The sequence below is a fragment of the Hahella sp. NBU794 genome (assembly GCF_050749805.1).
Lineage (GTDB): Bacteria > Pseudomonadota > Gammaproteobacteria > Pseudomonadales > Oleiphilaceae > Hahella.
On the sequence record NZ_CP192738.1, the window covers coordinates 6,727,126 to 6,842,468 of the forward strand.

General features: G+C 55.2%; 100 protein-coding genes and 2 riboswitches (2 of these 102 only partly in view). Of the genes, 44 read left to right on the forward strand and 56 right to left on the reverse strand.

Annotated elements, in window-relative coordinates:
• On the reverse strand, positions 1-274 hold the 5' portion of the coding sequence (locus ACQYWX_RS29680; protein ID WP_431687313.1) for a hypothetical protein. 14 nt of this gene lie to the left of the window's left edge; only the first 274 of its 288 coding nucleotides appear in the window; it begins with the start codon at positions 272-274; its stop codon lies beyond the left edge, outside the window.
• 187 nt (positions 275-461) lie between these two features.
• Here ACQYWX_RS29680 and ACQYWX_RS29685 point away from each other — a divergent pair, with 187 nt between their 5' ends.
• From ACQYWX_RS29685 to ACQYWX_RS29695, 3 genes are all read left to right on the forward strand, one after another.
• Positions 462-1,445, forward strand: coding sequence for a carbohydrate kinase family protein (locus ACQYWX_RS29685; protein ID WP_431687314.1), 984 nt, complete (start codon positions 462-464; stop codon positions 1,443-1,445).
• 62 nt (positions 1,446-1,507) lie between these two features.
• A complete protein-coding gene (locus tag ACQYWX_RS29690; RefSeq protein WP_431687315.1) occupies positions 1,508-2,524 on the forward strand; it encodes a hypothetical protein in 1,017 nt (338 codons plus the stop codon).
• Positions 2,525-2,630: 106 nt separating this feature from the next.
• Positions 2,631-3,587, forward strand: a complete 957-nt coding sequence (locus ACQYWX_RS29695) for an ABC transporter substrate-binding protein (protein WP_431687316.1) — start codon at positions 2,631-2,633, stop codon at positions 3,585-3,587.
• A 1-nt stretch (position 3,588) separates the two neighbouring features.
• Here the strand turns inward: ACQYWX_RS29695 and ACQYWX_RS29700 are convergent, their stop codons facing one another.
• From ACQYWX_RS29700 to ACQYWX_RS29710, 3 genes are all read right to left on the reverse strand, one after another.
• Positions 3,589-3,795 carry a hypothetical protein gene (locus ACQYWX_RS29700; protein ID WP_127974172.1) on the reverse strand — a complete coding sequence of 69 codons (207 nt, stop codon included), beginning with the start codon at positions 3,793-3,795 and terminating at the stop codon, positions 3,589-3,591.
• 39 nt (positions 3,796-3,834) lie between these two features.
• The gene (locus tag ACQYWX_RS29705; protein ID WP_431687317.1) at positions 3,835-4,953 is read right to left on the reverse strand and encodes a hypothetical protein; all 1,119 of its coding nucleotides are present in this window, start codon (positions 4,951-4,953) and stop codon (positions 3,835-3,837) included.
• 100 nt (positions 4,954-5,053) lie between these two features.
• Entirely contained in the window at positions 5,054-7,279 is a 2,226-nt protein-coding gene (locus ACQYWX_RS29710; protein ID WP_431687318.1) for a beta strand repeat-containing protein, read from the reverse strand.
• 532 nt (positions 7,280-7,811) lie between these two features.
• Here ACQYWX_RS29710 and ACQYWX_RS29715 point away from each other — a divergent pair.
• Positions 7,812-9,182, forward strand: a complete 1,371-nt coding sequence (locus tag ACQYWX_RS29715) for an MATE family efflux transporter (RefSeq protein ID WP_431687319.1) — start codon at positions 7,812-7,814, stop codon at positions 9,180-9,182.
• Positions 9,183-9,291: 109 nt separating this feature from the next.
• On the opposite strand, the gene ACQYWX_RS29720 is transcribed toward ACQYWX_RS29715, so the two are convergent.
• The 6 genes from ACQYWX_RS29720 to ACQYWX_RS29745 form a co-directional block, all read right to left on the reverse strand.
• Positions 9,292-12,462, reverse strand: coding sequence for a glycoside hydrolase family 3 N-terminal domain-containing protein (locus ACQYWX_RS29720; RefSeq protein WP_431687320.1), 3,171 nt, complete (start codon positions 12,460-12,462; stop codon positions 9,292-9,294).
• Between the two features lie 286 nt (positions 12,463-12,748).
• On the reverse strand, positions 12,749-13,765 hold the full coding sequence (locus tag ACQYWX_RS29725; protein WP_279500970.1) for a LacI family DNA-binding transcriptional regulator: 1,017 nt from the start codon (positions 13,763-13,765) through the stop codon (positions 12,749-12,751).
• A 175-nt stretch (positions 13,766-13,940) separates the two neighbouring features.
• Positions 13,941-14,762: an energy transducer TonB gene (locus ACQYWX_RS29730; protein WP_431687321.1), complete on the reverse strand. Its 822-nt coding sequence runs from the start codon at positions 14,760-14,762 to the stop codon at positions 13,941-13,943.
• A complete protein-coding gene (locus tag ACQYWX_RS29735; protein ID WP_279500965.1) occupies positions 14,759-15,541 on the reverse strand; it encodes an ABC transporter ATP-binding protein in 783 nt (260 codons plus the stop codon). The genes ACQYWX_RS29730 and ACQYWX_RS29735 overlap by 4 nt, the downstream gene beginning before the upstream one ends.
• The gene (locus ACQYWX_RS29740) at positions 15,538-16,509 is read right to left on the reverse strand and encodes a FecCD family ABC transporter permease (protein WP_431687322.1); all 972 of its coding nucleotides are present in this window, start codon (positions 16,507-16,509) and stop codon (positions 15,538-15,540) included. Before ACQYWX_RS29740 ends, ACQYWX_RS29735 begins: the two co-directional genes overlap by 4 nt.
• Positions 16,499-17,380: an ABC transporter substrate-binding protein gene (locus ACQYWX_RS29745; protein WP_431687323.1), complete on the reverse strand. Its 882-nt coding sequence runs from the start codon at positions 17,378-17,380 to the stop codon at positions 16,499-16,501. Before ACQYWX_RS29745 ends, ACQYWX_RS29740 begins: the two co-directional genes overlap by 11 nt.
• Positions 17,381-17,458: 78 nt before the next feature.
• Positions 17,459-17,734, reverse strand: a riboswitch (cobalamin riboswitch).
• Positions 17,735-17,840: 106 nt separating this feature from the next.
• Between ACQYWX_RS29745 and ACQYWX_RS29750 the strand changes: the two genes are divergently transcribed.
• A complete protein-coding gene (locus ACQYWX_RS29750; protein ID WP_431687324.1) occupies positions 17,841-18,446 on the forward strand; it encodes a hypothetical protein in 606 nt (201 codons plus the stop codon).
• Between the two features lie 6 nt (positions 18,447-18,452).
• Here ACQYWX_RS29750 and ACQYWX_RS29755 read toward each other — a convergent pair whose 3' ends face one another.
• Positions 18,453-19,886, reverse strand: coding sequence for a PLP-dependent aminotransferase family protein (locus tag ACQYWX_RS29755; protein WP_431687325.1), 1,434 nt, complete (start codon positions 19,884-19,886; stop codon positions 18,453-18,455).
• Positions 19,887-20,066: 180 nt separating this feature from the next.
• On the opposite strand from ACQYWX_RS29755, the gene ilvE reads away from it, so the two are divergent.
• On the forward strand, positions 20,067-20,948 hold the full coding sequence (gene ilvE, locus ACQYWX_RS29760) for a branched-chain-amino-acid transaminase (RefSeq protein WP_431687326.1): 882 nt from the start codon (positions 20,067-20,069) through the stop codon (positions 20,946-20,948).
• Position 20,949: 1 nt separating this feature from the next.
• Here ilvE and ACQYWX_RS29765 read toward each other — a convergent pair whose 3' ends face one another.
• Positions 20,950-21,954 carry a putative solute-binding protein gene (locus tag ACQYWX_RS29765; RefSeq protein WP_431687327.1) on the reverse strand — a complete coding sequence of 335 codons (1,005 nt, stop codon included), beginning with the start codon at positions 21,952-21,954 and terminating at the stop codon, positions 20,950-20,952.
• A 426-nt stretch (positions 21,955-22,380) separates the two neighbouring features.
• On the opposite strand from ACQYWX_RS29765, the gene ACQYWX_RS29770 reads away from it, so the two are divergent.
• Complete coding sequence (locus tag ACQYWX_RS29770; RefSeq protein ID WP_431687328.1) at positions 22,381-24,354, forward strand: ribonuclease R family protein; 1,974 nt, start codon at positions 22,381-22,383, stop codon at positions 24,352-24,354.
• A gap of 66 nt (positions 24,355-24,420) precedes the next feature.
• Here ACQYWX_RS29770 and ACQYWX_RS29775 read toward each other — a convergent pair whose 3' ends face one another.
• Together ACQYWX_RS29775 and ACQYWX_RS29780 are read right to left on the reverse strand one after the other, a co-directional pair.
• Entirely contained in the window at positions 24,421-24,723 is a 303-nt protein-coding gene (locus ACQYWX_RS29775) for a hypothetical protein (protein WP_431687329.1), read from the reverse strand.
• Positions 24,724-24,728: 5 nt separating this feature from the next.
• Positions 24,729-27,416: a site-2 protease family protein gene (locus ACQYWX_RS29780; RefSeq protein WP_431687330.1), complete on the reverse strand. Its 2,688-nt coding sequence runs from the start codon at positions 27,414-27,416 to the stop codon at positions 24,729-24,731.
• Positions 27,417-27,735: 319 nt separating this feature from the next.
• Between ACQYWX_RS29780 and ACQYWX_RS29785 the strand changes: the two genes are divergently transcribed.
• On the forward strand, positions 27,736-28,227 hold the full coding sequence (locus ACQYWX_RS29785) for a DUF2505 domain-containing protein (protein ID WP_216735928.1): 492 nt from the start codon (positions 27,736-27,738) through the stop codon (positions 28,225-28,227).
• 91 nt (positions 28,228-28,318) lie between these two features.
• On the opposite strand, the gene bfr is transcribed toward ACQYWX_RS29785, so the two are convergent.
• From bfr to ACQYWX_RS29810, 5 genes are all read right to left on the reverse strand, one after another.
• Entirely contained in the window at positions 28,319-28,798 is a 480-nt protein-coding gene (gene bfr, locus ACQYWX_RS29790) for a bacterioferritin (protein WP_011400513.1), read from the reverse strand.
• A 112-nt stretch (positions 28,799-28,910) separates the two neighbouring features.
• Positions 28,911-29,141: a (2Fe-2S)-binding protein gene (locus ACQYWX_RS29795; protein WP_241566926.1), complete on the reverse strand. Its 231-nt coding sequence runs from the start codon at positions 29,139-29,141 to the stop codon at positions 28,911-28,913.
• Between the two features lie 142 nt (positions 29,142-29,283).
• A complete protein-coding gene (locus ACQYWX_RS29800; RefSeq protein ID WP_431687331.1) occupies positions 29,284-29,874 on the reverse strand; it encodes a hypothetical protein in 591 nt (196 codons plus the stop codon).
• Positions 29,871-31,118 (reverse strand): peptidyl-prolyl cis-trans isomerase, encoded by a 1,248-nt coding sequence (locus ACQYWX_RS29805; RefSeq protein ID WP_431687332.1) that lies wholly within the window; start codon positions 31,116-31,118, stop codon positions 29,871-29,873. The genes ACQYWX_RS29800 and ACQYWX_RS29805 overlap by 4 nt, the downstream gene beginning before the upstream one ends.
• 2 nt (positions 31,119-31,120) lie before the next feature.
• Positions 31,121-32,143 (reverse strand): phospholipase, encoded by a 1,023-nt coding sequence (locus ACQYWX_RS29810; protein ID WP_431687333.1) that lies wholly within the window; start codon positions 32,141-32,143, stop codon positions 31,121-31,123.
• Between the two features lie 622 nt (positions 32,144-32,765).
• Between ACQYWX_RS29810 and ilvG the strand changes: the two genes are divergently transcribed.
• Complete coding sequence (gene ilvG, locus ACQYWX_RS29815) at positions 32,766-34,475, forward strand: acetolactate synthase 2 catalytic subunit (RefSeq protein ID WP_431687334.1); 1,710 nt, start codon at positions 32,766-32,768, stop codon at positions 34,473-34,475.
• Positions 34,472-34,753 (forward strand): ACT domain-containing protein, encoded by a 282-nt coding sequence (locus ACQYWX_RS29820; protein WP_431687335.1) that lies wholly within the window; start codon positions 34,472-34,474, stop codon positions 34,751-34,753. Before ilvG ends, ACQYWX_RS29820 begins: the two co-directional genes overlap by 4 nt.
• 77 nt (positions 34,754-34,830) lie before the next feature.
• Here ACQYWX_RS29820 and ACQYWX_RS29825 read toward each other — a convergent pair whose 3' ends face one another.
• Positions 34,831-35,943: an esterase/lipase family protein gene (locus ACQYWX_RS29825; RefSeq protein WP_431687336.1), complete on the reverse strand. Its 1,113-nt coding sequence runs from the start codon at positions 35,941-35,943 to the stop codon at positions 34,831-34,833.
• Between the two features lie 365 nt (positions 35,944-36,308).
• On the opposite strand from ACQYWX_RS29825, the gene ACQYWX_RS29830 reads away from it, so the two are divergent.
• Positions 36,309-37,286 carry a hypothetical protein gene (locus ACQYWX_RS29830; protein ID WP_431687337.1) on the forward strand — a complete coding sequence of 326 codons (978 nt, stop codon included), beginning with the start codon at positions 36,309-36,311 and terminating at the stop codon, positions 37,284-37,286.
• Positions 37,287-37,289: 3 nt separating this feature from the next.
• Here the strand turns inward: ACQYWX_RS29830 and ACQYWX_RS29835 are convergent, their stop codons facing one another.
• Positions 37,290-39,104: a protein kinase domain-containing protein gene (locus ACQYWX_RS29835; RefSeq protein WP_216736579.1), complete on the reverse strand. Its 1,815-nt coding sequence runs from the start codon at positions 39,102-39,104 to the stop codon at positions 37,290-37,292.
• Positions 39,105-39,160: 56 nt separating this feature from the next.
• A complete protein-coding gene (locus ACQYWX_RS29840; protein ID WP_431687338.1) occupies positions 39,161-40,018 on the reverse strand; it encodes a PP2C family protein-serine/threonine phosphatase in 858 nt (285 codons plus the stop codon).
• Positions 40,019-40,197: 179 nt separating this feature from the next.
• Here ACQYWX_RS29840 and ACQYWX_RS29845 point away from each other — a divergent pair, with 179 nt between their 5' ends.
• The 9 genes from ACQYWX_RS29845 to ACQYWX_RS29885 all read left to right on the forward strand — a co-directional run bounded on the left by ACQYWX_RS29845 (position 40,198) and on the right by ACQYWX_RS29885 (position 52,768).
• Positions 40,198-41,091: an FHA domain-containing protein gene (locus ACQYWX_RS29845; RefSeq protein ID WP_431687339.1), complete on the forward strand. Its 894-nt coding sequence runs from the start codon at positions 40,198-40,200 to the stop codon at positions 41,089-41,091.
• 105 nt (positions 41,092-41,196) lie between these two features.
• The gene (locus ACQYWX_RS29850; protein WP_431687340.1) at positions 41,197-42,672 is read left to right on the forward strand and encodes a Wadjet anti-phage system protein JetA family protein; all 1,476 of its coding nucleotides are present in this window, start codon (positions 41,197-41,199) and stop codon (positions 42,670-42,672) included.
• The gene (locus ACQYWX_RS29855) at positions 42,669-43,340 is read left to right on the forward strand and encodes a DUF4194 domain-containing protein (protein WP_431687341.1); all 672 of its coding nucleotides are present in this window, start codon (positions 42,669-42,671) and stop codon (positions 43,338-43,340) included. Before ACQYWX_RS29850 ends, ACQYWX_RS29855 begins: the two co-directional genes overlap by 4 nt.
• Before the next feature lie 67 nt (positions 43,341-43,407).
• Positions 43,408-47,037, forward strand: a complete 3,630-nt coding sequence (locus tag ACQYWX_RS29860) for an ATP-binding protein (protein ID WP_431687342.1) — start codon at positions 43,408-43,410, stop codon at positions 47,035-47,037.
• A gap of 167 nt (positions 47,038-47,204) precedes the next feature.
• Positions 47,205-48,230, forward strand: coding sequence for a substrate-binding domain-containing protein (locus ACQYWX_RS29865; protein WP_431687343.1), 1,026 nt, complete (start codon positions 47,205-47,207; stop codon positions 48,228-48,230).
• Between the two features lie 285 nt (positions 48,231-48,515).
• Positions 48,516-49,076: a DUF4190 domain-containing protein gene (locus ACQYWX_RS29870; protein WP_431687344.1), complete on the forward strand. Its 561-nt coding sequence runs from the start codon at positions 48,516-48,518 to the stop codon at positions 49,074-49,076.
• 186 nt (positions 49,077-49,262) lie between these two features.
• Positions 49,263-49,493 (forward strand): DUF2061 domain-containing protein, encoded by a 231-nt coding sequence (locus ACQYWX_RS29875; RefSeq protein ID WP_127974208.1) that lies wholly within the window; start codon positions 49,263-49,265, stop codon positions 49,491-49,493.
• Between the two features lie 35 nt (positions 49,494-49,528).
• A complete protein-coding gene (acnA, locus tag ACQYWX_RS29880; RefSeq protein WP_431687345.1) occupies positions 49,529-52,201 on the forward strand; it encodes an aconitate hydratase AcnA in 2,673 nt (890 codons plus the stop codon).
• Positions 52,202-52,501: 300 nt separating this feature from the next.
• Positions 52,502-52,768, forward strand: a complete 267-nt coding sequence (locus tag ACQYWX_RS29885) for a hypothetical protein (RefSeq protein ID WP_216736588.1) — start codon at positions 52,502-52,504, stop codon at positions 52,766-52,768.
• A gap of 138 nt (positions 52,769-52,906) precedes the next feature.
• Here ACQYWX_RS29885 and ACQYWX_RS29890 read toward each other — a convergent pair whose 3' ends face one another.
• The 5 genes from ACQYWX_RS29890 to ACQYWX_RS29910 form a co-directional block, all read right to left on the reverse strand.
• On the reverse strand, positions 52,907-53,533 hold the full coding sequence (locus ACQYWX_RS29890; protein ID WP_216736589.1) for a PEP-CTERM sorting domain-containing protein: 627 nt from the start codon (positions 53,531-53,533) through the stop codon (positions 52,907-52,909).
• Between the two features lie 593 nt (positions 53,534-54,126).
• Positions 54,127-55,467 carry a hypothetical protein gene (locus tag ACQYWX_RS29895; protein ID WP_431687346.1) on the reverse strand — a complete coding sequence of 447 codons (1,341 nt, stop codon included), beginning with the start codon at positions 55,465-55,467 and terminating at the stop codon, positions 54,127-54,129.
• Positions 55,468-55,598: 131 nt separating this feature from the next.
• The gene (locus ACQYWX_RS29900) at positions 55,599-56,360 is read right to left on the reverse strand and encodes a M48 family metallopeptidase (protein WP_216736591.1); all 762 of its coding nucleotides are present in this window, start codon (positions 56,358-56,360) and stop codon (positions 55,599-55,601) included.
• A gap of 169 nt (positions 56,361-56,529) precedes the next feature.
• Positions 56,530-57,129: a YigZ family protein gene (locus ACQYWX_RS29905; RefSeq protein WP_431687347.1), complete on the reverse strand. Its 600-nt coding sequence runs from the start codon at positions 57,127-57,129 to the stop codon at positions 56,530-56,532.
• A gap of 37 nt (positions 57,130-57,166) precedes the next feature.
• Positions 57,167-57,919: an SDR family NAD(P)-dependent oxidoreductase gene (locus tag ACQYWX_RS29910; RefSeq protein WP_216736593.1), complete on the reverse strand. Its 753-nt coding sequence runs from the start codon at positions 57,917-57,919 to the stop codon at positions 57,167-57,169.
• Positions 57,920-57,931: 12 nt separating this feature from the next.
• On the opposite strand from ACQYWX_RS29910, the gene ACQYWX_RS29915 reads away from it, so the two are divergent.
• The gene (locus tag ACQYWX_RS29915; protein WP_216736594.1) at positions 57,932-58,252 is read left to right on the forward strand and encodes a hypothetical protein; all 321 of its coding nucleotides are present in this window, start codon (positions 57,932-57,934) and stop codon (positions 58,250-58,252) included.
• Here the strand turns inward: ACQYWX_RS29915 and ACQYWX_RS29920 are convergent.
• On the reverse strand, positions 58,228-58,848 hold the full coding sequence (locus ACQYWX_RS29920) for a class I SAM-dependent methyltransferase (protein ID WP_431687348.1): 621 nt from the start codon (positions 58,846-58,848) through the stop codon (positions 58,228-58,230). The two genes, ACQYWX_RS29915 and ACQYWX_RS29920, sit on opposite strands and share 25 nt — an antisense overlap.
• Before the next feature lie 133 nt (positions 58,849-58,981).
• Between ACQYWX_RS29920 and ACQYWX_RS29925 the strand changes: the two genes are divergently transcribed.
• Positions 58,982-59,665 (forward strand): SIR2 family NAD-dependent protein deacylase, encoded by a 684-nt coding sequence (locus tag ACQYWX_RS29925; RefSeq protein ID WP_216736596.1) that lies wholly within the window; start codon positions 58,982-58,984, stop codon positions 59,663-59,665.
• Between the two features lie 165 nt (positions 59,666-59,830).
• Positions 59,831-60,598 carry an MBL fold metallo-hydrolase gene (locus ACQYWX_RS29930; RefSeq protein WP_279500900.1) on the forward strand — a complete coding sequence of 256 codons (768 nt, stop codon included), beginning with the start codon at positions 59,831-59,833 and terminating at the stop codon, positions 60,596-60,598.
• A gap of 19 nt (positions 60,599-60,617) precedes the next feature.
• On the opposite strand, the gene ACQYWX_RS29935 is transcribed toward ACQYWX_RS29930, so the two are convergent.
• From ACQYWX_RS29935 to ACQYWX_RS29960, 6 genes are all read right to left on the reverse strand, one after another.
• Complete coding sequence (locus ACQYWX_RS29935) at positions 60,618-61,310, reverse strand: DUF4336 domain-containing protein (protein WP_279500898.1); 693 nt, start codon at positions 61,308-61,310, stop codon at positions 60,618-60,620.
• A 147-nt stretch (positions 61,311-61,457) separates the two neighbouring features.
• Positions 61,458-63,080 (reverse strand): PEP-CTERM sorting domain-containing protein, encoded by a 1,623-nt coding sequence (locus ACQYWX_RS29940; RefSeq protein ID WP_431687349.1) that lies wholly within the window; start codon positions 63,078-63,080, stop codon positions 61,458-61,460.
• A 402-nt stretch (positions 63,081-63,482) separates the two neighbouring features.
• Entirely contained in the window at positions 63,483-65,051 is a 1,569-nt protein-coding gene (locus ACQYWX_RS29945) for a PEP-CTERM sorting domain-containing protein (protein WP_431687350.1), read from the reverse strand.
• Between the two features lie 320 nt (positions 65,052-65,371).
• Positions 65,372-66,976 carry a PEP-CTERM sorting domain-containing protein gene (locus ACQYWX_RS29950; RefSeq protein WP_431687351.1) on the reverse strand — a complete coding sequence of 535 codons (1,605 nt, stop codon included), beginning with the start codon at positions 66,974-66,976 and terminating at the stop codon, positions 65,372-65,374.
• A 273-nt stretch (positions 66,977-67,249) separates the two neighbouring features.
• A complete protein-coding gene (locus tag ACQYWX_RS29955) occupies positions 67,250-68,743 on the reverse strand; it encodes a PEP-CTERM sorting domain-containing protein (RefSeq protein ID WP_431687352.1) in 1,494 nt (497 codons plus the stop codon).
• A gap of 403 nt (positions 68,744-69,146) precedes the next feature.
• Positions 69,147-70,712, reverse strand: a complete 1,566-nt coding sequence (locus ACQYWX_RS29960; RefSeq protein WP_216736600.1) for a PEP-CTERM sorting domain-containing protein — start codon at positions 70,710-70,712, stop codon at positions 69,147-69,149.
• A 231-nt stretch (positions 70,713-70,943) separates the two neighbouring features.
• On the opposite strand from ACQYWX_RS29960, the gene ACQYWX_RS29965 reads away from it, so the two are divergent.
• On the forward strand, positions 70,944-71,186 hold the full coding sequence (locus ACQYWX_RS29965; RefSeq protein ID WP_216736601.1) for a DUF1653 domain-containing protein: 243 nt from the start codon (positions 70,944-70,946) through the stop codon (positions 71,184-71,186).
• Here the strand turns inward: ACQYWX_RS29965 and ACQYWX_RS29970 are convergent.
• Entirely contained in the window at positions 71,166-71,909 is a 744-nt protein-coding gene (locus ACQYWX_RS29970; RefSeq protein WP_216736602.1) for a sulfite exporter TauE/SafE family protein, read from the reverse strand. The genes ACQYWX_RS29965 and ACQYWX_RS29970 overlap by 21 nt on opposite strands.
• Positions 71,910-72,031: 122 nt before the next feature.
• Between ACQYWX_RS29970 and ACQYWX_RS29975 the strand changes: the two genes are divergently transcribed.
• The gene (locus tag ACQYWX_RS29975) at positions 72,032-72,637 is read left to right on the forward strand and encodes a DUF1287 domain-containing protein (RefSeq protein ID WP_253938286.1); all 606 of its coding nucleotides are present in this window, start codon (positions 72,032-72,034) and stop codon (positions 72,635-72,637) included.
• Here the strand turns inward: ACQYWX_RS29975 and ACQYWX_RS29980 are convergent.
• The 12 genes from ACQYWX_RS29980 to ACQYWX_RS30035 form a co-directional block, all read right to left on the reverse strand.
• Positions 72,622-74,316 (reverse strand): glycoside hydrolase family 9 protein, encoded by a 1,695-nt coding sequence (locus tag ACQYWX_RS29980; protein ID WP_431687353.1) that lies wholly within the window; start codon positions 74,314-74,316, stop codon positions 72,622-72,624. The two genes, ACQYWX_RS29975 and ACQYWX_RS29980, sit on opposite strands and share 16 nt — an antisense overlap.
• 21 nt (positions 74,317-74,337) lie before the next feature.
• On the reverse strand, positions 74,338-75,303 hold the full coding sequence (locus tag ACQYWX_RS29985; protein ID WP_431687354.1) for an ABC transporter ATP-binding protein: 966 nt from the start codon (positions 75,301-75,303) through the stop codon (positions 74,338-74,340).
• Positions 75,300-76,298: an ABC transporter ATP-binding protein gene (locus ACQYWX_RS29990; RefSeq protein ID WP_431687355.1), complete on the reverse strand. Its 999-nt coding sequence runs from the start codon at positions 76,296-76,298 to the stop codon at positions 75,300-75,302. The genes ACQYWX_RS29985 and ACQYWX_RS29990 overlap by 4 nt, the downstream gene beginning before the upstream one ends.
• Positions 76,291-77,256, reverse strand: coding sequence for an ABC transporter permease (locus ACQYWX_RS29995; RefSeq protein WP_431687356.1), 966 nt, complete (start codon positions 77,254-77,256; stop codon positions 76,291-76,293). The genes ACQYWX_RS29990 and ACQYWX_RS29995 overlap by 8 nt, the downstream gene beginning before the upstream one ends.
• Positions 77,253-78,239 carry an ABC transporter permease gene (locus ACQYWX_RS30000; RefSeq protein ID WP_431687357.1) on the reverse strand — a complete coding sequence of 329 codons (987 nt, stop codon included), beginning with the start codon at positions 78,237-78,239 and terminating at the stop codon, positions 77,253-77,255. Before ACQYWX_RS30000 ends, ACQYWX_RS29995 begins: the two co-directional genes overlap by 4 nt.
• Positions 78,240-78,261: 22 nt before the next feature.
• Positions 78,262-79,983, reverse strand: a complete 1,722-nt coding sequence (locus tag ACQYWX_RS30005) for an ABC transporter substrate-binding protein (protein WP_431687358.1) — start codon at positions 79,981-79,983, stop codon at positions 78,262-78,264.
• Positions 79,984-80,023: 40 nt separating this feature from the next.
• Entirely contained in the window at positions 80,024-81,028 is a 1,005-nt protein-coding gene (locus ACQYWX_RS30010; protein ID WP_431687359.1) for a LacI family DNA-binding transcriptional regulator, read from the reverse strand.
• Between the two features lie 363 nt (positions 81,029-81,391).
• Positions 81,392-82,486 carry an ABC transporter ATP-binding protein gene (locus tag ACQYWX_RS30015; RefSeq protein ID WP_431687360.1) on the reverse strand — a complete coding sequence of 365 codons (1,095 nt, stop codon included), beginning with the start codon at positions 82,484-82,486 and terminating at the stop codon, positions 81,392-81,394.
• Positions 82,487-82,539: 53 nt separating this feature from the next.
• Complete coding sequence (locus ACQYWX_RS30020) at positions 82,540-83,856, reverse strand: GH1 family beta-glucosidase (protein ID WP_431687361.1); 1,317 nt, start codon at positions 83,854-83,856, stop codon at positions 82,540-82,542.
• 38 nt (positions 83,857-83,894) lie between these two features.
• A complete protein-coding gene (locus ACQYWX_RS30025) occupies positions 83,895-84,734 on the reverse strand; it encodes a carbohydrate ABC transporter permease (protein ID WP_216736612.1) in 840 nt (279 codons plus the stop codon).
• 13 nt (positions 84,735-84,747) lie between these two features.
• Complete coding sequence (locus tag ACQYWX_RS30030) at positions 84,748-85,749, reverse strand: carbohydrate ABC transporter permease (protein ID WP_279500875.1); 1,002 nt, start codon at positions 85,747-85,749, stop codon at positions 84,748-84,750.
• Between the two features lie 58 nt (positions 85,750-85,807).
• A complete protein-coding gene (locus ACQYWX_RS30035; protein WP_431687362.1) occupies positions 85,808-87,046 on the reverse strand; it encodes an ABC transporter substrate-binding protein in 1,239 nt (412 codons plus the stop codon).
• A 320-nt stretch (positions 87,047-87,366) separates the two neighbouring features.
• On the opposite strand from ACQYWX_RS30035, the gene ACQYWX_RS30040 reads away from it, so the two are divergent.
• Positions 87,367-88,419 carry a LacI family DNA-binding transcriptional regulator gene (locus ACQYWX_RS30040; protein ID WP_127974236.1) on the forward strand — a complete coding sequence of 351 codons (1,053 nt, stop codon included), beginning with the start codon at positions 87,367-87,369 and terminating at the stop codon, positions 88,417-88,419.
• 23 nt (positions 88,420-88,442) lie between these two features.
• Here ACQYWX_RS30040 and ACQYWX_RS30045 read toward each other — a convergent pair whose 3' ends face one another.
• Positions 88,443-89,447 carry a serine/threonine dehydratase gene (locus tag ACQYWX_RS30045; protein ID WP_431687363.1) on the reverse strand — a complete coding sequence of 335 codons (1,005 nt, stop codon included), beginning with the start codon at positions 89,445-89,447 and terminating at the stop codon, positions 88,443-88,445.
• 210 nt (positions 89,448-89,657) lie between these two features.
• Between ACQYWX_RS30045 and ACQYWX_RS30050 the strand changes: the two genes are divergently transcribed.
• The 8 genes from ACQYWX_RS30050 to ACQYWX_RS30085 all read left to right on the forward strand — a co-directional run bounded on the left by ACQYWX_RS30050 (position 89,658) and on the right by ACQYWX_RS30085 (position 101,104).
• Positions 89,658-91,250, forward strand: coding sequence for a trypsin-like serine protease (locus tag ACQYWX_RS30050; protein ID WP_431687364.1), 1,593 nt, complete (start codon positions 89,658-89,660; stop codon positions 91,248-91,250).
• Between the two features lie 23 nt (positions 91,251-91,273).
• Entirely contained in the window at positions 91,274-91,669 is a 396-nt protein-coding gene (locus ACQYWX_RS30055) for a hypothetical protein (RefSeq protein WP_431687365.1), read from the forward strand.
• Between the two features lie 79 nt (positions 91,670-91,748).
• On the forward strand, positions 91,749-92,483 hold the full coding sequence (locus ACQYWX_RS30060) for a response regulator (protein ID WP_431687366.1): 735 nt from the start codon (positions 91,749-91,751) through the stop codon (positions 92,481-92,483).
• 2 nt (positions 92,484-92,485) lie between these two features.
• Entirely contained in the window at positions 92,486-93,883 is a 1,398-nt protein-coding gene (locus ACQYWX_RS30065; protein ID WP_431687367.1) for a sensor histidine kinase, read from the forward strand.
• Positions 93,880-95,577 (forward strand): amidohydrolase, encoded by a 1,698-nt coding sequence (locus ACQYWX_RS30070; RefSeq protein ID WP_431687368.1) that lies wholly within the window; start codon positions 93,880-93,882, stop codon positions 95,575-95,577. Before ACQYWX_RS30065 ends, ACQYWX_RS30070 begins: the two co-directional genes overlap by 4 nt.
• A 110-nt stretch (positions 95,578-95,687) precedes the next feature.
• On the forward strand, positions 95,688-97,727 hold the full coding sequence (locus ACQYWX_RS30075) for a DUF3857 domain-containing transglutaminase family protein (RefSeq protein WP_431687369.1): 2,040 nt from the start codon (positions 95,688-95,690) through the stop codon (positions 97,725-97,727).
• Positions 97,724-98,920, forward strand: coding sequence for a tetratricopeptide repeat protein (locus tag ACQYWX_RS30080; RefSeq protein ID WP_431687370.1), 1,197 nt, complete (start codon positions 97,724-97,726; stop codon positions 98,918-98,920). The genes ACQYWX_RS30075 and ACQYWX_RS30080 overlap by 4 nt, the downstream gene beginning before the upstream one ends.
• 396 nt (positions 98,921-99,316) lie before the next feature.
• Positions 99,317-101,104, forward strand: coding sequence for a PKD domain-containing protein (locus ACQYWX_RS30085; protein ID WP_431687371.1), 1,788 nt, complete (start codon positions 99,317-99,319; stop codon positions 101,102-101,104).
• A gap of 112 nt (positions 101,105-101,216) precedes the next feature.
• Here the strand turns inward: ACQYWX_RS30085 and ACQYWX_RS30090 are convergent, their stop codons facing one another.
• Together ACQYWX_RS30090 and ACQYWX_RS30095 are read right to left on the reverse strand one after the other, a co-directional pair.
• Positions 101,217-102,131 carry an AraC family transcriptional regulator N-terminal domain-containing protein gene (locus ACQYWX_RS30090; RefSeq protein ID WP_431687372.1) on the reverse strand — a complete coding sequence of 305 codons (915 nt, stop codon included), beginning with the start codon at positions 102,129-102,131 and terminating at the stop codon, positions 101,217-101,219.
• A 39-nt stretch (positions 102,132-102,170) separates the two neighbouring features.
• Positions 102,171-103,016 (reverse strand): SDR family NAD(P)-dependent oxidoreductase, encoded by an 846-nt coding sequence (locus tag ACQYWX_RS30095; RefSeq protein ID WP_431687373.1) that lies wholly within the window; start codon positions 103,014-103,016, stop codon positions 102,171-102,173.
• Positions 103,017-103,481: 465 nt separating this feature from the next.
• On the opposite strand from ACQYWX_RS30095, the gene ACQYWX_RS30100 reads away from it, so the two are divergent.
• The 4 genes from ACQYWX_RS30100 (at position 103,482) to ACQYWX_RS30115 (ending at position 104,571) form a co-directional block, all read left to right on the forward strand.
• Positions 103,482-103,619 carry a hypothetical protein gene (locus tag ACQYWX_RS30100; protein ID WP_431687374.1) on the forward strand — a complete coding sequence of 46 codons (138 nt, stop codon included), beginning with the start codon at positions 103,482-103,484 and terminating at the stop codon, positions 103,617-103,619.
• Between the two features lie 187 nt (positions 103,620-103,806).
• Entirely contained in the window at positions 103,807-103,974 is a 168-nt protein-coding gene (locus ACQYWX_RS30105) for a hypothetical protein (RefSeq protein ID WP_158305004.1), read from the forward strand.
• Complete coding sequence (locus ACQYWX_RS30110) at positions 103,934-104,338, forward strand: type II toxin-antitoxin system YafO family toxin (protein ID WP_431687375.1); 405 nt, start codon at positions 103,934-103,936, stop codon at positions 104,336-104,338. The genes ACQYWX_RS30105 and ACQYWX_RS30110 overlap by 41 nt, the downstream gene beginning before the upstream one ends.
• On the forward strand, positions 104,338-104,571 hold the full coding sequence (locus ACQYWX_RS30115; protein ID WP_148212702.1) for a hypothetical protein: 234 nt from the start codon (positions 104,338-104,340) through the stop codon (positions 104,569-104,571). Before ACQYWX_RS30110 ends, ACQYWX_RS30115 begins: the two co-directional genes overlap by 1 nt.
• A 271-nt stretch (positions 104,572-104,842) precedes the next feature.
• Here the strand turns inward: ACQYWX_RS30115 and ACQYWX_RS30120 are convergent, their stop codons facing one another.
• From ACQYWX_RS30120 to ACQYWX_RS30130, 3 genes are all read right to left on the reverse strand, one after another.
• Positions 104,843-106,063 (reverse strand): ribonucleotide-diphosphate reductase subunit beta, encoded by a 1,221-nt coding sequence (locus tag ACQYWX_RS30120; RefSeq protein ID WP_431687376.1) that lies wholly within the window; start codon positions 106,061-106,063, stop codon positions 104,843-104,845.
• Positions 106,064-106,091: 28 nt separating this feature from the next.
• Complete coding sequence (locus ACQYWX_RS30125) at positions 106,092-108,953, reverse strand: ribonucleoside-diphosphate reductase subunit alpha (RefSeq protein ID WP_431687377.1); 2,862 nt, start codon at positions 108,951-108,953, stop codon at positions 106,092-106,094.
• A 125-nt stretch (positions 108,954-109,078) separates the two neighbouring features.
• Positions 109,079-109,300: riboswitch (cobalamin riboswitch) on the reverse strand.
• Positions 109,301-109,378: 78 nt separating this feature from the next.
• Positions 109,379-109,678, reverse strand: a complete 300-nt coding sequence (locus ACQYWX_RS30130; protein WP_216736628.1) for a hypothetical protein — start codon at positions 109,676-109,678, stop codon at positions 109,379-109,381.
• Between the two features lie 245 nt (positions 109,679-109,923).
• Here ACQYWX_RS30130 and ACQYWX_RS30135 point away from each other — a divergent pair, with 245 nt between their 5' ends.
• From ACQYWX_RS30135 to ACQYWX_RS30145, 3 genes are read left to right on the forward strand one after another with little or no spacing between them, the layout of a single operon-like run.
• Positions 109,924-110,895 (forward strand): pilin, encoded by a 972-nt coding sequence (locus tag ACQYWX_RS30135; protein WP_431687378.1) that lies wholly within the window; start codon positions 109,924-109,926, stop codon positions 110,893-110,895.
• 3 nt (positions 110,896-110,898) lie between these two features.
• Complete coding sequence (locus ACQYWX_RS30140; protein WP_431687379.1) at positions 110,899-111,879, forward strand: hypothetical protein; 981 nt, start codon at positions 110,899-110,901, stop codon at positions 111,877-111,879.
• 24 nt (positions 111,880-111,903) lie between these two features.
• On the forward strand, positions 111,904-112,389 hold the full coding sequence (locus ACQYWX_RS30145; RefSeq protein ID WP_431687380.1) for a pilin: 486 nt from the start codon (positions 111,904-111,906) through the stop codon (positions 112,387-112,389).
• A 13-nt stretch (positions 112,390-112,402) separates the two neighbouring features.
• On the opposite strand, the gene ACQYWX_RS30150 is transcribed toward ACQYWX_RS30145, so the two are convergent.
• Together ACQYWX_RS30150 and ACQYWX_RS30155 are read right to left on the reverse strand one after the other, a co-directional pair.
• Positions 112,403-112,786, reverse strand: a complete 384-nt coding sequence (locus ACQYWX_RS30150; RefSeq protein WP_431687381.1) for an MmcQ/YjbR family DNA-binding protein — start codon at positions 112,784-112,786, stop codon at positions 112,403-112,405.
• A gap of 20 nt (positions 112,787-112,806) precedes the next feature.
• Positions 112,807-113,421 (reverse strand): FMN-binding negative transcriptional regulator, encoded by a 615-nt coding sequence (locus tag ACQYWX_RS30155; RefSeq protein ID WP_431687382.1) that lies wholly within the window; start codon positions 113,419-113,421, stop codon positions 112,807-112,809.
• A gap of 187 nt (positions 113,422-113,608) precedes the next feature.
• On the opposite strand from ACQYWX_RS30155, the gene ACQYWX_RS30160 reads away from it, so the two are divergent.
• The 3 genes from ACQYWX_RS30160 (at position 113,609) to ACQYWX_RS30170 (ending at position 115,049) form a co-directional block, all read left to right on the forward strand.
• Positions 113,609-114,124, forward strand: coding sequence for an N-acetyltransferase family protein (locus ACQYWX_RS30160; protein WP_431687383.1), 516 nt, complete (start codon positions 113,609-113,611; stop codon positions 114,122-114,124).
• A gap of 111 nt (positions 114,125-114,235) precedes the next feature.
• On the forward strand, positions 114,236-114,511 hold the full coding sequence (locus tag ACQYWX_RS30165) for a PepSY domain-containing protein (protein WP_431687384.1): 276 nt from the start codon (positions 114,236-114,238) through the stop codon (positions 114,509-114,511).
• Positions 114,512-114,521: 10 nt separating this feature from the next.
• Positions 114,522-115,049, forward strand: a complete 528-nt coding sequence (locus tag ACQYWX_RS30170; RefSeq protein WP_216736636.1) for a cytochrome b/b6 domain-containing protein — start codon at positions 114,522-114,524, stop codon at positions 115,047-115,049.
• 24 nt (positions 115,050-115,073) lie between these two features.
• Here ACQYWX_RS30170 and ACQYWX_RS30175 read toward each other — a convergent pair whose 3' ends face one another.
• Positions 115,074-115,343: the 3' end of a substrate-binding periplasmic protein gene (locus ACQYWX_RS30175; protein WP_431687385.1), read on the reverse strand. 483 nt of this gene lie beyond the right edge of the window; only the last 270 of its 753 coding nucleotides appear in the window; the start codon falls outside the window, past its right edge — the gene reads right to left on this strand; its stop codon occupies positions 115,074-115,076.

The following is a 115,343-nucleotide window of genomic DNA, read 5'->3' on the forward strand; positions in this document are numbered from 1 at the left end:
GCGCCGCCTCGAATAGGGGCTCAGAGGGCGTGGCGAACACCAGCCGCGGACCGACATTATGGGTCACCGCCGCCTTGATGATGACCGGGGTTACCGCGTCCTGGTAGCGCAGATCAAACTCGATGTCCTCTTCTTCCCCATCGCCCAGTTGCGCCAGGGCCGCTAACGCCAGCGCGATTTTATCCTGCGCCAGCGGTTCATCCAGTTGCCCACCCAAAGCGTCGAGAAAATCGTTCAGTCCATCGACCCCGCACGCCAGTTCAAATTCATGCATCGCTCCGCTCCTCCGAAGGTTATTCCACATGCGGAAATACTATACTCTTTGGTATCACAGGGAGTTTGATCCAAGGCAGAAAAACGATGTCGTCCATGCACTTGACTTGGGTCAGCAAGATAGCGTTAGCTAGAGCTATCCTAGTAATATTCCGAAACTCCGCTAACAATAATTAAGGATATTGCCTATGACATTTGATGTTGTCACCATCGGCAGCGCCACCGTAGATCACTTCGCCGACACGGATTCCGAGCTGATCCGCATCGACACGCGCACCACACATTCCGAACTCATCGCTTTCCCGTTAGGTAGTAAACTTTTAATCAAAGAGCTCAGAACCACCACTGGCGGCGGCGGCACCAATACCGCGGTAGCGTTCTCCAGGCTGGGGCTGAATACTGGCTTTCTGGGCAAAGTCGGCGATGACGCCAATGGCGATTTCGTGCTGAATAAATTGCACGAGGAACATATCAGTTTCATAGGCGCCCGAGGCGGACAGACCGGCTTTTCCGTTATCCTCAACAGCATCAAGGACGACCGCTCCATTCTCGCCTACAAAGGAGCTAACGATCACCTTGAGACGGCGGATATTCAGCCCTTCCAGACCCGCTGGGTATATCTGTCGAGCATGCTGGAGCAGAGTTTCCAGACCGTCTGCGACCTGGTCGCCGGCAACGGCTTCAAGCTGGCCTTCAATCCCAGTAACTATCAGGCGGAGTTGGGCTACGCCAAGTTGTCGAAGTTGATCGACCGGGTGGAAATTCTGGTCATGAATAAAGAAGAAGCCTGTAAATTCCTCGGACTCAATTTCTTCAAGTCGCCATCGGTTCCCGACCTGATTCCAGAGCTGGCGAAGCTGCCGCCGGCCATTTTCGCCATCACGGACGGCGCGGAAGGGGCATATGTCTATGATCGCAAGCATTTATATTATGCGCGCCCACTGCCCGACCTGCAGGTAGTGGAGACCACCGGCGCCGGCGACGCCTTCGCCGCAACCTTTACCGCCGCTATTATTCTCGGCGAGAATACCGCCACAGCTCTCCACTACGCCATGACCAATTCGGAATCTGTCCTGCAACATAAAGGCGCCAAGGAAAAGCTGTTACCATTAGCGGAGCTACGGGATATTGCAGCCAGAACCCGTAGAGATATTGAAACACTGAATTTATAACTCGCCGGCGGCGTCCGAATGACGCGCCCGACAGCGCACAGCACGACAGTGGAGCCTCTTTAATGCAAAGCACAGAAACGATTCAATTGGAAGTCAAAAACGCGGTTCCCAGCGGCGGCGAACAAGAGACGGCGTTGTGCATCGACTTATGGCGTCAGATTGACGGTTTCTTCAAGGATCGTCCTTTCAAGGTGGAAGACCCCTATCGCGGCAAGCTCGGCGAATACGATATTTCTCTGGACGCGTCAGACATGGTTCGCGCCCTGCAACAAGCCAAGGACAGCTCTGGCAGTTTCAATCACTATCGCCGCAAGCACGCCGAAGACAGCAGCGTCAGCCTGAGCGCCACGCTGAGCCTGAAAGTGGTGGCCCGTAACGACCTGACCGCGCCCTATTCCATTTATCACACTGCCAGCGTATTCATCCAACAGCTGATGCTGGGCATGAATATCGCGCTGCCGGGCTCCTGTCAGCTCCTGGCGACCCAATTCCTCGGCGAGCAGGCGCACCGTTTCGAGGCGCAGGACTTTGACTCCAAGGCGTTCTATGACGCCAATCAAAGCGCCGTGGACCACGGCTGGCCGCGCATCGGCCAGTTAAGCTTTGAGAAAGTCTGGGACTGGTTCGAGATGCTGGGAACCAGCCATCGCAATACCGCGATTTCCACCGCCAACAAAGTCCTGGTGGATATGCTGAAAATCGCCCAGCAACGCTATCGTTACGGCGCCCGCACCGCCATGCTGGTCGCTAACCAGCTGGAAATGCTGATGGGCGCCCGCAGCGACGAAGACATGTTGCACCTACGCGAGCGGGTCACTCTGGTTCTTGGGCGCCCGCCTGAATCGGCGGACTGCTTCAAAGAATTGTATCGCCTGCGTCACGCTCTGTTTCTTGGCGAGCATCCGGTGCGTCGACCCGCTCTGGGTTATCACGACGCCGACGAAGAGATCAAGCAACAGCTTTCCCAGCACAATTCCGGCGTGGAAAAAGCCATCGCGGTGGTTCTGGCCCTGGTGCAGGATCTGATTGAAACCCAGTCCCGGGAATACGCCTTTACCGAGCAAATGAGCCGCAAATAATGCCATTTGCCGAACGTTAAGGGCGGCGCTGCCGCCCTTTTTCATTGGCTATTGCGAAAGCCCGTCTAAACTTAAAGTTAATAAATCCAACAAACCGACCAGATTTATGCCTTCCGTACTCCGTTCGCCCGGAGCTGTCCGATATTTCAGAGTTTGCGCCGCGCTGCTGGCGTTAGTGTGGCTCATCGCCAGTCCGTTATCCCAGGCTGACGTCCACCAGCCCAGACTTCTGCTTGTGCTAAAAGGCGAGAGCAACGCCTACTGGCGACAGGTTTATCAGGGCGCGCAAAAGGCCGCCAACGAGGCCGGCGTCACCTTGTTGCATCGCAGCACCAAGGATGACGGCGACATTGCGGGACAGATACAGATCCTGTCTTACCACCTCAGTCAAACGCCGCCGGACGTCCTGATTCTTGCGCCGAACTCCGCCGAAGATCTGGGCCCCAGTGTGGCTCAATACCGCGCCAGGAATATTCCCGTGCTGGTGGTGGATTCCGATCTCGCCGGCGACGCCCACCAGGGGCTGGTGGCCACCGACAATTACGCCGCTGGCCAACTGGCCGCCCGCGCCCTGCTCACCACCCTCGATCTGAGCGAGAAGCGCAATGTGGTTCTGCTGCGCCTGCGGGCGGGCAACTCCTCGACGGATCAGCGGGAACAGGGGTTTCTGGACGTGCTCATGGAGTACGATATGATCCACATCGCCGCCGCTCCGTATGTCGGCGACGATCGCGGCGCCGCGCGCAGCGAAATGCTGCGCTTGCTGAAGGAACTGCCGACCATCGACGGCCTGTTCACACCCAATGAATCCACAACTGTCGGCGCCCTGGTGGCGATTCGGCAAGCGGGTACATCAAAGCGGTTTGGCTTCATCGGCTTCGATCAGACGGAGGAATTGGAAGCGGCGATGTATGCGGGAGAAATCAGTAATCTGGTGGTGCAGAATCCGGAGTATATGGGCTATCTGGCGGTGCAGAGGGCATTGGATCTGATTAAAGGAAAGCCCATACCGGCGTTCACCGACACCGGCGTCAAACTACTGCAGCCGCTGCCCAAGCCCTGAATTAATCGCGGTCGCCCTGAAACCAGCGAAACAGATCCATGGCGAACACCATTGATATCGAACAACCGAAAATATACAGCGCAATCAACCATCCAGGCGGGGACTGAGTCGCCTCCTCAGGCAACGCAAGATTGAGTAGATACAATAAAAACAGCAACACACCGCACAGCCTGAGCCGGTAGGCGCGGCTGACCAGTCTGGAAAGCATGAACCACTCCTGATCAAAACCCGAGGGTCTCATTAAATCCTATCTGGCGCCACCGAAACGATAACTCCACCACAGACTCAGCCCTAAGGTCTTGGCCTGCTTCCATTGCAGACGATCCATGGTCACGCCAAGATACAGGTCATAAACCTGCAGGTTGAGATTGAGGGCGTCCGCGTTGAAATAATAGCGACCTCCCAGCGTCAGCCTCTCATTGAAACGGTAGGCGGCCCCTATGAGACCCAGGTCGGACTTATCGTGACGCCGCCAACCAGCGCCCAGACTGACCGCATCGTTCAGGTGATATTCGCTCCATAAAAACCCTCGCAACGGCAACTCCTGCACATGATCGCGATAGCCTTCATTACCACTCAACGCCGGCGACACGTCCAAAGCGCCGTCTTCATCATAATCAATGGTGTCGGAGGTAGCGCGGGCGACCGTCGCCGTCGCGCGATCCCAGTATATGCGATTGAACGCATCTTCCAGCGCCAGTCGCGTCTCCCACTGCGGGTGAGGCCGCCACTGCAGATACAGATCCACCGCAAACCCATCGCCGCTGACGTTTTCTGGAGGTCGGTCCAGCAGGTGGTCTTCCGTATAGGCGTAATCCAGCTCCAACTCGCCTGTGGGTGAAGCGTCCGGCGTATCCAGATAGCCGCGCAGATAGCCCTCCGTCAGCTCATCCGCACGAAAGTAGGAAAGCGCCAACTTGACGTTGAAAGCCTCCGTCAATGCAAACCGGTAACCCAGCTTAACGCCTTTCGCACGCAGTTGGTTCGCCGCCAGGTAAAGGTCATAGTGGGCGTCGCTTTCATGCGGCAGGTCATTGTTGTAGAGGTATATCAGTTCCGCAGCGTCGGGACTGAATTCAAGGTAGTAGTCGTAACGCTCGACGAAGGACAGGCTCAAGTTGCGATATTCGGCGCCGATCTCGATATGATCATGTGTGTACGCCACATCGCCCCGGGCCACGGGATCGCCTTTCAGGTCATGGGCGATTTGGTAAATCGGCGCCGCATTGCTGTAGGAAAAGCTTTCCACCTCCGTATACAGCCGCCAGTCGTCATCGCTCGCCGCAACCATCTCCCCATAGACCAGCGTGCAACCCAGCGCGCCAATCAGCGTAATACGCCTTAGCTGTTTTCCATAATCAGACAAAAGCCAGATTCCGTTTTTAATGATTCGTTTCGCAAGCGCCAAGCGTTAAAAAGGGAGGACAAGCCTCCCTTTAGGTTTCACATACTGTATTCAGCTTAGTTTAAAACGATTCAAAGTCACCATCGCTGAAGCGCACCAACACCACGCCACTCACTTCAGATATGGTGGCGTATTGGGTTCCGTTGTTAGTGATGGTTCCAGTCACTTTATCATCGGAGCCTTCCGCCACGGACAGTGTGACGCCATCCTGGTTGGTGACGGTGAGCGTCTGCGCGACGGAATCGACGGCCGCATTCAGAGTGACGCCGCCATACTTCAGTTCCAGGGTCGCCTGTCCGGATTCCAGGCCGGTGCGATCCACGATCAACTTCACGCTGATGGCGTCAGCGACGCCATTGACCGTCACTTTGAATATGAGGGTGGCGTCAGCGTCTACATAGGTCGATCCGTTCTCATCCGTACAGGTTTCCGAGGATGTTCCGCCTGACATAGAGCCCTCGCAGCTCAGGGTTACGCCCGTGGCGTTCGCATTCAGCGCCAGCGATGCGAAAAATGAGTCTGTGGCGTTACTGAACTGACCGCTCAACGTCATCGCAAACGTTCCTGCGGTGTAACTTTCCATCCAACTCTCTTCATAGGTGCTGCTGGTCTGGGTATCCGTCTCGTCTATATCTGCGGAAAACGCCGATAAAGTCGCACTCATCGCTCCGGTGAAAGAAACCGGATTTCCTACTCCCTTCTCAGCCAGCGTCACATTCAATCCCAAAGAGAGGTTACTGAGATCCAAGTCTTCATCCTGTACGGTCGTAGATGTCCCGCCACTAGCGGTATCATCTTCGTCACTGGTGTAGGACAAAGTGACCATGACGCTACTGCCGCTGTTCACGCTTAGAGATACCAAGCTGGACTCCACGGCGCCCAGAATAGAGAAATTCACTTGCGCGCTGATTGCCTGAGTGGTGTTTGTGCCGCCGGAAATCGGCGTTTCCACTTCATCGCCCACATTGATGGTGGAAAGGTCCGTGGCGGTCAACGATACGGCGACGCCTTCAATCGTGGTGTTTACCGTAAATGAAGCCCCGCCGCTCACGATATTAACGGTCACTATCGGAGAGCCATCCGTCGAGCCGTCTTCCGCAAAGGCCATGTAAGACGCCGCGATTTGCTCCAGCGCGATCGCCATGACGTCCAGCACTTCAGAGAGATTGTCATCCGTAGCAAAGGTAGCGGCGGCGATCTGGTCTGCAAACGCCTCTATTGACACCCGATCTGCAGTGCTCAACAGCATGCCGGTTCCCAGATTACGAATCTCCTGCACCATGGCCTTGGCCTGAGCTAATTCCGTCGCGTTGGCGGTATCGCTGGCCTCGCCTTCAGATTCATCAGTGGAGCCGTTGTTCTGCACATCGCTCTCTTCCGCGGTGATGATGGTGATCAGGCCGCCCAGGTCCAAATCGCCTGATTCATCCGCCGCCACTGCGGCGTTCAGAATATCCAAGGTGCTCGCCAGGATTTCCTGCAGCGTCGTCTTCGTCCCATCAGTGTCCGCTTTGTCCGCGATGCCGCCATCAGCGAAATCTTCTGCAAAGGCCGCTACCGCCTGCTCAATACTGAGCCCAGGAGAATCTCCCTGCACCGCCTGCACAATGGCTGCGCTTAGGGTGTTGTATTTGACCCCGCCCTGGCCTGCGGCGGCCACCGCCGTCGGATTGGTGATGTCCACTATCGCAATTTTGGTCAGGTCGCCCGCCACGCCAAAACGATTCGCCACCTTCGAATTCGCCGCCGTCACCGCCGCCTGGATATCAGACGCGCTGGTGGCGCCGCCCATAGTGATATCTTTCAGCGCCACCTGGGTGGCGACATCCGTCAACACCGTTATGTTGACCGATATATTCGATGAGCCCGTGGGAACCACTGCATTCAGCGCAAAGCCGCTGTCCGTCAGAGCGTAGTCCTGCCCAAAGGCGACACCGCTTCCGCATCCTCCGCTTAGATCGCAACGCATCAGCGTGCCGGTCGTTGGCGTTATGCGTACGACCACAGGCCCGCTGTAACCGGAACTCAACGTCAAATTGTAAGTTCCGTCCGATCCAGTCGTGGTTTGGCCCAAAACGTTGGAGGTGTCCACCGCGCCATTGATCACCGGATAGGCGCGCACAAGGCCGCCGATGATAATGCCTTTGGAAGCCGCGCCGCTCAGTGTGACGCTGGTCGAGCCGCCGCTGTCGTCATCACCGCCGCCACCGCCTCCGCCGCATGCAGTCAGAGCGATCGCCAGCATGAGAGGCGTCAGATTGTTCTTGAACCTATCGAATTTGGACATGTTTCCTCCTCGCGATAGCCGTAGCCTGTGAATTTTTCGTTTAACTTCCGCCTGCGCCAGCGCCGGAATCCCCCTTCCAATATGACCAGATCAAATCTGCCTCCGAGCCAAATTCGCATAGGGCGCAGTAATTAAGTAAAGCACAGCAGACCTGACGGAACGCCTGGCTGGCGGGATAATTCGTGACTATTTGTTACCAGTTTTTAAGGCCCTGCGTAAGTGTTTAGCGCTATTGGCATTTTTTGATCTCGGGTGTATATTGACCAGCTCTCTTCAACTCCAACCCCAATGGAGGCCTGGTATCCATGCAAACTAAAAACATTCCTCTCGTCGCCTGACGAAGAACGCTCCAGGCCGGCTGATATTGATCGCGCTCAGGCGCATTACGCGTAACGCACATCATCAGCGACGCCCTTACTAATATTTTTCTGACAGAAACAAATAGGTCTTCGAATCTCCCCGTTTAACACCGGGATTGCGCTCTTTCTGCGCCGCAGGCCAGTTGTAGGCTTATAGCCAGGGTATACAATCAATGAACCACGAATTAAGGTCCCACAACCTGTGGGTGCTTTCATGGCCAATCTTTATTGAAGAAATAACCGGCGGTTTGGTGTTTCTCGCCGACGCCTATTTCCTCAGTCGTATCTCGGATGAAGTCGCCGCCACAGTTGGCGTGCTACTGCCAGTGTTATTGCTGGGGTTCTTCATCATCCCGATGTTCACCACCGCAGGCACCAGCGTCGCGTCGCAATACATGGGTGCGAAGCAAACGCAGCATATCTTGCCGACCTACATGGCGAACATCGGCATCAGCAGCCTGCTTGGGCTGCTGATGTTTATCGTCAGCTTCATTTACGCCGACCGCGTCGGCTTGTGGCTGGGCATGACGCCGGAGTTGAACGCGCATTCGGAGACTTATCTTCTGGCGGTGTCGTTCAGCTTCTTCTGCATCGCTGTGCGTTTCTCCTACGCCTCTATTCTGGCGTCCCGGGGCATGACCCACTGGAACATGGCCACCGCGCTGGCCACCAACGCGCTCAATGTGATTTTGAACGCAGCGTTCTTCCTGGGATGGTTCGGGCTGCCCAAGATGGGCTTGTTGGGCATCGCCATGGCGACGTCGATTTCCTTCGCGGTGGGCGCGCTGCTGGTAATGTGGGTGGTGCATGGTCCGATGAAGATCCGTTTCCGCTTCAAAGGCATGTCCGGCCCGATTCGCCGCGTAATGCGTCCGATTCTGAAAATCGGCATTCCGTCGGCGATGGAGCCGTTCAGCTACACCGTGCAGCAGATAGTTGTATCCATGGCGGTGATCAGTCTGGGGCTGGAGGCGATGGGCGCCAACACCTATGTGTTGCGGGTGCTGGTGGTGGAAATCACCTTCGCCTTCGCCCTGGGCGCCGGAAGCCAGATTCTGATGGCGCACTTCATGGGCGCCGAAAACTTCAAAGAGGTGAACCGCATCTTCTGGAAGTCAGTGGCCTACGCATCCGGCTTCGCTTTCATCAACATGCTGATGTTTGTATGGATCTACGACAGCCTGCTGACCCTGTTCACGGATAATCAGCAGATTATCGAGCTGAGCAAGTGGATGCTGGCGGCCTGCATCATCATGGAGCCAGCGCGAGCGGTGAACATAATCGCCGGCATGGGCCTGAAAGGGGTGGGCGACGCCCGCTTTTCCGCCGTCAACAGCATGATCTTCATGTGGGCGGTGATTCCTTTCGTGTTCTGGGTCGGGCTCGATCTGGGCTACGGCATGCTGGGCGTGTGGATGTGCTTTGTCGTGGATGAATCCCTGCGGGCGATCATCAACCTGTGGCGCTGGCGCACTGGCAAGTGGCGCAGCAAAGGCATCCGCCACGACAATGACGAAGGCGGCTTGGCGGAAGTTCCCGCCTGATGCGCCTGTCTTGATAAAGAAAAGCCCGGGAGACCGGGCTTTTTTTGGTGCGTGCATCCCTGTCGCGCCTTGCTCAGATAGTCATATCAGGTAAATAACTGCACAGGACTTACTTCACCAGCCGTACGTTATCCACCTGGAAATGCACATTGCGCATTTCTGAATCCCACACTGGCAGAATCTCCAGAACCGAAGTCACTTCCGCAGTGTTAAGGCCATCATAGTCCGCAAAGTTAATCTCCACCGGATGCCAGACATTCAGCGCGGCGGAGCTGTCCAGAATAGCGATATCACCCGTGCCGCAATCCGCGCCGCAATTCACTTTCGCCATCAATCCGGTAGATGCGGCGAAATCGATGACTTTTACATCGAAAGTAAGCTTGCTCAGGGCGGAAACGTTTAGCGGCTTGGCGGACTTGAACAGCACAACGCCTTTCGCTGCATGCTCCACCGCCGGAGCGCCGTATTGCGCGTCCACAACAGTTCCCGCACTGTCAGCAAGCGCCGCGTCGAGGGTCACGAAGCTGGCGTCTTCCTGATAGGGGTCCCAGGAAGAGACCGCCCACACGCCGGGCTGAGCGAACAATTCGGTGTCCGTCACGCCATCCGTATACACGTCCGTGGTTTCCGTCAGCGCGACATTTTCCTGCGCGAAGCTGCTGCAATCCGGCGTGTCCGCAGCGGTATTCGGCTCCCAGCGGATATTTTCCAAAGACAGATCCATGGCGCCGCCAGAGTAAAGCAGGAATGGCGTATTGACGTTGCTGAAGTCGAGGCCGTCGTCCACAAAGCACTGGAAAGGAATGCTCACTTCCGTCCATTCACCCACCGGCAGGCCGCGCATAAAGTCGCCAACCGCTACTTCTCCCAGACAGGGGTAGACGCAATGCAGCGAAAGATTAACGTCGCCAGCAGGCGCTTCATTCACTTTAACCCGGAATTTCACCGACGTTTTTGAATTGTAGTAAGGCGTCAGATCCTTGCCTTTGTTGTCTTCCGTGGCCTGCATGTAGATCTGGCCCACATCCGTCCATTTCACCCGCTTGGCGCTGAACTGAATGGAGCCGTCTTCGGTAGAGACGCTCACTTCATTTCCTTCCAGCGCCGTGGTCACCGCCGGGTCCATGCTGACTGGCGTTCCGCCCCAGTTGGAAGGACCGCCGATGCGCATGACCCAGTCACCCTGATTCTGTCCGCTGGTGAACAGATCAAGATTCACGTTGGTGGTTCCGCCATCGCCAGGATCGCTCTGATCGCAACCAAAGGCCTGGCTTGCCTCACTCAGATCGTCGCCCAGACTGTCGGCGTCCTGATAGCTCAGTCCATAACCGTAGGCGAACAGCGCATCACTGGCGTCGCCTTTATTCAATGGCGTGTGGCAGGGCGAGTTTGGCCAGGAGTAAGACAGCTTACCAACGAAGTCGTTGTTGACGCCGCCGTCCGCTTTGGCGAACAGCACATCCGCTACACCCTCGCCTTCGCTGCCCGGCAACCAGGCGGCGACAAAGGCGTTGGAGCGGTTCAGCTCTTTATTCACATACAACGGACGCCCGGACAGGAAGACCGTCACCACCGGCACGCCGGCGTTGCGGATGGCTTCCAGCACCGCCAGGTCCTGCGCATAATTGCGAGCGTGCTCCAGCGTCTTGGCGCCTTCAAGATCGCCAACGCCTTCCGCATAGGGCGTTTCCCCGATAACAACAATCGCTGCGTCGTGCAGGTTAGGATCAGCGTCGCCGCCGTCCGCATCGTAAGTCACATTGGAAGCGACATCCTGAATGCCTTTCAGGATGGAGGTCGCGCCGGGAAAGTCCTCGGCTTCATTAAGACCGGTTCCCTGCCAGGAAATGGTCCAGCCGCCGCTTTGATTGGACAGACTGTCCGCGGATTTGCCCGCCACCAGAATCCGGGCGTCCCGGCTCAGAGGCAGGATGCCGTTTTTATTCTTCAACAGCACCAGCGACTTACGCACCGCTTCCCGCGCCAGTTCCCTGTGTTCGCTGGAGCCCAGCACTTCCACTTTCCCCGCCAGAGCGCGCTGGGAGGGCTTGGGCTTATCAAACAGACCTGCGCGCAGTTTGACCCGTAGAATGCGCGCCACGGCGTCATCAATGCGCGACACCTCAATGGCGCCGGCGTTTACGGAGTCGATGGTGTTTTGATAGAACGCCTTCCAGTCGGTTTTGTAAGGCACCATAAACAAATCTATGCCCGCATTGACCGCCTGCGGACAGTTGCTTTCCGTGCAGCCATCCACCTGACCAATGCCGTTCCAGTCGGACACGATCAGACCATCAAAGCCCATCTTGCCTTTCAGCACATCGGTCAGCAGGTCCTTTCTGCCGTGCAGCTTCTCACCCTGCCAGCTGTTGAAAGACGCCATCACCGTCTGAGCGCCAGCGCGCAGGGCGGAGTAATAACCCTGGCCGTGCAGGTTGATCAGCGTATTCTGGTCCACCAGGTTGTCGCCCTGATCATTCCCCTTGTCCGTGCCGCCGTCGCCAATAAAGTGCTTGGCGGTGGCCACCACGTGCGACTGATCGAAATTACCCTGCAGGCCCTCCACCATAGCGGCGCCGTAATTAAAGATAATCTCGCCATCCTCGGAGTAACCCTCATAGGTGCGCCCCCAGCGATCATCGCGCACTACGGCGAGCGTCGGCGCAAAGGTCCAGTCAATGCCGGTCACCGCCACTTCTTCCGCCGTCGCCGCGCCGATTCTGCGAATCAGATCCTTATCTCGCGCCGCGCCCAGGCCGATGTTATGGGGAAACAGGGTCGCGCCCACCAGGTTGCTGTGACCGTGCACCGCGTCCGTCCCCCAAATAATGGGGATGGCGGCGTTACCGTCGCTCTCATCCATGGAGGCTTCCCACAACGCATCGGCGATATCCAGCCATTCCTGCACCGTCGCATGCTTTTTCGTGCCCGGCCAGGAACCGCCGCCGTTCAGCACGGAGCCGATGTGGTACTGTTTTACTTCTTCCGGGGTCAGATGCTGCAGCTCCGGCTGGATCATCTGTCCGATTTTTTCTTCCAGAGACATGGTCGCCATGATTTCGGCGATCCTGGCTTCAATTTGCGGGTCTTTGGCGATGGCGCTTTGAATGGCCGGCCAATCGCTGAAGGTATTGATGTAATCAACGCCGGCTACCGGGTCAGGCGTTCCCGGCCCATCTTTACCGTCGTTATCGTTGGAATCACTGCTGCACGCCGTCAGCGCCGCGACAATCATCATGGTCGACAGCGCCTTCAGCTTGAGGCGTCTGGATACGTACATGTGGTCACCTTTTTATATTTAGCGGTAGTGGACCGAAATTTTATGAAAGCGCTTTCATTTCAAAACCAATAAATCCGGCTCAATTTCCTGATACCTGATAGTTTGCTGAGTATCCCGACCTGAACAACGGACGATTACTAACGAAAACCAAGGCGTTGGCCGGCTTTTCCGACGCTATGCGGCAAAAACACCACAAAACAGCTCGCGCCATAATGAAAGCGATTTCATAAATTGCCCTAATTCAAGCGTTATTGTCAATAGAACGCAATAACGCCGAAGCGGGGTTTTAAGATGCTGAGGAGTTTTTGGGAGGGGCGACGGAGTCGCGCAACACCAGTTCCGGCTCAAACATGGGGGCCGGCTGCGTCCGGCGTTCGCCCTGAATGGATTGAATCGCCAGCGCCGCTGCGCGTTTACCCATGGCGTTCACCGGCTGACGCACGGTGGTCAGGGCCGGATACAGCAACGAGGCGTATTCCACGTCATCGAAGCCAACCAGGGAAATCTCTTCAGGAACGCTCAACTTGGCTTCGCGCAACGCCTTCATAGCGCCAGCGGCCATCTGATCATTGCAGGCGAATATGGCGGTGAAGTCGCGGCTGCGCTTCAACAGCCGTTGAGTAGCGACATAGCCGCCCTCCACGGTGAAGTCGCCTTCCACCACCAGGTCCTTGTCATAGCGCATACCCAGATTTTCCAGCGAGCGACGATAGCCGGACAGACGCGCGCGCCCTTCCTCATTGCCTAACGGTCCACTGATACAGGCGATGCGGCGATGCCCTATGGACGCCAGATACTCCACCACCAGATGACTGCCCTGCTCGTTGTCGACGATGACGCATTCGCCAGCCAATTCAGGCACATAGCGGTTCAACAACACCAGCGGCGGAGATTTTTCCTTCAGGCTGATCAACTCTTCATCCGTCAGGCAGTACGGAAACAGAATGATGGCGTCGCAACGGCGGCCAGCCAGCATGTCGATGGTTTCCTTGATCTCGTCGGATGAATAATTCTCTACGGAAATGATGAGGTTATAGCCGGATTCGCGCAAAGCGCGCTCCAGACTTGAAATAAGGGGGCCGAAGAATACGCCAAGCAGATCCGTCACCACCAGACCGATATTATTGGAACGGTTGGTGACCAGTCCCTGAGCGAATGAATTGGGTCGATACCCCAGATCCTTCATGGCTTTAAATACCCGCTTACGGGTGCTTTCCTTAACGGGAGCCGTGTTGTTAATCACACGGGAGACTGTGGATATCGAGACCTTCGCACGGTCGGAGACTTCTTTTATTGTAATCATTCGGAGGACGGGCACCTTGCTTAAGGGGAAACGCTTTCAGAGCCGGCCATCATGGGAGAAGCGGGCAATGCATGTCAACTAGGCGATAGCCTAACAAGCTCCCTTGCAGCCCGCGCCTGCAGGCATAGCCACAACGGGAGTCTGCAGGAAGTTATGCGACAGTATGGGAAATTTGTCAATTCAGACGAAACACCACCGGCACCACGATGGTTTCCCGATCGAGTCCATCCGCCGCCGCCAGACGCCAACCGGAGAGGGTTTTCAGCGCCTGATTGTCGAGCACGGTGTAGCCGCTCGAGCGCTTGATGGAGACTTTCACGGGATTGCCCAAGGCGTCCACCAACAGCTCCACCATGACGGTGCCCTGCCAGCCGCGCCGGGTGGCGAGGCCAGGATACTCAGGCTTCGGCGTATTGGCTTCGCCTAGCTGATATCTGGGCTCCGACGGCGCACTGACCGCCACAGGCGCAGAGACGGGCGCGGCGGCCACGGCTGGCGTCGGAACCGCCTGAGCGGGCTTGCTCACAGCGGGTGTGACCTGAGACTTCGCCGTTGCAGTTTGTGAAACAGGTTGCGCAACAGGTTTGTGCGCCGCCTGCGTTGGTTTAGGGGTTTTCTCTTTTACGACAGGTTTGTTTGCTGGAACCGGTTTGGGCTTGGGAGCGGGCGTCTCCACCGGCTTAAGCGCCACTTTGGGCTTCTGTGACACGGGTTCTGGCATGTCAGCGGGTTGAGGTTGCGGCGCTGACTTTAGAACTGGCTGCGGAGTCGGCTTCGGTTCCACAGGTTGAGATTGAGGTTGAGCCGGCGCTGCGGAAACTGGCGTTGGCGACGCCGGGGCCTGAATAGCCACGGTCATCGTGGTTGATTTCAACCGATCTCTAGTTGGCTGAGGGGAATTGAAATACAGCACCAACGCCAAATGCGCCGCCAGGGAGGCGACCAAGGCCATCCATAGTAATGGCGGGTATTTAGCGTTGCTGACGTCCGTGCTCACTTCAGACTCCAGGGCAACAGATAAGGCTGTTCCTCATGGCGCCCCCGCACCACCGAGACGCCGAACGCCTGCTGGATGCGCTCATCGCTCAAGACCTCGTTAGTGTCGCCCGCCACCAGGGTTCCATCCGGCATCGCCAGCATCGCTTGTCCGCAAAACCGCAGCGCCAGAGTCAGATCGTGCAGCACTACTACGCCGATTCGCCCACTTCCAGCCCAATCCTGCAAATGGCTCATCACCTGAATCTGGTGTTGAGGGTCCAGACCCGCCACCGGTTCATCCGCCATCAATACGGGAGCGTCAACCGCCAGCGCACGCGCCAGCATCACCCTGGCGCGCTCGCCGCCGGATAAGCGGGTGACGGTGCGCTGCGCCAAATGCGTGACATCCGCTTGCCGCATGGCGTTCTGAATCAGGGCCTGATCTTGCGCGCTTAATTTGCTGCGATGGGTTTGCGCTGGAAAGCGACCCAGACTGACCAGGGTTTCTACGCTCAAAGGCCAATGACAGTCGGTATCCTGATCCAGATAAGAGATATGCTGCGCGCGCTGTTTCGGCGCCATGTCACACAGATCCTGACCTTGCAACCGCATGGCGCCGGATAATTTGGGGATCAGGCCGACAATGGTTTTCAACAGAGTGGACTTGCCGGCGCCGTTGCTGCCCAGTATCGCCGTCAGTTGACCGGATGGAAGACGAAAACTGACATCGGATAGAACCGGAGCGCCGGGATAACCCACCTGCAATCCGCTTAGCTCCAGGCTCAGCGCGTCGCTCATACCAACGCCTCCGCTTTACGCAGGTGGCGCAGCAGCCACAGGAAAAACGGCCCGCCCAACAGCGCCGTAATGACGCCGACTCGCAACTCCGGTCCCGGCGGCAGACAGCGCACGGCGATATCGGTCAGCAACATCAGGCTCCCGCCCGCCAAGGCGCTGGGAAGCAGTAATCGACCGGGCCGCCACTCGGTAAACGGCCGCAGCATGTGAGGCACCACCAGCCCCACGAAACCAATGACGCCGCTCACCGCTACACTGGCGCCGACCGCCAACGCCACGCCCAGGCCCGCCACCCATTGCACTTTCTGCAGACGCACGCCCATGGAGCGGGCGGTGTTTTCCCCCAGTGACAGGACATCCAGGGAACGCGACACGCTGAATAGCAACGCCATCCCCAGCAGCGCAGGCGGCGCCGCCAAATAAAAGTGCTGCAGGGTGCGATGTTCGAATGACCCCATCAGCCAGAACAGAATGTCCTGCACCGCGAAAGGATTCGGAGCCATATTTAACGCCAGCGCCGTCAACGCTGAACTGAACGAATTAATCGCGGCTCCGGCGAGGATGATCATCACGATGCCTGCTTCCGATCCTACGATCATTACCAGCGCCAGCAGCCCCAGCATGGCGCCGATAATGCCCGCCACGGGCGTAAACAGGCCGCTGGCGGAAAAGCCGAAGTAGATGGCGCACACCGAACTCAGCGCCGCCGTGGAGGACACCCCCAGTACGCCAGCGTCCGCCAGCGGATTGCGCAACAGTCCCTGCAACACGGCGCCGGATAGCGCCAGTACGGTTCCGCATAACAGCGCCAATAGTGTCCGCGGCAGACGGATTTCCCATAGAATCAATTGGGTTTCCAGATCCCACCCCGGCCAGCTCACCCCGGTCACCCGGCCGGTGCACAGAGACAAACCGATCAAAAAGGCGAGCGACAGGCTCAGAATCAGGAGCAAACGGTTATAAGTCATCCGCAGTCTCCGACCCTGACGCTTTACGCTCTTGCGCCAATATGTGATCCGCTACCTTTTGGGCCGCCAGCGTCATGGCAGGCGTTCCGCAGGAGAGCCAGTCGGCCGGGATATACAGGGGCTCGAAACGGGAAGGACGGCGCTTCAATAAAGGGTGTTCCACCCAATTCGTCGCCAACGCTTCGCTGTCATAGCTGTTGCTGACCATCAGCAACAAATCCGGCCGCCAGCGCACCAGCGTCTCCAGATCCACTTGCCCCCAGCCCTGCACGCCCTGTTCGCTCGCCACGTTAATCACGCCGATGGCGTTCAGAAAGGCGTCCTGGAAATTGCCCTCGCCAGCGATCCAGCCATTGGCGTTCAGAATCAGCGCTCTGACTTGTTTATCCGCGATCTTCCCGTGAACCTGAGCGAAATAGGCTCTCAGCCCACTAACGATACTGGCCGCCTGCTCAGGTTTGCGCACCGCTTCACCCATCAGGCTCCAGCTTGACGCCAAATCATCGAGAGATTGCGGCAACGGAATCTCCACCCAACGCATATTGAACTTCCGCACCAGCGGCTTAAGCGAGGAAGCGCCATACTGGCCCGCCATCACGATATCCGGCCGAAGCTCCAGCACTTGCTCGATAAAACCAAAGTTGGCGGGAATGTCGCGCAAGGTCGGTGCAATTTCCAGCTCAGAGGGCTGATGGCTGAGCCAGGTGACTGACACCAGATTTTCCGGGGCGAGATACCCCATCATTTGGTCAACGCACTGATTGACCGACATGACCGTGGGCTCAGCGGCGCGCGCATCGCCCCCGTTGACGGAAAGTGTGAAAGTAAGCGCTGATAGCACTCCCAGGGCCCGAAAAGCCTTAACCAACATGCAGATGCCGCCTTGAATCGATGCGAGGTGCGAATCCGGCGTAAATTCCCCGTTTACGGTCGGATAAAACAGGCTCCGAATGGGAGTCGAACAATGGCAGGTCTCCTGGCTTGCGTTTCGTAGTCCTGTCCCGCCTTCCCGAACATGGAGACAATCTCCACCCAGTGGCCTTTGATAACGTCGCGATAAGGAGGGGCGGCGTTATCCGGGACGAACTCTTCGCTCACAGTTGCGGGGACAGCTCCGGCTGATCGGACGCGCATAAAGTCGCGCCCACCGGATTCCCATTTAATCCTGCTCTCATCGAAAATGATCGAACTTTGAGCAACTGGAACCATTGCGGCCCACATTATCGTGAATTGATCATTTTAAGTCCAGAAAGCCGCTGAGGGGCGCTGGACCTGCCTGCAAGATTGTGTCAGTTTTACGCTCCCGTAATTACTGACAAGAATAAGACTGTATGACCGACGCGCCCTTGTCCCGCCATGGACTCATTCTGAAACGTCTGCTGTTCCTCGTGTTCATGTATGCCGGACTGGCCTATGGCTTGAGCCTGTTGGAATATACCGTCTTCAATCTGACCGGCTGGTCGCCGGTGAGCATCGAACGCAGTGTCGAACTGCACAGCCGGGAAGAGGTGAAAAAAGAATTCGACCTTTGCGGCGGCCCGCTATTCGCCGCCAACGCCGTGGTCAGCGCCCAGGAAGGCGATCGTCTGCTCGCCCGCTGTGGACGCTTCTGGCCTTTCTATCGTTACACCATTGAAGCCACCGCCCACCCATTGCTGCCGGGCTCTTTTATCCTGTATCCGGACGAAGCGCCGGCGGCCGCTACGGCGCGAGAGAATTTCATCATCAATATGCAGGTGATCAACGGCGGCTTCGCCCTGGTAGCGCTGTTTGTGATTGGTTTGAGCTGTTTCGCAGGTTATCGCTTTCTTTTCAAGAAGGACGAAGAAGCCGGCTACAAGACCGCTTTTCACGGCTTTATCAGCAGCTTTCTGATGCTCGCCTGTTATAGCGGCGTCATGTTCTTCATTGATCCCACGTTCAGCTTCGGCTGGTAATCCCGCTTAGCCTGCGCGCAACCAGACGCCCAACTGGCGGATCGCGTCTTCCGCCTCCGCCGTCCAGGGCGCCGCGCAATTGAGCCGCAGGCAATGTCTGTACTTGTCGCCATCGCCGCTGAACAGAGTTCCCGGCGCAATGCTCACGCCAGCGGCCAGCGCCTTGCGATACAACGCGACCGTATCGCAGTCCTCCTCCAGCTCCACCCATAACACAAACCCTCCCGCTGGCTGCGATACTCGCACTCCAGTAGGAAAATGCCGCAGCACCGCCGTCGTCATACGCTCCACATGCACAGCGAACTCATGGCGCATACGTCGCAGATGGCGGTCGAAATCCGCCTGCGCCAGATAATGCGCCACCGCCATCTGCGGCAAGCTTGGGCAGGCCAGGGTGCTGGCGAATTTCAGGTAACCGACCCGCGTCCGCCAGCGCCCCGGCGCCATCCATCCCACCCGCAAACCGGGGGCGATTGATTTGGAAAACGACGAGCAATACAGCACGCCGCCGGCGCGATCATAACTCTTCGCCGCTCGCGGCCGCAGGCCGGAAAAGCCCAACTCGCCGTATATGTCATTTTCGATCAAGGGCACGCCCCGGATTTCCAGTAAGCGCACCAGTTGCTCCTTGCGCTCATCCGGCATCAGGCACCCCAGAGGGTTGCTAAAGTTGGGCATCGCCACGCAGGCTTTGACCGGCCATTGCTCCAACGCCAGTTGCAGCGCCTCCAGGCTGAGTCCGCTTTTCGGGTCGGCGGGAATTTCCAGCGCCTTTAATCCCAAGGCATCAATGACTTGCAGCAATCCAAAGTACGTTGGCGACTCCACCGCCACCACATCTCCCGGCTGTGTCACCGCCCTCAACGCCAGAGTCAGCGCTTCATGACAGCCATTGGTAATAAGAATGTCGTCCGGCTCCAGATCGCACCAAGCGTCCTTCATGCGTTGCGTAATGGCCTCGCGCAAACGCAACGCGCCAGGAGGAAAACTGTACGCTTCAATCTCTTCACTGGGCCCGCGCAACGCCGCTCGGAACGCTTTTTCCATCGCCGCCGCCGGCAAAAACTGCGTCGCCGGCGCCGCCATGGCGAAATTCATACCCTTAGGGGATTGGGTCGCCTGCACCAGACTCATGATAGTCTGCTGGGTGTCCACCAGGGTTGGCGCGCCTTCAAATCCGGTCACCTTGGGCAACGCCGCCTCCAGTTCGGCCAAACCATTCTGATTGCGACGGCGCACGTAATAACCGGATCGCGGCCGCGCCTCCACCCAACCCTGTCGCTCCAGCAGGCGTTGCGCCGCCATGATGGTGGACACGCTGACGCTGAAGTGCTCCACCAGATCACGGGTCCCTGGTATACGCTCTCCCACCGCGTACATGCCCTGACGGATGCGTCCCGCCACAGCGTCAGCTACTTCTTCATATCGCTTTTTGCTCATGCCGGTCGCCGCCTCATGCATACATAAATAAGTACAGTTCTTCATCGATATATCAGTACAGTGAGCGAAAATGAAAAACTGTATCGATATATATAAATTTTTCTTGGCCTATATCGCAATCCTTCGTCTGTTTATTGTTGATGTATTTCCCCATCAACCTGACCAAGCAGGAGAAAGACTATGCAAACCGCCGCCCCCACACCGTATTGCTGGCTGAACGGAGCCATCGTTCCCGCAGCGGAAGCCGCGATTTCCGTCTACGATCACGGCTTGCTCTATGGGGATGGCGTCTTTGAGGGACTGCGTTTCTATCAACGTAGGCCCTTTCGCATTGAGCGACATCTGCACCGTCTGCAGGACTCCGCCGCCGCGTTGGGAATCACCCTGCCTTATGACGCCGACGCTTTACGCGAAGGAATCAGCGCGTTGATAAGCCGTTATGACGGCGAGAGCGGTTATCTGCGTTTGGTGGTAACCCGCGGCCCGGGCAACCTGGGGTTGAATCCGCGTAACTGTGCGACGCCGAATGTGTTCATTCTGGCGGATCAGCTCAGCATGGCCTCCAGCGAGGCGCAGGAGAAGGGGCTCAAACTGATTATCGCCAGCGTACGCCGCACCGTCGGGGCGGGATTGGACCCCAGAGTGAAAAGCCTCAACTACCTGACCTCGATCCTGGCGCGCATGGAAGCCAATGTCGCCGGCGCCGATGAAGCCTTGTTGCTGAACGAACGCGGTCAGGTGGCGGAAGCCTCAGCGGAAAACCTGTTCATCGTCCGCCAGGGTCGCCTGCTGACGCCCCCCACCAGCGACGGCGCGCTGGCGGGAGTGACCCGCTCGGTAATCATTGAGCTGGCTCAGGCCAACAACATATCTGTCAGTGAGCGCACGCTCACTCCTTACGACCTGTATACGGCGGATGAATGCTTCCTGACCGGCAGCGGTGCAGGGCTCTTACCTGTCGCGGAGGTGGACGGACGTCCCCTCCGCACATCGCCCGGCGAGGTTCTGCAACGCCTGCGTCAGGCTTTTGCCGCCTTGATTACGCAGGAGTGCGGCGCTTAAATCACTCGCGCCCGTCAACGCATTCCGCGTTGGCGGGGTCGCTGTGGCAACGCACCTTCAGCATTAATTGCAGGGCTTTGGGGTCATAAGCGCCATCCTGCTTCAACGCAATACGCACTTCTTTGAGCATATCGTTAAACCCGGCGGCTTCCTCCTGATTGGGATGTATCCACACCTTCGCAGGTATTTCCGCTTCCGCCTTTCGCACCATCTCCATCAACTCATCAAAGCGGCCCTGGAAATGCTCCCGCGCTTTCTGGGAGAAATCCGCATTGAAGCGGTCTTTACGCACCAGCATCTGGTAGGTCATCTGCGCAAAACTATATGAATATACGCCACCATCCGGCTCTACGCCTTTATATAGCTCCAAAGGCTGATAGGCGATCGCGGGAGCGTAGGCGACATCAACGCTGCCGTTATTGAACTTACCGGCGAAGCTGGAGGGCGTCGCGCCCACGACGGAGCCGCCTACATGGCGCACCATGGTGACCGCAGCGGGATCATAATCGAAGGTGGCGATTTTCTTGCCCTGTATGGTCTGTACGCTGTTGACGCGGCGGTCCCGCACCAGCACATACACCGCGCCGGCGGGCAGCAGCCCGGCGACTTCAAAATCGCCACTGGTCATCAGCTTGGCGGCCTTCGGCTGCGCCAGCGTCTGCAGAATCGTCTTCAGCTCGCCGTATCCCGGAATCGCGCCCAGCGCCACCAGGGTTCCGGTGAAACGGTTGAAGTCCCGCGCCCTCACGTCAGTCAGCAATACGGCGTCGCATTGGCCAGCGCGAAAGTCGTCAGCCGCGATTTTTTCGTCGGTGTAGGCGTTCAATTCCAGATCATAGCCCCAGTTCAGGGCCTGAATACGGGTGGCTTTCATCAGGTTATACACAGGGCCGGCAGCCCCAAGAGGATCAAAAACACAATAGCTGCGTTGCTCAGCCGCTTGCGCGGTGAGTGCGGCGACGCCCAGGAATAGCCCCAGCAACGCACGACGAAGGCATGCTGTCATGGTGTGAATCTCCATTATTGTTATTGGTATTGAGGTTTTCCTTGTACAACAGTCGTCCCTGTCTGAGTCAGCCGAAATGGCCCATCCGCCGCGGCGTCATTGGGTTTCGAGTTCAGCCTGACTATCGCGAAATATATGACAAACTAACGCGTCTTAATGCCGCAGAGAGCACGTTTCCGCGATATTCAAGGAGAAGGAAAGATTCGCCCCAGTTTGGGGCAATATCCCGTGAGCCGTGTCAAAATTTACTTGTAAAACTGGCCCCAAGCCTTACTCCGCCCGGCTGAATGCATGATTTATGCGCTATCGCGGCTAGAACCACGCGGGCATTCGGGGTAATATGACCCTCCTTCGATGTAAGCCCGGACAACCAGCGGTAACGATCAGCTTTCCCTTTCAGCAATCATCACGAGTGACCACTTTTCCATGTTAAATTCCGATGCTTTAACCCAATTGAAACAGTTCAAACAAGACCTGCGTATCGCCAATAACCGTTTTGAAGGAACGGTGAAAGGCAGTCCGGGGCGTTTTGGGTTTGCTGTGTTGGATGACGGCAGAGAGTGCTTCCTGAACCCGGACGAAATGCAGAAAGTATTTCCGGGCGACCGAATTCTGGTGGAAGTCAGCCAGGACGACAAAGGCCGCGATGTCGCCAAAGTCGTGCAACACATGAGAAGTGAACTGAAGTATTTCGTTGGCCGTTATTTCACCCGTGGCCAAGGGCATTTCGTTGAACCCGACCTGATGGGCATGAACCGTTGGATTTTCATTCCGCCGAAGAAGCGCCAGCAAGCGCACGTCAACGACCTGGTTCTGTGCCGTGTTTTGCAGCATCCCTTCCCTGAAGGCAAACCACAGGCCGAGGTGGTGAAGATCATCGGCAAGCCAGGCGCATCCGGCCTGGAAGTTAATTACATGCTGGCCAAGTACAATCTGCAGGCGCACAACCGCGCCTCCATCAACGAAGCCGAGCTGCAGAAGCAAGTCGCCGCGGAGCTGGAAAAGCGTAAAGACCTGCGGGAAACGCCGTTCGTCACCATCGACGCCGCCAGCACCCAAGATATGGACGACGCCCTGTTCGCCACCGCCAAGCCTGAAGGAGGCTGGGAGCTGCTGGCAGCCATCGCCGACCCGTCCTCACTGATTCCGGAAGGCGGCGACATCGACAAATACGCGCAACGTCTGGGCAGCTCTTTCTACTTCGCCGACCGCACATTGCCTATGTTGCCAGCCAAACTGGCCAACCACTTCTGTTCACTGAAGTCCGGCGAAGATCGTCTGGCTCTGGTTTGCACAATGCAGATCGACGCTGATGGCGCCATTTCCTCTTACACCATCGAGGAAGCCTCTATTCGTTGCGCGGCCAATCTGGCTTATGAAGAAGTCGCCACCGCGTTAGCCTCCGGCGACGCCAGCGCTCATGCCCACGGCGCGACCTTGCAAGCCTTGAATGAGGTCAGAACGGCTCTGGCCAGCCATCGCCGCGAGCACGCGCTGGTGAATGAAGACCGCCCGGACTATCAGTTGGAGCTGGATGAGAACGGCAAGGTCAAGAACATCCATCGCAAGATCAACAGCGTCGCTCACTCCATCGTGGAGGAAGCGATGGTCGCATCCAATCGTTGTGCGGCGGACTTCCTGAAGCAAAATACCGAGCGTTCTCTGTACACTGCTCATAGCGGTTTCCGTCCTGAGCGTCTGGATCAAATCAAACAAATCGTCTCCGAGCAGATCTCCGACTACGATTGCAGCGACCTGCATACGTGGGAAGGCTTCAAAAAATTCATGGACTTCCTGGATGCGAATCCACCGGAAGTTCCCGTGAAGGCCATCGCCAACCGTTTGCTGGCGCGTGGCGCGCTGTCTGACCAGCCCTGCCCTCATTTCGGCATGGGTCTGCCTCACTACACCACCTTCACGTCCCCGATTCGCAAATACGTGGACCTGAGCATTCATCGCCAGATCAAAGGCGTACTGAAAAACCAGAAGCCACATACACTGAACGACAAAGCTATCCAGCAACTGCAGGAGTCTCTGCGCGCTGGTCGTAGCGCCGTGAACGAGTCTGAGACCTGGTTGAAGTGCGAATACGCGCAGACGCTGGTCGGCAAGACTTTCGATGGCGTGGTGCAGCACACGACTGGCTCTGGATTCCAGGCGCGTCTGGATGAGAATGGCATTGAAGGCATGGTGAACCTGGGCGCCTTGCAGGAGAAGTTCCGCTTCGACGGCACTTACTTCCAGCACACTGGCGAGCATCGCCAATTCCGCCTGGAGCAACCTGTGAAAGTCACCATCAGCGCGGTCGACATGGAGAAAAAACTGATTCAGATGGAGCTGGCGGAGCCTGCCCCGGTAGCGCAGCCCGTTAAGGCGGAAGAGCCGCAAGCGGAGCAATAATCGTACATCGCCGCAGCGCTAGCCGGCGCTGCGGCGATTCCCGCCTCACCTCATCAAAACAATGGCTTACCGGTACAGAGGATAAAACTTAAAGTCCTTTGGCCACTCTTCTCTCGGCTTAAACGCCAGCGCCACTTCCTGACCTTCCAGAGCGGACTCCGTAATCACCACATGGTCTGCAAAAGTTTTGGCTTTTTCGAACTGCTTTTCGTTGACCTTGCAGAGGGTTTTGTAGAAAGGGCCTGACAACCAATCTCTTACTTCAGCTGTATCCTGAAACTTCAAATAGGCGGCGAGAGACGCATGGGCCGCAGCCACCATGGCATACCCGGAAGGGATCGTGTCTTTAATCAGGATATACATTTTCATGGTAATCAGGATTCCGAGGCATTTTTCACGCCAAAACTGGTGAGGCCCGCCTCCGCCAGTTTGCGACGATAACGACTGCTTTTGGGAATATAGTGAAGTTGTTCGCGCAATGAATCGATGTAGGCGTCCGGGGCCAGATCCAGCGTGTTTTCCGCAATTTGTTCTATCCAGATGCGGGTTCCGGCAGCTTGCCAGGGATCATGGGCGCTTTGCACGATATGCAGCAGCTCCAGCGCGGGCAGCAACGAAACATCGCCCAGACCGGCGTCTGTCATGTCCACCAGCAACGACCGCAGCGTAATCTCCGCGTCGATATAGCGTTCTTTGCTGTAGTAGGCCCAGGCCAGACGCAAATTAAGGTTGTAGCTGATCCCATCGGTATATCCGGTGAAGGCCTTGGGACCGTATAGAAGAGATTCCAGACGCTTGATGGCGGCGTCGTTCAGGTCTTCATTCAGGTAGAACTCCAATAACCTCAATTCCACCGTGCGCTTGAAATCCACGGACTTGGAAGCCTTGATGCCCTGAATATAGGCGCGCTCCGCCTCCACCACCCGATGCAGTTCCGAAAGCGCATTGCCCTTCAACATATACAGTTGCGCCACACGCTGCTCATTACGACGGATATCGCTGTTGGCGAAGGCGCCGTCAATATTCTTCAGGGCTGATGTATAGTCGGACTGGAATAAATAACACTCCACCAGCAGCTCATAAATATCAGGGATCAACTCGCCGTTCTGGATGCGCTCTTTTTGATATAGCCGCAAAGCTTCCTGCAAATACGCGATTGATACGGACTCTTTATCATTGGTGTTCATGAACAAGGCCTGCGCCAACTGATAAAGGATCTTTATTTTTTCTTCCGGGCTGATGCCGTTTCTTTCCGTCTCTTTTAGCGCCAAGTCGTAATATTTCTCGGCCATGACCTCATCGCCGGAATAGAAATAGTAGTCCCCTGCGGCAATCAGCAGACTCAGACGTTCTCTGGGGTTCTTTGCATTGGCGATCTGTCCGTCCCAGTTCATGCCTTTCTTGGCCAGCCATGGGGCGACAATATCCTTCAGGGCGTCGCCATACCGGGTCTGCATCAGCGCCGCGGGCGCGCCAATGACCAAGGCCAGATAAAGCGTCATGCCAAACAGAAATTCCCAGGCGAATGGCGGCCTGTCCCGGAAACGCACCATCAGCGCCTTCACCTGCTGATAAGCCACTGCTTTACGCCAGGGCAGCTTTAGCGCTTTCACGCCCTCGTAGGCGGCGGCCAGCTGCTCGGGATACTCGCTTTCCTGTACGCGAGGGTGCGTGCGACGAATATGGGCGAACAGTCTTGCCTGACGCCACTGATTTGGCAAAAGAAACGCCCAAAACGCAGCAATCACCCCAAACACCGGCTCTTTGGACCACCAGGAAAACAGGGCGAACGCTAAGATACTGAGGCAGAAAAAGAAGATTTGCGCCGAAGGCCAGCGCCGAAACAAAAGCAGGTTCCAAAGCTGCCCGCCGTCCAAAGGTTGAATCGGCGCCAGATTTAAGTAGTTCAACACGATCAACATAAACGCCGCCGACGTCATCCAGCCTGGCGCGTCCGGCGGCATGTAAAAGCAAAGCGCAATCCCCAGGATGAGCCCTGGCGCTGGCCCCATTAAATCCACAATGACTTTTTGCCAGCTGGGAATACGTTCTTTTTCGCCCCGTGCGGCGGCGCCGAGAAAGGGAATGAAGAGTATCTGCAAGTCGCGATACCCACAGGCTTTCATCGCCAGCAAATGTCCCAACTCATGCAGAAACAATACGCCGATCAGGATCAGCAGGGAGAAGGCATCCAGTTTGAAGCCAAAGCTCAGGGCGAATACGCCCAATGAAACCAGTAGCAGTAGCGCTTTACCCAGCCATCCCGTGGCTTCCCCACTGGCCAGTATTGCGTCGTTACGCAGATGAGAAAGTACTTGGTAATCCAATGAAGATGCTGATGCTGATGCTGATGCTGGCGCGATTTTCGCCAACCGCGCAGAGCCTGCCTGAAGCGATTTCTGCATGCGCAATGCGCCTTTGAAAGTGAATTGCGCGCGCTGTGCATCCTTCGCAACCCGTTTCAAAACACCCTGCGCCAGCATATGGTTTATACAATCGTCAAAGTACGCGGCGCAGGATGCCGCGATGGCTTCCGGCGCCTTTTCCAATCGCTCGACGGAGATTTGCTCTAACCGGCGTAAGTGCGCGTTCCAGTGATCTGCAAGGTCGGCTACATAAGGGTCTTCTACATGGTAGTTGGCGACGTCCGACAGGATGAGATGTTTGTGTCCGTTTACCGTTTCGAAGGTTTCGCCATTACTAAAGAAAGTCAAAAAAGAGTACTGCGCCTCCCGCCCTGCGGATAAGTCCACATGGGGGCTCAGACAGGCATAGGTCCGCTGCTCAGGGTGGAACATGAAGCAGAGGAAGGTTTCCCTGTCATCGTTACGGGACGCTTCACGACCACGCAGCCAGCAAAAATCCACAAATCCAAGCTCCGATAACTCCTTGATCCCTTGAGCCAAAATACGCCGATAGGCCTCTTCCACCTCGCCTTCATTAGCGACAACGAGTGAGGTTTCCAGCCCCATTCTGAGCTTCAATATTTGAAAAATAGCGGACCCGCGCACCAGGATTTGGATAAAGATGACAAATAACAGGAAACCAAACAGATAGGACATTTACCGCAACCGCTACAAAAACTTCCAGTACGCTCTCAAGTCGGAAGGAGCCGCCAGCAACGCAGTCACCGCAACGTCTGGCCGATTAAAAATCGCGCAATTATACCCAAATTGACCGCTATTACACTTAAATTCCGTCAATCCGCGGACAAATGTCCAATTTGAGACCCAGGCTACATTCAGCGCCACGGATTATTGCCAGCTTTTCAGCCATGCTGCTATGGTTTCCAGGCCTTGCCGCGCTTGGCTGTGCGGCTGACGCGATTAACAATAAAGACAAGACCGACTCTCATAATCATAATCACAACAGGAGCTAGGGATGATCGTAAAAGGGCAGCAGCATTTCCCTTACACAGCAGCCACCGTTTTCAGCGCTTTTGGCGCTCCCCACCACATTGAAGAAAAGCAACGCTTTCTCGGTTCCCGCAACATAGATATCCGTCAGTGCGAACAGACTGACTCCGCACTGGACTTGAAGATAATTCGCGAGGTGCCCGCAGAGGCCCCGGCGATGCTGAGAAAATTCATTTCCGAATGGAACCGGGTGACTCAGGAAGAACACTGGCGTGAGAATGCCGGCGAATACCGCGCGCAGGTGAAGGTGGATATACAGGGCGTGCCTGTTTCCATCAACGGCGAAATGCGTTTGTACTCAGAAGGGGAAGGCAGTGTCCATGAGGTCACGCTGAACTTCGAGTGTCGCGTGCCACTGGTAGGCAAAAAGCTGGCGGAGTTCGTCGCCGCTAAGTCTCAGGAGACAATGCAGAACGAGTTCGCTTTTGTAGCGGATTATCTGCGCGCCAACCTCTAACGGATTGAAAAAAGAGGAGAAACAGGGAGGTTTCAGGCAGCCGGCCAACCCAAGGGCGGCCGGCGCCGGAGCGATGCAAAAAGAAGGTCTGTCAGGAATCGGCGTCGGACATCTGCTTCTGCAGATAGTTTTCCATGCCCACACGCTCCATCAGATCCAGCTGAGTCTCCAGCCAATCGACGTGCTCTTCTTCCGACTCCAAAATGTTTTCCAGAACCTCACGGCTGATGTAATCGCGCACTTGCTCGCAATAGGCGATTGCTTCACGCAAGTCTGGAATAGCTTTCAGTTCCAGCTTGAGGTCGCATTCCAGCATTTCTTTCGGGGTTTCGCCGATCATCAGCTTGCCCAGTTTTTGCAGGTTGGGAATGCCGTCCAGAAACAGAATCCGCTCGATCAATTGATCGGCGTGCTTCATTTCATCAATGGATTCTTCATATTCTTTCTTGCCCAGAGCCGTCAGGCCCCAGTTTTTATACATGCGCGCATGCAGAAAATACTGATTAATCGCAATCAGTTCATTAGCCAAAATCTGGTTAAGGTGTTCGATAACCTTCTTATCGCCCTTCATCACAGCGCTCCCGTCAGAATGATTCTCAATTGCAATAACCCCATAAAAACAAGGGGTTACCAACTCAACCCTTAAGGTTAGTTGTAACGGGAAGGAAAGTACAATCGAATTTTCAGGCGGCGGTCAGGGTAGGAATATCTGCTGCGTAAGCCAGTTGCTCCGCCATAGAGAGATCGTATTGAGATTTAGCCTCGTCAAATACTTCACGAGCGGCTTCCACACAGCGGGCGCAGTCTTTCGCCAATCCCAACGAACGCACTACATCACGCAGATGTTGAGCGCCTTTCGCGACTTCTTCGCGAATGGAGTGATCGGTAATTCCGTTGCAAAGACATACGTACATGAAAATCTCTCTCATTTATTAGCAGTCTGTGAAGAAAGTTAATGCTAATGAGAATGATTGTCAATAATGTTTTTAATAGTTTCTTTGCCGGACTGTAACCAAAATTTCCTGAGCTGTAGCGCAGTAAAATCGTTATAAAAAATTATTCCTGATTAATCATATGGATAGCATCCAACAGCGCGTCGCGCTTGGCTTCCGCCTCCTGTAACAGTTCGGGGGAGACGCCGCGGGCGCGGCCTTCGGCGATCAGGCGCTCCAATTCATCCGCCTTGTCCCGGGCGGCGGAGCGGAAGTTATTGAGCACCCGTTGATGCTGTTGCGCTTCCATGCGGGCATAGGCTTCATGATCCGCCAGGGTTTCCGCATCCGGCGTTTTTTCTGGCGTACGCCTAGTGATGGGAGGAGCGCGCCGATCTCCCTTTTCAATGGAAGCGGACAACGACGCCAGCGCCTCAATATCCGTAGGCAGCTCCGGGTATGCCTCTTCTTCATCTAATTGAAGGAGGGCGTCTTCCTGAGTGACGGTTTGCTTTGACGAGCCTGCTGGCTCCGCAGTCGTAGCCACATGTATAGGCGGAAACTCAGCCGTCGGAACCGCGACAAGACTGGATGAAAGCGGGACTGAGTCCTTGGGCGCGTCAGGGCTGATGAAAAAGAAAAGTCCCATCGCCATACAGACGGCGCAGGAGAACGCCGACAGGATCCAGCCACGTCGCCACGACTTCCGGTTCATACCTTACTTTGCAGACTGGCCTGACGACGCAGCTGATTGATCAGCTCACTATAGGCCGCCACCGCCTGCTGAATCGCCAGCACATCAGTGGCAAGATAGCGCACCGTCTCGCTGTCGGCGGGATAATAGTCGTACTCGCGTCCGCTCACTTGCAGAATCACCCAATCTCCCGCCGGAGAACGAATGACTTCACTGACGTCTCCCGGCGGGGTGGCGAAGGCCAATGACGCCAGCCAGTCCGTAGGTTTAACCGCATCCTTATGCAGCCAGCCTTCAGCGTCTAACGGCAAGTCGGCGGGATGGGATGGCGCTTTTAGATCCGCCCAGGACAGGCCGTTCATTAGCTGTTGGCGAGCGCGTCGCGCTGCGGCCTCATCGCCATATATCGCGCCGCGCGCCTTGATCTTCGCCAAAAAACGAAAGTCTTCCTGATGTCGCTGATAGTAACTGTTGATCTGCGCCGCGCTAACTTGCTCTCTGAACTTGATCAGCCCGGGATTATCGCCATGATTGCGTTTAATCACGCCCAATGCGTTGAGGATCTTGGGGTAAAAATAATGCGCCTCAATTGTCCGTCTCAGATCGTCAATGGCATCCTTCTCAACGCCGCCTTCGTGACTTAGCCACCATAAGCGCAGTTGATGTTGCTTCCAGGAAAGCATTTCCATACCCAAGAGTTTGACGTCGCCTTCCATCAGCGCCTTTTTACCCTGTATGGACTGTCCCTCGTATACTTCCAGCAATGTCAGCGTCACGTCTTGCTGGTCTGGAAACGCCATACGGGCAAGTACCAGAGAGGCGGCTTTGTCCCGTTGCGCCGGCGTCAGTTGGTAGCCCAGAATCGACTGGGCGGCGATCGTCGCCAGCGCCTCCCGCGCCTCTACGCCGGGTTTGGAGTACTGTCGCATCAATTCCGAAGCTGGCCACTTGGGATATAGCTTGGCCAACGTCCGATCCAACTGGCGGCGGATATGCCATCCATAGGCGTAGCCAATTTCAGTCCCCCGCCATTGCTCTTCAGGGAGTTCTCCTTGCGCCCAACGGTACATCAACAAGGCGTCGACCAACTCGTCAGCAAAGGTTTTGCGATCCATTTTGCGAAGCTGGCTCGCCTGCTGATGCAACGCATCAAATGCTTCGCGCGACAGGCTGGTGTCATCCACCGACAAGTAGACGGAAGCGGAGGCCCCGCCTGCGCACAGCAGGCAAAGGGCCAACGCCAGGACCTGGAATGTCCCGCGCATGATCAGAACCGGTTCATGGCGTGATTGAGAATGCGCACGGTCATAGCGATAGCGTGGGGCACCACGATTTTCGCCACGGCCAGCCGATCCGAGTGATCGGTGGAAGACAACACCACGCCGCCCATGGAGTAGGAAATTTCACCGCCCTTGGTCAACAAGGGACGGATTTCCGCAGAGTTGGCGCTTAATGTGGGGAAGTCCGCCAAGGCCTGCTCCACCAGGGCGTCATCGTTCAGGTTCTCCGAGTCGTAGTAATCACGCACCCAGGCCTCCCAGCCGGAATGGTTCAATGCGGAGGTGGTCCAGGTATGGTGCGGCTGCAATAAGTCCGTGGTGTGCAAGGTGAAGCCCAGCGTCTGAATCGTAGGCTGCGCCCAGAATGCGCTGTACCAGTATTGCCCCAGGTTATCGATGGGCTGAAAGGGAATGTTCTCAAAATCCTTGTACATGCTGTAGGTGGAGTAACTGCCTTGCCGATAGTTGGCCTCAGTGACCTGATAGCTCTTGTATTCAGAGTCCTCCGCCCCGAACCATCCAGTCTGACCGCCCGCGCCGTCATCCAGGTGGTCGCCTTTCAGCCAGGACGCCGCCATGTTATCGACATCCCCCTTCACGCTCAGCTTGGAATAGTCATAGCCCCCGATGTCGTTGCCATGCGCGTCCACGCCGCGAGTATGGTTCTGGAAGTGCCAGTAAGAGGTGTAGTTGACGATGCTGGAGCCCAGACCCCATACCGGCGCCAGCACACAATCGCCGGTCACCGCGCCGCACAAAAAGGTGTCTTCGAAGTCATCCACGTCGTAGGCGCCCTGACCAATCATATCCGCCATCTGGGTCACGCTGATTCCCGCTGCAGCGGCCACCGCTTCCAGTTTGGCGTAGCTGGTGATGTCAGGATGCGTCCGCATGAACTCGACAGCGTCGATAACGAAGCGCTTGTGGGTTTCCTGTTTGAAAGCCAGAGCAGGTTGAGCCCCGAGGGAAGCAAGGATAACGCCGGCCAAAATCAGATTTTTATTTCCCATGAACAGTCATCTCCTTATTTTTTATCGTGTTTGTGTAAGGAAACTCTAACTACTGCGTGTTACAGAAAGGTTGTAACGAAAAAGATGAGAGCGCCTTTTCGTAATCGCCCGTCATTCCTGGATTAATGGACCGACCCGCTTAACCAGGACGTTTTCTGCGGCATTCTCTGAACGCCGTTAGGAGAATAAAATATGATCAGGGTTACAATCACCCAAACAGGTGAACGCGATAGAAAATACGTATCGAAAAACCTAAGCCGCGCCAGCAACTGACTGGGTTCGTTAAGGGTTGAAATGAGGATGAAAAAAATAACTTGCAAAAAGGGGGTTGCCTTCTGAAAAGGCAGCGTCTATATTTTTCAGACCTGATTTCCAGGTCAAAAAGCATTCAAGATTTCTGACAACAGTCGAATTTAAAGTACGAATTTAGCAAACACATGAAGCAAGCCCTGATTCTAGTCGTCAACCTTATTATCGTCGCGGTGGTCGTCGTACCTTCGCGGGGGTTGGCGTTTACGAGTCGGAACTAGCAAAGTAAGACTTCGAAAAACCCCCGCTTCGCAAGAACCGGGGGTTTTTTTATGGCCCCAGCAGCAAGCGGCCACTGACGGGAACAGAGGATATGAACGGCGCACAATGTATTATCGAGAAGTTGACGAAGCACTCCGTTGACACCATTTTCGGGTATCCAGGGGGCTGCATCATGCCCCTGTATGACGCGCTCCTCGACGCCGATGTCAAACATGTCCTCTGCCGTCACGAACAAGCCGCCGCCCTCGCCGCCGACGGCTACGCCCGCGCCTCGGGCCGACTCGGCGTTTGTCTGGCCACCTCCGGTCCCGGCGCCACCAACCTGATCACTGGCGTGGCTAACGCTTACATGGACTCCATTCCCATGCTGGTTATCACCGGGCAAGTACCGCGCGCCCTAATCGGCACAGACGCCTTCCAGGAAAGCGATATCCTGGGCATGACCTTAGGCGTAGTAAAACACTCATACCTGGTGGAAGACGCCAACGACCTGCCGCGCATCATGGACGAGGCCGTTGCGCTGGCCATGTCCGGCCGCCCCGGCCCGGTATGGCTGGATATCCCCAAAGACGTATTGCTGGAAGAGCTGGACTCAACGCCAGCACCGGCCTCCCTGGCCACAGAAAGCAGCGGAAGCGACCTGACGGATTGGGACAATCCGTTGGGACAAGCCCGTAAAATGATCAAGGCCGCAAAACGTCCGCTGATTTATAGCGGCGGCGGCGTCATGCTCGCAAAAGCAGTGACCAGCTACCGCCATTTCGCGGACGCCACTGGTATTCCGCAAGTGGTGACTTTGAAAGGCGTCGGCAACCCCGGCAAGCGCCATCCTCTCAATCTGGGCATGCTGGGCATGCACGGCTCCCGCGCCGCCAACGAGGCGGTAGAGCAATGCGATTTGCTCATCGTTATCGGCGCCCGCTTTGACGACCGCGCGACAGGTAAACCCAGCGCCTTCGCCCCCAACGCGCGCATCATTCACATTGACTGCGACCACAGCGAAATAGGAAAAATCAAACGCGCCGACTGCGTACTCTTGGGCGACATGCGGGAAATTCTGCGCGGGCTGCGCCAGCCTCTGGAAATCGCGGAGTGGCGCGAGCAATGTATGGCGAGCAAGAGCCGTAACGGGTTCGCTTCCACTTCAAACGAGGATGATCCGGCGCCAATTCAGGGTCCTGACTTCATCGCCACCATGGACAAAGTAACGCCGCCTGAAGCCATCATAAGCTGCGACGTAGGACAGCATCAGATGTGGGTGGCGCAGTATTTCGACTTCAATCACCCGCGCCAGCATCTGTCCAGCGGCGGACTCGGGACCATGGGATACGGCCTTCCCGCCGCCATGGGAGCGCAATTCGCAAAACCTGGCGCGCCGGTTATCAACGTGTCCGGCGACGGCTCTTTCATGATGAATATGCAGGAGCTCGCCACCATCCAGCGTTATGGCCTGCCGATTAAGCTCATCATTCTGGACAACCAGCGCCTGGGCATGGTGCGCCAGCAACAGGAGCTGTTCTACGCCGGCCGCTACAGCGAGGTGGACCTCTCTGATAACCCGGACTTCAGCGCCATCGCCAAAGCCTTTGGCATTCCCGCCATGACCATCAGCAAGCGCTGCCAGATGCGTCGCAGTATCGAAACGCTGCTCGCCTACCCTGGACCAATGTTGCTGCACGTACACATTGAAGAAGAAACCAACGTATGGCCGATCGTTAAACCCGGCGAAGCGAACGCCAATATGCTGGAGAACACTCCGGCGCCCACTATCGCCAATCAGCAAAAAGGAAGAGCCGCATGACCTCCCCACGACATCCGCAAACTATTTTTGAATGCCAAATATCCAGTCAGCCTGGCGCTCTCGAACGCGTTATGCGAGTGGTGCGCGTACGCGGATTTCAAGTGGAGGACCTGCGACTGCAGCGACTGGCGGATGTCTATGAGGCGCAACTGATCGTTTCCGGTTCGCGTCCACCGGAAACGCTGCTGCGACAACTGCAAAAGCTATTGGATGTGAAAACGCTAAAGGCGCTCAATCACCCCACTCAGGCTTCAACGCCTGAATTGGCTTGCGCCTGAGGCGTCCCGCCAGGCGATGGGTGGAGTTTCCCGCTCCCCCATCGCCGCGGCGTCCCGCCGCTCCTTCCCTTATGGGCTTAATGCCCGCGATCAGCGATGTAGTCCGTGATCGCCGCGTAGAACTCCATTTCATCGAAGGTGTCAGGACCAACGCCAATAACGTCGATATGATCCTGATTCAACACGTAAGCGAGAGACGTGGATTGCAATTCGCTGGGTCGGTTCAGGTCGCTGACATAGCCAAACGCCGGCTGCGCGTAGATGGAATCAAGCGATCCCCAACGCTCGTAATATTGCAACCGCTCCCCTTGTTGCTGGGAGTTGATGCCGACCAGGCCATCGTCGTCCCGTTGATTGGCGTCGCCATCACCCTGCCCGGCGGCGCCGTCGTGATTACAATCGTCCAGGCAGTAACCGTTACCATCTATATTGAACAGGCCCTCTGACACCAGCCATAACGCCGGGTTCACGTTGAGTCCGCTTTGCGCCGTCATCACCGACGCCGCATGTTCGATATAGGCGCCGCTGGCGGGATAGTTCTGGTTGAACGCCTTCATGCCAGTGGTGACGCCGTCCGCTTCATAATCGTCATACACCAGCTGCTTGGCGCCCGCCACCGCGTCGTTGCCGGTGGCGTAAACGACATTACCGTAGAAATTGGCCAGCACTTCTACGATGGAGTCGCGGAAATTGTCGAGTATAAATTTGGCGACGGGAGACCCCCTGTGTGGAGAGGAAACGCTGACGTGCGTCTTCACTACCCGATAGCCTTTACGTTCGTATAGCACGCGCGCCGCCTTACGGCTGTCTACCCCACCTTGGGAATGAGACACCAGATTGACGTAACGATTACCAGTGGTGGCCATGTAGCTTTCGATGTTATCCGCGAGTTGCTTGCCGCGAACTTCGGAGCTATGGAAAGGCTGTACGGCGGAAACGTAGCTTTGTTGATTATCGTTGATGTCGCCGTTGCACGCGATTTCAAGGAATTTATCGCAGGGATCGAGCACATAAGTGCCGAAATCGTCGCCCCAGTAATCCAGTCCCAGGATATTGTTGAACCCGGCCATGCCGTGAGCGAAGACGATGGGGTACTTGGTTTTGTCTGCGTCCCGGGCCTGAGCGACCGGCGCGCAGACCAACGAAGCACAGACAAGCGCCGCCGGAACGGCCTTGAGCATTGGTTTCATGTTTTCAGTCCTCATTTTGTTTTTGTTGTAACGAGGTAATACGACTCTTTTGATCGTAATTCGGTTTTTTATTTTTGTTCTACGCCGGCGCCGATACAGGTTACGTGGAGGAACTCCGCTCAGCGTCATAAGAGTAAACCATAATATGAAGGGCAGTTCAGTTGTACTATCCCCCGAATGTGTGATGGCGCCGACAATTTTTCCCATTAAAACTTAACCCGCAATTGTTGCGGCGCCTTCAGGCTTGCATTCGCTCTGACTAAACAATAACAATCCCAGGCATGACAAAAATAACAAACGCTACTTCACGTCGAAGCGCAGTCCTGATAAGCGGCTGCCTCGCTTTAACTCTGATATCCGCCGTCGTGTTTTGGCATGATCGGCATTCCAGCGACGCCGCGACACAGCAAACATCGCCTGCGCCAACCTCTGCTTTGACGACAGCGTCGCAATCCACGTCCACCGTTCAGACTGCAACGCCGTCCCAGGACGCCCTCGCCCAACGCAATCTGGAAGAAGAGGAACTGATTGGATATTTACAACGCACCTTCGGGGCGCATATCCAACATCCGAAAGTTCAGGTCCAGGTGCTGGAAAAGCTCATGCGTTTCGTACAAAGCCGCTATCCGGAAAACTGGCGAGAACAACTGGCCATTCTGATCGGCGCCGCCTTTCCTGACCTGCAGGATGCGTTGATGCAGACCTTCGTCGCTCTGGAAACCTATACCGAGTGGATGAACACGGAACGCTATGCTCTGATGTCCCTGAGCGACGCGGAAAAGCGCACTCGCCTCTGGCAAAAACGTGAGGCGCTGTTTGGCGAACAAGCCTACGAGATCTGGAAAGATCAGTGGCAGGCCGAACAGTTTCAAGATCGCCTGGCCGACCTGGAACAGTCCTCCGCTCCTGTGGAAGAGAAAATTGCGCAATATAAACAACAAATCCTGGCCAGCTTCCCCGAAAAAGCCGAACACCTCATCAACAATAAGAAGCAGGAGTTGACCGATCGCTTTCTGAGTCTCTCCTCTGTGCAGGAACAATTGCGGACCATGCCCCCGGAACAGCGCTATTCGCAGCTACGCCATTTACGTGAAGAACTGGGAATGGATGAGGCGGCGCTGAGCCGTTGGGGGGATCTGGATAAAACCCGGGACGAACGGAGAGCGAACGGCGACGCCTATATGGCGCAACGGCAGGCGCTGACAGAGGGTGACGCGCAGAACGCCGCGCGTATTCAGGCGCTGCAGCAGAAATATTTTGGCGACGAAGCGGATATCATCGCCGCCGAAGAAGCCAGCGGTTACTTTCGTTTCGAGAGCTCACAACAATACGGAATCAATTGAGGGTCACCAATCAATCTGATTGGTTTTGCGGCCGACTTCCTTGGCTTTCTCCGACCATTCGATCCAGGCGTCGGATTCCTGCATCTGCTGTAGATAGGGGTCAATGTAAGGTTTGAGATAACGATACCCGTGCCCCCAGAAGTATTCTTCCGCCGCGACGCCAATCACCAGCATGAAGAAAATCAGCCGTCCCCAGCGAATCGGCGGGCGATAGCGACGTTCTTTCTTGGCGACCTGAGACACATGCTTTTTGATCGCTTCCGTCTGCTTGGCCGCCGTTTGCGCACGCAGGTTTTTCAAGACCCCGCGAATATCCGCCATGGCCACTTCCAGCGAGGGATAGCGTTTATCCGGGCGTGTCTCCAACAGCCGAGTAATCAGCTCTTGCAGCCGGTTATGAAGCTCGGTAAATCTTTTACTGCGCACCAGACGTTGTCCGCGAATCACCGGTGGTTGTCCGGTCAGCGCGTGATAGCAGATAGCGCCCAGCGCGAACATGTCGCCGAGAATGCCCTTGGCGTCGGCATTTTCATACCAGTTCGGCTCGTCTGAATCAGTATAGTGCGCGCGCAAGCCGAAATCCGTGAGTTTGATGGAGCCCTCTTCATCCAGCAACAGGTTACTGGGACGCAAATTGCCATGCACAATCCGGTTGCGATGGGCGAACGCCAGCCCCTCCGCAATTTGCTCCGCCCACTCCACCACTTTCACCGCAGGCAGCGGGGCCAGCATTTGTTCGGCCATAGAGCCGCCAGGGAGATACTCCGTCACGATAACGTAACCCTTATCCCCCTTCGACACTGCAAGGATCTTGCAGATATTGGGATGACTGAGCCGCGCCAGCAGCTTGTGCTCCTTGATCCCCGGCGTGTCGGCGGGCAACTTCTTCATGATCAGCAGCTTCTGTTTACCCTGATCTTCATATAAATAGACGGAGCTATGACGATCTTCCTTCAGCACGTCCAACAGGGAAAACTTGGACTCTATCGCCTCGCTGTTGGATAGCGCCCGCTCCTTCTGGGCCTTGCTGAGATGGCCGCCTTGCAGAATATGCAGCAACCCGTTTTTCACCTCGTCTGCGGAGGCCGGCCGCTCCGCCGGGTCTTTTTCCAGACAGCGCATGATCAGCGAGTTCAAGGCCGGCGCCATCTCCGGCTCAAATTTGCGCGGCGGAGGGATTTCTCCTTGCGGACAGACTCCCGTGAACAACTCATACATGAGGATGCCCAGCGCATAGATATCGCTCTGCACTGAGGCGGCGTCCGCCGACTTGTGCTGTTCCGGCGCCATATAGGCGGACGTGCCCATAATGTTGCTGGTTTCAGTATGCAGGGTCTTTTGTTTGCTGGACGAGTCGTAGAAATGCGCGATGCCAAAATCCAGCACCCGCGCCTGCCAATCATTGTCGATGAGGATATTGGAAGGCTTGATGTCGCGGTGGATCACGCCGTTCTTATGTGCATACGCCAACGCCTTGCACAACTGCACCAGCACATCCATTTTGCGGGAAAAGTCGAGCTTGCCGCGGTTGATGGCGTCCTCAAGGGTCATGCCTTCCACATACTCCATGACGAAATAAGGGCGCCCTTTGCCGGTAACGCCCTTATCGATGACATGAATGATGTGGGGGTGATTCAGTTGCGCGATGATGAGAGATTCTTTTTCGAAACGCTCCAGAATCTCAGGGTGATCTTTCAGGTTGGCGGACAGTATTTTAATGGCGACAGGACGTTGCAGCGACTCCTGCAGGGCTTTGTATACAGTCGCCATGCCGCCCTCGCCCAGCTTGCTGAGAACTTTGTATCCCTGCCACGCCATGTAGTTATCTTTTCCGAATTAGATGCATTAGTCCGTCGCCGAATCTCTCCAAAGCGTTAAAGAGCGAACGCCAGCGCCAAAAACAGTATTGCGGCCAGTATGCCGCCTAAAGCCATGTAACGCCAAGGCCGTCCCGATGCGGATTGTGATGCGTTCGACTCGGCGAAAGGCGGCATGGGTCGGGTTTTTTCACCGGACAAATCGCGCTTGGGAGCAGCGTTGCTATGGGGCGCGCCGTCTTTATCGGTCACCACCAGCACGGTAACGTTGTCATCAGCGCCATTAGTGAGAGCAATTTCCACCAGCTCATCGGCTTTACTCTGCGAGTTACCGCGACGCGCCAACACTTCCTGTATCTGCTCTTCGGGCACCACGCCATGCAGTCCATCACTGCACATCAACCAGACATCCCCCGCCTGACGGGGCACGCGATAGGCGTCCACATGCAGCCCACCCTCACCCGCAGCACCCACCGCCTGGGTGAGCACATGGCGAATGCGCGCCGCTTCTTCTTCAGATAGTCCGGTGCTGCGTTGTGCGACAGAATGATCTTCCGTCATCTGCATGACGAGGTCGTCCCGCAACAGATACACGCGGCTGTCGCCCACCCAAGCGACTTCCATTTCATCGGAATGCGCATGCAACGCCGCAACGGTGGACGCCGCGTAGCCGCGCTCGCCACTGATGTCGTCGCCTAACAAGGATTGATGAGCGAGCAGAATAGCCTGCTCCAATGGATGTCCGGCGTGCACCGCTCTTTGCATGGACTGGCACACGCTCGCGCTGGCGACTTCCCCACTGTCGCCCCCTCCAACGCCGTCGGCGACGGCATAGAGACTTGTCGATTCGTCTACTAATCCATTATCCTGATTTTGCTGCCGCCGGCCGGTATGAGTTGCGAAACCTACTTGCATTAAAAGATTTCCAAGTCCCTGATTCATGGGGATTAAAAAAGTATATTTCTTTAGTATAGATGGGTTTTCAGTTTAGTTTCCTTGACTATACTCTAAAGTGTTAAAGCGCCTTCTGACCGGCAGAACCTTAATTCAGTAGTCATTTCCACAAGTGTGAGCTTAACGAGGCCCCTAGCAGCATGCTGAAACTGCAATTCACCGATGGAAGCCGGGAGAGCATCTGGCTGGTAGAACCGCGCCTGAAAATAGGTAAGCATTCTTCCAACAACCTGATTCTCAACCAGCCGGACATCCAGGACTTTCATGCCGAGATACGTTTGCAGGAGGAACAGCTGTATCTGCTGAACCTCAGCCCCGACTATGTCGTGGGCGTTAACGGCAAAAAGGTGCAAAAAGCCGTAAAAATCAACGAAAACGATACCATCCAACTGGGAAAAGCCCACTTTAAAGTGGTGCATCCCGGAGCCGAGCATAAACCGAAACACGAAGCGCCGCAAAGCATCGCCCATAATGAATGGGGCCTGCAAACCAACGCCAGCTGGGCCAAGCAATCGTTTTACCCGATCGAAGACACCGTCATCATCGGCCGTGACGAACAGTGCGACATCACTGTGCCGGTGTCCCATTTGTCGCGTCAGCACGCCCAGTTGACTGTGGCGGGAAATTATATGTTGGTCAAGGATTTAGGTTCCACCAACGGTACTTACCTGAACGGCGAGCGCATTACCCAGGGACGCGCCAAACGAGGCGATCGTCTGCGTTTTGACGTCGTCACCTTTACCGTGACCGGGCCCGAAGATGACGGCGACCGCACCATCGTGCGTCCAGACGCGGTCGCGCAAGCGCCCTCTCCCGCGCCAACCGGTGAAGAAACCGTCGCCAATAATCCGCCGCCACGCCCAATGCGACCCGCTGCGCCGCCCAAAGCAGCCAGAAAACCGGCGCAAGAGAAACCTGCTCCCGCTCAGGAATTCGCAGCCAAAGCGGAATCCAAAAGCGGCTATCTGCTTTACACCGTCATCGGCTTCGCCGTGGTGTTCGGCGCCCTGTCAGCCTTTTTCCTGCTCCGGTAAGGATACCGGTCGGGGCATCCCCTGTTACATTTTGCTCATGGGATTTCCTCCACCTTGCCCCTATAATAGGCGGTCGCCCCAGAACAACCTGCACAGCCGTTACTGATGTCGAATCCAGACCGTTTTCAGCAGTTTTTTTCTACAGACTGCCCGCAATTCTTTCGTCCGCTGACCAGCAAATACCGCGAAATGATCGTGGAGTGCCTGCGTTTGCTGTATCAACGTTTCTACAGCAGCATGGCGGACTACGGCCACGCTCTGAAGCGAGAACAGATGGTGGAGATCTTCCAAACCGCCCTGACTCGCGCGCCGGAGCTGGAAACCGATGAAGACAGCGAAACCGAAGGGCGTTTCCGTACGGATCGCGACAAGGCCCTGTGGATTCTCAATACGCTGATTGACTACGGCTGGCTGGAAGTACAGGTTGACGAGGTTACGCTACAGTCCAGCTATCACTTTAGCCGTAAAGGGCGTTTGTTTACCCAGCCCTTTGTGGAGCTCAGCGGCGCGTCGGTGCGCACCCGTCACCGCAACACCCGCAATACCCGTAATGCGCTGCGGGCGTTTATTGAAGCCGGCGAAGTCCACGACCTGCTTGACGCCTACGAATACTCCGAGCGTATCATCAGCGACTTCACTGACATTATTACTGAGCTGGAAGACCGCAAGCGCCAGCTGGTGAAAGAAATTGAGATCACCGCGCTGATCAAACGAGCCAGCGATGAATTCTTCGACTTCATGGACAAACGCTTCCAGCCGGATTTGTCAGTGCGCCTGTCGGCGGACTCCGTGGAGAAACACCGGGACGAGATCATGTCCCAGGTGCGCCAGATTCGCAGGCTCCCCAAAGAGGCCAAGGCGCACGCCGAAGGCGAACTGCGCCGTCTGCTGCCGGATCGAGTGGTGGAGGGGCAATCCCTGCTCTGGCTGCTGTTGGATAACATAGAAATCCGACTCACCAACGCCTGCGATATCATGTTGCCTGCCCTGCGCAGCGCGCTACGTAACTTCACCCGACGCGCGGATATCATTATCCGTCAAATGAGCTATCTGGCCAGCCAGCGCCATAATGACATGGTGCAGATTTGCCAGGAGCTGACCGAGCTGCCGGCGGAAGAGCAACAGGCGCGTCTGGAGCGCGCAGGCGCCCTGATGGCCAATCTCAATGTGGGCCTTATCGACCCCAAACAGATCAGCCTGCGCGAAGGTCGCCGTAAGATTACTGTGGACAGCCGGGTGCTCAACGATGAGCCGCTGGATCAGGGCGCTCGTAAAGAGCTGTTCATACAACACGCGCTGGATCAGGCTTTCGTCATCAATGACGACCGTACCCGTCAGTATCTGATTCAGGCGCTGCGGGGCGGCCAACGCATCCAGACCAAACATCTGCCCATTAACGCCGCTCCCGATCTGTTGGCGGCGATGCATGCCGTGGAGCTGGGCTCCGTGTCAGGACTCTCCAGCGAATACGAGTTCGTGGTTGAGCCGACGGGCGATCTGGTCAGCAATGATTATTTACTCCAGGCGGATGATTTCATCATCGAAGTACGACCGAAAAAAGCGATGCAAGACACCTTATGATTCTGAGTCAATGCCTTGAAAATGAACTGTCCTCTGAAGGACTTCAGTTAACGGACTTCAGCGAGCTGGTGCTGCGTCTGCTGGATTACAGCATCATCTGCCGCGATGAAAGCCTGATCGAACAATCTTTGTATGATCGTTACCTGCGCATCGACAAGCTGGTGGACGATTATCTGTCCGTTCTCGGTGTGCGTCTGCTGCATGACCGTCAGTTCCAATATATCCGTGCGTATCCGCCGGGAGCGGAGGCGCCAGGTCTCGACGATGAGGTGGATCAGCCGTTCAACACCGGTTTGCGCGCGCGCCTGAATCAGCAGGAAATCGCCTTGATTCTGGTATTGCGCAGCCAGTACGACAAAGCCCTACGAGAGGGTCAGGTGGACGATCAGGGCGGCGTCACGCTCAGCTTTGAGGCGCTGTCCATCGCCATGAAGAACCTGCTGCAACGCACCCTGCCGGAGAATCTGACGGAACGCCGCCAGCTGCTGAAGCGCCTACGTCAGTTGCGTCTGTTGCAATTCAGCCAGGAAGACACGTTGGAAAGCGGCGAAAGCTGGGTCCGCATCCGTCCGCAAATCGTCAACTTCGTCAGCGATGAAGCGCTGTCTGCGTTGCGGGGAGAAGAGGCGCAGCAGAAAGACGCAGCGGCGTCCCCGGAAGAAAGCTAACCGGCGGAAGCTGGCCCAAGGACGGAATAAATAAGGCGGCGTCCACTATCAGTGATTTGAGAGCACCATGTTTCTAAAGAAATGCATCTACGTTAACTGGGGCAACATCCCCAACAGCGAATTCGATTTCGGCCCCATTAATCTGCTTTCCGGGGGCAACGGTTCCGGTAAAACCACGTCGGCGGACGCCATTCAGACGGTGATGACCGCCGCCCACGATTACCTGTTCACCTACAACCCAGGCCAGGATGAAACTACCCAACGGGGTCGCGGCGGCAAGCAGGTGCGTACGCTGTCTTCCTATGTACTCGGTTGCGACGATGGCAGCTTCGCCCGTCTGGAGCCCACCGAAGGCTATATCGCCGCCTGTTTTCATCCAACGACAGGCGAGTCCGCCGAGCCCTTCACCGCCCTTATCTGTTGCCGCGCCCACATCGATCAGGCTGGCTCGCAACGGGTGGCGCGCCAGGACGACCTGTTCTTCCTGATATTGCCGGGGGCGGAAATCAGTCTATCCGACCTGCAGGGCGAAGACGCCAGCGGCGACAAATTCGTCATGCCCATGGACAAGATCGTGGCGCGCCTGCGCAAGAAATTCGAAGTGGAGAAGTACGATACCAAGAAAGGCTATCTAAAACGCCTTTACGGCATTCTGCGCGGCAAATCTCACGAGGTGCCGGAGCGTGAGGCGATGAACGCCGCTCGCGCATTCTCCCGTTTCATGGCCTATAAGCCAGTGAAAAGCATCAATGATTTCGTTGCCAATGAAATCTTGGAAAAGAAAGACCTGGGCGAAGCGATCCGCTCCGTCTCCGATCTGCTCAAAACTATCCACGGTATGGAGAGCGACGCGTCCCGCCTCAAGAACGCCATTCGCATTCTGAGCGACGCCACGGGCTACGGCGAGAGCTATATTCAACGCTGGATCGATTTGAACGTCTGGCAATACGTCGCCGCGCGCCACCAGTATCTGACGGATCAGGAAGCCTATCTCACCGCCAAGAAGCAGCAGAAGTCCCTGCAGGATGAGAAAGTTTCCAACCAGCAGGAGCGCGATACGCTGGAAGCCCGCCACGACCAGATCGAGGGCCGTCTGCTTGAGCTGACCGCCAAACGCATGGGCCATCAGCCGCTGCAGCAGAAAGACGAGCTGGAGAAGCTGATCGCCGCCAATGGCCGCGCCCTGCACGAACAAGCGCCGGGGCTGCTGGAGCAGAATCATCGTCTGGACGCCATCTTTCAGGCCACCAATAACATCATCAACCTGATGAAGAACCAGAATATCCTGGATGACGTACCGCGTCTGGGGCATAAGGATGTCTGGGCGGGAGCCCTGGAGTTCAGCCAACTGAAACAACACGGTCAGGTGGATTTCGCCGCCCTGCTGGGACGCGACTGGGTGGATATCTCCCCCCTCGAAAGCCACCTCGATCAGGCGTTATTAATTCAACAGAAAGCCAACCAGTGGCAGCGCCAGTGGCACGATGGAGAAATCAGCGCCGACGGCGTCAGCTTGCGTGACCAAGTCAGTCGCGCCCTGCACCGACGCGAGAGCCTGAATCAGAAGCTGGAGCAGCAACGCCATCAGAAACAGGCGGAAATCGAAAGCCTGGAGACGCGTCAGGTCACTTATCCTTACCACGTAAAAACAGCGTTAGAGGCGATTCGCCGGGAGTGCCCCGAGGCGGACCCCCGAGTGCTCTGCGATTACGTCGAAATCAAAGACCCCAAATGGCAAAACGCCATCGAAGGCTATGTCGGCGGCGGACGCTTCTCGATTCTGGTGGAGCCGGAATACGAAGCCCGCGCCACCCGCATCCTGCGCTCCTTGAAAGGCGGCGGACAGGCGCGCGTGATCCAGGGTGAGAAAGCCCGCCGCGATTGCGAGCGCATGAATCTGGACAAAGATTCCATTATCCATGTCATGGAGTTCAGCCACGCCACCGCGCGCTACTACATCACCGCCAGCTACGGCAACGTGCTACGGGTGCGTTCGGAGGAAGAGTTGCGGATGACCCGTCGCGGCGTCACCGCCAACGGCCTGGGTTCGGGCTCTTACAGCATGTTTCGTTGTGACGTGGCCGACAGTGAGCTGGTATTTGGACAGGAGGCGCGGGAACGCGCTCTGGACGCAAAGAGAGAAGAGCTGCAGCAAATCCGCATCGAGCACCAACGCGCTGGCGAGCAGTGGCAGGAATTGTCCAATCTGCTGCGCGCCGCGGATCAGATCAAGCCGCTGTCCTACGCCGACCGCCTGAAAGCCATGCTCGATATCCACCGGGAACTACGCGAAGCGGAAGATCGCCTGGCCCACCTGGACCTGGCCGACTTCGAGCAACTGGAACAAGAGCTGGAGCAACTCAAGCAACAGGACAAAGAACTCAAGCAACGTATTGAGGTTCTTCTTAAGCGGGAAGGCAGTCTGCAAACCGAGCTGGCGCAGAAGGCGGATCTCTGTAAGGCGCTCAGCGAACGCAAAGACGCCTCGGAAACCAAACAGGACGAAAAAGAAGAGTCCCTGCGCTCAATCGCGTCCCTGTGGCCGAATTTCGATAGTGAAGCGCGCCTGCAGGAGGCGGATCAATGTGCGGAAAGCATCCGTTCCGATCAGTTGTATCTGGAGTTGCAGGATACTCAATCCAACATTGAAAGCCTGGCGCGACAGTTCGAGAACAAGTTGATCGAGCACAACCAGTCGAGCAATCCGCTGGATCAGATCGCCTATCTGCCCGACTATGACCAGATGCATAACCGAGCATTCTTCAGCCGCATCTGTGAAGTCAGCCGGGAAATCGACAAAATACGCAACCGCCTGAAAAACAACATCCTGGTGGAGAAACAAGAGAAGCTGGCGCAGTTGAAACTGGCGTTCAACAACACCTTCGTCACCCATCTCTGCCACGCCATCTATCAGGCCATCAATGACGGCAAGAAGATCCTGGAGGACATGAACCGGGAGCTGGAGCACCATCGTTTCGGCGCCGACCGCGAATCCTTCCGCTTCGACTGGACGTGGGTGCCGGAATTCAAGGAATACTGGGATTTCTTCAAGGAAATCATCGCCCTGCCCAATCTCGGCGAAGGTGCCACGTTGTTTGACGCGGAGTTGTCGAAGAAAGCCTCGCAAGTGCGCGACCGCATGATGGCGATGTTGCTGTCCGACGACGAGCAAAAAGCGATGCGCGAGCTTGAACGCATCTCAGATTATCGCAACTACCGCAATTACGAGATTTATAAGGAGCCGCAAGGCAAACAACCGATTCCGTTGTCGCAATACGGTACCGGCAGCGGCGGCCAGTTGGAGACCCCGGCCTACATCATCCGCTCGGCGGCGATCACCTCCGCATTCCGCTTCAACGAAGGCGACAGTCATCTGCGTATGGTGCTGGTGGACGAAGCCTTCTCGAAAATGGACGAAACCCGCTCCCGCGAGGTCATCAACTATCTGACCCAGACTTTGGGCCTGCAGCTGGTATTCATTATGCCCACCAGCAAATCCGGCCCCTTCATGGACCTGATCAGTAACCAGTTCGTGTTCACCAAATGCCCTACCACCCGCCCGGTTGGCGAACTGCAAACCCGCGTTCTGGTGGACAGGCAAAAGTGCAACCAGGAAAAAATCGCCGAACTCTGGGCCAACCACCGCAAACAAATCCGCCACCAGTTCGCTCTGGATTTTATGGAGGAGTTTGGTTGAAGACGTTTTAACTTACGATTTCAACATGCCAGCCGAGGGCTCCGGCCCTCGTGCTTCAGCTATCTATTCCTACGTCACGACGCTACCAATAACTATAGCCGTGAATTTCACGGAAATTGCTCCATACTTAGAGACAACACTGGGTTCAATGAGTTTTGGAGACGCACATGGACAGTCGATCTTGGCTCTTTGGGATTCACCTCCTCACCGCACTGTCGCTATCCCTGGCCGCACTTTCGACGCAGGCCGCCGGACGCATTTTCGGCATCGCCGGCAAGAGCGTGGAGGACATCAATTTCATCAACGCCTGGAAGGGATGTGAAGAAGAGGCCCGCCTCAATGACGACACCTGTATTCACATTGGAGAAGTCGGTCCCGCACATTTTCGCACTCAAGACCGTGTGTTGTTGGAGGCGATGGATCGACGCATTGACGGCATTGCCGTTTCCGTCACCAATTCTGAATACCTCGCTGCAAGTTCTTTACGAGCTGCTTCAGAACGCGGCATTCCCATCATTACCTTTGATTCCGATCTGGAAAAACCTCACGACAACTTGCGTAGCGCTTACGTGGGACCCGACAACCTTGGCTTTGGACGCAATCTCGCCACTCAGGCCATGCGTCTGCGACCGCAAGGCGGCGCTGTTTGTCTGATGAGCGGCGGCCCTTACAACCCAAACCTTAACGCGCGCTTGCTGGGCGTGCGGCAGGTGCTTAGCGGAGATGACGCCTTTCCCGCTGACCGCAAACTCACTGGCGAAAACGGATGGCATGAGCCTGTTCGCTGTCCTTGGTACAACTGGGATAAATACGATCGCGCCCTGCTGCAAATGCGGGAGGCGATCTATAACAAGGAGATCAATGTATTCCTCTCCGTCGGCTCATGGCCTCAGATCGACCTCAATCTTTACCGGGAAGTCATGATGCCGGCGAAGGCTGAGTATCTTGATTCGCTCAACAAGATAGTTGTCATAGGCATAGGCACGCCACTGCCTGAACAGCTGGATCAGTTGAGTGAGAAGCTCGTCCACGCCTTTGTTTCCATTGATTTCGAGGAAATGGGACGGATCAGTTACCGCTATCTGAAAAAGCTCTCAGAGGGAGAGCGTGTTCCCGAAATCACTTATACGGAAAACCGCATCTACCGTTGGGACGATCCCGCCATTATGGAAAGACGCGTCACCAAGGAGTGAGCTGTATAGATTTCAACGCACTTATTCGCCGCATGCCTTGCAAGGGCGGATTGATCACGTCCGCCCTCCGCTTACCGCCTCCTTTCCAGCTGCATAAGCAGTCCGTTACATTCCGACTTATACAGCGCTTTCTCTCTGATTCTATTTGATATTTTTCCGATAAAACGACCTAACGCCCCTAGGGTTTGCCCCAGGCTACTTCCGCTGTTTGCGTCCGTTACACTAACCGGCTCCCCTCTTTTCCAAATGACGCATATAGAGTTCCAGCAGACGTAGGTGATAGATATGGACGGAGTAGTACTTGATATCAATCATAACAACCGTGAAGGCGTGTTGAGATGTCATCAAGGCAGCCGTTACGCCTTCAGCCTGGCTGAGTGGAAAAGTCAGGAAGCGCCGCGACGGGGAGACAAAGTGGACTTCCTTCCTCTGGGCACGCTAGCGACGGAAATCTATTTCCTGGAAAGGGCCGCCACACCAGAGCCAACGCCTGCGCCAAACGCTTCAGCTCAGACAGCAACGCCTTCCCCCACCGCGCACGCTTCCCCGATGTCTCAACCACAGTCGAGTGAACGCGTCAACGCCAACCCGGCATCAGGCAAGGCCACGTTTTCCCACACCTCTGGCCTGGCGGTGACCAGCTTTATATTCAGCCTCATCGGCCTGTTCTTCTTTGGCTCCCTGATAGCGATTATCTGTGGACATATCGCGCTCCATAAAATTCGGGAAAGCGCTGGCGTACTGACCGGCGCGGGGCTGGCTATCACTGGCTTGGTGTTGGGTTATCTTGGCCTGTTAGGCACTGTCCTATGGATTGGTTATCAGGCGTACCATCAACAGCTCTGATACTCATCTGCTTTCTGTAGCAATCTTTCATTCTGGCGCTCATCACTTACGACCCCCGCGCGTGCTCCTGCTTCCGATTAAACCAATCAATCGGAAGCATAGTTATGATTACCTTTTTAAATAATGAGAATCATTCTAATCTAGCCATAACAAACAAACGGCTACCGTGGTACGGAGGAGTCAGACATGGTTAAAACGTTCACCTTCGCCATCATCCATTTCAGCGTCGCCTTCACTGTAGGGTACCTGTTAACCGGCGACCTCATCGTCGGGGGCGCTATCGCATTAGTGGAGCCACTGTGCAACACTGTAGCCTATTTCTTTCATGAAAAGGCCTGGGAACGGTTCGGCCGGTTATCCAAGCCCGCCTCCTCTCCCGATGCAGCAGTACATGGAGCCGGCGCCGCAAGCGGTTAACCTTCCTTCCCGACCAGGCGGATCAAGGAGGCGCCATGAACAGTTTTAACACACTCTCCGATTTATCCGTCGGAGACCGCAGCTACCGCATCCATCTACTAAGTTCGATGCCGGCGGAATACAAAGTCGAACGGCTGCCTTACTCCATCAAGATCCTGCTGGAGAATCTGTTGCGGCGAGAAGACGGCTATAGCATCACAAAAGATGACATCGCCGCTCTCGCGCAATGGGACGCCAGCGCTCAACCCAGCGCGCAGGTTGCGTTCACGCCGGCGCGGGTTGTCTTACAGGATTTCACTGGCGTTCCAGTGGTGGTGGATCTGGCAGCCATGCGCGACGCGATGATGAGTCTCGGCGGCGACCCCAGGTTGATCAATCCCCTCGAACCCGTTGATCTGGTCATCGACCACTCTGTGATGGTCGACTATTTCGGCGACCAGGACGCCCTGGCGCGCAACACTCAGATAGAATTCGAACGCAATGAGGAACGTTACAAGTTTCTGCGTTGGGGACAAAAAGCGTTTTCCAATTTCAGGGTAGTCCCTCCCGGCACCGGTATCGTGCACCAAGTGAACCTGGAATATCTGGGGCAGGTGGTGATGCAAAAAGAAATCGATGGTGAATGGTTCGCCTACCCTGACACCCTGGTCGGCACTGACTCTCACACCACCATGATTAATGGTCTCGGCGTATTGGGCTGGGGTGTTGGTGGCATTGAAGCGGAAGCCGCCATGCTGGGGCAGCCGGTCAGCATGCTGGCGCCGGAAGTCGTGGGCTTTAAATTCACCGGCAAGCTCGCCGAAGGCGCGACCGCCACAGACCTCGTTCTCACTGTCACGCAAATGCTGCGCAAGAAAGGCGTGGTAGGAAAGTTCGTCGAGTTTTACGGCGATGGTCTCGACCACCTGCCCTTAGCGGACCGCGCCACCATCGCCAATATGGCTCCGGAATACGGCGCCACCTGCGGCATCTTCCCTGTGGATAAAGAAACCTTAGCCTATCTCAAGCTTTCCGGCAGAGAGGACAGCCTGATCAATCTGGTGGAAACCTACGCCAAAGCCCAGGGCCTATGGCGGGAAACAGGCGATAGTCCAGCGCAATACAGTGATACTTTGACACTGGATCTGGGCTCAGTCACACCCAGTCTGGCCGGTCCCAAACGTCCACAGGACCGCGTCGCGCTCTTCGACGCCAAAGTCTCTTTTGAAAGCACCTTGCAGGATTATCTGGACCTGAGTTCCGCTTCCGACAACGAATCGACAGAAGAGCGCAACGGCGATTCTCATCAACTCCTGCACGGAGACGTCGTGATCGCCGCCATCACCTCTTGCACCAATACCTCTAACCCGGCTGTCATGCTGGCGGCAGGGCTCGTGGCGAGAAATGCGCAGCAGCGGGGGTTGACCGTCAAACCCTGGGTGAAAACCTCCCTCGCTCCCGGTTCTCAGGTCGTACCGGCTTATCTCAAGGCGGCGGAGCTCATGGATGATCTGGAAGCCCTCGGCTTCAATCTGGTTGGATTTGGTTGCACCACCTGCATCGGTAATTCCGGTCCACTGCCGGAGGCGATTCAAAGCGCCATCCGCAAAGACAAACTCATGGTGGCGTCCGTGCTATCCGGTAACCGCAACTTCGAAGGCCGCATACATCCAGAGGTGCGCGCCAACTATCTGGCTTCGCCGCCGTTAGTGGTGGCCTATGCCCTGGCCGGCTCCATGCGTATGGATATTTACAAAGATCCTCTTGGCCAGGACAAGAATGGTGAGGATGTCTACCTGAAGGATATTTGGCCTTCGCAAAAAGAGGTCGCCGACCTTATCGCCGCCACAGTTTCTTCAGAGCGTTATCGCAGCCAATATGCGGATGTTTTTACTGGGACTGACGCCTGGCGCGCACTGCCGGTTCCAGAGGGTAAAACCTATGATTGGCCCGACTCCAGCTACATCAAGAAACCACCGTTCTTTAACGGAATGACCTTATCGCCGCCCGCTCTGCCGAAAATCGAACAAGCGCGGACCTTGGTGAAAGTTGGCGACTCCATTACCACCGACCATATTTCTCCTGCCGGCTCCATCGGCCCGGATAGCCCCGCCGGAAAATATTTACTCGAATGCGGCGTCGAGCAACGAGATTTCAACAGTCTCGGCAGCCGCCGCGGCAATCATGAAGTGATGATGCGCGGCACCTTCGCCAATGTCAGATTACGCAACCAACTGGCGCCGGGAACAGAAGGCGGCTGGACCACACACTGGCCCAGCGGAGAAGTCGTCAGTATCTTCGACGCCGCCTCACGCTACCGGGAGAATGGGACTCCGCTGATTGTCATCGCCGGAAAAGAATATGGCTCCGGCTCAAGTCGCGATTGGGCCGCCAAAGGGGTCAGTTTGCTTGGCGTACGAACGGTGCTGGCGGAAAGCTATGAACGAATTCACCGTTCCAATTTGGTTGGCTTCGGCGTTTTACCTCTCCAGTTCAAGCCCGGCGAATCAGCGCAGACATTGAACCTCGATGGAGAAGAAACTTACTCCTTCGGTTCTCTGGAAGATTCACCCAAATCAATTACTGTCACTGCCGTAGATAAAGAAGGTTCGAAGAAGACTTTCGACATGGACGTACGCATTGATACGCCAACCGAGTGGGATTACTACCGCCATGGGGGAATTCTGCAATATGTGGTGCGAGACTTGGCGAGCAAGTCGACGTCCTGAAGCTCAAGCCACGTTCAAGTCGCGTTAAGAGATTATCCAGGCCGCACGGCGAGGTCGCGGCGGCCTGCTTGGTCGTTCGCTTCTCCATGCTCTTGTTTTCGAACACTTAATAGCCAGTTTAAAAAATATTGATAACTTGATGTTTTTATATCATATTCATACAAGTGTTATTTACCGCGTCTTTATGGCCATAGCACTATTCCCTAACGCTGAGAGAGGCGGCATCACAGTTAAGCTCGCCTGTTAAGTCTGGGAAGTTTTACTCAAAACCAACACTCAGCATGACCAAGTACGGTGAACATGACCACCAAGAAAACATCTCCGGAGTTTGAGCGACAGCTGTTTCGCATGGTGCGGGAAGCTAGGTGTATCGGGCGCTCTAATGGAGTTTTCAAAGTCGGCCCTGAATTCTCCACGAAACGAATTGAAAATGTGTTAAGCCGGCTGGGATACAGCTTCGCCTCACACCGCTCAGAGAAAGAAGACGGCGTTTACTGGGAGCTTTGCCTGATGGTTCCAGAGATTCTGGAAGAAAGAATTATCCCGACGCATTTGCGTTCAATGTAACAAAGCGTCGAAAAAGGAGCGAGTACTTCATGGGCGCTAACGCAGTAGCGCACTCTCGCGAAAATGGAAAGGGAGTTTTTGAGCTAACTCCTGGTTCAGGCCGACGTCTCCGCCGGCCTATTCCATCGGTTAGATCGATTACGCTTGAGAAGATCTCCTGCGCATCGACAAACCGAGCATGCCCAAACCTAGCAGTGCGAATACTCCCGGCTCGGGAACTTCGCTGGTCTCAGCTGCGTCTTTGTCCTTACCGGCGACTCCTGTGAAAAAGAGTTCGTCCAGACTGTAAGTTTCAAACAGCGCAGCGAATGAGCCTTCCAGGAACTTGATCGAAGAGAAGCCTTGGTCCAGGGCGAAGCCCCAGAAAGTGCCGCTCAACGTCGGAGCCATTTCTTCGACAACCTTGCTGCCGTCCAGCAGCTCAATTTCCATCTTGATGCCAGTCCCCTCTCCTCCGGGGCCCGCCAAGTCCCAAATGCCGCCAAAAGAGGTGGCGCCGCCTTCAAAAGTGAAAACGGTGGGCGCATAGGTGTCGCTAACACGGTCATAGAACTTCCCGCCGCTGACCGTGGAGTGGCTCCATCCTGAAGAAATACTTAGTCCTGAGGTTAACGCGTCCCGGTCAAAACTTTCGACCTCATAGGCTCCTGTTGTTAACGCCCAAGCAGCTTGATCCGTGTAAATGTCTACAATGGCGGCTTGAGCAGACCCTACAAAGGCCACTGCACTACTTGCTAGAAACAATGCATTAATAACCTTGTGCATGGTTACTCCTTATAATTTTGATTTTGGAGTTACCCGAAAGGCACAAAGTATTCCCTGGTTTAAAAATATAATAAAAAACATATCGTTATATTTTTAACCAATATAAAAGTATATTTTCTCAGTAAAGTTAGTGGACACGGCCTTTAGATATAGGCCTGACAAAATTTGATCAGCCGTTCACTTCGCATTTAAATAAACACAAAAAAGATATAGACCTTAAGAAATAGTCCCGATATTTTCATGAAGAACATGCATAGACTTTTGAGACTATTCTTTAGGAACTATATTTAGGCTTTTATTCAATCATTCCTTTAAGAACAGATAAAAAACCCACAAAGATAACAATGCATCACATAATTTGGCCGAGATTATCGCCGATTAAACATACAGTTATTCTCTGATGAGATTTCGCGGGAATAACGACCCAATAATCGTCAGTATTTTTTACACTTGCAGTTTGCGCACTAAAAACAAGTTCCTCTCGCCTTTTAACCTGCGATTCTAATCACAAAATCAGCAGTTAAATGGGGAAGCTGCCGCGATTTTTCCCTCATTGGAAGCCTTGGCGACGATGGCGCTCAGCGAATAACAGGTCAAACCATGTCCAATGCAACAGGGAATCTGCGCAGATTTTCATCCAACGACTTTATCCGCTCCGGGCTATCGCCTCGGAAGTAACAGTAGAGTCTAGGCGTTCTATCCGCGTTATCGCCTTCTAATTGATAAGGATTGCGAGAGGTCCCCTGGGGTGCGGAGAGGTAATCGCTGATGGCGTACAAATAGTGCTGGTTCAACAGATGTCCCCAGGCGTCGATATCCGTACGCAGGTAGAGGGGGCCGTCAATATCAATGATGGATGAACCGGATTCCCGCAATGGCGAGATGACGCCAAGGCGGGCGACCAGATCATACTGATTGGCGAAGTTTTCGATATAAGGCAGCGCGGTAACGCCACCGCCCATCTCAATGGGCATGTTTACTTTGGCGATATAGGTCATGGTATTGGCGCAATTGGCGAAGCTGTATACCTCAAGCTTCTTGAGCAATTTAATGGCGTAGGCGTTAAAGCCGCTCTTATCCATGAGGCCAAACTGATCCGGCGTAAGATGCGCCAACGCCAAACGGTCAATAAGCTCCAGGTTCGCCCAATCATTGCATTCCGGGTTGTCTTTCAGTTTCTGCAACGCTTTCAAAGCCCGACTGATTGCGCGCAACACATTGGCTGCGATGATGGTTCCCTGTGAATGGCAGAGTAGCACCACCCGCTCCAGCGCCGGATTTTTCATCGCCTCCAGCAATGCTATCGTCGCCTTAACGTCTGGTTCAGTCATGGTTTGCGGAATCTCCAGATCCGGATCGATCTTGAAGCTTTTTCCGACGGCGCACTGAAACAAATCCAAGAGAAACGAGCTGGTCTGGTTGTGGATAACCGTCACCGGGCGCTGAAACATCTGGCTGATCAGCTGCGAGTTAAGCTCTGCAATGGCCTTATTGGTCAGAATACCATTGAGGAAAAACCAGCGCTCGTGACTGAATGAGGTGACGGAGTCAAACGGGTCCGCCTGCTGAAAGTAGCCGCTTGGACGCCAGAACAGTCGGTTGACGAAGGGCGGAAGAAAGGTCCGCGCCCATTTGTTGGGCAGATGGGAATAGGCGGGGATATTGGCGTCCGCCAGAAATCCGAGCGTACGCTTTAAACGCCAGAGGTCGAGTATGGTGTATTCCGACAACTCACGATGCGGCGGCGGCCAGCTTGAAATTGGCCCAAAGATGGATTGCAGATAGAACGGCGGAAACATGTTCAGCGCGCCGCGCACCACCTTGGCCAGATTGCTCCAGGCGTTTTCTTCAGGAAAGGGGAGAAAGTTGGGTTCGGTATAGCCGGAATCCGGTTCGGCTTTACTGATTACGGGGCTGATTGTTGTCGCGGCCATCACACACTCCCTGCGTCTGGTTGAGCTTTCTTAAGCGTAGTCCCGCTTCGCGGCGGCGCCAAACCGGCGTCCGCCGCACAGCTTGTCGACTCAGACTGGGTCTTCCCTGCTCTGGGTCGAAATCTTATCTTTTACAGACGTTTGATCTCTTCCTGGATTTTTTCCAGTCGCTTCTCATTGGACGGATGCGAACTCAGAAAGCTGGACTCGCCGCCGACTTTTTTCTGCAACGTTTCGATGGAGCGCTTCATTGCATAGGGATCTTTGCCCAGTCTGTGCAGTGATTTCACGGAATATGCGTCGGCTTCCAGTTCGTCCGCCTGAGAAAAACGCGCATTCACTGCCGCGTATGCGATTTGTCCCAATTGCGATTGGGTCAGCTCGCCTACTGTGCCGCCAGCTGAAACAACCGCCTGAAATGCTGCGTCCGTCAGCATTTTCTCACGCATCTGCTTGTAGCTGTGCTTGAGTTTGACGTGGCCAATCTCATGCTGCATGACCGCCAGAACCTGATCGTCAGGCATCACGTCCATCAGTCCGGAGTAGACCCGCACGGTGCCGTCCGCCATGGCGAAGGCGTTGATCTGATCCGACAAATAAACCTTGTAGTTCAGCGTCAGCCCGTCCGCATTTTTCAGATTGCGGGTAATGGCGTCCAAACGCTTGGCGTATTTGCTGCTGGACGGAGCCACTTTATTTTCTTTATCCATCTTGTCCGCCGCCTGTTGGGACACGGACACCACTTGATCTTCCGTGAGGGTGGTGGCCTGCAGCACACCGGCGCCCAGCGTCAATGCGGAGTCGGTGTAGGCGCCGCTATTGGCGCAACCGGACACCAGGCCCAGGCTCAAAATAGGGGCGGCGACTAAAGGCAATAGATGTTTTCGCAACATTCTCAGGCTTCCTCAGCTATAGTTGAACGAACCCGCCCACAAGCAGGTCCAGATTAAATCATTCAGTCTGATTATCTATTCGGGCGCTAGCGCGACCATTAGAAATTATGCGGACGCCGCTGGCAACCATCCTATAAGCGCCGTCCGCAGGTTACAGCTGCTACTTTGTTTATTCCACAACCGTCAACGTCACTCCCAAGCCGGCGGAGAACTCCTGCAAAGCAGTCAGCTTATCCTGCGACAACTCAGCGCTGAGCATGACATGCTCGGCATATTCCGCAGCCACATTGCGGGCGCCATGTTGATCCAGCCATAAACGCAATACCTGCTCATGGCGGAAGTCACAGCTCAAGCTGATGCTGGCCAGAGTTTCGCGAAGCTGTACCGGCAGTTCCACCATCGCCTGCTGGGCCGCGCCGGAATAGGCTCTCACCAATCCGCCCGCTCCCAGCTTGACGCCGCCAAAGTAGCGAATAACAATCACCATGACATCGCCGACGCCCTTGTGTTGCAGCACGTTCAATATCGGCTTTCCCGCCGTGCCGCTGGGTTCGCCATCATCAGACATCGCCGCGCTCTGTGCGGATTTCGGGTTGCCTAACAGATAGGCCCAGCAATGATGTCCGGCGTCGGGGTAGTCCTGCTTCGCCTGGGCCAGCATCGTCATCGCCGCCTCGCGGCTGTCCGCATATCCAGCGCGAGTGATGAAGCGGCTTTTTTTCACTTCAGAGACAGTTTCCACAGCCGCCGCCGGGGCAAAATAAGACATCAGTCCTCACTCTTGGTATTCCAGTTCAACGCAACATTCAGGTAAGCGACAGGCCTCCGTCCACCACCAAAGTATGGCCGACCACATAACTTGCACTTTCAGAGGCCAGCCAGACAATGGCCTCCGCCACTTCTTCAGGATCGGCGAAGCGGCCAATAGGCGCCGATGAGGCAGCTTGCTCCTGTTGTGGATTATGGCCGTCTTGCAACCGCGAGGTCCAGCGCGGGGTGCGGGTGGCGCCGGGAGCGACCGAATTGATGCGCACGCCCCGCGTAATATACGACAGCGCCAGAGAACGGGTCAGACTCTCCAGCCCCTGACCAGCGGCGGCGTTGAATGGGTCCGGTTGCAGGCGGAAGCGATTGGCGGAGCTGACATTGACGATGGCGCCGCCGCGCGACATGAGTTCAAGCTCATACTTGAGACATAGCGCCGGCGCCCAGAGTTCGTTTTCCAACGGCCCGCGCAATTGCTCTTCCGACATATCAGTAATGGCGCTCGTGGAGCCGGTTCCCGAGGCGGCATTGTTCACCGCCATATCCAATGCGCCATAGCGACTCTCGATGTATCCGAACAGGCGGCGCAGGGAGCGGCGATCCGTCAGGTCGCAGGCGTAAAAATCCACCGCATCCAGATCTGGATGCGCGGCCTTCGCCTCTTCCCAGTTGGCGTCGTTTCTACCGCAGGTAACCACGCAATCCCCCTGACGCAACAGTTTCTTCACCACGGCCAGTCCGATACCCTTACTACCTCCGGTTACTAACGCAATCCGAGCATTGTCTTTATCCATGAGATCATTCCTTTGCTGAGTAATAACGAACATCAAGACGCCATCGCGGCGCTGCAGGCTGCGATGAAAGAACTTTGGCACGCGTCCTATGCAGAACTGCTGCAGCGCGCCGGAAGCCACAGTGAAACGACTTTCATGTCGGCTGCCGGAAACCGCTATCTGATAATGATTGATATAGCGCGCCCCAATCAACTGGAATGCGCCGTAGAAGTCAGTGGATGTCTGGCGAAGATACAAGATGGCGTCGCGGTTAAAAGCCGTATCGGGGCCAGCTTTTACGTCACGCCGGATGATCTCAAAGTCGGTGACTATCTGGTCGCCAGCGCGCAGTAGAGCGTCGTTTGCCGGCGTTTTTCCTGCAATATTTCAATGCGGGAAAAGCCCGCCAGACGCAACAGCGCCATGACACTGTCTTCAGAGCAAAGCGCAAAACCATGTCGTGCGAGCGGCTGCCCGTCGGGCGGATTCTCCGAACAAAACCCCAGCGCCAAAGTTCCGCCATTGGTCAGTACGCGAAACACCTCGCGAATATTCTCTTCCGGGTCCGGCCAGAGATGCAGCGTATTGGCGCTGCACACTTTGGTGAAAGCCGCATCATCAAAGGGAATGCTTTCAACGGAGGCGTTCACCAGCGTCACCCGGCCGGAGGAAATGAGTTTATGATTATTACGTGTCGCCCGGGACACCATGGCCGTCGACGTATCAACGCCCGCTACCCCGCCGTTGGTGGTGATATGCGCCATTTCGCGAATCAGTTTGCCGGCGCCGAAGCCGATTTCCAGCACGCGGTCGGAAGGTTCCAGACACATGGCCTGTTTCATGAACTGATTCAGCTCGTTATGAGCGTTACTCATCCAACTGGCGAGCATTCTGCCTAATGATCCCTGCGAGTCCCTTAAGCGGCGCGCAACAAAAGCGTCGAAACTCATTGCCTCTCCTTGTGAACGATTGACGCTGGCGTAACTCCGCGTCAGGGATATTCCAGGTTGCCTAGACAGCGTATTGTTTGGCATGCTGATTCGCACGCTCAGTGCCCTTCTCCAATATTGAAGTACGTTTTTTATGAAGCATATCGTGGTAATTACAGGCGCCGGAATCAGCGCCGAAAGCGGCATTCAAACTTATCGCGGCGAGGACGGTCTGTGGCGCGAGACCGACTATAACGAGGTCGCCTCGCTGACAGGATGGCGCAAAGATCGCGAGAAAGTGCTGACCTACTGGAACGCGCAACGCCGCATCATGGCCGCCGCTCAGCCCAACGCCGCGCACTACGCCCTGAGCCGGCTGGAGGAGTGTTATCTGGTGTCCATCATCACCCAGAATGTGGATAACCTGCATGAGCGCGCTGGCTCCAGTCAGGTGCTGCATATCCATGGCGAGTTGATGAAAAGCCGCAGTTCAGTGAACCCTAAACTGGTTTATCAGCACGGCGATCGGGACATTAACATTGGCGATAAATGTGAAAAAGGCAGCCAGTTACGACCAGACGTAGTCTGGTTTGGCGAGCCGGTGCCTTTGTTCTCCCAGGCGCAGAAAATCGTCCACAGCGCCGATATCATGCTGGTGGTGGGAACGTCTCTGGAGGTGTATCCCGCCGCTTATCTGGTGGAGAAGCGCATGCGCGGCGTCCCTATGTATATCGTTGATCCTAACGCCAATCCAGAGGCGCACGACGCAGTGGTGGTAAATGAACCCGCCACCCAGGGTGTCGTCACCCTGGTCGAACAGCTACTCGAACAGGCCTGAGCCCCCTATTTTCCTTGATATCTTTGTGGTTCAGGCCCTCCTAATCTCTCCATTTTGACCTATATCAGAGCCGCATCGGACTTGCCACGTACAATACGCCGCTTTCTTGTCAGGTTGTCTTATTTTTAACCGAGGCGGCCGGCGCCGAATGGCTATGGAGGGAATATGAGCCAAAAAGCAATGAAGTTGTATGATAAAAACGGGCATGTCTGCCTGTTCCTGACCGGTCTGGTCGAAGGGGAAGCGATTCCCAGCAATCAATTGGTCATCGTTGATCATGGTGAAGCCGCGCTCTTTGACCCCGGCGGCGAACTGACCTACACGCCGCTTTCCATCGAACTGTCCAAACACATTTCCATCAAGTCCTCCCTGCGTTATGTCTTCGCCTCGCATCAGGACCCGGACATCATCACTTCCTTGCCGCGCTGGCTGATGCACACCGACTGTCAGGTAGTGACCTCACGCCTGTGGGCGCGATTCCTGCCGCATCTGGTGTCGGAGTTCGTCTCCGGAAAAATGAATAAGTCTCTCAGCCACCGCATGGTGGAGTTGCCGGACGATGGCGCTCAGATCCCCTTGGGCAAATCCCAGATCCGCGCGGTGCCTGCGCACTTTCTGCATTCAGTGGGTAACTTCCACTTCTACGACCCGATCAGCAAAATTCTGTTCTCCGGGGACGTCGGCGCCGCCATGACTCCAGGCTGGGATCATGAACCCGTGCAGGATATGGCCAAGCATATCCCGTTAATGGAAGGTTTCCATAAGCGCTATATGGCTTCCAACAAAGCCTGTCAGGCATGGGTGAACCAAGTACGCAAACTGGATGTGGAAATGATGCTGCCGCAACACGGCAAGCCGTTTTTCGGCAAAGACAAAATCGGCCAGTTCCTGTCCTGGTTCGAAGACCTGAAGTGCGGGGTCGACCTAATGTAGACGGCCCCGCGCCGACCGGCTATTTAAGCCAGGAAAAAGACCGCGCCAGAAATTCAGAGCCATGGCCGATCACACATTCGCCATGGGCAATGATAATGTTGTCGGGTCGCCACGCCTGCATTTTGCGCAGCGCGGCCCTGGCTTTAGACCTGCCGAATATAAAAGTGAGGCGCCAGTCTATGGGCGTCTTGCCATGAGGCGCGATAATCCCCGTCAGCAGAGCGACCCAGCGTCGCCACCCATGGAAGTGGTCCACACGGAAGTTTTCGATCAAATCCCCGAGGATCAGAGTGCGGCTGCTGCGGTGAAAGAAAACCGCTTCTTTCATGGCGAAACTGCCGCGAAACAAAGTCTGGTCCACATCCTTTTCCCACCCTGGCTCCGGGTTCTCGCCCAGTAAACCGTCAAAAGAAATATCCTTACGCTTTTCCTGCAAGCCTGGAGTGCCGTAGCAGGCGGCGTCGGGGAAATGCGCCATCCACTGAGGCAAAAACAAATGATGAAGTTTATTCGGCGTCACCAGATATTTGACCGGGCCCAACTCGGCGACTTCCCGGGCCAAATTCTCATCGTAACGCGTGGGAGAGTGAACAAGAATATCGCCGTTGGACAAACGCACTACCGTCATACGGGTGGTATACGCCAACCCCAGATAAGGCACCGCTTCACCGTTGTAGATCCAAAGGTTTTCCGCCATTGAGATGAGACTCATGCTTTCCTCCTTGTATGAGTGTTCAAACACTATCCAGACTTATCCTAAGCCACACCCTAACCCAAGCGCCAAAAAATTTTGTGGGCATAGCCCACTCATCAACCACATCTGACGAGCGAGCCATACTTGAAAGCGACTTGAACCTAATTACACCGCTTTACGAAAACGTCTCGCGCCAGCGAATCCCGCCAGGCCGATGGTCATTAGAACCAGGGTGTAGGGTTCGGGTGCTCTAATGACTTTGATACTATAAGTTTCCATCCCGTCAACCACCCGGCTTTTCGAGATCCACTCCAGATAGGGACCGATATCCGGCAGCTCAAAGTGGCTGAACATACCACTGATGTTACTCGCGCTAAACAGTGAGAACTCGTCATTCACTTCCGGTTTGAAAGTTTCCCAGAGGTCGATTTTAAGAATACCGTCCAGTCTCGCCTCACCTTCAACATTGACCATAAAGTCGCCAATTGAGCCCCAATCCCCCAACGTCAACTGCAAGGTGGCGCTCTCCTCCTGCCAATAGTCGCCTTTGATGGTCAGAGTTCCACCGTTTTCTCCCGTAGCGACAACGCCGCCGTCATTGTTCCATACAATTGTAGAGTATTCTCCAGGAACGTCTCCCGCTCTGATCACTCCAGAGCCTTGGACCTTGCCGCCTTCCGTTTGCATAATATTCACGTCGACATCGCTGTCTTCCATCACCAGTGCGCCACCAGATCTGACAATTAACTCTCTGCTTGAGAGACTTGCTCCGTTTTTAACCGTTGTCGTTCCATCAATGAAGAAATAACTTCCTTCATCAAACTTAGAACCTGCTTCGATGGTCAAACTCTTACCAATTTTGATATAGCTACCCGTCATGGTTGCGCCATTTTGAATGATCAGGTCTCCACCAAAATAAGCTGTATCCCAAATGTCCATTGAAGAGTTCTTTCCATCTATCACTACTTTTCCATAGTAGCCGCCAAGTTCCGCAGAGACCCTGGCGCCGTTAGTTATACTAATAGTCCCTTCTTCCGTCAGATTCATATACTGTGCGCTCAGGCTTGAGTTATTCCCATCCATAAGCACTTTTCCATTAAGTTCCGCCTCCTCTGCAGACAACCAAGAACCACCATTAACTTCGATCACGCCTTCTCTTAAATACAGATCTTCATTCAGCCCCATGAAGGCCTCGTCGTTAAGCGCTAACCTGCCGTCCACATGAGTAGAGTATCCGGAAATATGCGTCTTATTTTTCAGCTCCAGCGACCCTTCGCCTCCTCCGCTATCCGTGTCTGAAAAGCCGACATAATATTTCATCCCTAAAAAAGCGCTTCTTCCTGTTTCCATTCCATCAAGAACAAGGCTGCCTTTAGAACCGCTCTCACTTCCTACCAGTATTCTTATCTCTTCGTCAGTGTCGTCTCTATCCCGATTGAGTACACCATTCTTCAGTGTTAAATGTCCGCCTGAATGGCTGTTTACAGAAATACCATCTTGCATTTCCAGGTTATGACCATCGAGGTCAATAACAACCTCATCGCTCTTCACTGAAACGCCCTGAACATTTACGTCCTCAGACAGTGACGCGGTATAAGCGCTGTCTGCACCCGTATTGAACGAAGCTGAGTCCGATGCGCTGGGAGCCGTCCCTCCCACCCAATTTGCATCATTATTAAAATCACCGCCGCCTGTATTGTTCCAGTCAATGACCGTTGCCTGCGCAACGGACGCGCAGCTTACAAACACTAATGAAGTTAAAATTCCCAGACCTTGAGTTGTCTTCACTGTTACACCCCTTGTGTATTAGTTCATTTATATGGCGCAGACTCGTTAGCAAGGTGCGGACCAGAATATTTTCATATTTAAAATCAACAATATATAACTTATAAAATCTTCAACAAGACAAACATGTAAAATATTTTGACCATATAAATCAATAACTTACAAGAACACTTAACTATTAAGAATACTTGTACTATCAATATATATGTGACAGCAAATCTCATTTTTATAAAGATGACTTACCATATACAAGAAAAGACAATTAGGTGATAATTTGTTTTATAAATAAACAAATAAAGTTCAGATACGTATAGATTAAGGCCGATTAAAAGAAGGGAACGTAAAAACCCGCACTTTGCAATTTAACAAAGTACGGGCCAAACATATCAATAGACAGAACTGGGCTTACGCCGCTTTACGAAAACGTCTCGCGCCAGCGAATCCCGCCAGGCCAATGGTCATCAATACGATGGTGTAAGGCTCTGGCACGCCTTTGACGACCTTCAGGCTAAACGTCTCCATGCCCGCCACCATGTCGCTTCCCCAGTCCCAACCTAAGCCAGGAGACAGTTTCGGCAACACAAAATCGCTGAACATACCGTTGATGTTTTCCGCTTTGATCAGCGTGAATACGTCATTCAGCTTGGGTTTAAACGTATCCCAAAGATCAATTTTCAGAATGCCGTCCAGATCAGCGTCTCCGTTGATATTCAGCTTGTAGTCGCCAATCGCATCCCAATCGCCCAAGGCCAACTCCAGCGTGCTGCCATGCTCCTGCGTATAGTTTCCATCAATATTCAAAGAAGAACCGTTTGCTCCCGTCGCGACGGTTCCTTCATATGTATTTTGGACATTACCGGTAATGTCGCCATTCCCTTGTATTTTACCGCCTTCGGTCATCACTCTTTGCGCGGCGACCTTACCTTCATCCAACAGCAATACGCCTCCTGGTATTGCTGAGATAGCATCTGCGGATTTAAGAAGGCCTCCATTAGTGACAGTCGCGTTTCCTCCTATATCCATAAGATATGTCCAGTTTTCATACTCTGTACCCACCCCATCAATAATCAGATTACCGCCGACTGCAGTGTCAGCGCCACTTCCTGTCGCTCCGTTTTGAAAAGTCAGGACTCCTCCAATTCCAGCGATTTCAGAGAAATTTAAGCTAGAACCTTCGCCACTCACCAACACTTCGCCATCCAGAGAGCCATATGACATGTGAAACTGCGAGCCCTCTGAAACATCGAGTGAAGCGCCACTTTCCAGGAAAAAGTCATTCGCCAAGGAAAAGGTTGAGCCGCCGGTGATTGATACATCACTGTGCGATCCAACAAAGGCAGATTGCCCCAAAACATCCGAACCATTCTTAATCTGCAAAGCGCCCTTTCCAACTGTCCAACGAGAATGGCCAATGTGAAACAGCATCCTTCCCGCCATCCCATAACCGCCGAAATCCACATTGTCGATAACAAACGTTCCTTCTGTGTCAACCTGACTGCCAACTGAGATAGAGACTAATCCACCTTCATAACCTTGTTCTTTATTAAAAGCTCCATCTCGCATTACGAGCTTCCCGGCTTTAGCTCCGCCTACCGTTATACCTCTAGCTGTATCCAGGTTATGCCCACTCAAATTAATCACGACGTCGTCATTTATTACTGACACATCATTAACACTGGCGTCCTGCGATAAGGATGCGCTATACGAACCGGCAACATCCGTATTGAATGATGCTGTATCTGCAGCGCCTGGCGCCGAGCCTCCCGCCCAGTTTGCTCCATTGTTAAAATCACCGCCGCTTACATTGCTCCAGTCAATCACCGCCGCCTGGGAGACGGAAGCACAGCTTACAAATACTAATGAAGTTAAAATTCCTAGACCTTGAGTAGTCTTCATTGTTACACCCCTTGTGTAATAGTTCGTTTTTAGGCGGAGCCGTTTTAGCAAGGTATGAGCCAAAAATATTTTCTGCATTAAATTCAGTTACTTAAAATTATTTCCATAAAATTCGTCACGTTTCGTGTAAAATATTTTGACCATATAAATCAACAACTTACAAGAACGCTTTCTTGTTCAGAAAACTTGTATTTTGCATCCATGTACAGCGCTCACACTGAGGCCATGAAACGTTGAGGTTATAAATTGTAAGGTCAGAAACGACGATTAATATCGACAGGAGTTAGCAGGCGAGGTGCGCAGTAAATGGTCACAGAATGTCAGGAGTAGGAAGGTAAGTCCCGTACTTTGCGATATCACAAAGTACGGGCGGAATATCTCAATAAGCAGGACTGGGCTTACGCCGCTTTACGAAAACGTCTCGCGCCAGCGAATCCCGCCAGGCCAATGGTCATCAATACGATGGTGTAAGGCTCTGGCACGCCTTTGACGACCTTCAGGCTAAACGTCTCCATGCCCGCCACCATGTCGCTTCCCCAGTCCCAACCTAAGCCAGGAGACAGTTTCGGCAACACAAAATCGCTGAACATACCGTTGATGTTTTCCGCTTTGATCAGCGTGAACACATCATTCAGCTGGGGTTTAAACGTATCCCAAAGATCAATCTTCAGAATGCCGTCCAGATCAGCCTCACCGGTGATATTCAGCTTGTAGTCGCCAATCGCATCCCAATCGCCCAGGGTCAGCTCCAACGTGCCGCCATGCTCCTGCGTATAGTTTCCATCAATATTCAAAGAAGAACCGTTTGCTCCCGTCGCGACGGTTCCTTTATCCGTGTTCTTAACTTTACCAGTAATATCTCCAGCGCCCTGAATACGGCCAGCGAATTCAGTCATTAAAGACGAGGCTTCAATTTGAGCGTTGTCTAAATTCATAACGCCAGTAACCGTAATCAGATCACTGGACACAAGGCTCCCGCTATTACTGACGACAACATTACCGCCCAAATCCATAGAACCTATAGCCCTAATTTCAGTTCCAGCGCCATCTACAGTAAAGCGCCCTCCCGTAGAGATACGGCCGCCCGAACCCGTAGCGCCATTTTGAAAGGTGGTCTCTCCATTAAAATCTCCGAACTCGCCTACACTGAGATCTGAGCCTCTTCCATCCACCAGCGTTTTTCCGGATATATAAGCGCCGGAAGACCCTAGCCCAGCACCGCCTGTAATCTCCAGAACGCCATCAAGGTCCAACTCGCCAGCCAGGCCCATACTAGAGCCTTCCGAAAGGATCAATTTGCCCCCGATATAAGCAGACTGCCCGGTGACGCCAGACTTATTCTTCAGCTCTAACACCCCTTCTCTGGTCCCACCCGATGCAGGAGGATAACCCACGTAAAGCTGCATCCTTGAGCCCATTCCTCTCCCGCCGAAATCAACGCCATCCAACACAAGTCTGCTTTCGGAGGCTGAGGCGCTATCTACCATGATTTCCACCAGGTCTCCGAATTCATCACCGTTCTGATTAAAGGAGCCATTCCTCAGCGTTAACGTAGCGCCTTTGTCGCCGCTGACAGATATTCCTGTCATCGTTTCCAAATTCCGGCCATTCAAATCGATCACGACGTCGTCATTTTTTACTGACACATTATCGACATCAGTATCCTGCGATAAGGATGCAGTATACGAACCGGCAACATCCGTATTGAATGATGCTGTATCTGCAGTGCTCGGCGCTGAGCCTCCCGCCCAGTTTGCTCCATTGTTAAAATCACCGCCGCTGACATTGCTCCAGTCAATCACCGCCGCCTGGGAGGCGGAAGCACAGCTTACAAATACTAATGAAGTTAAAATTCCTAGACCTTGAGTAGTCTTCATTGTTACACCCCTTGTGTAATAGTTCGTTTTTAGGCGGAGCCGTTTTAGCAAGGTATGAGCCAAAAATATTTTATGTATTAAATTCAGGCACTTAAAATTATTTCCATAAAATTCGTCACGTTTCATGTAAAATATTTTGACTATATAAATCAACAACTTACAAGAATACTTCCTTATTCAGAAAACTTGTATTTTGCCCCCATGCACAGCGGCTCACACTGAGGCCATGAAACGTTGAGGTTATGAACTGTAAGGTCAGAAACGACAATTAATATCGACAGGAGTTAGCGGGCGAGGTGTGCAGCAAATGATAACAGACTGTCAGGAGCAGGAAGGTAAGTCCCGTACTTTGCGGTATCACAAAGTACGGGCGGAATATCTCAATAAACAGGAATGGGCTTACGCCGCTTTACGAAAACGTCTCGCGCCAGCGAATCCAGCCAGACCGATGGTCATCAACACAATGGTGTAGGGCTCAGGTACGCTTTTCACAACTTTCAGACTGAAAGTCTCCAAGCCTGCAACCATCACGCTACCCCAATCCCAGGCTAAACCAGAAGCCAGACTCGGCAATACGAAGTCACTGAACATCCCATTGATGTTTTCCGCTTTGATCAGCGTGAATACGTCATTCAGCTCAGGCTTGAAGGTGTCCCAAAGATCGATCTTTAGAATGCCCTCCAGATTCGCGTCGCCAGAAATATTCAGCTTATAGTCGCCAATCGCATCCCAACCACCCAGAGTCAACGCCAGGGTGCTTGAGCTGTCTTGCGAAAAGTTACCAGTAATAGTTAACGCGTCGCCATTCTCGCCCGTCGCCACCGTTCCACGGTTAGTATTGCTTACGTTGCCCTTTATTTCTCCGGAGCCTTCAATCTTGCCGCCTTCTGTTAATACTGCTTCTGCGCTTACTTTCCCGTCATTCAAGGACAGCACGCCACTGGGAAGCGCAGAAATAGCGTAATCTGAACTCAAACTTGCTCCGTGGCTAACAGTAAGCCTGCCATTGACATCCACATTCCCCATGGCGGAGAAGTCAGAGCCTGCGCCGTCAATGGTCATGCGGTTGCCTACAGCTATATTTCCCCCGCTACCGGTTGCGCCGTTCTGATAAGTGATGTCCCCATCCATGTGACCATATTCGCCGACATTGAGGCTGGAGTGTTCTCCATCTACCAGAACTTTTCCCGCCAGACTTGCGCCAGATGAGCTAACGCCGGTGCCTTCAGAAATTTTCAGATATCCACCGCTCTCCATGATCAACTCGTTCGCCAAGCTTAAACCGGAGCCGCCCGAGATTAGTACTTTACCTTTATCTCCGATAAAGGCAGTTTGCCCCAGAGCCTGAGAGCCATTCTTGAGCTCCAGCGTCCCCTCTCCGCCACCAAATCCAGACTGAGACTGGCCAATGTAATATTGCATCCTGCCGTAGATTTCAGGATTACCAAATTCAACGCCATCAAGCACCAAATCGCCTTTTGAGCCAGCTTCGCTGCCTACAAGCACCTTGATCAAATCGCCACTATCGTCAGCTTTCTGATTATACTTGCCGCCACGCAGGGTCAGGCGTCCGCCCTCTGCCCCGCCAACTGAGATTCCAGAGGTGGTTTCCAGATTGTGGCCATTAAGCTCTATAGTAACGTTATCGTTATTCACAGATAGGCTCTGGGCGTCGGCGTCCTCTGTAAATGTAGTGGTATAGGAGCTAGAAGCGCTTGAATCAAACAATGCTTCGTCAGTATTTCCTGGCGCGACCCCACCAGACCAGTTAGCGCCATCGCTATAGTTTCCGCCGCCTACATTGTTCCAGTTAATTACCGCCGCTTGGGATAGAGAAGCGCAGGTAACAAACACTAATGAAGAAAAAATACGCAGACCTTGAGTAGTCTTCACTATTACACCCCTTGTGCCACAGTTTATTTACATAACGAGCCTCTAATTGGCAAGTAGGGGACCAGATATGAAATTAGTTATTAAAATCATAAAGTTATATTGTTAAAATTAGTTAACTCATTGATTTTATGTAAAAATAGCTGACTCAATAAAATCAATGAGTTACAAGAAAACTACCCCAATAACCTTGGCCCCAAAAAAGTCTTATTTCTAAAGAAATAGGTCTAAGGAGCCTCTGAGAAACAACTTCGATATCTGTTTCAAATTAGGTGCATGCAAGCGACCGCCCGTGAATATGAGCTATTCACCAGAGGAATAAAAAGCGCGGTAAACGAATGGGAAAACTCTCCCCCAGCCTTTAACCAGGGGACAATTTCCAGTTCAGGAAGGAGCTGTTTAAGAGTTATTTGCGAAAGCGTCTGACGCCAGCCATTCCAGCCAGACTTAACGTCATCAACACCAATACGTATGGCTCAGGAACAGGCTTGCCTGATGCGTTGGAAACGATTCTTAAGCCAAAGGAGTTCACACCGGAGTAGGAGCGGCGATATCCCCAATCCCAATGCATGCCGAACCCTAAATCGGGCAGCACAAAATCACTGAACATACCGTTTATTTTGTCAGCATTGATCAGAGTGAAGAAATCATGGATGCTTGGTTTAAACTCATCCCACAAATTGATTTGAAGTACCCCATCCAAGTTCGCCACGCCGTCTATATTCAGCTCGTAGCCGCCAAGCGTACTCCAGTCTCCCAAGGTAATTTCCAGCTTGCTTGACTCATCTTGAGTATAATCGCCTTCCACTCGCATAGAGCCGCCAAACTCGCCCGTCGAGACAACGCCACCGCGAGTATTATTAAGGCTGCCCTTAATCTCACCAGACCCACTTAGTTCGCCTCCGTTCAGGTCAAGTGAGGCAGTAGTGATTTTACCTTCTCCCAAGGTGATGCGACTTTCACGGGATAAGTTCAAATTGTCAGCGATCAATTCACCGTGATTTCTAACCTCCAGTTTGCCGACATCGCTTACCCCCTCAGAGGTGAATGAACTCCCAGCGCCATCAATAGTCACATCCCCCAGACTAACGCCCCATCCCTGACCCTTGCCGCCGTTTTGAAATTTCGCCGTACCCAGAGAGCCATTAGGACCCATTTCAAAGGAGGAGCCTTCTCCGTCCACGAGGACTTTTGTATTTGCAACAGATGCGCCCGTCGCAGTCACTCTTGACCCTTCTTTGATGGTGATTCGACCGCCGTTTCCATATAACTCATTCGCCAACGACAGACTTGAGCCGCCAGACAAAGACAGTTCGCCATTCTTGCCAATCATTGCAGACTGACCCACAGCGGATGTGCCATTTTCCAGCCTGAGCGCGCCAGCGCCACTAGTTCCTATCTCATACTGTAAGGAGCCTTGATTCGTAAAGTTGTCGCCAAAGCTGACGTTGTCAAAGACTAACGAGCTATCTGATATATTGTCGTTGCCTACTGCGATTATTTTAGGAGGTCCGCTATCTCCCACCGTCTCATTGAACTTACCATTTTTGATTGTGAGCTGGCTTTTTACGGTGACGCCTCGTTCAGCATCCAGATTGTTTCCATCCAGATCTACTGTGGCCCGCCCCACATCGGCCGACAATTCACCAACGCTCGCATTATCAGAGAGCTCAGCATGGCTGCCGTCCGTTGTAAACTGCGCCGTATCTGTGACGCCGGGCGTCACGCCGCCAGACCAATTTGCGGCATTGTTAAAGTCGCTCCCCTCAGCCCCATTCCACTCGATTAAGGCCGCTTGCGAGGTTGAAGCGCACGCCACAAGTACAATGGAAGAAAATAGTAAGGAATTATTAGAAGTCTTCACTTTTACACCCCCTGTGTGAAAGTTCATAAAAAAAATAGCTCTCGAAAATGAGCCGTTAGCAAACTTGTGTTTGCCTTTATAAATCACAAAATTAATAAAAAGCAACATCCATAATCAAAAAAACCATGTAAAATCAAATGGCTTATAACTTATGCATGAATACTTGCCGGTTTTGTAAATTCTACAAATTGTCCTCCTTTTTAAATACAACATTAAATCTCATAACAATAGTTTCATGACGTATTAACTATTAAATGCATAATACTTGCCCCCTTTTCAAAATCATCAAGGCGACACACTATGATGATTCCAGTTATATCGACTAAATAGAGGCTATCCATGCACTTACCCAAAGGCATCTACCAGCATTACAAAGGACCCCGCTATCAGTTATTGGAGGTGGCGCGGCATTCGGAGACGGAGGAGTGGTTTGTGGTGTATCGCGCGTTGTACGGCGACTATGGCGTGTGGGTGCGGCCGTTAGCGATGTTTAATGAAACCATCGAGAAAGACGGGGTCAAAGTAAAACGTTTCGCCTATGTGGGCCCGGTGGACGCTGACTCAGAGCGCCCGCAGCAGTAGCCATAATCCCGCTACGCCGGTCATAATCAGGGCGATGCGGTTAAACCATTGTTGTGGAATCCAGACCAGAAAACGGCGTCCGGCGTAGGCGCCGAGCAACACCAGCGGAACTGTCGCCAGATAGCTCAGCAGGTAATAATCCTTGAGCACGCCCAGATAGGCGTAGACCGGAACCTTGGTCAGATTGACCGTTAAAAAGAACACCGCCGCCGTACCGATAAAACCGTTCTTATCGATTTTCAGCAGTAAAAAATACAGGGTGAGTATGGGACCGGCGGCATTGCCGATGGTCGTGGCGACACCCGCCATGATCCCCGAGGAATAGCGCACGGCGTTCAGCCGCCGCATCGCCCAGGCGGTGATATAAGGCCGCAGGGGCTCCATCGCCACCAGAATCAGAATCAAGGCGCCGATGACAGGCCCCAGGCTCTCGTTGTCCAGAAAATGCAACGCCAGAGCGCCAAGCCCAATGCCGATAAAGATGGACGGCAGCATCTTGCCCAGCTCACTCCAATGCGCCTGTCGCCAATATAGGCTGACAGCCACCACATCTCCCGCCAGCAGATACAGCAAGGTGATTCCCAGGGCGTCTTTGGGAGGAAACACCAACGCCATGGCGGCGGAAATCAGACCGCCCAACGCCGGTACGCCCGCTTTGACGAAGCCAGTGAATATCGCCACGGCTGCGAGAAAAGCCAATATTGAGGGATCTAGAAGCGTCATAGAAAAGAGACTGTCCGACAGGCTGCGGCAAGCGTCGAATTATTCGCTGAAGTCGAATGGTTTTCCATTGCACTTTCCGCCATGCTGACGTCTGAATGAATTAAGAAGCAGATGTTATCCATATGCGTTGTATTGTCCATTGCAAAGCGCGCCTTTTCCTGTTCGCCGCCATGACGTTCTGCTCTGCGTTGACGCAGGCCGATGGCGATTTTTCTCAACGCCTGTCCACCGCGGCGCTTGAGCGAACCAACCATCAGGTCGTGTATGACGGCCGCTACCGCTCAATTCCCTACCCCAACGGCGACGTGCCTGCGAACACCGGCGTCTGCACTGATGTGGTGATACGCGCCTACCGTCAATTAGGCGTGGATCTGCAAAAAGAAGTGCATGAGGACATGAGTCAGTATTTCTCGCTGTATCCGAAAATCTGGGGACTGCAGAAACCGGACGCCAACATCGATCACCGCCGCGTTCCCAATTTACAGACCTACTTTTCCCGTCACGGCCAATCGCTGCCCGTCACCGACAAGGCGGAGGATTATCAGCCTGGCGATCTGGTGACCTGGATGCTGCCGGGCAATCTGCCTCACATCGGCATCGTCGTGGATAAAAAACACTGGCTCAGCAGCCGCCCGATGATCGTGCACAACATTGGACGCGGTCCCAAACTGGAGGACATGCTGTTCGACTATCCCATCACCGGGCATTATCGCTACGAAACGCCCTGATCCTCCATGGAGAAGGCCAACAGCCACCAGGCGGCGTGGGGCAGCCATTGCTCGCTCCAGCGCCAACTGTGCAGGGGGTCGTCCGTCTCCATCATGGCGACGTCCATTTCATCATGCAGGCTGGAGGTAATGCCGTTACAAACCCCGCCTTTGGAGGCGGGATAGAGTTCGCTGTATTGCGGGTTGTCATGGCCCACGCCTTCCACCATGCAGCAATTGAACGGGTTAAGTCCCAATAGCCAATTCTGCAAATTCTGTTCGAATCCTCGCAGCTCCGCCCGCAGGCGTTCTGGAACGTCGTTCTGCCGTCGATACCAGCGGGACGCCGCCGCCAGCGAGCCGAGCCGCGCATTCTCGCCCTGCCACCAATAGCCGGATTCATTGCTGTGAGGGAAGAAAAACTGCGCCCGCGGACGTTGTTTGAGCGGTTTCACCAACTGCCGGGGATAGCCGAAAGGGTTGTCCACATCCCGGCTGATAGAGAGATAAAACTCCAGCCCACGGCGCACAAAGAACTGCAGAGGAATGTCGCTATCCATCACCTCCTGCGCTCTCAGCAAGGCGATGATGGGCAGCCCTTCATCGGAGGCGTGGAAGAAAGGCCGGTCATTGTCTTCCTCCACCCGCCACCAGCCTTCGTAGCCATGACCGCAACTCTGTTTATTGACCAGATTGCGAATGCGCGCCGTGGCGTACTGGCTGTATCGCTCCTGTCCGGTTAACTGATACAGCTCCACCGCCGCCAGCAAGGCGCAATAGTCGTCGATGATGTTTTCCTTGCCGTTATCCAGATAGGCGAGATTGTTTTCCTGCAGATGCGCGAAGGCGCGCTCAGCGATACGCCGGTAGGGTTTGTCATACACGCCAAGCGCCACGCTATACTGCGCCGCCGCGGCCAATGCGGCGATGGCCATGCCGCCGCCCTGACGCAGGCTGGCCTCCCAGCGCTCGCTCTTGTAGCCTTTCTGCGTGGCGTAGTTGCAGATATTGCGCTGCTCGGGGTCTTTGCTCCAGCGGTCAAATACAATCTGATAAAAATATCCCTCGTCCTCGTCGAACATCCGGCATAGAAAGTCCGCGCCATATAACGCCTCTTCCCCCGCCTGAGCCTGAACAGCCTTGGGCAGACGCGGCGCCGCCGACAGCAGGCTCCACACCACCAGCGGCGTCTGTTGCGGGGCCATGTAGTTGGCGTAAGAAAGATGACTCAAATATTTGCTGACATCTCCAGAAGCGTCGTACCAGCCGCCGCTGACATCGACGCGCCCGGATTTACGCTGGCCAAAGAACGGTAGGTTGCGGTCATAGTCGTCATATCGCCCCTGACACCGCACCAGCCGGAAATACTCCGTCATCAGGGGCGTCAGTCGCTGTCCGATACTCGGATCTATGTCAAACCAGTGCGAGCGCACGCGACTGCCGTCCGCCTCACAGCCATCCATTTCAAAACGATAGCGGCCCGCTTCCGTAACCTGACTGAAGTCCAAAACATAACAGTCGCCGGTATGCCAGCCCGCGGCGCGCATAGGATCTCCCAAAGCGAATCTGGCCACGATCTCGCCGTCCTCACAGATCAGTTGCGCCATCGAACCGGTTAATCGCTCCCGGCTTTGGACGATGCACCGTTTGACGGCGTCACAGGAATAACCAAGATGGTTCACGAGCAAGCTGGTCGACATAAAAGCGTTCCGAAAATGAGTTCAATAAAGATGACAACGAATGGCGTGGTTATCCGCCAGCTGGCGCAACGCAGGCATGACTTCCCTGCATTCGGCGAGGGCTTGCGGACAGCGATGGACGAAAGGACAACCTTTGGCGTCCGGCTGACGCACAGGCGCGTCCGTCTGCGCCGGGGCGGTCGAGGGATCGTCTCCCGCGCCGGGAATGGAGTTCAGCAGCAACCGGGTATAGGGGTGCTGCGGATTCTGTGTAATGGCCTCGCTATCGCCCTGCTCCACCAATGTGCCGCCGTAAAGGACGGCGATGTCGTCGGCGAAATAGCGCGCCGAAGCCAGATCATGAGTGATGAACAGAAACGCAATGCCCTGCTCCTGCTTCAGATCCAACAGCAGATTCAGAATGCCGATGCGCACCGACACATCCAGCATGGAAGTAGGTTCGTCCGCCAGAATCACTTCCGGGTTAACCGCCAGCGCTCTGGCGATGGCGACTCGTTGACGCTGACCGCCGCTCAGCTCATGAGGGCGTTTCGCGGCGGTCTCATCAGCGGGATGCAGGCCGACCCGCTCCAGCAAGATGCGGGCTTGTCGGGCGGCGTCGGCCGGGTTGTCGACAACGCCGTTGGCCAGCAGGGGCCGCTCAATCTGATAGCCGATAGATAATGCCGGATTAAGAGAGCTGAATGGGTCTTGAAAGATCATCTGCACGCTACGACGATAAGCCGCGGCCTCTTTGGATTTACGCTGCCCCAGACCGGCGCCGCGCCAATAGATATCGCCTTGCGTCGGCTGATGCAGCCCGCTCAACAGACGCGCGCAGGTGCTCTTGCCGCTGCCCGACTCGCCTACTAACGCCAGGGCCTTGCCCGGACGCAGAGACAGGCTGACCTCACGCAAGGCGCGCAAGACGGATCGGCGTCCCCATGTTCCGGTTTTAAAATCCAGGGACACATTTTCCATGCTCAGCAATGCAGATTCAGACGTCATGAGACCTCCGCGGTTTGCGTCGTCGCTACGAGCGGACGGGAAACTCTGGCGCAGGCGACGACGCGTCCTTCTGTTAAAGACGCCAACGCTTGCGTCTGGGTAAGACAGGTCGACTCCGCCTTCTCGCAACGGGGCGCAAAAGCGCAACCCGCGATCGATTCCGTCAGACGCGGCGGCGCGCCGGGAATGCCCTGCAGGCGTCTGCGAGGGCCGCGCAATGACGGAAAGGAGCGCAGCAGCGCTTGTGTATAAGGGTGCGCCGGTTGCTCTCCGACCTGCCGCGCCGTTCCGGCTTCCACCAGTCGACCGGCGTACATGACCCCGATGCGGTCGCAAAACTCCAGCATCAATCCCAGATCGTGGGAGATAAACAGCACAGAGAAGCCAAACTCCCGCTGTAATGCGGAAATCTTGCCAATGATGTCGCGCTGCACCACTACATCCAATGCCGTGGTCGGCTCATCCATGATGATCAGCCGGGGCCGCAACGCCAGCGCCATGGCGATGCAGATACGCTGCCGCATACCGCCGCTGAATTGATGGGGATAATCGTCCAGCCTGCCGGGATCGATGCCCACCAGGGCAAACAGTTCCCTGGTTCGGGCGCGCGCTTGATCCTCATTCACGCGCTGGTGGGCGCGAATGGCGTCGCACACCTGTTCCGACACCCGAATCACCGGATTCAAGGCGTTCATGGCGCTCTGCAGAACAACGCTGGTCTGCGCCCAGCGAAACGCCCGCAGCCGTTTTGCGTCCATGCGCAACACGTCCGCCCCCTCGAACAGCACTTCACCATCAGAGACGAAGCCCGGCATGCGAATCAATCTGGCGATAGCGAAAGCAGTGGTGCTCTTGCCGCAACCGGATTCCCCCGCCAGACCGAATACTTCCCCCGCACGGATATCGAAGCTGATCTCGTCCACGGCGCGGGCGACGCCGGCGTCCGTCAGGTAATCCACACACAGATTGCGAATGCTCAGTAAAACGTCAGTCATTGACAGGCAATCCTTTCTTGCGCAGGTAGGCGATGACCGCTTTTTCCCCGTGCCGCTTGCGCAGCAACGGGTTGGCGATTTCATCCACTGTGAAGTTGATCAATACCAGCGCCGCGCCGGTGAGCATGATGGCGAAGCAGGCGGGCAGAATTTCCCACCAGGCGCCAACTTGCAGCGCCGAATTCTGCTGCCCCCAAAACAGAATGGTTCCCCAGGTCACCGCGCTGGGATCGCCCAGGCCGATGAACTCCAGACCCGCCTCCGCCAGAATGGCGTAGATAGTGGTCAACACAAAGCCGCTCACCACCAGAGACAGCATGTTGGGCAGGATATGCGCGGCCAGAATGCGCCACCAGGGCTCATTCAGCAGTTGGGCGGCCAAGATGAAGTCTTTATGACGGATTTGCAAGGTCTGCGCCCGGATAATGCGGGCGGTCCAGCCCCAGCCGGTGGCGGCCAGCACCAATCCAATCACCATGGGGCTGGCGCTGTCGACAAAGCTGGCGATCACGATAATCAGCGGCAGTGCGGGAATCACCAGCGCCACGTTGACGATGAAGCTGATGACGTCATCCAGACGGCCGCCAAAATAACCCGCGCACATCCCGACGAATACGCCGATCAGCGTCGCCAGCGCCCCGGCCAGCAACCCCACTGTCAGACTGGATTGAGCGCCATACAGCAATTGCGCGAACACATCCTTGCCCATGCGCGTAGTTCCCAGCCAATGGTCGCCGTCCGGCGGTAAGTGCGGCATGGCGCTCATACGATCCGGGGGAAACTCCGTCAACCAGGGCGCACCCAAAGCCGCCACCGTCAACAACAGTAGAATCAGCAGACCCGCGACGCCGCGCTTATCCGCCAGAAACACCCGCAGAGGCGCCGGCGCCCGACGGAGCAGCCCACCCGTTTGTAGGTTGTCCAGGCCCAGTTCGACCTGTAGATCATGCAGTTTCACGCTAATTCGCTCCTGTCGCGCAACCGGGGGTCCAGCAGCAGATTCAGCAGATCCGCAATCAGGTTCGCCAACAACACGGTGAATGTCAGCAACAACAGTTGTCCCTGAATGAAGGCGTAGTCTCTTTTCTCAATCGCCGCGAGGGTGAACTTGCCCAGTCCGGGATAGTTGAACACCACCTCCGTGATCAAGGCGCCTCCCAGCACAAAGCCGAAGGTCAGGGCCAGTGACGTGATCTGCGGCAGCATGGCGTTGCGGGCGGCGTAGCGGAACAGAATACGGCGACCGCTGAGCCCTTTGGCCCGCGCCAGGGTGATGTAATCTTCGTTGAGCAGATTGATCATGGTGTTGCGCATGCTCAGATGCCACCCGCCAATGGCGATGATCACCAAAGACGCCAGCGGCAGCACGCTGTGATACAGGACGCTGCCTATGAAGGCCATATTCCATCCCGGCTCCAGATCAATGTTGTAGGCCCGTCCCAAAGGAAACCATTCCAGTTGCAGGGCGAAACCGTACAACAGGAGCAACGCCACCACCGCCGGGGTGAAGGCGTTCAACATGACATTCACTGGCGTAAACAGCGTGTCGAAGAAGGAGCCGCGCCGCCAGGCCGCCAGCATTCCAAATAAAATGCCCACGCCAAAACTCAACAAGGTCGCAACGCCCACCAGAAACAACGTCCAGCCGGCGGCGTATAGCAGCATTTCCGAAGCAGGCTGCGGAAAATTGACGGTGGAGACGCCCAGATCGCCATGCAACAGCCGGATCACATAGGCGACGAACTGATCCCACAGACTGCCGTCAAACCCATAGGCGGCGCGCATGGCGTCCAGGCTTTGCTGCGACATGCGCCCGCGCAGGCTGACGAACAGCGTCGCCGCCGGATCGCCCGGCATCAGACGGGGAATAAAAAAGTTGAGGGTCAACGCCACCGCAAAGGCGGCGCAGTAAAACCCAAGACGGCGCAGAATAAAGCGCATCAGCACATCTCCCTGGCGGACGCTATTGTCGCGCCACTTGCGCCGCCGCTTCTTTACGCAGAGACAGGTTCAACACATGCACGCCCCGCTCCGGCACCCCCAGATGCAGCATCGGCCGCACATAGGGATTGTCCTGGGTCACCCAGCCCTGAAAGCGGGAGTCGTTGTACTGATACCAGTCCGGGTTGGCGAACAGGGTGATGACCGGCAGTTTCTCCGCCACCTGTTTGTGCACCTGCGTCAGCCATTTTTTCTGTTCGGCCCGATCCTGGGTTTGCGCAAATTTGTCCAACGCCTGATTGATCTCCGGGATAACCATGCCGTGCATGTTCTGCTCCAGCCGCCGCCCTTCCGCCAGCCCATCCGTGGCGAACATCAGACTGTAGGTTCCATGGGGCGTCGCGGAAGGTTTGGTCCACATGATGTAAACGTCGAAATCGCCCTGGGTGGTTCCCGCAAACCAGGTGCTTTCGTCCTGGGTGCTGAGATGGGCGTTGACGCCAATGTCGCGCAGGTTTTCCGACACCGTCATCATGGTGTTGACCCAATCCGACCAGCCGGAGGGCACCGCCAGTTTGAACTCAATGGGGGAGCCGTCCGGATTGTCGCGCCAGCCGTCGCCATCGCGATCAACAAATCCGCTCTCATCCAACAGGGCCTTGGCGCGCTTTGGGTTGTACTCCATCAGGTAGCGATAGGGTTGCAGGGCCTGCGCGTCGTACCAGTCCTTGTACAGTTCGCCGGTGCCGATAGGAAACTGGGTTTCCGTGGTCAGGCCGAAGGTGGCCACATCCAGAATAAAGCGGCGGTTGAGCGCCATACTGAACGCCTGGCGGAACGGCAGACTGTTGAACGGCGCTTTACGGGTGTTCAAATGCAAATTGGCGTTGGCGCCGGCGGGAAACCAGTATTTGTTATGCTTGTCGCCGTTGACGTAGGTTTTTTCCGGGTCCGACATGCCGTCTCCCAGCCAGTCGATTTTGCCGGCCCGCGCCGCCAGCATGGTCTGGTCATTGCCGGAATACTGAGGGAACTTCAGACAGTCGATGTAGGGTTTGCCGGCGTCCCAGTATTTCTCGTTCCGGCATACCTTGAACTGGGACATGCTGAAAGAACGCACTTCAGTAAAGGGTCCGGTGGCCACCGGCTCCGGGTTGGCGAAAGTCGTTGGGTCCTGCACGTCTTTCCAGATATGACGCGGCAAGGGATACATCACGCCGATATGTTCGTGCGCCAGTGCGCTGGGCTTACTCAAGTGCGCCACAAAAGTGAGGTCGTCGATCTTTTCCATGCTGACGATCAGCCCGTTGGGGTTGCTGTCTGACTGGATGTCCAGACCGACTGGAAAAGCCGGGTGGGATTTCGCCAGTTCGAAGGTAAAGACCACATCGTCAGCGCTAAAGGGCTGGCCATCCGACCACTTTACGCCTGGGCGCAGATGGTAAGTGATGGAGCGCAGGTCGTCAGCGGTCTCGAAGGAGACGGCGAGACGGGGGAAGTCCTGGCCGGGATGGGCGATGTTGTATATCCACAGGGGTTCGTAGATGAAGTCCTGGGCGTAAAAAGCGCCGACGGAGAAATTATAGGGGTTGAAGTTACGCACATGGGCGTTGGTCTGAGTCGGGGCCAGCACCAGCTCGCCGCCGTGAATCCTGTTTTGATCCGCCTCCGCCGCCTGCACCGAAGCCGTCAGCGCCAAACAAGCGATTAAAGACCGCGTTTTTATTTTTGTCGTCGCTTTCATTCGTCTTCCCATTTCCTGTTTAAGTTGAACCCCTGACGATTCAGTTCAGATCCCTCACTGAATCCCGTTCGATCAGCTTGGGCTCCAACACAACGTGCTTCTCCGCCATGGTCGGATTCTCCAAGCGTTCAATGAGCAGTTTTACCGCCGCCTCGCCCATCTCCATTACGTCCTGCCTGACAGTGGTCAGCGCGGGACACATTAGTTTGGCGTGAAAATTATCGTCATACCCCACCACCGAGATCTGCTCCGGCACGCTGGCGCCCCGCTCGCGCAGGGCTTGATATACCCCCGCCGCCATATCGTCATCGCCGGCGCAAATAGCCGTGAATCGGGCGCCGCCGTCCAGCAGCCGCAGGGTCGCCTGATAGCCGAACGTCTCCTCGTAGGGACCGGACAGAATCAGATAGTCGCGCTCGGTCAGGCCGTGCTCCGCCATAGCGCGCAGGAAGCCGTCCCGGCGCAGTCGAGCGTCCAGGTAGCTCTCCGGCCCCATCAGATGCGCGATGCGCCGGTGTCCTTTCTCCAATAAATAACGCGCCGCCAAATAGCCGCCATGCAGGTTGTCCACCCGCGCCGACCATTTGGAAATCTCCGGCAGCATGCGCCCCATGGTCACAATGGGGTAGTTGCCGGGATGTACGCCAGCCAGACGCTCCAACGGCACTTCGTTCTCCACGTATAGCAACAGTCCGTCGCAGCGGCGATCCAGCAATGAGTTGATCACGGCGACTTCCCGGTCCAGATCGCCATAGCCGCTGGTGACCACCAGATGTTTGTCGGAACCGGAGATGTAATCCTGTACGCCGCTCAGCATCTGCGCATAGAAGGGGCTGGCGAGGTTCACCACCACCACGCCGATGATGTCGGACTTGTTACTTTTCAGGCCCCGCGCGAAATGATTGGGACGGTAGCCCAGCTTGCGAATGGCGTCCTCCACCCGCTTACGCGCGGCGGGAGAAACAGACCCTTTGTTTGACACCACCCGGCTGACCGTGGACTTCGACACATGGGCCAGCTCCGATACATCGATAATTGTTGGCATGACAGGCTTCTACAGTTGGGAACGTCCCCAAAATCATGTTGCAGGGGGGTATTAGGGTCAAGGCTGCAGCGGCTTAACCAGGGCGTTATAACGCGACAGCCTGTCACCCCGAGGTAAAACCCCGCTTACGCCAGAAGCCCGCAACAATCATTCATCTTATTGAAATATTTAATATTTTTAGATGGAAAAGAGCGTTTATACCGCGACTGAAAACAAGAAAGGCGACGATTCCCAATTTGTTCCCAAATTGACAACCGTCGCCAAGACGGGCCTATTCTGGCCGCGTCGATACGCAAATCGCCCCCAAAGCTCTCTGCGTACTTCGGGCTGTTCCCTGGCCCCGCAATCGCGTCGGAAACAGGCTCAGCCCAAAGACAGGTTAACCCCTTGTTGATTGAACAGATGGCAGCACTCCAGCTCGGCCGCAACGCCAACCTGACCGCCTTCATAAAAGCCCATGGCGGAGGAAGGCGTCTTCACCACCAGATGTTTTTCCAGCCCCGCCACATGCAGATAAGCCACCGCGACATCGCCCATTTCTTCAATGATGTCCACCCGCGCCGGAATCCCCTGATCCGGCGTCGTCAGACGCACATGCTCAGGCCGCACGCCCAGACACACCGGTTCGCCAAGCGTTCGACCGGAGGGCGCGGGAATCTGCAAGGGACGCGGCGATGAGCCTATCTGCACCGTCGCGCCCCGTTCACTGCTGGCCTGCACGCGACAAGGGAGAAAATTCATCTTCGGCGAGCCGATAAAGCCCGCCACAAATTGATTGCCGGGCCGCTCATATAGCTCCATGGGACGGCCGGTCTGTTCAATATGGCCGCCGTTAAGCACGACGATGCGGTCCCCCAGTGTCATGGCTTCAGTCTGATCATGAGTCACGTAGACCATGGTGGTTCCCAGTTGCTTGTGGAGCTTGGCCAGCTCCAACCGCATCTGGGCGCGCAGCGCAGCGTCCAGGTTTGAAAGGGGTTCATCAAACAGGAAGATGCTGGGCTGGCGCACAATCGCCCGGCCGATGGCCACCCGCTGGCGTTGACCGCCAGACAGCGCTTTGGGTTTACGCTGCAGCAGGTGGGTGATCTGCAGCACTTCCGCCGCCCGCTCCACCGCCTGCGCCACCTGGGGTTTCGGCAAACCGGCCATCTTGAGAGAGAACCCCATGTTTTCCGCCACGGTCATATGGGGATACAGGGCGTAACTCTGGAACACCATGGCCACGCCGCGTTCGGACGGAGGCAGCCCTTCCGTGCGCTTGTCGCCGATCAGGATATGACCCGCGGTAACCTCCTCCAGCCCCGCAATCATGCGCAGCAGAGTGGATTTACCGCAGCCAGAGGGGCCAACCAACACCACAAACTCGCCGTCTTCCACAAACAGATCCAGCTTTTTGATGATGCTGGCGCCGCCTTTGTAGCTCTTTTCAACGCCAAGCAATTGTAAGGACGCCATGCTGTTCTCCCCTCGTCCCGGGTTAGTGTTTCACTCGCTTGCGCCCACCGCAGCTAAGCGCGCTGACGGGCAATAAAATCCCGATACCAGTGGCCGCTGGCCTTCAGCGTGCGCTGCTGGGTAGCGTAATCGACGTAGGTCAGCCCGAAGCGCTTGCTGTAACCCCAGTTCCATTCGTAGTTGTCCGCCAGGCTCCAATAGAAATACCCGCGGATATCCGCGCCCAACTCCATGGCCTGACGCAGCGCCTGCAGGTGAGTCTCCAGATAATGAATGCGCGCCGGGTCCTGCACTTCGCCGTTCTCCATGCGATCGGGGAAAGCGGCGCCGTTCTCGGTGATGTAAATCGGCGGCGGCAGGTAGTCGCGGGTGATTCTCACCAAATGCTGCGCCAGACCTTGCGGGTAGACTTCCCACCCCATGTCGGTCAGCCCCATGGCCGCCGGCGCCTGAGTTTGTGGGTTAGCCTCGCTGAAGTAGCCGCGGGTGTAGTAATTCACACCCAGGAAATCCAGCGGCTGCCTGATAATATCCATATCGCCGTCCGTGACCTTGGGCGCTTTGTCCCCCAGATAGGCCAACACATCCTGAGGATAGGCGCCGCGAAAAATCGGGTCCATGTACCAGCGAATGTTGGTTCCATCGTCCAGACGCGCCAGTTGGCGGTCAGCTTCCGAATCCGGATTAGCCGGATAAGTGGGGGTATGGTTGAGCACGATGCCCACTGGCGTCTCGCTGTTCACCGCACGCATACTCTGCAGCGCCAAACCGTGCGACAACAACAGATGATGAGACACCTGATAGGCCATCGCCTCGTCCTGATAACCCGGCGCGAACTGGCCGGTAGCGTGTCCCAGGGTGGCGGTGCACCAGGGTTCGTTATGGGTGGAAATCGTTTTCACGCTATCGCCGTAACGCCGCATGAACTCCGCCGCATAGTCGGCGAACCGGTAGCAGGTGTCGCGATTGCGCCAGCCGCCCAGGTCTTCCAACGCCTGCGGCAGATCCCAATGATACAGAGTGACGTAGGGCTGCAAGCCTTTGACCAGCAGCGCATCGATCAAGCGACTGTAAAAGTCAAAGCCGGCTTCATTCCAGGCGCCTTTGCCGTCCGGTTGCACCCGCGGCCAGGCGATGGAAAAACGGTAGGCGTCCACACCCAATCCAGCAATAAGATCCACATCTTCCTGGTAGCGATGATAGTGATCGCAGGCGACGTCGCCGGTCTCGCCATTCACCGTCTTGCCCGGCGTATGAGAGAAGGTGTCCCAGATGGAAGGCCCTCTTCCGCCTTCGTTGGCGGCCCCCTCAATCTGGTACGCGCTGGTCGCCACGCCCCAGGTAAAATCCTTTGCAAATTTCTGATTCATAAAATACAAGCCTCTTATTGCTTTCTAAATCGCCGCTTCTATCCCTTCAGCGCGCCGGCTGTCATACCTTCGATCAGCCTCCGCGACGCCAATATGAATATGACGAGAAGCGGCGCCACGGCGATGGAGGAGCCTGCGCAAATGGCGCCCCAGGGCACTTGCCCGGAGCCCTGTAGCGCGCGCAGCGCCAACGGAACCGTGTACATTTCCATGTCCCGCATGACCACCAGAGGGGTCATGAAGTTGTTCCAGGATGTGATAAAGGTGATCAGCCCAAGGGTGCCCATGGCGGGGCCCGTCAGCGGCAGCACGATATGACGGAAGGTGGCGAATTCGCCGCAGCCGTCCATGCGCGCCGCTTCCAGCAACTCCCGGGGAATCGCCGAGCTGATGTACTGACGCATCAAAAATACGCCTAAGGCGCTGCAAGCCATGGGCAGATACAGCGCCCGCGGCTCATTCATCCACCCGAACAGCGTCATGATCAGGGTGGTGGGTATCATGCCGAGAAACGGCGGGATAAGGAGCGTGCTCATGACAATCATGAACAACAGATTCTTGAAGCGGAACTCATAGGTGGCGAAGGCGTAGCCCGCCAGGGAACAGAAGAACAAATTCAACGCCGTGGTGATGATGGCCACATAAAAGCTCACTCCCAGGTTATTCCAGAAGTAAGGCAGTTTCTCCAGCAGCACCTGCACGTTCGCCACAAACTGACCGCCAAACCACACCGGCGGCGGCACGGAAAGAATATCCGTGTTGCTGTGAGTCGCGAAAACGAACATGAAGTAAAAAGGCCCCAACATGATCATCGCGCCAACCGCGACGACCATGAATGCGATCCACTGACCGGGATCCAGGATGATACGTCTTTCCATTGCCTGCTCCCGCCTAGGATTTTTCTTTGAAGGCTTTGTTATTGGCCCAGGTCATCATCGCGATGATCAGGAACAACAGCCATGCGACTGCGGACGCCGTGCCGAAATCGCTCTCGATATAAGCGGTGGCGTACATGTGCATCGCCGCCGTTTTACCCGCCTGATCCGGCCCGCCGATACTGGTGCCGCCCGGTCCCAGCCCGCCAGTGAGAATAAATGGCTCCTCGAAAAGCTGCAGGTTGCCGATGATGCTAAGCGTGATCGCCAGGAACATCATGGGACGCAGCAACGGCACGGTGATATGCCAGAATTGCTGGCGGCGGCTGGCGCCGTCGATGCTCGCGGCTTCATACAGATCCTTGGGAATAGTCTGCAGCGCGGACAGGTACAACACCGTGTTCCAGCCCACGTAACGCCACCAGACAACGAATGAAATCACCCACTTGGTGTAACCGGGATCGTTCCAGTCAATGTTCTCTGTTGGAAACACCCAGCTCAGAGGCCTGAGACCGGCGACTTCCCACTGTCCCATTTGCGTCAGCAGCACATTGATCAGCCCGTAGTCGCGGGAGAATAACGAGGTGAACACCAGGGAAATCGCCACCGTGGAGGTGATAAACGGCAGGAAATACAGGCCCACTACCGCATTGCGCCAGCGCGACAACCGGGTGTGCAGGAAAAACGCCAGGGGTATCGCCGCGAGGTGTTGGGGAACTCCACTCACCAGTGCGATCCAGAACGTGTTGTAGAGCGACTTGTGAAACCAGTCGTCCGTGAGCACGAACGTGAAGTTCTCAAAACCGACCCATTTCATTCCGCCCAAACCCGTGGACGGGTCCCAATAATGAAAAGACAGATAGATCGTGAACAGCAACGGAAACAGCCCGAATACTGCGAACAGGATGAAAAACGGGCTGATAAACACATAGGGCGCCGTTTTTCGGGTCAGCCATCTGCGTCTGCTTTTTACTGGCGCCGCCGCTGGCGTCTCCCGCCGCTCCATAACCGCCGACATTACCGGGCCTCCACTAAGTCTGACAGGGACTTTGGTTGTTCGCGCATCTCAGGCCCGCTCAGTAGCGGACCCTGCGTTTGATGAGCTTATGCGCATCCGCCAGCGCTTCCTTGATATCTTTATCGTGCAGCAGCACTTTATCCAGCTCGGCGTTGACGATCTCATCGGCGATGGTGTCGTACTTGTTCACAGTAATGGCGGGTATGCGATCCGCCGCTTCTTTCCACTGAACCCGGGCCTTTTGTCCCCCCAGAAATTCGATGGGCTGTTGCAGAAACTGATCGTTCTGCGCCGTAACCAGGGCGGGAAACGCATCCAGCTTGTGAAACGCCTCCAGCTGCATGCTTTTGTTCAACGCCAGAAAGCGGATAAATTCCCACGCCTCGTGTTTGTGCTGCGCCTTGGCGGGAATGGCGTAAAAAGAGCCGCCCCAGCTGGCGTAGACATTGTCGGGCAGTTGCTTGCTGCGCCACAGTCCGGCGGACTCCGGCGCAATCCAGTTGGCGAGATGCCCCGCCACCCAGGAGCCCATCATCTGCGTAGCGATCTGCCCCCGTCGCAACCCTTCCGTCCACTCGCTGGTCCAGGCTTTGACCTTGGCGTCGATGCCGGCGTCACGAGCCGCTTTCGCCACTTTGAACGCTTTTTCGAAGCGGGGACTGGTCACCAGGGAGTGGTTTTCCTTGTCAAAAAAGATGCCTTCACCGTCTTCCAGATCCGAACGGATGATGATGTCCTTCAGGTCGCCGGCGTGCGCCACCATGTACGCGCCGGTTTTTTCCTTCACTTTTTTCCCCGCCTCAATAAAAGCGTCCCAATTATTTGAGAAAGCGCTTTCATCCACTCCCGCCTTTTGTAGCAGGTCCTGGCGGTAAAACAAAGCGCCCGGACCGATATCCACCGGAATCGCCGCCAGATTGCCTTCTCCGCCGGTGGCCTGCGGAAGGGTGAACCTGGCGAATTGATCCTGATATTGCATGGCGTTGTAGGGAGGCTTGGATAAATCTTCAATGCCGCCGGACGCGGCGAATTTGCCAATAAATCCGACTTCCACCGCCATGACGTCAGGCAGGTTGGAGCCGGTGGCGAGAGAGGTGGTCATCGCATTGTGGTGATCGCCGAAAGCCAGACTGACCAGCTTGATCTCCACGTCAGGATGCGCTTCCTGATATAACGGTATGGCGGCTTTAATGCCTCTGTCCAGATCTGGAAATGAAGCCACTTCCAGAGTCACGGTTTGCGCGGCGACGCTTCCCGACATGGCCGCGCTCAACAGAAGAGCATGCATGATCTTCATCTTATTATTCTCCTGGGCCGGAGCCCTTACATCGAGGTTGGTTTTTGTGCTTATTCTATTCATCAATGCACTGTGTTATTTTGACAAAAACGTAATGAAAACGTTTTCAAACACAGCAATTTTATAACGTCGTGCAAATACGCTTGTCAATAAAAAAATGAAAATATCCGGAAATTTCATTTATTATCAGAACCGTACGAGCACACGCCGGGCACGAATCCGTTCTTATACGATTCAGCGGCCGCATGCGAAGTGAAGAGTGACGTATGCGCATATCTTCCAGGGAATGACAGGATTTCGACGGGCTATGGGAGTTTAGCTTGGAACAGACAATCAGAAAAAATACAGTAAAGAAGAAGCGACTCGGCGCACAGCCGGCAGCCTCCACCGTCACCGAAGTGGCGAAGCGGGCGGGTGTTTCCGTCAGCACCGTTTCCCGTATTCTCAACGGCACCGCCCGGGTATCCGATGACAAACGCAGATCCGTGGAGCGGGCGATTGAGGACCTGAACTTCAAGCCCAATGTGCTGGCGCAAAGCCTCAAAAGCGGCCAGTCGATGACGATTGGCGTTATCACTCAGGCGGTGGAAAGCCCCTTCTTCAACGAGCTGCTCAAAGGCATTGAGGAAGGCCTGCAGGGATCAGGCTACGCCTCACTGATGGCCAGCGGCCACTGGAACAGCCAGAGCGAAATTGAACGCATCCGCCTGCTGATCGCACGACGGGTGGACGGCATTATTCTGCTGACCGGCAATCTCAACAACGAACAGATTCTGGATCTGGCCTCACAGACTCCCATCGTCGCCGTCGGGCATACCGCCCACTCGGATAACGCCGCCTCTATCTTTATAGACAGCCGCATGGGCGGTTACCTGGCGACCAAGCATTTGATTTCTCTGGGTCATCGCAGAATCGCGCATATTCAGGGCCCGCAGGAACAGCACGACGCCAGTAACCGGCTGCATGGCTACAAAATGGCGCTGGAAGAAGCGGGCATCGCCTTTGACGAAGACTTGCTGGCGCAAGGCGACTTTATCGAGCCCGGCGGCCTGATGGCGATGAACCGGCTGCTCGACAAAGGCGTTTCTTTCAGCGCCGTCTTCTGCGCCAACGATCAGACCGCCTACGGCGCCCGTCTGGCCCTGTACCGCCGGGGCATCCGCGTGCCTGAGGACATGTCTCTGATCGGCTTCGACGATCTGCCCATGTCGTCCTACACCACCCCTCCCCTCACCACGATCCGGCAACCGGTTTACGAAGTCGGGCAAACCGCGGCGAAGCGGCTGCTGCGCCTGATTCGCGGCGAAGGCGCGGAGTCCGTCAATTTGAATGTGGAGCTGGTGATCAGAGAGTCCACGCGTCGCCTGGGCTAAAGGCCTAAGCGACGCGTTCGGCGTTAAAGCTCGAACTCATTGAGATAATTGTCCCGCCACAGCGCCGACATCATTCCCTGATCGACGTTGCCGCCGGTCAGGATCACCAGCAGGCGCTTTTTGCCGCTGCGGCCTTTCAGCCACTGGCGCACGGCGTCCATGGTCATGGCGCTGGTGGGTTCGATATGCAGCTTGAGCAAGTGCGTCAACCATTGCGTCCAAAACGCAATGCGCTGCTCTTCTACTTCATACAGGGCGTCCAGTTGTCGAATATATTCAAAAGTGATGTCGCCCACCGCCAGGGTTCTGGCGCCGTCGGCCAAGGTGTCCGGAGTGGCGCTCAAGCGATGAATCCTGTTTTCCCGTAGAGAAATCGCCGCATCATTGGCCTGTAAGGGCTCCGCCGCGATCACCTCCGCTTTCGGCGCAAGCGCCCGCGTCGCAATCAATGTGCCGGAAACCAACCCGCCGCCGCCGCAGGGCGCAAACACCGCATCCACTTCCCCCAGTTCATGCAGCGCCTCATAAGCAGCAGTGCCCTGACCGCAGATGACCTGCTCGTGATTGTAGGGGGGAATCCAATACACGCCGGGGTCTTTGGCCGCTTCCAGCACTCGCTCGTCCACTTCGGCGCGGGTCGCGCACAAGGCGACTTCGGCGCCATAGGACTCCGTGGCGCGTGCTTTAACCCGGGAGACATTCTCCGGCATGAAAATCGTCGATGGGATGCCAAACAAACTCGACGCCCAGGCCACCGCCTGCGCATGATTGCCTGAGCTGTTGGCGATGATGCGCTCTGGTCTGCGACCGTTCTCCAGCAGCCAGCGCACTGTGTTGCACCCGCCGCGGGCCTTGAACGCGCCGACTTTCTGCAGGCATTCAGCTTTGAAATAAACCTCATGTCCCAGCCACTGGTTCAGCAAAGACGAGCTGACTAACGGCGTTTCCAGGGTATACCCGTGTATTCTGCGTTTGGCTTGCGCAATGTCTGCGATGCCCAAAGTCCGATCATGCTCTAACGTCGTCACTATCCTGTCCACCTTAAATCAGCGTTACTGAATTCATTCCTGACAAGCGTCGCCCCACCGCCTCCCTCGTTCCTGTACGTTCTGATACAAAACCGAGATAGAGCTCTACATGGCCAGCCACTTAAATAGCGCCGTCGGTGGGCGCTGCCGCACCAACAAATTAGCTTACGCCGGGAAAAGCGTAAATCTGTTTTTGAAGTGGAGTTTGGAATGAGTCCTCATAAAGTTCTGTCCTTGAGCGCAATGCTTGGCATGGTCGCCCTGTCTCACGTCGCGCTTGCGAAGGAACCCGTTACGGCCAGAATCATCGGCGGCGATCAATCAGCCGGCGGCTATCCCTGGATGCTGTCTATCCAGAATTCGACCCTGGGCGATCATTTTTGCGGCGGCAGCCTGATCGCGGAACGTTGGGCGTTGTCCGCCGCGCACTGTATCGGCGACGAGCCGGCTGACTCGGTGTTCGTCGTCGCTGGCGATTTTGATCTCAAATCGCAGGACAAAGGACAACAGCGCGTCGGCGTAAAACGCTTTGTGCATGCTCTGGGCGATCCTTATGGCGACCTGATGCTGCTGGAGCTGAAAGAAGCGGTCAAACATCCGGTCATTCCCCTGGCGGACGAAGCAACAATGGCGTCGCTGACCGCCGGCGCCACGTTTAAAGTCATGGGTTGGGGCAATATGTCCGCTGACGGCGCCGACTATCCTGACAAGCTGCGCCAGACAGAGGTTCCTCTCTACGATCAGGCCGGGTGCGCAACCGCCTATAGCGCAATAGGAGGAAAGATAGACAACACCATGGTGTGCGCCGGCTACCCAAAGGGGGGAAAAGATACCTGCGACGGCGACAGTGGCGGCCCCATGCTATGGGACAACCATGGCGTCCTGACTCAGGTTGGCGTAGTCAGTTTTGGCGAAGGCTGCGCCAAAGCTGGTTTTCCCGGTGTTTACGCCCGGGTCGCCACCTTTAATACGTGGATCAAAGAGCAAATGGCGCAGGCGGACGGTCTTGCAATCAACCAGACAGACTTCAGACAGATCAGCGCCGGCTACAAGCTGCAGAAGACGCTGACGCTCACCAACAACAGCCAAAAAGACATGGTATTACAGGGGCTCAGCTTATCCGGAGACAGCGGCTATCAGATTGACGCCGCCGCCTGCGACAATGCGATGCTGAAACCCGGCGCCGTCTGTAATCTGGTCCTGACGCTCCAGTTCGCGGAAACCGGGCGTAAAACCACGAAGCTGACAATCAATAGCACGGACAGCGCGCATCCGAACTGGACCTACGTCTTCTCGGCGCAGTCCATCCACAGCGCCGACTTCAAACTGGGGCAAAACGCCACCTTCGTTTGGGGACAGAGCCAGGAAGGCGACTGGACTCAGCGCGAAGAAGACGGCAAGCAGACGCTGACCGCAGAGTTGAGTGAGGATAAAAGCGAGTCGTTGCTGCTAACCCACTTTAGCGGCAAAGGCGTTTTCAGCTTCGAATGGAAAATCGATAATGGCGCCGCCGAGGACCTCAATTTATACATCGATGGCCAGCGCATATTTGACGCCAAAGCGGAAGGCGAATATAAGCGAATCAGTCACACCCTGAACGATGGCCAGCATACAGTGTCCTGGTCGTTCCAGGACGTCACCGAACAGACCTCGGGCGAAAACAAACGCGCCCATATTCGCGCCATCGCCCTGAACGCTTCTGACAGCCAAGGTAAAAAAGGCGGTGGCGGCGCCATGGGCTTTCTGTTGCCGGCTCTCGCCCTGCTATGGCTGGCGCGCCGCAGCCTGAGCAGCCATCGTTAATCCAAATGCAGGAGGTCGCCGCAATGAGCGATTGCTATTCTTACCAAAGAACGAAAGCGCACCGCAGAATAATATTAGCCCTTGGACTGACGTTATCTATGGCGGCGACGTCAGGATACGCCGAAGATACAGAGACGCCGCAAACCGGCGTTCCCCTGAGCCGACCCGCCGTGCTGCAGTCCGTGTCGATTCAACTGGATCAGTTGGTCTTCAGCGTTAAGAGTACAGGATGCACGCGGCGGGATGATTTCCGGCTTTTCTGGGAAGGTCCAGATCTGACAGTAGTGCGCTTGAAGCCGGATTTATGCCGCAAAAAGGCCCACTGGGCGACCTTTTCCTTACCCTTGACCGACCCGGAGCTACAGGAGTGGGAAAGCCTGTATATCAATAACCCTTTGGTTATCCACTCCGGGCCCTGATGCGAACGCGCGCCCGGTGACGACGCATAGCCCGGGCGCTGGCCTGATGTCAGCGGAAATAGAATGGAGAAAACGAAGCATGAAAGTAACTGAGCGGCTGCTACTGGTGGATGACGACAAAAGCCTGACCCGGCTGGTTCGCCAGTTTCTGGAGCAGAACGGCTTTTCCGTCCATGTGATTCACGACGGAGAGTCCGCCGTGGCCTGGCTGGAGCGCAATCAGCCGCAACTCATTATTTTGGATGTCATGCTGCCGGGCATGGATGGTTTATCAGTGTGCCGGGAAGTCAGAACGCACTATAAAGGCCCCATCATCATGCTGACCTCCCTGGATGACGACATCGACGAAGTCGCCGGACTGGAGGTCGGCGCCGATGACTATCTGGCCAAACCGGTCAAATCCAGGGTGCTGCTGGCGCATATCCGCGCTCAGTTGCGTCGCGTCGAAACCTACTCCGCACAGGATTCGGACGCCGCTGCGTCACAGGAAAGCGCAGCCGTTCATATCGGGGATCTGGTCATCAATCCCAACGCCAGAACGGTAGTCAAAGCCGGAAACGCCATCGACTTCACCACGGCGGAGTTCAACCTGCTTTATTACCTCGCCAGGCAGGCGGGCTCAGTGATCTCACGCGACCTGGTGTATCGGGAAATATTCAACCTGGAGTATGACGGACTTGACCGCTCCATCGACTTGCGCGTCTCGCGTATTCGCAAACGTCTTGGCGACGATCCCAAACACCCGCGCATAATCAAAACCGTCCGCGGAGAAGGCTATCTGTTTGTCGACGACGCCGATACAAGGGAGAGTTGAGCATGTTTCTGCGTTTTTACGCCGCCCTGGCGTTGTTGTTTTGCGTATGCTTTATCGCTTACGACTGGGCGTATCCCCTGTTGTGGTGGGAGAGCGCGCTTTCCGCCGAGGAATCCCGTCGTCATTCAGGAGAAGGTTTGCGGGAAGTCGCCGCGGAGCTGTCCGAGCAGGAAGCCACTGCGGCGGGCGACCGTTTGCTGGCCGCCGCCTCGGACCTGCTGGAAAGCGCGGACATAGCGCTACAGCCCTCTTATGAGCTGATCGAATACTCCATTCTGGAGAACAAGGACATGAGTCTGACCCTTGATCAGCGTCGTCGCCTGATGGCGGGCGAATATCTGGTGACGGAGCGCAGCTCCCCGGATTCCTGGAGCGTGCAAACCGCCATCCCTGACAAAAATATGACGTTGGAGGCGGTATTCAAAGAGCAAGGCGACGGAGGTTCTTTCTATAGCTGGCTGGCGGGTTACGTTGTTCTTTACCTGAGCCTGTTGGCGGTAGTCCTGTACCTGCTCCTCGCCAGCGTGAAGCGGCCATTGCGGGAATCCATCTCCCAGGTCAGCGCCGCACTGCGTCGCATCAACGGTCTCTTCAATGGCCCCACCGGTCCCATTCAGTCCGCCGACGCGCCAGCGGAATTGCTGAAGCAGGCGTCAACCGTGGAACGTCATATCGCCCGGGAAAAAGAAAGCCGCGCCCGCCACTATGACGATCTGCGCGACCTGCTGCATGGCGTCGCTCACGAGTTCCGCAGCCCGATGGCGCGCATCAGCTTCGCGCTGGATCTGGCGGATGACGAAACCACGAAAAACGCCCCGGATGCGGAAAATATCCGCACACTGCATCAGGAGATCAGCGGCGCGCTGGATGAACTGAGCGGCCTGGTGAAAGAAGTGCTCAGCTACTCCCGACTGGAGCATGGCCGCGGCGACCTGCAATGTGAGCCAGTCGCCGTATTGGATGTAGTGGAGGAGATTCTGTCCAAACAACGCAAGATGCATCCTCAGGTGGAGTTCATTACGCCAGCGGAGCCGACCACACAGGAAATTCAGGTGTGGGCGGATCGACGCTTATTCTCCCGCGCATTGGTGAACCTGATCCGAAACGCCGCCCGTTTCGCCGACCACAGCGTCAGAATCAGCTGGCGCCTGACCGATACTCACTTCGAAATTCAAGTGGACGACGACGGCCCCGGCGTGCCGCCTGGCAAACGCCAACGCGTCTTCGAGCCATTCACTCGTCTCGACCCCAGCCGCTCACGGGATTCCGGCGGCGCCGGACTGGGTCTGGCGATTGTAAAAAGTATTTCCACGTTACATGGCGGAACCGTAAGCGTGACCGACAGCCGACAAGGCGGCGCATGCTTCACCCTATGCTGGCCCAAGGAGCCGACTCAATGAATCCAATCCATAAATGCGCCCCGATTGCGCTGGCGCTTTCCTTATGCGCGGCAACCACTGAGGCGGCGACTGCCAACGACGGCGCAGCCGATCTGGCCTTTATTAACGCTGTGGTTTATACCGCCGACGCGCAGAAACCCATGGCGCAGGCGGTGGCGACGCGCAACGGCGTCATTCTCGCAGTGGGAGACACGGCGGAGATTGAATCGTTAATGGATGAGAATACACAGGTTATTGATATAAAAGGCAGGCTGCTGCTACCCGGCTTTATCGACAACCATAATCATGTCTTCGAGGCCGCTTCCTCCGCTGGCGGCGATTGCGAACTCGCCCCGGACCTGACGCCCAGCGAACAGCTGCCTTACTTACGCCAGTGTCGTGAAACCTCGCAGCCGGACCAGTGGGTGATCGGCTGGGGCCATACCATCGACGCCACCTTGGACGGAGAAGGCCCCACGCCCCTGCAAGTGATCGACAGCGTGTTCCCGGATCGCCCCGTGATGATCATGGAGCAGACTTCACACTCCATGTGGGTTAACTCCGTCGCCCTGCGTCTCGCCGGCATCAATGCGGATACGCCTGATCCACAAGGGGGCAGGATCATGAAAAACCCGGAAACCGGCGAACTGAATGGCGTCATTGTGGACAACGCCGGCGATATCGTCATGGAGCAGGCCTGGAACAGTTTGCGCAACAAGTTTGAGGTCAGCTACGACGGCCTGTTAAGTGGTCTGGCGGAGGCCGCGCGTTATGGCGTCACCACCATCGGCGACGGTCGCCTGTACTGGAAGCGCGGCTGGTATGACGTGTGGCGCGCCGTGGCGGCGGATGGCGAGCTGACGGCCCGCGTCTCGCTGCGACCCTGGATTTACCCTCATGTGCCGCAACAGGAGCAGTTGGACTTTCTGAGTTCGATTTACAATCCAGACCCCAACGGGCTGTTGATCGTCAACCAAGTGAAAATGTACAGCGACGGCATTCTCGTCAATGGCACGGCGAAGACTCTGCAGCCTTATGATTTCACCTACTTTCCGCAGTCGCCTTATGGCCTTAACTACCTGCCCCAGGCGGTCATGCAGGACTGGCTGGTCAAGCTGGACCGCCTCGGCTATGGCGCGCATATCCACGCCATTGGCGACGGCGGAGTGCGCGAAAGCCTCAACGCGATCGCCGCCGCCCGTCAGGCCGGCTCACAGCGCCGCTACAACATGACGCATCTGGAGCTGGTGGACGCGAGTGATCTGGACCGCTTCAAGGCGCTGCAGGTGGATGCGGATTTTCAGGTTGGATCTGACTATATCGGCGCGGCGGATCATAGCTGGGCCGAGCCGCTTATTGGGAAGCAGCGGGCGCATCGTCTCATTCCGCTGGGCGAGGTATACGCCAGCGGCGCCAATGTCACGCTCAGCAGCGATTGGAACGTGAACCCGATCAATCCGATGGCCGCTATCGCCAATGCCGTGCAGCTTAAGGAACGTGGCTTGCCCAACGTCCGCGCCGCGCTCGACGCCTACACCATCAACGCGGCGACCGCCCTGGGACTGGAGGCGATCACCGGCTCCATCCGCGCTGGCAAGTCTGCGGATTTTGTCGTGCTGGATAGAAATATTCTCGATGCCGCCCCCCAAGTCATTCGTCAGGCCCGGGTCATGATGACCTGGCTACGAGGAGAAGAAGTTTACGCCGCGGAATAACGCTCGACATTCTTAATTTGTTTACAATTTGACCACTCACATGCCGCCGGGTACGTGGTAAACTGCGCCGCCTACCCTTTTTTTGATTGATGTACTCACAAGGAAGACGAATGAATCGCTTCTCCGGCAGACTTTATGGCCTTCTCGCCACCCTGGGCGTTATGCTCGCCTGCCAGGCCAACGGCCAAACATTTAAATCCAATGGTTACGCCTACGACATCTCCGCCGCTCCGAAGTGGGTGGAGTCTGTGCAGGCGCCTGCCGCTCCTGAACACGACAACGGAGCGGTGGAGTACTTACTGGTGGACCGCCAGACCAGCGCCGCCACGCGCTCGCCTCAATACTTCTATCACTTTGTCGAACGCGCCAACAATCTGGACGGCCTGGAGGAAATTTCCCACCTCAAGGTTACCTTCAACCCAGACTTTCAGCAGTTGGTCTGGCACAAGCTGAACGTTATTCGCGATGGCAAAGTCATTGATCGTCTGGACCCGCAAAGCATCACTTTAATCAGAGAAGAAACTGAGCTGAACCAGGAAATGTTCAGCGGTTACGTCACCAGCGTGGTGTTCGTCAAAGGCACTCGCGTGGGCGACGCTGTAGACTTCAGCTATTCCATCGTCGGTCGTAACCCCGTCTTCGGCGACCATTACTTCCAGGGCATTTCCATGTCCTGGCAGGTGCCGGTGCATCGCCTTTATACCCGCGTTATTGCGCCGCCCAATCGCGAACTGCGCATGTCCGCTGTGAAATACGACACCCAGCCCACCATCAGCGCCTACGGTAAATCCAAAGCCTACGTGTGGGATGACGCCAATGTCGCCGCCTACTACAACGAAGGCGATTACCCTCTGGATTATGAGCCGGGCAGTTTTATCAGTCTGACGGATTTCCCGGACTGGGATGGCGTGATTCGCTGGGCGGAGCCTCTGTACGCGGCGCGTCCCATCAAATCCAAAGAACTGCGCGACCTGCGGGATGAGCTGAAAAGCATGCCCAAAGAGCAGGCGGTAATCGCCGCGCTGCAGTTCGCACAGGAACAAATCCGTTATCTGGGCATTGAGCTGGGTCAGAACTCTCATCTGCCCCGGGCGCCGGATACAGTCATCGAAAACCGCTACGGCGACTGCAAAGACAAAACCCTGCTGCTGGTGTCCCTGCTCAGAAGCATCGGCATCGACGCCTACCCCGCCCTGGTGTCCTGGGAGATCGCCTCCGGCGTCGATAAGATTGCGCCTTCGCCCGGCGGTTTCGACCATGTCATCACCCTGGTGGAGCTGGATGGACAGCGGTACTGGCTGGACCCTACCCGTCGCTACCAGAAAGGCTCGTTGAGCACCCTCGGATACTACGATTACGGCAAAGCGCTGATCATCGGCCATCCCAGCGAACGGGAGCTGGTCAAAGTCGGTCTGCCGGAAGTGGCGGCGACTCCCAGCATGATCACCCGCGAGCGCTTCAAGGTAATTGATTACAGCGCGCCGGTGGAACACTTCATCACCACGGAGTACACCGGCATTGAGGCGGATCGTATGCGCCAGCGTCTGGCCAATAAATCCATACGCGAGTTCAGCCAGGATATGCTGAATTACATGCAGAAACTGTATCCCGGCGCGGAACAGCTGGAGCCGGTTCAAATCACCGACGACAACAATAACAATCGCTTTGTTATTGATGAGCACTACCGCATCAATGAATTTTATGCGCCCGTGGACGACGTACAGGCGACCCGCTTTTACGCCTATTCGCTGTTTGAGTACGTAAAAAGTCCCGCGGTGACGCGGCGTTCAGGGCCGCTGACGCTGCCGGGACCAATCAGGGTGGTGCATGATATTTCCCTGGAATATCCCTACAGTCTTAAATTTACCGATCAGGCCGCCAAGGTCAGCCTGAGCAACGACTACTTCAATTACTTCTATCAGGAAGACTATCTGGGCCGCACGCTGAACCTGCATCATGAGCTGGAATTCAAACGCGCCGCCATGCCTGCGGCGGAAACTCAGTCATTCCTGGACCTGAAGAAGCAGATCAACGATTCCGGCGAGCACTACTATCAGGTGACGCGCAGCGAAGAGACAGATAAGTCACGCTTTGCGGATTTCATCTCGTCCATTCAATCAATGGTTTATGGTTTGGAGACGCCGCAATGATCCGCTCCGCAAAATGGCTCGTTAAACACTGCGCGACACTCGCCGTTCTGACGTTTTCCCTCTTCATCGTTGGTTGCGCCACGCAGTCCGCATCTACGGATGGCGCCGCCGCTGCGGAGGAAACGCCAGGGGAGTATCCTTCCCGTCCCATCAATGAGTTCGCCACGCAATTGCGGGATCTTCTGAACCTGCGCAACGCCGACAAGATCGTCGAGATGGTGGACATGCGGGATCTGCTGGGCAAAGCCGTCGATCGCTCTGATCTGCCCGTCGCGTTTCGTCCCAGCGCCAAGAGTCGGCTCATTGATACGCAACTATTCAACTATCGCGCCATCGTCGCCGGCAGTCTTCTCGATATGCCGTCGGAGAACGGTTACTACGACATCGCCAGTATTAATCCTGAGCAGTCTCAAATTACCTATCGGTTGGACGACGAAGCCTTGGGGTATTTGACGGTTTACTATCGCAGAAACGCATCAGGGGAATATCGGATTACCGATTTCCACAACTGGCTGTCGGTGTACGACCTGAGCTATCGCATCGCGCAAGGGCTGTCCTTGAGCTATCGCATCAATCTGCAGAGCAATCCCACCAAACAGGCATTACTCCTGCAGCTTGGCAAAGTCTCCAAGTCCGACGATGTCGCAGAGATTCATCGCGTCTTTGAAGGCCTCGCAGACGAGCGCCGCAACGATGACTACCTCCAGTTGCTCTATGCAGAGGCGCTTCTCAACGCCAGCGATTACGCGGGATTTATAGAGCAGAGCGTCGTACTGAATGAACGTCTGGGAACCTCCCCCAACTATCAGTGGCTGCTTTATTACCGCAGCCTGAACCAGGAAAATTATCAGGCGGCGGCGGAGCACTTGCAGGCGCAGATTGAACAGACGGGGCTGAAGGACGCAGGCATTCTGGACGAGCTGGCGCGAGTCAAACTGCTCAACGAAAAGTACGAGGAGGCGATTCGTCTTTCCTACGAAGCCATTCGCAGCGATTCTTACTATGAACCGAGTTATTCCACGCTGACCTTCGCCCTCATCAAGACTGACCGGCTCGATATCGCCTGGGAAACCCTGAAAGTCTTGAAGGAACGTTTCAGCTATGAATTTGATGAAGCCGCTTTGCGTGAAGACGGCCGCTTCGGCCCCTTACTGGAACGGGAAGATTTCCGTCACTGGCTGAAGCAAGGCTAAGACCTCACACGCTCGACATATCCACTGACAAAAGCGCGTTTCACGTCTTAACTTAAAACGCCGGCCGCTTGTATGAGCGGCCGGCGTTTTTGTATTCAGCGTTAGTGTCAGCAGGCCGGCGGAAGCCTGAAACCGGCCTCCACGCCATGTCGCATTCGACAGGTCGTTCAAGCCGCCGTTCATTCCTTTCGAGCATAAACGCCCCGCCCTTTAGACTAAATTGTAGAAAGTATCACTTCTTTTCTAACTGCTCGAATAAGTTGGCTATCCTGTACCATTAGAATACCAATAACTATAAATATTCCGTTTGAGTATATCCATTCACGTAAGAGGTAGGGTTAAAACCGCCGCTAAGGCTAGGAAAATGGAATTAACTATCTAATGTGAGAGGACCTTATGAAAACAAAAATAGCTTGGGTCGCCGGGCTTGCTTTGTCCTTAACACTATCCGCCAACTTGCAGGCGGCGTCAGATGACGCCATCGCAGCTCCCCAACCACCCATAACCATCGCTTCAGAAACGCCTTTCAAAGGTCTACTGACGGATGAGAGCCAGCTAAGGAGGGAAAGCATCGCCGCCTATCAGGCGGTCAGTGATCGCCGTATAAAAATCCACAAAGAAAACGCCAGCTTCATCAAAGTGCATTTCTCCCGTTTCGACATACCTGAGGGAAGCTACGTCGTGGTGCGTAACGCCCAAGGAGACATCGCGCATCGCTACGGCGGCGACAATCCATCACTGCATACGCTGCGCGAAGGCGATGATGGAGCCAGCTCTTTCGCCGCGCTTTCCGTCATTGGGTCAACCGCGATCGTGGAGTATTTCCCCGGCGTCAGCGGCCAGGCGTCTTACAGTATTGAAGTCGACTCCATCATGGAGGGCTTTCCCCAGGAAGAGATCGACGAACTCATGAGTCAGCAAACAAGCAGGTTCTCCACCTGCGGCGTCAATGAAAGACGCGACGTGCAGTGCTGGGCGGACAGCCACCCGGAAGAGTATGAACGCACACGCCCGGTGGCGCGCATACTGGTCAACGGCTCCAGCCTGTGTACAGCTTGGCGCGTGGGTCCTGACAACCGGATTTTCACCAATAACCATTGCGTCTCTTCCCAGTCCGGCGTGGCCAACACGGAAGTCTGGTTCAACTATCAGCGCACCAGCTGCGGCAGCGGCTCGTTAGCGGGAACGAAGGTGGTCACCGGCGCCAACATGCTGGCCACCAACTATGAGCTGGACTACACCCTGTTTACCGTCAACAACTTCTCTTCCATCCAGTCTTTCGGATACTTCGGCCTGGACGTGCGTCCCGCCACCAATCAGGAACGCATCTACATACCTCAGCACGGCAGCGGCAATCCCAAGGAGCTTTCCATTGAGAGCGACCAGAACAGCGGCGGTTTGTGCCGGGTGGACCAGCCTTCCGTCAACGGCCGCGGAACCGGCACCGACATGGGCTATAACTGCGACACCATCGGCGGCAGTTCCGGATCGCCCGTCCTCGCAGGACAAACCAACCGCGTCATCGCACTGCATCACTTTGGCGGCTGTCCCAATCAGGGAGTGCTGATTCATAAGATCTGGCCGCAAGTAGCCAGCTACTTCAACAATCAGATTCCCGCCGGCGATAATGAAACGCCCAATGGCGATCCTGTCGCAGACTTCTCTTTCTCAGTGGATAAACTGGAAGTGCGTTTCAGCGACGAAAGCTCCGACAGCGATGGCGAAATCGTCAGCTGGCAATGGGATTTCGGCGACGGCAATTCCTCCATCTCGCGTAATCCAACCCACGCCTACACCAGCGCAGGAGGATATAGCGTCAGCCTCAGCGTAACGGATAACGATGGCAACTCCGCCAGTACAACGCAAACCGTCACTGTTGGCGACACTCCCAGAATCGAGGAAAAGAATCTCTCCGACAACACCGGCGACTGGAAGCACTTCAAGCTGTCCGTCCCCTCTGGAATGAGCAAACTCACCGCCACCATCTCCGGCGGCTCTGGCGACGCTGACCTATACGTCCGCCAAGGCGCCCAGCCCACCACCTCCCAGTACAACTGCCGTCCCTACACCAACGGCAACAACGAAGTCTGCACCCTCAACAACCCCGCCGCCGGCGACTGGTACATCAGCATCCGCGCCTACCGCGATTACTCAGGGGTTGATCTAGTCGGCGAACTGGAGTGACCCGCTAGCTAACCCTCGTACCGTCTCAGTCGCCTGACGCAACACACCTGAGACGCCCAAAAGCCGACTGTCTTTGGACAGTCGGCTTCTTCATATAAATCAAACTAACCAACTACGGCAGCCAGTATTCGGAAGCCCCGGCGTTCTTTATGCGCGTCAGGTCTTTGGAGGGTGGAAGGCCGAACAGGCGGGCGTATTCGCGGCTGAACTGTGAGGGGCTGTCGTAGCCGACGCCATAACCGATGTTGGCGATGTCCTGGTCGCCCAAAAGCAGTTGCCGTCGCGCCTCCAACAGCCGCAGCTGTTTCTGATACTGTAGCGGCGTCATATTGGTGGCGGCCCTGAAATGCTGGAAAAACGAGGACGCGCTCATGCAGGTAAGGTGCAGCAGCTCTTCCATGTCGAAAGGCTGATTAAAGGTGGATTTTATATACTGAACGGCTTTACTTATCTGCCGTAAGCGACTGTCACCGTTAGTGATTTCACGCAGAATGCCGCCCTGATCGCCATTCGCCAACCAATACAGGATCTCCTTTTCCGACAACGGCGCCAGAACGGAGATGTCTTTGGGCTCGTCGTTCAGCAACGCAACCAGCCTGATCAATGCATCCAGCAGTCGTGGCGTCACCAGACTGACGCCGACGCTTTGCTGAGGCGCGTCGGCGCCTGCGGATCTGGCGTCCAGCATCAGGTCGCCCAGGATGGCGAGATCCAGATCCAGCCGCATGCACAAATAAGGTTGCTCCGGCGACGCCTGCATCACTTGGCCAGCGATGGGCAGGTCCACCGACACTACCAGATAGTGGGCGGCGTCGTACTTGAATAGCTGTTCCCCGGAGATGACTTTCTTGGCGCCTTGCGCCACGACGCAGACCGCTGGCTGATGGACGGCGAGCACCGGCTCTGTAGGAGATGACGAGCGAATAAACGAGAGTCTGGGGATGTCGCTTTCATGCACGCCATCTTGAGGACAGTGCTTTTGAATCAGACCGGCTAATTCTTTAATTCGATCGAATATTTCCGACATACCCAGCATCCCGTTGAACTCGTGCGTCTGCGCGGCGACTTATTCCACAATATCCGTCGAGATGGATAACGACGCCCACTTATCCAGCTCACTCAGGCGAACGTTATAAGCTTGGCTGAGGTACTGCACCGCATCAGAGCCTGCAGCGAATCTGAGCGGGCTGTTTTCCTCACGGGACAGCTTCACCAAAGCCTCGCCCAACTTGGCCGGGTCGCCAGCCTGTTGATGATTGCGGCTGCGGTAGGCTTCCGCAACGGCGGTGGAATACCGCTCGTAATCGCCGATTCGCTGTTCGCCGTACTGGACTGAACTGTCATCCAGAAAGTCGGTGCGGAAGAAGCCGGGCTGAACGATGGTGACGCCAATGCCGAACTGCCCCACCTCTGCGGCCAGGCTTTCAGAAAAGCCTTCAACGGCGAACTTGGCGGCGCAATAGGCCGATGCGCCCTCAAAGCCGATTACCCCACCGATGGAGGACAGGTTAAAAATCCGGCCCTGACGTTGTTGTCGCATATAAGGCAATATTGCCCGGGTTACCCCCATCATTCCAAATACATTGGTCTCAAACTGCGCGGAAATTCTCTCGGACGCCACTTCTTCAAAGACGCCCAACTGACCATATCCTGCATTATTCACCAGCACATCGACGCCGCCAAAGCGCGCCGCCGCCTGCTTTGCGCAATCCTCCGCCTGAGACTGACTACAGACATCCAGCGCCAGCAATAACAGGCGATCGTCAGACTCATAGACCTTACGCAGCGCATCCAGGCTACGCCCGGTCGCCACCACATTATCCCCCACCGCCAAGGCCGCGACAGCGATCTGATATCCCATGCCGCGTGAGGCCCCGGTAATAAACCAGGTTTTGTTTTTTCCATCGGACATGTGCAACCTCCAAAAAGTATTCAACTGTAGTTATCGAACACAAGAATGACGCCATGGTCGCTCAAACAGCTAACACGATACTCTCTACCATTTGCACAATTCTCCATTCTTGTCGAAAAATACCAAGCAATATGAGACGTACGATTCACGAAGTTAGCGCAAAAGGCGCTGAGCCTTACTATGCGAATTGCGCGTGGCGCCCCTTTCCACATCACAGACTTTTAAGCCTCTGGGATCACTACAGTTTGACTCAAGAATATGCGGTTGAACTGAAACCAAAAAACTTAGTGGCTACGCTCACAGTATTAAATAAATATAGTGATTTCGGGGCCCCCACCCTGAGCACTCTTAAGGATAAAGGCCGATAGGCGATATGCGAGCTGTTGGTATAATGGCTTTTATAGCCCCCCTGAAATAAAGCTCAATGTGTTATGTAAGAGTTTTAAAGAGATAAGGTAAAACTGTATGAGCAAAGAAATATTATCAACATTTACCTCTCCGTTAGAGAAGTTCAAAGAAAAGTTCGCAAAGCTTTTAGAAGAGGCAGATGCGAAGCCTGCTGCTGTTGATGATGACAAAAGTGACGTATATATATGGAAATAAAGTTCACTGTAAATAAAAACATTAATCAGGCAGAAAAGATATAAAACCTCCTGCAATATACGAAGCGCGATTTCCCTGCTGTATAGGCGCCCCGATTACAGTGTGTAAGTCATTTTGGGTATTTCCTGGCCGGTTTTATATTTGTAGAATAACTTTTCTGTGAAGTTTAATAATGGGGAGAGGTCCAATGAGTAAGAGCAAAAACTCCAGTGTAGATAGGCCACTTACAGCTAACGAGAAAGAAGAGCTGAAGAAAGCCATGAAAAGGGGGAGCGAAGATGCTAAACGAATTCCGAAAGGGACTTTTGTAGAATATGTCAGTTCAAATTCATCTGTCACGATTTCTAAAAAATGAGCAAAATAACCCAGCATTCAAGCGCGTAGCTGATGCATTTATAGAATATAAGACAACAGGAGAGCCTGGAAAACTGTTCGGCCGAGATAAAGTCACTGATCGCCCCCGTCTCGCCCTACAAGAGAAAATGAAACACCTCCATATCCTAGATGAAAAGACATTTAAGCTAAATAAGCTTTATTTGAAGTCTCAGGATCATCGTCACAGCGATACAATGTTATTCTATTGCAGCGGAGCTATATTCGATGATCACTACCTGCTCATTGGTATAGTGTGGGAAAATGCGCATGATTTTATGGAAAACGAACACACTATCTTATGGAATTATGCACTCGAAGCAGAAGAGTTCAGGATGAAATGGTAATGCTAAAAGACATTAAGTGGACCAAGGGGGATACCCCCAAAGAGCAAGGCGTGTACATTATTGCGGTGGAAACATTCAGTATCGCATCCAGTAGCGCATCTTATTGGAGCCCTGTTGAAGGTTGGACTAATATTGCGCCGGATGACAAGGTGAGAGGCTTTATCCCCCTGCATGATGTCATTATGCAATTACCCTATTTCTGGGAAGATGATGAGTCGACGGGAACTCCCTGACTCTCACTTCTGAAGAAGCTTAAAAGCCGCTTGTAGCGGCTGTTTCTGCGCTCGGCCCAATGTCGCTGAGGCAAAGTGTATCCAGTTGAGAAACTTTCCACTTGGATTCTGAAGACTACCGTTCACATCGGGATGTCATTAAATATCTAAACAGTGAAAAAATACCAATAACGAGAGTTTTAGCCTCGCCGAGTTGACGAGGCCGCCACTTATTCAACAAACTCAATGGTAACTGCAAACTTATCTGTCGTCATACGTTCGCCGATTAAGCTCACCACTGCAACGACGCCCCGGTCTGATACTCCGTCACGCGGGTTTCGAAGAAGTTTTTCTCTTTGCGCATGCTGGCCTGTTCGTCCAGCCAGGGCAGTGCGTTACCGGCGCCGGGGAATGGTTCGTCCAGTTTCAGCTGCTTGGCGCGGCGGTTAGCGATGAAGCGGAATTGTTCGATGTGATCCTCCGCGGTATAGCCCAGGATGGGTTCTTTCAGCAGAAAATGGGCGTAGCCGGTCTCCGCTGCTTCCGCTTCTTCCCACAGCGTTTTGATAGCTTTAGGATCGAGAGTGACGCCTTCTTCCTTGATAATCTGTTTCACCACGCGGATACCGAAAGCGCAGTGCATGACTTCGTCGCGCATGATGTATTGCAGCTGCTCGCCGGTGCCTTTCATCAATCCGCGGCGCTGCAAGGCGAAGATAGGGCTGAAGCCGTTATAAAACCAACAGCCCTCGAAAATACCGGCGAAGAAAATATACGCCATCACGAAGGTTTCCAGGTCGTCGCGGTTACGCAGATTGATATCCGGGCGCAATAACGCGCTGATACGCTCGTTGCCCATCTTGATCTTACGATAGATCGCTGGCGTGACGCGGTAACGGTTATAAATCTCGCTCTGATCCAGACCGATCGTTTCAATACAGTGCTGATAGGTCCAGGTATGCAGGGATTCTTCGTACACCTGACGCGCCTGATAGATCTGCAGCTCCGGCGCGCTCATTTTCTCCATCACCGCCAGGCCGATATTACGCATGGCCAGGATGTCGGACGTGGTCAGATAAGCCAGCACGTTCTCATACACATGCTTTTCTTCCAGCGTCAGCTTGTGATGATAATCGTACACATCCTGGGACATGTTGATGTCCAGAGGCGTCCAGTGGTTCTTGTTGGCGTTGAGGAAAAACTCCCACGCCCAGGGATACTTGAACGGCGCCAGCTGGTTGATGTCGGTCATCCCGTTCACCACCCGCTTGTCGTCAGGATTGACCGGGTCCAGCTTTTGTAAAACCTGTTCTTCCATCGCCTCCTCCGCCAGGGCTGCGGGCTCCGGCTCGTTGTCAGGGGCTCCCCCGGCGGCGGGGGCCGCGGCGGGGGAGGTGGAAACGGGTGACTGCGGAGAAACAGCAGAGGATGTGGACACAGCAGGAATCGCCACCGCCAGAGGATCGTCCCAGTCCGACAAGGTCGCAGTCTGCTTCATCAGTTCGGTATTCATGGTCATAGCTCCTGGTTGTTATCGTCGCTTACTGACAGGCTTCGCAGTCCGGATCGAGAATCGAGCAGAACTTCGGTTGCGGCTCCTGACTCTCAGTGTCGTCAACATCAGGTTTGGCGCTGTCGCTCTGGGAAGCGCCGGAAGAGATTTTCTCCATTTGCGTAGCGCCGAGAGAGCGCAGGTAATATGTCGTTTTCAGGCCGCGAGACCACGCCAGCTTGTACAGGTTGTCCAGTTTTTTACCGGAGGGTTCAGCCATGTACAGGTTGAGGCTCTGCCCCTGATCAATCCATTTCTGGCGACGGGAGGCCGCCTCCACCAACCAGCGAGGATCGATCTCAAACGCGGTCAGGAACAGCTGTTTGACGTCTTCCGGAATACGGTCGATCTGTGCGACGGAACCATCAAAATACTTAAGGTCGTTGACCATGACGGAATCCCACAAATCCCGCGCCTTCAACTCCTGCACCAACCAGGGGTTGATCACGGTGAATTCGCCGGACAGGTTGGATTTGACGAACAGGTTCTGATACGTCGGTTCGATGGACTGGGAAACGCCGACAATATTGGAAATCGTCGCTGTAGGCGCGATCGCCATGACATTGGAGTTACGCATGCCCTGCTTTTTCACCAGTTCACGCACCGGCGCCCAGTCCAGGCTGTGACCGCGATCCAGCGTGCAAAACTCCGCGCCGCGTTCCTGCTCCAGACGATCCAGAGAATCGATCGGCAGAACGCCCTGATCCCACAAGGAGCCTTCATAGGTTTCGTAGCGGCCGCGTTCTTTCGCAAGATTGGAGGACGCGGTGATCGCAAAATAGCTGATCAGCTCCATGGATTGATCGGCGAAGCGCACCGCTTCGACGCTGCTATAGGGCAGGCCAAGCTTGTACAACGCATCCTGGAAGCCCATCAGGCCCATGCCCACAGGACGATGACGCAGGTTGGCGTTGCGCGCCTGAGGAACCGCGTAATAGTTGATGTCGATGACGTTATCCAGCATGCGCACGGCGGTATACACGGTGTTGCGCAGACGGTCGTGATCAATTTCGCCATTGCGTATGTGGTTGACCAGATTGACTGAGCCCAGGTTACACACCGCAATTTCGTCCTGACTGGTGTTAAGAGTGATCTCCGTACACAGGTTCGAGGAGTGCACCACACCAACGTGTTGCTGCGGCGAACGCAGATTACAGGGGTCCTTGAAGGTCACCCAGGGATGGCCTGTTTCGAACAACATAGAGAGCATCTTGCGCCACAAGTTCTGCGCAGAAACTTTCTTGAACAGGGTAATAGCGCCGCTTTCCACCAGAGATTCATAGTGGGTGTAGCGCGCTTCAAAAGCGGAGCCGTATAAATCGTGCAGATCCGGCGCATCGCTGGGTGAGAACAGAGTCCACTCTTTGTCCTCAAACACCCGCTTCATGAACAGATCCGGAATCCAGTTGGCGGAGTTCATGTCATGGGTGCGGCGGCGTTCATCACCAGTGTTTTTGCGCAGTTCCAGGAACTCTTCAATATCCAGGTGCCAGGACTCCAGATAAGCGCACACCGCGCCTTTACGTTTGCCGCCCTGATTTACCGCCACCGCCGTGTCGTTGACGACTTTCAGGAACGGCACCACGCCCTGGGACTTACCATTGGTGCCTTTGATGTGGGAGCCCAAAGAGCGCACCGGCGTCCAGTCATTACCCAGACCGCCCGCCCATTTGGACAGCAGCGCATTGTCCTTGATCGCGCCATAAATACCCTCCAGATCATCCGGCACTGTGGTCAGATAGCAGGATGACAATTGCGGACGGTTGGTGCCGGCGTTGAACAGGGTCGGCGTAGAGCACATGTAATCAAAAGAGGACAACAGGTTGTAGAACTCAATCGCGCGGGCGTTGGGATCATCTTCCTGCACCGACAATCCCATGGCGACGCGCATGAAAAAAGCCTGCGGCAATTCCAGGCGGGTCTCGCGCCAGTGGATGAAGTAACGATCGTAAAGGGTCTGTAATCCCAGGTAGGTGAATTGGCGGTCAAGCTCAGGCTTCAGCGCAGCGCCCAGTCGTTCCAGATCGAATTCGAGCAGACTTGGCGACAGCAGTTCATGTTCCACGCAGCGTTCGATAATGGCGCGGAACGCAGTCGGATACAGTTCCGCCATTTCAGTTTCCGTGGCGGACGCTGCGATATTGAGATAGCTCAGCGACTCTTCACGCAAACCGTCCAATAACAAACGGGCGCACACATAGGAATAGTTGGGCTCTTCTTCGATCAGCGGACGCGCCGCCATGACCAGCGCGGCATTGACGTCTTTGTGTTTGACGCCGTTGTACAGGTTTTTCAACGCTCCTTGCAGGACTTTTTCCTCGCTGACGCCGTCCAGATCCGCGCATGCATCGCCGATCACTGTGCGCAAACGCCCCATATTCAGCGGCGCTTCCGTGCCGTCGGCGAATTTCACATTGATATCAGGATGCGTCTCCCCCGCCTGCTCGCTTGGCGCCGGCGCACGCTGACGGGCATGTTCTTCACGATACAACACATAGGCGCGAGCCACTTTATGAAAGCCGCCGCGCATCAGGCCCAATTCCACCAGATCCTGAATTTCTTCGATATGCACCGAACCGCCTTCGGGGCTGCGGCGACGCAGACGCGCCACGATATCTTTAACCAGTTTTTCTACGGAATCCCGCACACGGGGCGAGCCGGACGCGGAATGTCCTTCCACCGCCAAAAACGCCTTGGTCACCGCCATAGCGATTTTGCGGTCGTCAAACGGCGCAGCCTGACCGGTGCGTTTGATCACCTGCAGCAGGGCGTTATGAGTGTGTGACTCGGATGAAACAGATGGGGAGCTGGAGGCGCGCGCCTCGCTGGGGGACGAAAAACTACCGGTCATGGAATTGTCCTCTATCGCGTGTTCTGGCCGAACCTTCACGATTAGGGACATAAAGCGACGCGCAGACAGGCCGAAAATCGCCTCGCGTTTAGCGGCGCTTTATCATTACCCTGAGTCGCGAAGGCATGAATAACTTCAGCATGGCAGGTCTTCGGACTCGGGGGCGTTTACACGTTTTTGCGAACCTACGGCGACCGCTTCCCATCCTCTTTCAGGACAGTGCGTGGGCGTTTCCACCCGCGTCGCTTTCGTTCCCCCACACCGCTGCGCGTCAGTACCGGACTCTCACCGGATTCCCTCTTAGCACAACCTTTGAACAGGCGTGAACCATAGCTGAGGCACAATATATTGTTTTGACTATTAAAAGTAAATACTAGATGTAGAGGCTAAGCGAAATGACAAAGCGACGCGGATATTCAGAAAAATCAAGCGAGAATGGCGGCGATTAAGAACTTTTTCAAAAGCGCTTGGACGCCTATGCCGATGATGGTAAGAATAAAAATTTCTGCATACGCATCCGCTTTAGTAATCACTTTCAACGCAATCAGATAGAACCCAAGCGCAGCAAGAAAACCGGGCAGCCCTTGAACAAAGCCCAAAATCAGGGTGGCGACGAGCACAACCAAAAACGCTTCTATCAATCCAAGCGAGACTTTCAGCAGCTTAGCGGCAGCGAACAGGCAAGCGCTCTGGATCAAAACGCCAATGATTAGATTCAAATCCATGAGAATTCCTAAAAGGCGGCCATTCTAAACAGTAAACCGACGCAGTCAATACAGCTAAGCCACACTGACATCCCTAACGGCGAAGTTCACACATCCACGATTTTCATGGCGGTCGAGCAGCCGAAGTTTGCCCAACCTCATTGTCACCCCAAAAAATAAGCGGGTAATTACCTGAATCAAAAGTAGTTCAGGATGCAAATCAGCTAAACTGCTAGTAATTTTCTACTTCGTATTAAGGACTGGCTTTGCCTGAACGTCGCCGCTTTTTCAAAGAAAAACTGACGCCCTATTTTGCGCCGCCGATGTGGTTGCACTGTCTTTTGTACGTGTTAACGCTGGGCGTGTACGAACTATTCTGGCATTACATGAATTGGCGCAAGTATCGGCTTATATCGGGAGATCCTATCTGGCCGCCGCTGCGCGGGCTGTTCTTTTATTTTTTTATTCCTTCTCTGGTTAGTAATCTTGCGCGCAGTTCCTCCTTGTCGGGCCGCTCTGATCCTTTGCTTGGTCCATGGACCAGCGCGTTATATCTTGCGGTAGCGATAACCGCCGCTACGCTCGCACAAGCATTGAATCCTTTATTTATCCTGCCTTCCTTCTTCTTCCTGACCTATTTGAATTGGCGGGCGCGGTGGATCAATCAGCAGTTCATAGCTGTTCCAGCCCAGTCGAGCGCCGACGTCTCTGCGCTCAGTGTCGGCTCACCACAGCAACCAAATGGCGCTTCCCTCGTTTTTAAACCGTCTTTTCAGACTGTCGGTAGCTTTCGTTGGTTGGAGATCCTCACCTGTATCGCCGTGATTTGCATCGCTTTAACTTTCGCACTAGACGCCGGGCGTCACGCTACGATTAAAGCTCGCCTGACCGAAGCCTTTGGCTTATTGGAGGGAGTCAGAGTAGACATGGCGGAAAAATACGCCTTCTCCGGGGTCTGGCCGGAGCGAGAAGAACTACATGCGCTGAGTAACGTCGAGGCGATCTATTTCCAATCAACGGAGCTCGATTCAAGCGGCGCCTTGCACTTCACCCTTTCCCCTCGCGCGGGAGAAGCGCCAAGGACCATCAGCTTTCGACCGGTCGTCAGCAATCCCGATGGCGCATTGCGCACCCTGGGATGGTCATGCGCGTCAGCGCACTCGGGTCCACGCAAAATCTACGGCGACGACAAAAGCTCGCTGCCTCCGGAGCAACTCCCTTATATCTGTAGAGGTTAAACCGTGATCCTTATTTCTTCGCCAAACTCAAATCTGAGCCAACTGTTGCGACATTTGAACCATCAGGTCCAACAAGGGCTTTCTCTGGAACAGGCGCTGGCCAGGCTGGAGCCTCTCCTGCCAGCTCACGCACAGCCTCAGATTGAACAACTGAAGAAAGTATTGCAGGGCGACGTCAGCTTACATGCGACGCCTTACCAGGACAGCCCCTTCTATGACATAAGTCGCCTCGCCGCCATTGTGCGCGCCAAAGGCGGCTCGCTACCCGGTTTTCTGGAACGCTATATCACTCACTCTCACGCCATGGAAGTCTCTTGGCGAGGCGTTTGGGACGGACTGCAAAGTCTGCTTGGCTACGTATTCGCCCTGTTAATGATCGCTATCTTTGTTTTCAGCGTCCTGCTCATCAAGGTGTTGCCTGGATTTCAGTCGTTCTATCGTGAAATGGACATGGAGCTGCCAGCATTTACGCTGGCGCTGATATCCGGCCTGGAGGCGTTTCAGTCGGTCTGGATCTTCGCATTGATCGGTTTGATTCCGTTATTTTGGATTGGATTCAAGACAGTTGGCTGTATTCGACGATTGAGGCCCATGCCGGATTTCATACAACGCCTCCCAGGCTTGTCCTCCATCGCCAAAGCCCATCTACGTTATCTCTGGCTCGCCAACGCCTATCTGCTTAACCGCTCCGGTCTGGATGCGGAAACGTCCTTACGTGAAGCGCTGCAGCTCTGTTCCAGCGCCAGCCTGGAAGAAACACTCTCACAACCGGAATACCTGGACCTGATGATCGCCCTGAAAACTGACGCGCTGGAGCAGGAGTTGGCGTATCAGTTCGAGCGACTCAACGTCGCGTACGCCGCGGCGCTGACGTCCTTCAAAACCAAATTCGTCGCAGGCGTCAGCACCCTGATCACCATACTGGTGGGAGCGGCCATCATCGCCGTCTACCTCCCTTTATTCGGCTTAGGCTCCGCTTTTTAACGGTTATTCATCAAAGGCAGAATTATGACTAACACAGCGCAAAACGGCTTCACCCTCATCGAATTAATGATCGTGGTCGCCATCATCGGCATTCTGGCGTCCGTCGCCTTGCCCACTTATCAGGTTTACGTCACGCGGGCGCAGGTCACCGAGGCGGTCACCATCGTGGGCGAACTGCGTGATCAGGTGAAAGAGTATTACAAATACAAAGGCGATTTTCCGACCGATAACGCCGCCGCAGGCATGCCTGCGCCCAACAAGTTATTGGGGAATTTTGTGAAGAACATCACTCTGGAGAACGGCGCCTTTCATGTTCAGTTGGGCAACAAGGTGAACAAAAGTCTGCAGGACAAATATCTCACCATTCGCCCCGCTATCGTGACCGGCAGCCCCGCCAGCCCAATGACCTGGTTGTGCGGACATAGCCCCGCGGTCGAGGGTATGGAGGCCGTCGGCGTCAATAAGACGGATATTGATCCGGCTTACCTGCCCTCCAACTGCCGGTTCTGAACGCCGAAAACGCTTAGGCGGGGAACAGGGTTTCCCTGCCGTAACGCAGCTCCAGCGCCTGACGCTCCGCCTTGGTGAGACCTTTAACCACCAGCGCGTAGGAATTATCTATCATCCGACCGATCTCTCCGGGCGGCACACCGCCATCCAGCGCCAGCGTATTCCAGTGTTTTTTATTCATGTGATAGCCCGGCGTGACGGAGGGGAAGATATCCCGCAACGCCAGCGCTTCCACCGGATCGCACTTCAGGTTCATGCGTCCCTCGCCGTTTTCCATGCCAAGGGTCGCGAACATTTTGCCTCTGATCTTGAACACCGCCACCTCGGGTCCAAACGGAAAATCCTCAATGGCTTCGGGTTTACTTAAAAGCGCCTGTCTGGCCGCTGCGTAGTCCATATCATCGCCTCTGATTAAAGTCAGCTATCCTGCAGCAACTGCATCTGCTGCGCGATCACCCGGGAGTTTTCGTCCGGCTGCGTCGACAGTCCGGCGATGACGCCGGCCCGATCCTGCGGGTTACGATTCTGGCTGAGTTTGAACTTGCCGTTCAAGATTTCGATATCAACGCTGAAACCGACAATGGCTTTCATCATCGCCTCCAGCCTGGCGGGCGGCACTTTGTTCATTTTCCAGGGGTTAGCGAACGCTGCTTCGTGTTTGTCGCTCAACTGCTCCAGCAGCCAGGGCAGACGTTCAGGGGGCAATAATTCCGAACGCCCCCGCGCCTCCACGCTCATGAAGTTCCAGGTAGGCACCATGCCCGTGCTTTCATACCAGTCCGGCGACACGTACGCATGCGGTCCCTGAAACAGCACCCGTGTTTCATCGGCGCCGTCCAGCTCCTTCCATTGATCGTTCTGGCGGGCCAGATGGCCATACAAACGGTTATTCTCGCGATCCAGTATAAAGGGGACTTGATTGACCTCCAGCACCCCGGCTTTCAGCGTCATTAAAACACCGAAGCTCCAACGGTCAATAAAATCCAGCATGGCGGAGCGGTCCTCCACCTTGAATGAAGCGGGCATGTACATAGTCGAAATATCCCTGACTGCACGGACTGTGGGTAATACGTCGCGCCGGCTGGCGTCTAACGCATCGGATTGAATAATATAGCGTTTTTAACCCGCGCTGACAGGGTTTGCCAGCGGGCTTTTCGAAAATAACGTTTTGCGCTATAACGGCTGGGCGTTTCACACATCTCATGGTTAAGGACCTCACATGCTTAACGCCGTCTTTGAGGATTTCCAGTTACATCCCGCACAAGAGGCGGACCTGCAAGCCGTTGTCGATATCTATAATTCCACAGTCGCTTCCAGACAAGTCACGGCGGATACTGAAGAGGTTTCCGCAGCGAGTCGCCAGGACTGGTTTTTGCGACATACCGAAGAACGTCCCTTGCTGGTGGCGGAACGAGCGGGCCAAATTCTGGGCTGGATCAGCTTCGAGCCCTATCATTCTCGTCCTGCATATCGACACACGGCGGAACTGAGCATCTATCTGGCGCCGGAGCAGCGCGGCAAAGGCATGGGCGCCCGCCTTCTGAGTCACGCGATAGCATTGGCGCCGCAACTTGGCGTGACGGCGCTCGTCGGAGTGATTTTCTCCCACAATGCGCCCAGTCTCGCCTTGTTTCGCAAGCACGGCTTTCAATGTTGGGGAGAATTACCCAATGTCGCAGAAATGGACGGCGCGCTCTACAGCGTGACGCTGATGGGCCTGTCGCTGCCTCAATAAGCCCAACAAAAAATATTTTCTTTATCGTGCATTGACTTAAGCCTACCTTAAGCTTCGCCCCTTAATCTGCTCCTTGTCGTTAAACAAGACATTCACACAAGGAACAGATTTATGAAATCAATCTCAATCGCCTTATTCGCCGCCGCTCTGAGTCTGACCGCAGCCACCGCGTTCGCAGACCCTACCTGCACCACAGAGCCCAAGTCCGCCTGGCAGGATCAGGACGTTTTCAAACAGTCGCTGCTGGACCAGGGTTACAAGATCAAGAAGTTCAAAGAGACAGACACCGGCTGCTATGAAATCTACGGCTGGAACAATCAGGGTCAGAAAGTGGAGATCTACTTCAACCCGGTTAACGGCGAAGCTGTCAAAACTGAAATAGATTAAGGAGTTTCCCATGCAAACCGTTCGTGTCTGGGACCCTCTGGTCCGCTTATTTCACTGGACGTTAGCCACAGCGTGCATTCTGAATCTGTGGGTACTGGAGGACGGAAGTTCCTGGCACGAATGGGTCGGTTATTACGCCGGAGGCGCGATTGCGATCAGAGTCTTATGGGGTTTTATAGGGACGCCCTACGCGCGCTTTCGGTCTTTTTTTCCTACGCCGACACGGCTTAAAAACTATGTAGGCGCACTCCTGTCCGGAAAGCCCACCGAAACGGTAGGCCACAATCCGATGGGCGGCCTGATGATTCTGGCGCTCATGTTCCTGGTGGCTGCGCTGGCGGTCAGCGGCTGGATGATGAGCCTCGACGCCTTTTGGGGCGAAGACTGGCTGGAGGAGATTCACGAGGGCTTGGCCAACGCATTAATGGCGCTCATGCTTATTCACATCGCTGCGGTGAGCCTGTATTCACGCTTTGGCAAAGAAAATCTTATCGCCGCCATGGTCACCGGCAAAAAGCAAATCAGCAAACCGGAATAAGCACCAGACGAAGCGTCGTCAGGATTATTGATACTTCTTCAGCAAGGCGGCGTAAGTGCCGTCTTCCAGCATATGCCGCAGGGTCTCTTCCATCAGCTTGAGCAATTCCGGATCTTTGGCCAGCGGCGATTTTCTGGAGATAATCAAATGGGCGGGGGTATCCGATGCGACTTTTGTCGGCAGCCCTTCTATCTTCTCTTCCAGGCCCAGTTCCCGCGCCATGTAGTCCACTTCCAGGGCATTACCAATCACAGCGTCGATGCGCTGCGCGGCAAGCAGACGCAGATTATGGCT

Excerpts from the sequence above, each read along its gene's own strand:
- ACQYWX_RS30115 (WP_148212702.1), top strand. The coding sequence starts at position 104,338 with ATGCTAAAAGACATTAAGTGGACCAAGGGGGATACCCCCAAAGAGCAA.
- ACQYWX_RS30080 (WP_431687370.1), top strand. The coding sequence starts at position 97,724 with ATGATCCGCTCCGCAAAATGGCTCGTTAAACACTGCGCGACACTCGCC.
- ACQYWX_RS29750 (WP_431687324.1), top strand. The coding sequence starts at position 17,841 with ATGACCGACGCGCCCTTGTCCCGCCATGGACTCATTCTGAAACGTCTG.
- ACQYWX_RS29780 (WP_431687330.1), bottom strand. The coding sequence starts at position 27,416 with ATGTCCTATCTGTTTGGTTTCCTGTTATTTGTCATCTTTATCCAAATC.
- ACQYWX_RS30130 (WP_216736628.1), bottom strand. The coding sequence starts at position 109,678 with ATGGATTTGAATCTAATCATTGGCGTTTTGATCCAGAGCGCTTGCCTG.
- ACQYWX_RS29710 (WP_431687318.1), bottom strand. The coding sequence starts at position 7,279 with ATGTCCAAATTCGATAGGTTCAAGAACAATCTGACGCCTCTCATGCTG.
- ACQYWX_RS29745 (WP_431687323.1), bottom strand. The coding sequence starts at position 17,380 with ATGTTGGTTAAGGCTTTTCGGGCCCTGGGAGTGCTATCAGCGCTTACT.
- ACQYWX_RS29845 (WP_431687339.1), top strand. The coding sequence starts at position 40,198 with ATGCTGAAACTGCAATTCACCGATGGAAGCCGGGAGAGCATCTGGCTG.
- ACQYWX_RS29985 (WP_431687354.1), bottom strand. The coding sequence starts at position 75,303 with ATGACGTCTGAATCTGCATTGCTGAGCATGGAAAATGTGTCCCTGGAT.
- ACQYWX_RS30145 (WP_431687380.1), top strand. The coding sequence starts at position 111,904 with ATGACTAACACAGCGCAAAACGGCTTCACCCTCATCGAATTAATGATC.
- ACQYWX_RS29735 (WP_279500965.1), bottom strand. The coding sequence starts at position 15,541 with ATGAGCGACGCGCTGAGCCTGGAGCTAAGCGGATTGCAGGTGGGTTAT.
- ACQYWX_RS29835 (WP_216736579.1), bottom strand. The coding sequence starts at position 39,104 with ATGGCGTGGCAGGGATACAAAGTTCTCAGCAAGCTGGGCGAGGGCGGC.
- ACQYWX_RS29925 (WP_216736596.1), top strand. The coding sequence starts at position 58,982 with ATGAAGCATATCGTGGTAATTACAGGCGCCGGAATCAGCGCCGAAAGC.
- ACQYWX_RS29920 (WP_431687348.1), bottom strand. The coding sequence starts at position 58,848 with ATGAGTTTCGACGCTTTTGTTGCGCGCCGCTTAAGGGACTCGCAGGGA.
- ACQYWX_RS30075 (WP_431687369.1), top strand. The coding sequence starts at position 95,688 with ATGAATCGCTTCTCCGGCAGACTTTATGGCCTTCTCGCCACCCTGGGC.
- ACQYWX_RS30125 (WP_431687377.1), bottom strand. The coding sequence starts at position 108,953 with ATGACCGGTAGTTTTTCGTCCCCCAGCGAGGCGCGCGCCTCCAGCTCC.
- ACQYWX_RS29945 (WP_431687350.1), bottom strand. The coding sequence starts at position 65,051 with ATGCAGAAAATATTTTTGGCTCATACCTTGCTAAAACGGCTCCGCCTA.
- ACQYWX_RS29980 (WP_431687353.1), bottom strand. The coding sequence starts at position 74,316 with ATGTCGACCAGCTTGCTCGTGAACCATCTTGGTTATTCCTGTGACGCC.
- ACQYWX_RS29775 (WP_431687329.1), bottom strand. The coding sequence starts at position 24,723 with ATGAAAATGTATATCCTGATTAAAGACACGATCCCTTCCGGGTATGCC.
- ACQYWX_RS30050 (WP_431687364.1), top strand. The coding sequence starts at position 89,658 with ATGAGTCCTCATAAAGTTCTGTCCTTGAGCGCAATGCTTGGCATGGTC.
- bfr (WP_011400513.1), bottom strand. The coding sequence starts at position 28,798 with ATGAAGGGCGATAAGAAGGTTATCGAACACCTTAACCAGATTTTGGCT.
- ACQYWX_RS29885 (WP_216736588.1), top strand. The coding sequence starts at position 52,502 with ATGACCACCAAGAAAACATCTCCGGAGTTTGAGCGACAGCTGTTTCGC.
- ACQYWX_RS29870 (WP_431687344.1), top strand. The coding sequence starts at position 48,516 with ATGGACGGAGTAGTACTTGATATCAATCATAACAACCGTGAAGGCGTG.
- ACQYWX_RS29810 (WP_431687333.1), bottom strand. The coding sequence starts at position 32,143 with ATGGGAAATAAAAATCTGATTTTGGCCGGCGTTATCCTTGCTTCCCTC.
- ACQYWX_RS29685 (WP_431687314.1), top strand. The coding sequence starts at position 462 with ATGACATTTGATGTTGTCACCATCGGCAGCGCCACCGTAGATCACTTC.
- ACQYWX_RS29840 (WP_431687338.1), bottom strand. The coding sequence starts at position 40,018 with ATGCAAGTAGGTTTCGCAACTCATACCGGCCGGCGGCAGCAAAATCAG.
- ACQYWX_RS30015 (WP_431687360.1), bottom strand. The coding sequence starts at position 82,486 with ATGGCGTCCTTACAATTGCTTGGCGTTGAAAAGAGCTACAAAGGCGGC.
- ACQYWX_RS29770 (WP_431687328.1), top strand. The coding sequence starts at position 22,381 with ATGTTAAATTCCGATGCTTTAACCCAATTGAAACAGTTCAAACAAGAC.
- ACQYWX_RS29865 (WP_431687343.1), top strand. The coding sequence starts at position 47,205 with ATGGACAGTCGATCTTGGCTCTTTGGGATTCACCTCCTCACCGCACTG.
- ACQYWX_RS29990 (WP_431687355.1), bottom strand. The coding sequence starts at position 76,298 with ATGACTGACGTTTTACTGAGCATTCGCAATCTGTGTGTGGATTACCTG.
- ACQYWX_RS29875 (WP_127974208.1), top strand. The coding sequence starts at position 49,263 with ATGGTTAAAACGTTCACCTTCGCCATCATCCATTTCAGCGTCGCCTTC.
- ACQYWX_RS30095 (WP_431687373.1), bottom strand. The coding sequence starts at position 103,016 with ATGTCCGATGGAAAAAACAAAACCTGGTTTATTACCGGGGCCTCACGC.
- ACQYWX_RS29850 (WP_431687340.1), top strand. The coding sequence starts at position 41,197 with ATGTCGAATCCAGACCGTTTTCAGCAGTTTTTTTCTACAGACTGCCCG.
- ACQYWX_RS30025 (WP_216736612.1), bottom strand. The coding sequence starts at position 84,734 with ATGGAAAGACGTATCATCCTGGATCCCGGTCAGTGGATCGCATTCATG.
- ACQYWX_RS29700 (WP_127974172.1), bottom strand. The coding sequence starts at position 3,795 with ATGCTTTCCAGACTGGTCAGCCGCGCCTACCGGCTCAGGCTGTGCGGT.
- ACQYWX_RS30065 (WP_431687367.1), top strand. The coding sequence starts at position 92,486 with ATGTTTCTGCGTTTTTACGCCGCCCTGGCGTTGTTGTTTTGCGTATGC.
- ACQYWX_RS29935 (WP_279500898.1), bottom strand. The coding sequence starts at position 61,310 with ATGAGTCTCATCTCAATGGCGGAAAACCTTTGGATCTACAACGGTGAA.
- ACQYWX_RS29755 (WP_431687325.1), bottom strand. The coding sequence starts at position 19,886 with ATGAGCAAAAAGCGATATGAAGAAGTAGCTGACGCTGTGGCGGGACGC.
- ACQYWX_RS30100 (WP_431687374.1), top strand. The coding sequence starts at position 103,482 with ATGAGCAAAGAAATATTATCAACATTTACCTCTCCGTTAGAGAAGTTC.
- ACQYWX_RS30110 (WP_431687375.1), top strand. The coding sequence starts at position 103,934 with ATGTCAGTTCAAATTCATCTGTCACGATTTCTAAAAAATGAGCAAAAT.
- ACQYWX_RS30170 (WP_216736636.1), top strand. The coding sequence starts at position 114,522 with ATGCAAACCGTTCGTGTCTGGGACCCTCTGGTCCGCTTATTTCACTGG.
- ACQYWX_RS30060 (WP_431687366.1), top strand. The coding sequence starts at position 91,749 with ATGAAAGTAACTGAGCGGCTGCTACTGGTGGATGACGACAAAAGCCTG.
- ACQYWX_RS29795 (WP_241566926.1), bottom strand. The coding sequence starts at position 29,141 with ATGTACGTATGTCTTTGCAACGGAATTACCGATCACTCCATTCGCGAA.
- ACQYWX_RS29720 (WP_431687320.1), bottom strand. The coding sequence starts at position 12,462 with ATGTACGTATCCAGACGCCTCAAGCTGAAGGCGCTGTCGACCATGATG.
- ACQYWX_RS30035 (WP_431687362.1), bottom strand. The coding sequence starts at position 87,046 with ATGAAGATCATGCATGCTCTTCTGTTGAGCGCGGCCATGTCGGGAAGC.
- ACQYWX_RS29975 (WP_253938286.1), top strand. The coding sequence starts at position 72,032 with ATGCGTTGTATTGTCCATTGCAAAGCGCGCCTTTTCCTGTTCGCCGCC.
- acnA (WP_431687345.1), top strand. The coding sequence starts at position 49,529 with ATGAACAGTTTTAACACACTCTCCGATTTATCCGTCGGAGACCGCAGC.
- ACQYWX_RS29930 (WP_279500900.1), top strand. The coding sequence starts at position 59,831 with ATGAGCCAAAAAGCAATGAAGTTGTATGATAAAAACGGGCATGTCTGC.
- ilvE (WP_431687326.1), top strand. The coding sequence starts at position 20,067 with ATGCAAACCGCCGCCCCCACACCGTATTGCTGGCTGAACGGAGCCATC.
- ACQYWX_RS30010 (WP_431687359.1), bottom strand. The coding sequence starts at position 81,028 with ATGCCAACAATTATCGATGTATCGGAGCTGGCCCATGTGTCGAAGTCC.
- ACQYWX_RS29690 (WP_431687315.1), top strand. The coding sequence starts at position 1,508 with ATGCAAAGCACAGAAACGATTCAATTGGAAGTCAAAAACGCGGTTCCC.
- ACQYWX_RS29905 (WP_431687347.1), bottom strand. The coding sequence starts at position 57,129 with ATGTCTTATTTTGCCCCGGCGGCGGCTGTGGAAACTGTCTCTGAAGTG.
- ACQYWX_RS29820 (WP_431687335.1), top strand. The coding sequence starts at position 34,472 with ATGACCTCCCCACGACATCCGCAAACTATTTTTGAATGCCAAATATCC.
- ACQYWX_RS30070 (WP_431687368.1), top strand. The coding sequence starts at position 93,880 with ATGAATCCAATCCATAAATGCGCCCCGATTGCGCTGGCGCTTTCCTTA.
- ACQYWX_RS29910 (WP_216736593.1), bottom strand. The coding sequence starts at position 57,919 with ATGGATAAAGACAATGCTCGGATTGCGTTAGTAACCGGAGGTAGTAAG.
- ACQYWX_RS30105 (WP_158305004.1), top strand. The coding sequence starts at position 103,807 with ATGAGTAAGAGCAAAAACTCCAGTGTAGATAGGCCACTTACAGCTAAC.
- ACQYWX_RS29860 (WP_431687342.1), top strand. The coding sequence starts at position 43,408 with ATGTTTCTAAAGAAATGCATCTACGTTAACTGGGGCAACATCCCCAAC.
- ACQYWX_RS29890 (WP_216736589.1), bottom strand. The coding sequence starts at position 53,533 with ATGCACAAGGTTATTAATGCATTGTTTCTAGCAAGTAGTGCAGTGGCC.
- ACQYWX_RS30090 (WP_431687372.1), bottom strand. The coding sequence starts at position 102,131 with ATGTCGGAAATATTCGATCGAATTAAAGAATTAGCCGGTCTGATTCAA.
- ACQYWX_RS29740 (WP_431687322.1), bottom strand. The coding sequence starts at position 16,509 with ATGACTTATAACCGTTTGCTCCTGATTCTGAGCCTGTCGCTCGCCTTT.
- ACQYWX_RS29970 (WP_216736602.1), bottom strand. The coding sequence starts at position 71,909 with ATGACGCTTCTAGATCCCTCAATATTGGCTTTTCTCGCAGCCGTGGCG.
- ACQYWX_RS29725 (WP_279500970.1), bottom strand. The coding sequence starts at position 13,765 with ATGATTACAATAAAAGAAGTCTCCGACCGTGCGAAGGTCTCGATATCC.
- ACQYWX_RS30000 (WP_431687357.1), bottom strand. The coding sequence starts at position 78,239 with ATGCGCTTTATTCTGCGCCGTCTTGGGTTTTACTGCGCCGCCTTTGCG.
- ACQYWX_RS30020 (WP_431687361.1), bottom strand. The coding sequence starts at position 83,856 with ATGAATCAGAAATTTGCAAAGGATTTTACCTGGGGCGTGGCGACCAGC.
- ACQYWX_RS30155 (WP_431687382.1), bottom strand. The coding sequence starts at position 113,421 with ATGTACATGCCCGCTTCATTCAAGGTGGAGGACCGCTCCGCCATGCTG.
- ACQYWX_RS30150 (WP_431687381.1), bottom strand. The coding sequence starts at position 112,786 with ATGGACTACGCAGCGGCCAGACAGGCGCTTTTAAGTAAACCCGAAGCC.
- ACQYWX_RS29825 (WP_431687336.1), bottom strand. The coding sequence starts at position 35,943 with ATGAAACCAATGCTCAAGGCCGTTCCGGCGGCGCTTGTCTGTGCTTCG.
- ACQYWX_RS29950 (WP_431687351.1), bottom strand. The coding sequence starts at position 66,976 with ATGAAACGTGACGAATTTTATGGAAATAATTTTAAGTGCCTGAATTTA.
- ACQYWX_RS29965 (WP_216736601.1), top strand. The coding sequence starts at position 70,944 with ATGCACTTACCCAAAGGCATCTACCAGCATTACAAAGGACCCCGCTAT.
- ACQYWX_RS30085 (WP_431687371.1), top strand. The coding sequence starts at position 99,317 with ATGAAAACAAAAATAGCTTGGGTCGCCGGGCTTGCTTTGTCCTTAACA.
- ACQYWX_RS30055 (WP_431687365.1), top strand. The coding sequence starts at position 91,274 with ATGAGCGATTGCTATTCTTACCAAAGAACGAAAGCGCACCGCAGAATA.
- ACQYWX_RS30165 (WP_431687384.1), top strand. The coding sequence starts at position 114,236 with ATGAAATCAATCTCAATCGCCTTATTCGCCGCCGCTCTGAGTCTGACC.
- ilvG (WP_431687334.1), top strand. The coding sequence starts at position 32,766 with ATGAACGGCGCACAATGTATTATCGAGAAGTTGACGAAGCACTCCGTT.
- ACQYWX_RS30005 (WP_431687358.1), bottom strand. The coding sequence starts at position 79,983 with ATGAAAGCGACGACAAAAATAAAAACGCGGTCTTTAATCGCTTGTTTG.
- ACQYWX_RS29800 (WP_431687331.1), bottom strand. The coding sequence starts at position 29,874 with ATGAACCGGAAGTCGTGGCGACGTGGCTGGATCCTGTCGGCGTTCTCC.
- ACQYWX_RS29765 (WP_431687327.1), bottom strand. The coding sequence starts at position 21,954 with ATGACAGCATGCCTTCGTCGTGCGTTGCTGGGGCTATTCCTGGGCGTC.
- ACQYWX_RS30030 (WP_279500875.1), bottom strand. The coding sequence starts at position 85,749 with ATGTCGGCGGTTATGGAGCGGCGGGAGACGCCAGCGGCGGCGCCAGTA.
- ACQYWX_RS29900 (WP_216736591.1), bottom strand. The coding sequence starts at position 56,360 with ATGTTGCGAAAACATCTATTGCCTTTAGTCGCCGCCCCTATTTTGAGC.
- ACQYWX_RS29785 (WP_216735928.1), top strand. The coding sequence starts at position 27,736 with ATGATCGTAAAAGGGCAGCAGCATTTCCCTTACACAGCAGCCACCGTT.
- ACQYWX_RS29960 (WP_216736600.1), bottom strand. The coding sequence starts at position 70,712 with ATGTTGCTTTTTATTAATTTTGTGATTTATAAAGGCAAACACAAGTTT.
- ACQYWX_RS30160 (WP_431687383.1), top strand. The coding sequence starts at position 113,609 with ATGCTTAACGCCGTCTTTGAGGATTTCCAGTTACATCCCGCACAAGAG.
- ACQYWX_RS30120 (WP_431687376.1), bottom strand. The coding sequence starts at position 106,063 with ATGAATACCGAACTGATGAAGCAGACTGCGACCTTGTCGGACTGGGAC.
- ACQYWX_RS29895 (WP_431687346.1), bottom strand. The coding sequence starts at position 55,467 with ATGGCCGCGACAACAATCAGCCCCGTAATCAGTAAAGCCGAACCGGAT.
- ACQYWX_RS29855 (WP_431687341.1), top strand. The coding sequence starts at position 42,669 with ATGATTCTGAGTCAATGCCTTGAAAATGAACTGTCCTCTGAAGGACTT.
- ACQYWX_RS29715 (WP_431687319.1), top strand. The coding sequence starts at position 7,812 with ATGAACCACGAATTAAGGTCCCACAACCTGTGGGTGCTTTCATGGCCA.
- ACQYWX_RS29805 (WP_431687332.1), bottom strand. The coding sequence starts at position 31,118 with ATGCGCGGGACATTCCAGGTCCTGGCGTTGGCCCTTTGCCTGCTGTGC.
- ACQYWX_RS29695 (WP_431687316.1), top strand. The coding sequence starts at position 2,631 with ATGCCTTCCGTACTCCGTTCGCCCGGAGCTGTCCGATATTTCAGAGTT.